General features: G+C 70.9%; 84 protein-coding genes (2 of these 84 running past the window's edge). 48 read left to right on the top strand and 36 right to left on the bottom strand.

What is annotated here, in order from left to right:
- Together WME82_RS41975 and WME82_RS41980 are read left to right on the top strand one after the other, a co-directional pair.
- Window positions 1-82, top strand: partial view of a hypothetical protein gene (locus WME82_RS41975; protein ID WP_438039898.1) — the 3' portion only. The gene continues 143 nt to the left of window position 1, outside the view; 82 of the gene's 225 nt are visible here — the last part of the coding sequence; its start codon lies beyond the left edge, outside the window; it ends in the stop codon at window positions 80-82.
- Between the two features lie 145 nt (window positions 83-227).
- The gene (locus WME82_RS41980) at window positions 228-3,134 is read left to right on the top strand and encodes a type VI secretion system Vgr family protein (protein WP_438039899.1); all 2,907 of its coding nucleotides are present in this window, start codon (window positions 228-230) and stop codon (window positions 3,132-3,134) included.
- Window positions 3,135-3,201: 67 nt separating this feature from the next.
- Here the strand turns inward: WME82_RS41980 and WME82_RS41985 are convergent, their stop codons facing one another.
- Both WME82_RS41985 and WME82_RS41990 read right to left on the bottom strand, forming a co-directional pair.
- The gene (locus WME82_RS41985) at window positions 3,202-5,055 is read right to left on the bottom strand and encodes a hypothetical protein (protein WP_438039900.1); all 1,854 of its coding nucleotides are present in this window, start codon (window positions 5,053-5,055) and stop codon (window positions 3,202-3,204) included.
- Between the two features lie 110 nt (window positions 5,056-5,165).
- Window positions 5,166-6,116 (bottom strand): LysR family transcriptional regulator, encoded by a 951-nt coding sequence (locus tag WME82_RS41990; protein WP_438039901.1) that lies wholly within the window; start codon window positions 6,114-6,116, stop codon window positions 5,166-5,168.
- Window positions 6,117-6,272: 156 nt separating this feature from the next.
- Here WME82_RS41990 and WME82_RS41995 point away from each other — a divergent pair, with 156 nt between their 5' ends.
- The 5 genes from WME82_RS41995 to WME82_RS42015 all read left to right on the top strand — a co-directional run bounded on the left by WME82_RS41995 (window position 6,273) and on the right by WME82_RS42015 (window position 10,227).
- Window positions 6,273-6,593 carry a putative quinol monooxygenase gene (locus tag WME82_RS41995; RefSeq protein ID WP_437742137.1) on the top strand — a complete coding sequence of 107 codons (321 nt, stop codon included), beginning with the start codon at window positions 6,273-6,275 and terminating at the stop codon, window positions 6,591-6,593.
- A gap of 659 nt (window positions 6,594-7,252) precedes the next feature.
- On the top strand, window positions 7,253-7,501 hold the full coding sequence (locus tag WME82_RS42000; protein WP_438039902.1) for a hypothetical protein: 249 nt from the start codon (window positions 7,253-7,255) through the stop codon (window positions 7,499-7,501).
- Between the two features lie 204 nt (window positions 7,502-7,705).
- The gene (locus WME82_RS42005) at window positions 7,706-8,338 is read left to right on the top strand and encodes an OmpA family protein (RefSeq protein WP_438039903.1); all 633 of its coding nucleotides are present in this window, start codon (window positions 7,706-7,708) and stop codon (window positions 8,336-8,338) included.
- A 50-nt stretch (window positions 8,339-8,388) separates the two neighbouring features.
- On the top strand, window positions 8,389-8,775 hold the full coding sequence (locus WME82_RS42010) for an AgmX/PglI C-terminal domain-containing protein (RefSeq protein WP_437742140.1): 387 nt from the start codon (window positions 8,389-8,391) through the stop codon (window positions 8,773-8,775).
- A gap of 210 nt (window positions 8,776-8,985) precedes the next feature.
- Window positions 8,986-10,227 carry a VWA domain-containing protein gene (locus WME82_RS42015; protein ID WP_438039904.1) on the top strand — a complete coding sequence of 414 codons (1,242 nt, stop codon included), beginning with the start codon at window positions 8,986-8,988 and terminating at the stop codon, window positions 10,225-10,227.
- An 867-nt stretch (window positions 10,228-11,094) separates the two neighbouring features.
- On the opposite strand, the gene WME82_RS42020 is transcribed toward WME82_RS42015, so the two are convergent.
- From WME82_RS42020 to WME82_RS42040, 5 genes are all read right to left on the bottom strand, one after another.
- Window positions 11,095-13,284, bottom strand: a complete 2,190-nt coding sequence (locus WME82_RS42020) for an ATP-binding protein (RefSeq protein WP_438039905.1) — start codon at window positions 13,282-13,284, stop codon at window positions 11,095-11,097.
- A gap of 16 nt (window positions 13,285-13,300) precedes the next feature.
- Window positions 13,301-17,635 carry a HAMP domain-containing protein gene (locus WME82_RS42025; RefSeq protein WP_438039906.1) on the bottom strand — a complete coding sequence of 1,445 codons (4,335 nt, stop codon included), beginning with the start codon at window positions 17,633-17,635 and terminating at the stop codon, window positions 13,301-13,303.
- Window positions 17,636-17,749: 114 nt separating this feature from the next.
- Window positions 17,750-18,190 carry a response regulator gene (locus WME82_RS42030; protein ID WP_437853957.1) on the bottom strand — a complete coding sequence of 147 codons (441 nt, stop codon included), beginning with the start codon at window positions 18,188-18,190 and terminating at the stop codon, window positions 17,750-17,752.
- Window positions 18,187-19,779 carry an ATP-binding protein gene (locus WME82_RS42035; RefSeq protein ID WP_438039907.1) on the bottom strand — a complete coding sequence of 531 codons (1,593 nt, stop codon included), beginning with the start codon at window positions 19,777-19,779 and terminating at the stop codon, window positions 18,187-18,189. The genes WME82_RS42030 and WME82_RS42035 overlap by 4 nt, the downstream gene beginning before the upstream one ends.
- A gap of 394 nt (window positions 19,780-20,173) precedes the next feature.
- The gene (locus WME82_RS42040) at window positions 20,174-20,578 is read right to left on the bottom strand and encodes a winged helix-turn-helix transcriptional regulator (protein ID WP_437853961.1); all 405 of its coding nucleotides are present in this window, start codon (window positions 20,576-20,578) and stop codon (window positions 20,174-20,176) included.
- Between the two features lie 142 nt (window positions 20,579-20,720).
- On the opposite strand from WME82_RS42040, the gene WME82_RS42045 reads away from it, so the two are divergent.
- Both WME82_RS42045 and WME82_RS42050 read left to right on the top strand, forming a co-directional pair.
- Window positions 20,721-21,851: an alkene reductase gene (locus WME82_RS42045; protein ID WP_438039908.1), complete on the top strand. Its 1,131-nt coding sequence runs from the start codon at window positions 20,721-20,723 to the stop codon at window positions 21,849-21,851.
- 208 nt (window positions 21,852-22,059) lie between these two features.
- Window positions 22,060-25,017 (top strand): HEAT repeat domain-containing protein, encoded by a 2,958-nt coding sequence (locus WME82_RS42050; protein ID WP_438039909.1) that lies wholly within the window; start codon window positions 22,060-22,062, stop codon window positions 25,015-25,017.
- Between the two features lie 217 nt (window positions 25,018-25,234).
- Here WME82_RS42050 and WME82_RS42055 read toward each other — a convergent pair whose 3' ends face one another.
- The 3 genes from WME82_RS42055 to parA form a co-directional block, all read right to left on the bottom strand.
- Window positions 25,235-25,657: a response regulator gene (locus WME82_RS42055; RefSeq protein WP_437742148.1), complete on the bottom strand. Its 423-nt coding sequence runs from the start codon at window positions 25,655-25,657 to the stop codon at window positions 25,235-25,237.
- Window positions 25,658-25,762: 105 nt separating this feature from the next.
- Entirely contained in the window at window positions 25,763-26,431 is a 669-nt protein-coding gene (locus tag WME82_RS42060) for a hypothetical protein (protein ID WP_438039910.1), read from the bottom strand.
- Window positions 26,382-27,065, bottom strand: coding sequence for a ParA family partition ATPase (gene parA / locus WME82_RS42065; RefSeq protein ID WP_437527358.1), 684 nt, complete (start codon window positions 27,063-27,065; stop codon window positions 26,382-26,384). The genes WME82_RS42060 and parA overlap by 50 nt, the downstream gene beginning before the upstream one ends.
- Window positions 27,066-27,525: 460 nt before the next feature.
- On the opposite strand from parA, the gene WME82_RS42070 reads away from it, so the two are divergent.
- Window positions 27,526-27,948 carry a hypothetical protein gene (locus tag WME82_RS42070; protein WP_438039911.1) on the top strand — a complete coding sequence of 141 codons (423 nt, stop codon included), beginning with the start codon at window positions 27,526-27,528 and terminating at the stop codon, window positions 27,946-27,948.
- A gap of 13 nt (window positions 27,949-27,961) precedes the next feature.
- Here the strand turns inward: WME82_RS42070 and WME82_RS42075 are convergent, their stop codons facing one another.
- From WME82_RS42075 to WME82_RS42090, 4 genes are all read right to left on the bottom strand, one after another.
- Window positions 27,962-28,519: a flavin reductase family protein gene (locus WME82_RS42075; RefSeq protein WP_438039912.1), complete on the bottom strand. Its 558-nt coding sequence runs from the start codon at window positions 28,517-28,519 to the stop codon at window positions 27,962-27,964.
- A gap of 146 nt (window positions 28,520-28,665) precedes the next feature.
- Entirely contained in the window at window positions 28,666-29,460 is a 795-nt protein-coding gene (locus tag WME82_RS42080; RefSeq protein ID WP_438039913.1) for a glutathione S-transferase family protein, read from the bottom strand.
- Between the two features lie 120 nt (window positions 29,461-29,580).
- The gene (locus tag WME82_RS42085) at window positions 29,581-30,072 is read right to left on the bottom strand and encodes an N-acetyltransferase family protein (RefSeq protein ID WP_438039914.1); all 492 of its coding nucleotides are present in this window, start codon (window positions 30,070-30,072) and stop codon (window positions 29,581-29,583) included.
- Window positions 30,073-30,123: 51 nt separating this feature from the next.
- Complete coding sequence (locus WME82_RS42090) at window positions 30,124-31,020, bottom strand: MafI family immunity protein (protein ID WP_438039915.1); 897 nt, start codon at window positions 31,018-31,020, stop codon at window positions 30,124-30,126.
- Between the two features lie 899 nt (window positions 31,021-31,919).
- Here WME82_RS42090 and WME82_RS42095 point away from each other — a divergent pair.
- The 3 genes from WME82_RS42095 (at window position 31,920) to WME82_RS42105 (ending at window position 38,575) form a co-directional block, all read left to right on the top strand.
- Window positions 31,920-33,161, top strand: a complete 1,242-nt coding sequence (locus tag WME82_RS42095) for a PAS domain-containing protein (RefSeq protein ID WP_438039916.1) — start codon at window positions 31,920-31,922, stop codon at window positions 33,159-33,161.
- 138 nt (window positions 33,162-33,299) lie between these two features.
- The gene (locus tag WME82_RS42100) at window positions 33,300-37,421 is read left to right on the top strand and encodes a hypothetical protein (protein WP_438039917.1); all 4,122 of its coding nucleotides are present in this window, start codon (window positions 33,300-33,302) and stop codon (window positions 37,419-37,421) included.
- Window positions 37,418-38,575, top strand: coding sequence for a UDP-N-acetylmuramate dehydrogenase (locus WME82_RS42105; protein ID WP_438039918.1), 1,158 nt, complete (start codon window positions 37,418-37,420; stop codon window positions 38,573-38,575). The genes WME82_RS42100 and WME82_RS42105 overlap by 4 nt, the downstream gene beginning before the upstream one ends.
- 38 nt (window positions 38,576-38,613) lie before the next feature.
- Here the strand turns inward: WME82_RS42105 and WME82_RS42110 are convergent, their stop codons facing one another.
- The 3 genes from WME82_RS42110 to WME82_RS42120 form a co-directional block, all read right to left on the bottom strand.
- Entirely contained in the window at window positions 38,614-40,362 is a 1,749-nt protein-coding gene (locus WME82_RS42110; protein WP_438039919.1) for a trypsin-like serine protease, read from the bottom strand.
- Window positions 40,363-41,394: 1,032 nt separating this feature from the next.
- Window positions 41,395-42,687, bottom strand: a complete 1,293-nt coding sequence (locus WME82_RS42115) for a DUF6334 family protein (RefSeq protein ID WP_438039920.1) — start codon at window positions 42,685-42,687, stop codon at window positions 41,395-41,397.
- Complete coding sequence (locus tag WME82_RS42120) at window positions 42,684-43,610, bottom strand: toxin TcdB middle/N-terminal domain-containing protein (protein WP_438039921.1); 927 nt, start codon at window positions 43,608-43,610, stop codon at window positions 42,684-42,686. The genes WME82_RS42115 and WME82_RS42120 overlap by 4 nt, the downstream gene beginning before the upstream one ends.
- Window positions 43,611-44,432: 822 nt before the next feature.
- Between WME82_RS42120 and WME82_RS42125 the strand changes: the two genes are divergently transcribed.
- The 4 genes from WME82_RS42125 to WME82_RS42140 all read left to right on the top strand — a co-directional run bounded on the left by WME82_RS42125 (window position 44,433) and on the right by WME82_RS42140 (window position 48,006).
- Window positions 44,433-44,846, top strand: coding sequence for a hypothetical protein (locus WME82_RS42125; RefSeq protein WP_438039922.1), 414 nt, complete (start codon window positions 44,433-44,435; stop codon window positions 44,844-44,846).
- Between the two features lie 233 nt (window positions 44,847-45,079).
- Entirely contained in the window at window positions 45,080-45,421 is a 342-nt protein-coding gene (locus WME82_RS42130) for a hypothetical protein (protein ID WP_438039923.1), read from the top strand.
- Window positions 45,415-46,587: a hypothetical protein gene (locus WME82_RS42135; protein ID WP_438039924.1), complete on the top strand. Its 1,173-nt coding sequence runs from the start codon at window positions 45,415-45,417 to the stop codon at window positions 46,585-46,587. Before WME82_RS42130 ends, WME82_RS42135 begins: the two co-directional genes overlap by 7 nt.
- A 357-nt stretch (window positions 46,588-46,944) precedes the next feature.
- Window positions 46,945-48,006 carry a hypothetical protein gene (locus tag WME82_RS42140; protein ID WP_438039925.1) on the top strand — a complete coding sequence of 354 codons (1,062 nt, stop codon included), beginning with the start codon at window positions 46,945-46,947 and terminating at the stop codon, window positions 48,004-48,006.
- A 133-nt stretch (window positions 48,007-48,139) separates the two neighbouring features.
- Here WME82_RS42140 and WME82_RS42145 read toward each other — a convergent pair whose 3' ends face one another.
- Genes WME82_RS42145 through istA form a run of 3 tightly spaced genes read right to left on the bottom strand, consistent with a single transcriptional unit; the run spans window position 48,140 to window position 50,697 of the window.
- The gene (locus WME82_RS42145) at window positions 48,140-48,619 is read right to left on the bottom strand and encodes a hypothetical protein (protein ID WP_438039926.1); all 480 of its coding nucleotides are present in this window, start codon (window positions 48,617-48,619) and stop codon (window positions 48,140-48,142) included.
- Between the two features lie 60 nt (window positions 48,620-48,679).
- Window positions 48,680-49,462: an IS21-like element helper ATPase IstB gene (gene istB / locus WME82_RS42150; protein ID WP_438039927.1), complete on the bottom strand. Its 783-nt coding sequence runs from the start codon at window positions 49,460-49,462 to the stop codon at window positions 48,680-48,682.
- Window positions 49,459-50,697 (bottom strand): IS21 family transposase, encoded by a 1,239-nt coding sequence (gene istA / locus WME82_RS42155; protein ID WP_438044982.1) that lies wholly within the window; start codon window positions 50,695-50,697, stop codon window positions 49,459-49,461. The genes istB and istA overlap by 4 nt, the downstream gene beginning before the upstream one ends.
- 263 nt (window positions 50,698-50,960) lie before the next feature.
- On the opposite strand from istA, the gene WME82_RS42160 reads away from it, so the two are divergent.
- From WME82_RS42160 to WME82_RS42220, 13 genes are all read left to right on the top strand, one after another.
- Window positions 50,961-51,680: a hypothetical protein gene (locus WME82_RS42160; RefSeq protein ID WP_438039928.1), complete on the top strand. Its 720-nt coding sequence runs from the start codon at window positions 50,961-50,963 to the stop codon at window positions 51,678-51,680.
- A gap of 1,272 nt (window positions 51,681-52,952) precedes the next feature.
- Window positions 52,953-53,813, top strand: a complete 861-nt coding sequence (locus tag WME82_RS42165; RefSeq protein WP_438039929.1) for a hypothetical protein — start codon at window positions 52,953-52,955, stop codon at window positions 53,811-53,813.
- 416 nt (window positions 53,814-54,229) lie between these two features.
- Window positions 54,230-55,309: a prephenate dehydratase gene (pheA, locus tag WME82_RS42170; protein WP_438039930.1), complete on the top strand. Its 1,080-nt coding sequence runs from the start codon at window positions 54,230-54,232 to the stop codon at window positions 55,307-55,309.
- 341 nt (window positions 55,310-55,650) lie between these two features.
- On the top strand, window positions 55,651-57,003 hold the full coding sequence (locus WME82_RS42175) for a hypothetical protein (RefSeq protein ID WP_438039931.1): 1,353 nt from the start codon (window positions 55,651-55,653) through the stop codon (window positions 57,001-57,003).
- A gap of 75 nt (window positions 57,004-57,078) precedes the next feature.
- Window positions 57,079-57,762, top strand: coding sequence for an RNA polymerase sigma factor (locus tag WME82_RS42180; RefSeq protein WP_438039932.1), 684 nt, complete (start codon window positions 57,079-57,081; stop codon window positions 57,760-57,762).
- Window positions 57,759-58,940, top strand: a complete 1,182-nt coding sequence (locus WME82_RS42185) for a tetratricopeptide repeat protein (RefSeq protein WP_438039933.1) — start codon at window positions 57,759-57,761, stop codon at window positions 58,938-58,940. Before WME82_RS42180 ends, WME82_RS42185 begins: the two co-directional genes overlap by 4 nt.
- A gap of 174 nt (window positions 58,941-59,114) precedes the next feature.
- Window positions 59,115-60,101 (top strand): hypothetical protein, encoded by a 987-nt coding sequence (locus WME82_RS42190; protein ID WP_438039934.1) that lies wholly within the window; start codon window positions 59,115-59,117, stop codon window positions 60,099-60,101.
- Between the two features lie 61 nt (window positions 60,102-60,162).
- Entirely contained in the window at window positions 60,163-61,260 is a 1,098-nt protein-coding gene (locus WME82_RS42195) for a hypothetical protein (RefSeq protein WP_438039935.1), read from the top strand.
- A gap of 73 nt (window positions 61,261-61,333) precedes the next feature.
- Window positions 61,334-63,397, top strand: a complete 2,064-nt coding sequence (locus WME82_RS42200; RefSeq protein ID WP_438039936.1) for a PEP/pyruvate-binding domain-containing protein — start codon at window positions 61,334-61,336, stop codon at window positions 63,395-63,397.
- Between the two features lie 106 nt (window positions 63,398-63,503).
- On the top strand, window positions 63,504-64,187 hold the full coding sequence (locus tag WME82_RS42205; protein ID WP_437742182.1) for a DUF4956 domain-containing protein: 684 nt from the start codon (window positions 63,504-63,506) through the stop codon (window positions 64,185-64,187).
- Window positions 64,188-64,289: 102 nt separating this feature from the next.
- Window positions 64,290-66,407 (top strand): HlyD family secretion protein, encoded by a 2,118-nt coding sequence (locus tag WME82_RS42210; RefSeq protein WP_438039937.1) that lies wholly within the window; start codon window positions 64,290-64,292, stop codon window positions 66,405-66,407.
- Window positions 66,395-67,822 (top strand): TolC family protein, encoded by a 1,428-nt coding sequence (locus tag WME82_RS42215; RefSeq protein ID WP_438039938.1) that lies wholly within the window; start codon window positions 66,395-66,397, stop codon window positions 67,820-67,822. Before WME82_RS42210 ends, WME82_RS42215 begins: the two co-directional genes overlap by 13 nt.
- Before the next feature lie 10 nt (window positions 67,823-67,832).
- Window positions 67,833-69,062: a CotH kinase family protein gene (locus WME82_RS42220; RefSeq protein ID WP_438039939.1), complete on the top strand. Its 1,230-nt coding sequence runs from the start codon at window positions 67,833-67,835 to the stop codon at window positions 69,060-69,062.
- A 77-nt stretch (window positions 69,063-69,139) separates the two neighbouring features.
- Here the strand turns inward: WME82_RS42220 and WME82_RS42225 are convergent, their stop codons facing one another.
- The 4 genes from WME82_RS42225 to WME82_RS42240 form a co-directional block, all read right to left on the bottom strand.
- Entirely contained in the window at window positions 69,140-69,496 is a 357-nt protein-coding gene (locus tag WME82_RS42225; RefSeq protein WP_438039940.1) for a hypothetical protein, read from the bottom strand.
- A gap of 109 nt (window positions 69,497-69,605) precedes the next feature.
- On the bottom strand, window positions 69,606-69,854 hold the full coding sequence (locus WME82_RS42230) for a hypothetical protein (protein WP_437742187.1): 249 nt from the start codon (window positions 69,852-69,854) through the stop codon (window positions 69,606-69,608).
- A gap of 20 nt (window positions 69,855-69,874) precedes the next feature.
- Window positions 69,875-70,501 (bottom strand): hypothetical protein, encoded by a 627-nt coding sequence (locus WME82_RS42235; RefSeq protein ID WP_438039941.1) that lies wholly within the window; start codon window positions 70,499-70,501, stop codon window positions 69,875-69,877.
- 36 nt (window positions 70,502-70,537) lie between these two features.
- The gene (locus WME82_RS42240) at window positions 70,538-70,831 is read right to left on the bottom strand and encodes an RNA recognition motif domain-containing protein (protein WP_438039942.1); all 294 of its coding nucleotides are present in this window, start codon (window positions 70,829-70,831) and stop codon (window positions 70,538-70,540) included.
- 595 nt (window positions 70,832-71,426) lie between these two features.
- Between WME82_RS42240 and WME82_RS42245 the strand changes: the two genes are divergently transcribed.
- The 3 genes from WME82_RS42245 to WME82_RS42255 all read left to right on the top strand — a co-directional run bounded on the left by WME82_RS42245 (window position 71,427) and on the right by WME82_RS42255 (window position 75,922).
- Window positions 71,427-72,107 (top strand): methyltransferase domain-containing protein, encoded by a 681-nt coding sequence (locus WME82_RS42245; RefSeq protein WP_438039943.1) that lies wholly within the window; start codon window positions 71,427-71,429, stop codon window positions 72,105-72,107.
- 82 nt (window positions 72,108-72,189) lie between these two features.
- On the top strand, window positions 72,190-74,436 hold the full coding sequence (locus WME82_RS42250) for a glycosyltransferase (RefSeq protein ID WP_438039944.1): 2,247 nt from the start codon (window positions 72,190-72,192) through the stop codon (window positions 74,434-74,436).
- A gap of 34 nt (window positions 74,437-74,470) precedes the next feature.
- Complete coding sequence (locus tag WME82_RS42255) at window positions 74,471-75,922, top strand: DUF362 domain-containing protein (protein WP_438039945.1); 1,452 nt, start codon at window positions 74,471-74,473, stop codon at window positions 75,920-75,922.
- On the opposite strand, the gene WME82_RS42260 is transcribed toward WME82_RS42255, so the two are convergent.
- Window positions 75,864-76,466: a TetR/AcrR family transcriptional regulator gene (locus tag WME82_RS42260; protein WP_437742193.1), complete on the bottom strand. Its 603-nt coding sequence runs from the start codon at window positions 76,464-76,466 to the stop codon at window positions 75,864-75,866. The genes WME82_RS42255 and WME82_RS42260 overlap by 59 nt on opposite strands.
- Before the next feature lie 162 nt (window positions 76,467-76,628).
- Between WME82_RS42260 and WME82_RS42265 the strand changes: the two genes are divergently transcribed.
- From WME82_RS42265 to WME82_RS42285, 5 genes are all read left to right on the top strand, one after another.
- Complete coding sequence (locus WME82_RS42265) at window positions 76,629-79,157, top strand: PEP/pyruvate-binding domain-containing protein (protein ID WP_438039946.1); 2,529 nt, start codon at window positions 76,629-76,631, stop codon at window positions 79,155-79,157.
- Entirely contained in the window at window positions 79,150-80,532 is a 1,383-nt protein-coding gene (locus WME82_RS42270; RefSeq protein ID WP_438039947.1) for an MFS transporter, read from the top strand. Before WME82_RS42265 ends, WME82_RS42270 begins: the two co-directional genes overlap by 8 nt.
- A gap of 338 nt (window positions 80,533-80,870) precedes the next feature.
- On the top strand, window positions 80,871-82,172 hold the full coding sequence (locus WME82_RS42275) for a non-reducing end alpha-L-arabinofuranosidase family hydrolase (RefSeq protein WP_438039948.1): 1,302 nt from the start codon (window positions 80,871-80,873) through the stop codon (window positions 82,170-82,172).
- A gap of 274 nt (window positions 82,173-82,446) precedes the next feature.
- The gene (locus tag WME82_RS42280) at window positions 82,447-86,235 is read left to right on the top strand and encodes a serine/threonine-protein kinase (protein WP_438039949.1); all 3,789 of its coding nucleotides are present in this window, start codon (window positions 82,447-82,449) and stop codon (window positions 86,233-86,235) included.
- Window positions 86,236-86,402: 167 nt separating this feature from the next.
- Complete coding sequence (locus WME82_RS42285; protein ID WP_438039950.1) at window positions 86,403-87,224, top strand: hypothetical protein; 822 nt, start codon at window positions 86,403-86,405, stop codon at window positions 87,222-87,224.
- Between the two features lie 11 nt (window positions 87,225-87,235).
- Here the strand turns inward: WME82_RS42285 and WME82_RS42290 are convergent, their stop codons facing one another.
- On the bottom strand, window positions 87,236-87,451 hold the full coding sequence (locus tag WME82_RS42290; RefSeq protein ID WP_438039951.1) for a hypothetical protein: 216 nt from the start codon (window positions 87,449-87,451) through the stop codon (window positions 87,236-87,238).
- Between WME82_RS42290 and WME82_RS42295 the strand changes: the two genes are divergently transcribed.
- On the top strand, window positions 87,450-87,701 hold the full coding sequence (locus tag WME82_RS42295) for a hypothetical protein (protein ID WP_438039952.1): 252 nt from the start codon (window positions 87,450-87,452) through the stop codon (window positions 87,699-87,701). The genes WME82_RS42290 and WME82_RS42295 overlap by 2 nt on opposite strands.
- Window positions 87,702-87,918: 217 nt before the next feature.
- Complete coding sequence (locus WME82_RS42300; protein WP_438039953.1) at window positions 87,919-88,740, top strand: SIMPL domain-containing protein; 822 nt, start codon at window positions 87,919-87,921, stop codon at window positions 88,738-88,740.
- Between the two features lie 52 nt (window positions 88,741-88,792).
- On the opposite strand, the gene WME82_RS42305 is transcribed toward WME82_RS42300, so the two are convergent.
- The 5 genes from WME82_RS42305 to WME82_RS42325 all read right to left on the bottom strand — a co-directional run bounded on the left by WME82_RS42305 (window position 88,793) and on the right by WME82_RS42325 (window position 96,506).
- Window positions 88,793-89,785, bottom strand: a complete 993-nt coding sequence (locus WME82_RS42305) for an alpha/beta hydrolase family esterase (protein WP_438039954.1) — start codon at window positions 89,783-89,785, stop codon at window positions 88,793-88,795.
- 408 nt (window positions 89,786-90,193) lie between these two features.
- The gene (locus WME82_RS42310; protein ID WP_438039955.1) at window positions 90,194-90,967 is read right to left on the bottom strand and encodes a hypothetical protein; all 774 of its coding nucleotides are present in this window, start codon (window positions 90,965-90,967) and stop codon (window positions 90,194-90,196) included.
- Between the two features lie 370 nt (window positions 90,968-91,337).
- Window positions 91,338-92,723, bottom strand: a complete 1,386-nt coding sequence (locus WME82_RS42315; RefSeq protein WP_438039956.1) for a sigma-54-dependent transcriptional regulator — start codon at window positions 92,721-92,723, stop codon at window positions 91,338-91,340.
- Between the two features lie 102 nt (window positions 92,724-92,825).
- Complete coding sequence (locus WME82_RS42320; RefSeq protein ID WP_438039957.1) at window positions 92,826-94,034, bottom strand: cytochrome P450; 1,209 nt, start codon at window positions 94,032-94,034, stop codon at window positions 92,826-92,828.
- A gap of 15 nt (window positions 94,035-94,049) precedes the next feature.
- On the bottom strand, window positions 94,050-96,506 hold the full coding sequence (locus WME82_RS42325) for a proprotein convertase P-domain-containing protein (RefSeq protein ID WP_438039958.1): 2,457 nt from the start codon (window positions 96,504-96,506) through the stop codon (window positions 94,050-94,052).
- A gap of 758 nt (window positions 96,507-97,264) precedes the next feature.
- Here WME82_RS42325 and WME82_RS42330 point away from each other — a divergent pair.
- Complete coding sequence (locus WME82_RS42330; protein ID WP_438039959.1) at window positions 97,265-97,942, top strand: hypothetical protein; 678 nt, start codon at window positions 97,265-97,267, stop codon at window positions 97,940-97,942.
- A 425-nt stretch (window positions 97,943-98,367) separates the two neighbouring features.
- On the opposite strand, the gene WME82_RS42335 is transcribed toward WME82_RS42330, so the two are convergent.
- Window positions 98,368-99,963 (bottom strand): ATP-binding protein, encoded by a 1,596-nt coding sequence (locus WME82_RS42335; RefSeq protein ID WP_438039960.1) that lies wholly within the window; start codon window positions 99,961-99,963, stop codon window positions 98,368-98,370.
- Window positions 99,964-100,155: 192 nt separating this feature from the next.
- Here WME82_RS42335 and WME82_RS42340 point away from each other — a divergent pair, with 192 nt between their 5' ends.
- Complete coding sequence (locus WME82_RS42340; RefSeq protein WP_437742209.1) at window positions 100,156-100,632, top strand: hypothetical protein; 477 nt, start codon at window positions 100,156-100,158, stop codon at window positions 100,630-100,632.
- Window positions 100,633-100,723: 91 nt separating this feature from the next.
- Complete coding sequence (locus WME82_RS42345; protein ID WP_437712446.1) at window positions 100,724-101,140, top strand: thiol-disulfide oxidoreductase DCC family protein; 417 nt, start codon at window positions 100,724-100,726, stop codon at window positions 101,138-101,140.
- A gap of 6 nt (window positions 101,141-101,146) precedes the next feature.
- Here the strand turns inward: WME82_RS42345 and WME82_RS42350 are convergent, their stop codons facing one another.
- Genes WME82_RS42350 through metG form a run of 3 tightly spaced genes read right to left on the bottom strand, consistent with a single transcriptional unit; the run spans window position 101,147 to window position 109,221 of the window.
- Window positions 101,147-103,195 carry a hypothetical protein gene (locus WME82_RS42350; protein ID WP_438039961.1) on the bottom strand — a complete coding sequence of 683 codons (2,049 nt, stop codon included), beginning with the start codon at window positions 103,193-103,195 and terminating at the stop codon, window positions 101,147-101,149.
- Entirely contained in the window at window positions 103,195-107,097 is a 3,903-nt protein-coding gene (locus tag WME82_RS42355; RefSeq protein ID WP_438039962.1) for an RHS repeat-associated core domain-containing protein, read from the bottom strand. Before WME82_RS42355 ends, WME82_RS42350 begins: the two co-directional genes overlap by 1 nt.
- A gap of 51 nt (window positions 107,098-107,148) precedes the next feature.
- Window positions 107,149-109,221: a methionine--tRNA ligase gene (gene metG / locus WME82_RS42360; protein ID WP_438039963.1), complete on the bottom strand. Its 2,073-nt coding sequence runs from the start codon at window positions 109,219-109,221 to the stop codon at window positions 107,149-107,151.
- Between the two features lie 176 nt (window positions 109,222-109,397).
- Between metG and WME82_RS42365 the strand changes: the two genes are divergently transcribed.
- The 3 genes from WME82_RS42365 (at window position 109,398) to WME82_RS42375 (ending at window position 112,433) form a co-directional block, all read left to right on the top strand.
- Entirely contained in the window at window positions 109,398-110,021 is a 624-nt protein-coding gene (locus WME82_RS42365; RefSeq protein WP_438039964.1) for a Dps family protein, read from the top strand.
- A gap of 122 nt (window positions 110,022-110,143) precedes the next feature.
- The gene (locus WME82_RS42370) at window positions 110,144-111,433 is read left to right on the top strand and encodes a phytoene desaturase family protein (protein WP_438039965.1); all 1,290 of its coding nucleotides are present in this window, start codon (window positions 110,144-110,146) and stop codon (window positions 111,431-111,433) included.
- Window positions 111,434-111,452: 19 nt separating this feature from the next.
- A complete protein-coding gene (locus tag WME82_RS42375) occupies window positions 111,453-112,433 on the top strand; it encodes a sigma-70 family RNA polymerase sigma factor (protein WP_438039966.1) in 981 nt (326 codons plus the stop codon).
- A 165-nt stretch (window positions 112,434-112,598) separates the two neighbouring features.
- Here WME82_RS42375 and WME82_RS42380 read toward each other — a convergent pair whose 3' ends face one another.
- Window positions 112,599-112,931, bottom strand: coding sequence for a polyhydroxyalkanoic acid system family protein (locus WME82_RS42380; protein WP_437742222.1), 333 nt, complete (start codon window positions 112,929-112,931; stop codon window positions 112,599-112,601).
- Between the two features lie 407 nt (window positions 112,932-113,338).
- On the opposite strand from WME82_RS42380, the gene rseP reads away from it, so the two are divergent.
- Entirely contained in the window at window positions 113,339-115,009 is a 1,671-nt protein-coding gene (gene rseP / locus WME82_RS42385) for an RIP metalloprotease RseP (RefSeq protein WP_437854113.1), read from the top strand.
- A protein-coding gene (locus WME82_RS42390; RefSeq protein ID WP_438039967.1) for an RsmB/NOP family class I SAM-dependent RNA methyltransferase crosses the window boundary here: on the top strand, window positions 115,002-115,343 show its 5' end (the start). 1,140 nt of this gene lie beyond the right edge of the window; the window shows 342 of its 1,482 coding nt (coding positions 1-342); its start codon is at window positions 115,002-115,004; the stop codon falls past the right edge of the window. The genes rseP and WME82_RS42390 overlap by 8 nt, the downstream gene beginning before the upstream one ends.

Here is a 115,343-nt window from a genome sequence, read left to right on the forward strand (position 1 = left end):
GTGGCACCTGCTCGCCGGAACCGGGACGCGTGAAGCCGTGCACGACGCCATCTCCGCCGAGCCTGCCGGGCGCTCATCCTGAACCACGCCTGGCTCGATGTCCTCGGAAAGACCGGCACCATGACGTCCGACAGCAGTATCCTCCCCGAGGGACGCCGGGCGCACCCCGGCGCGTCGGGCAAGGACCAAGAACGGACATCCTTCCACTCTGACATCTAGAGGCCTTCGTGAAAGACATCCTCTCCGCGCGCCTGGACTCCGGCGCATTCCCCGCCGGCAGCGTCGAGCTCGTGGAGCTCTCGGGGCATGAGACGCTGGCGCAGCTCTTCGCGTTCGAGATCCGGGTCGTGTGCAAGGATCCGGGCGGGATCGACGAGGAGGCGCTCCTCACGGAGCCCGCGGCGCTCGTCTTTTCCCGGGGCGGACACGAGGAGCGAAAGCTCTTCGGGATGGTCTCCGTGGTCAACGACGCGCTGCACACCGAGACGATGCACCTCGGCTACTCGCTCACGTTCGTGCCGCGCGCCTGGAGGCTGAGCCTCACCGAGACGTCGGAGATCTTCATGGATCTCACGGTGCCGGAGATCATCAAGAGAAAGCTCGAGCGGGCGGGCCTGGCGGAGGCGGACGACTTCGAGCTCCGGCTCAACGGCTCCTACGAACCGCGCGAATACGTCGTACAGTACCAGGAGACCGACCTCCAGTTCGTGTCGCGCCTGGCGGAGCACCTCGGGATCTCCTTCTTCTTCGAGCACCAGAGCGGTCGCGACGTGATCGTCTTCACGGACGACAACAGCGGTTTTCACCCGATCGCGGGGGACGAGCACGTCCCGTTCTACGCTCGCGGCGATCGGATAGGCGTGCACCGGTTCGAGGGGACGACGCGCACGATCCCGAACCGGTACGTGGTCAAGGACTACAACTACAGGACGCCGCACCTGCCGCTCATGGCGACCGCCACCGTCTCCGGCGCGGCGGGCGGCGATATCGTCGAGTACGGGGCGCACTTCAAGACGCCGGACGAGGCGCAGCAGCTCGCCCGGATCCGCGCCGAGGAGCTCCGGGCGACGCGGCGCGTCTTCGCGGGGGCGAGCGACGTGCAGGTCCTCGGCGCCGGCGCGCGCTTCACGCTGGAGGGGCACCCGCGAGGGGACATGGAGCTCTTGCTCGTCGAGGTGCGCCATCGCCTGCAACAGGGGGCGCTCGGCACGGGCACGGGGCACGAAGACGCGTATGCCAACGAGTTCCGGGCGATCCCTTTCAAGACGGCGTACAGGCCGCCTCGGGTCACGCCCAAGCCGCGGGTGCACGGGGTGATCACGGGCGTCGTCGAGGCGGCCGCGAAGAGCAAGTACGCCGAGGTCGACGAGACGGGCCGCTACCATGTGCGGTTCCTGTTCGACACGAGCGACGCGAAGGAGGGGCGAGCGTCGAGGCCGGTGCGCATGGCCCAGCCCCACGCGGGGCCGGGCTACGGGTTCCACTTCCCGCTGCGGAGCGGGGTGGAGGTGATCCTGACGTGCATTGACGGCGATCCGGACCGCCCGATCATCGCCGGCGCGGTGCCGAACCCGCAGACGCCGAGCACGGTGGAGGCGAAGAACGCCAAGCGGAACGTGATCAGGACGGGCGGGGGAAACGAGATCAACATCGACGACACCGAGGGCGAAGAGCGCATCAAGATCTCGACGCCGTACGGGGGCGCCTGCCTCCAGCTGGGAGCGCCGAACACGCCGGAGTCCGGCGCCGCGATGACGACCACGGACGCCTACAGCCAGGTGGCCAGCGCGGGCATCAACACGGTCACCACCGTCATGAACTCGGTGGCCAGCACGATGTCGTTCTTCGCCGCGGCCGACATCACGAATTATGCGGGTGTGTCGAATGTCCTCGAGCTCACGGACAAGATCGACAGCGTCGCAGGGAACCTCCTGGCGACAGCCAAGTCGGTGCTCGACCTTCCCAAGAAGTACGAGGCCACCGAGCAGGCGAAGCTGGACGAGGAGGTCGTGCGGACTGAAGAGGCGGCGAAGCGGCTGGAGGAGGAAGCGGTCCTGTCCGGCGCGGCGCTCCCCTCGCCCCCTCCGATGGTCCAGGGCCCGGACGGGATCGAGCGCCCGATGACGCAGGAAGAGTGGAATGAACAGCTGGCGGTGTCCGATCAGCGCGTCCCTGTGGCGCGCGCGGCAGCGCAGAGCGCGAAGAAGGCCGCCGAGGCGAGGAAGAAGGCGTTCGAGGCCGATGAGACCAACGTGGCGCTGAAAGGAGTCGGGAGCGCGGTCGACGCCGCCACCGTCGGGCACGCTGCCCTAAAGGGTGGGCGCGCCCTCATCAGCAGCGCGTCCAAGCTGATGAAATCCGCCGGGGACAAGTCGGCCGCGGCCGTGGCGAACGGGATGTCCGTCGGCGCGACCATGGCGGCGAGCCCGGGGCGTGTACCGAGCCCGGTAGCGCCCGTCACCTCGCCGAGCTGTACCAACGCCGCCCTCGGGACGTCGGCGGTCATCGGGCACGCGAACGCGTTCGTGTGCGGCGCCTCGAACGCCGTGCTCGCGTCGGGCGGCGGCACGGTCGTCACGGGAGCCGCGACCGCGGTGCTCAAGTCTCCCGGCGCGGTCGAGATGGCGAGCGGCGTCAAGGCGTTCATCACATCGAGGCTGGTCGACATCCGGGCGACCGCCGCCATCGCCATGCAAGCGGCCATCCTACGCATCGAAGCCACCTCCAGGGCCCTTATCCAGGCGCAGGCTCTCGACATCCATGTCGAGAGCAATTTGGACGCGCGTGTCACCGGCAACACCAACATCAAGTCGGGCGGCTCCGTGAGCATCAAGGGCGGCTCCGTGAGCATCAAGGGTAGCTCCGCGCTCGCAGGGGAGGCGGCGAACGTCTCCTTTCACGGCACGAAGGAAGCTGAGCTCAAGTCGGGCGGTTGGTCCGCCACGCTGAAATCGGGGCAAGCGAGAATCGGCGGTCCGGCCTCCGGGTGCACGCTGACGAACGGCTCGGCTGTCCTCAAGTGTGGCTCGATGGTGACCTGCACGAAGGACAGCGTGAAGGTCAAGGCGCCCTCCGTGGAGCTCAAGGGAAGCGGGAGCATTCGACTGAACGGCGCGCGGATCGACCTCGGCTGAGCTGTCTGGAGGGTGGGCTCGGGTCCGCCGACGCTCAGCGGCGCTAGCGTCGAGCCGTGGCCGGAGCTCACGGGCTCAAGGGTTGGGAGGCTTTCCACATGGCCCACAGAAAAATTGCCGATCCCAAGATCACGACGAGGCCGAAGTGTATGCATCCGTGCCTTAGGAGGATGCGATTTCGCTCTCGCTTGAACCTCTCCACAGCCACTTTCTCTTGAATCACGGATTGATAGGCCACACGGGCTTGCTCCTCCTCGGCGCGAGCACGCGCCTGCTCCATCTCCAGCTTCATTTCCAGGTTCAGCCTTTCCTCAGCCATGTCCGCTGCCCGCTGCAAGGCCTGGTCCCGAGTCATCTTCCTCGGCCCGGGCTCCTTCTCGCCGTCGAATAGCAGCCTGCCCGCCGGATCGAACTTCCAGGCGATGCCCTCCTCGCTGAAGAGCCAGAAGGCCCCGTCAGGGCACACGGCGAGCCTCCTCTCCGACCAGAAAGAAGGGCCGTCTTCCGCCTCGAAGTCGATCTCGGCCTTCACGACGATGCTCGGCTCGCCTGTCGCGCTGACCCGCACGACGCGGCTGCACCCGAGCACGTAGGCGTTGCCCCGGAGGTCGGCGCCGAGCGCGAGCTCCTCGTGATCCATCTCCGGCCTGGGGAGCTCGACGCAGTAGACCTTCCGTCCGTCAGCGTCGAAGCGGGCGAGCGCGCCGCCGGGTGACTCATCCACCATGTAGAGCGAGCCGTCCGGCCCGCAATGCAAGGTATGGGCGGTGCCCCCCAGGTGCACCGGACGATCGCGCAGATCCTTCAAATCGTAGATCGAGGCGTCGCTCTGCCGAGCGCTGCTCGCCCACACGGGGACCTCCACGCCGTTCGCCGCGATCCGCCGGAGCTTGCCATCCGCGCAGATCAGCAGCGAGCCGTCGCGATCGCAGGTCAACAGACCGCGCGCACGCCGATCGGCGTCGGGCACGAGCGCCGCGGCGGCTGGATCCTCGACGGGCGCGCCGGTCGTAAGAGAGAGCCAGAGCGGCGGCGAGCGTCGTGCGCCGATCACGAGGAGCCTGTCCTTCGAGCAGTGCAGGGAGCGCGCGGCTCCCGGAAGATCGCGTCGCACCCAGCGTACGTTCAGCGACGGATCGATCGACCACAGGACATGCTCGACCTCCTCGTTCACACATCCGCTCGCGTCGCAGTGCCAGCGCGACTGCGTGGCCGCGCAGTACAGGTTCCCCTCTCTGTCGACGGCCACCTCCGGAAGGCCTTTCCAGTCGAACAGCCCCGCGGCGACGGCAGGGGCGCGCTCGCTGACCGAAGGATCGAAGCAGAGGACCCAGGGCGTGGCCGCCTGGCTTGCCCCTGAGCCCACGCGCTCGCCAGGAACGCTCACGCTCGCGCCGCAGAGCTTGCAGGCGCACGTTCGGTTCACCCCGTCGAGCTCGACCGTCGCACCGCAGCGCGGACATGGAAGCGTCGCCGCGTCGACCTGGAGCTCCGGCGGCAGCGCGCGCCGATCCGGCTCCTCGCCCACGAGGTGCGTGACGCTCGGGAGCGCGCCCGCGACCTCCGCGGGCACCGCCCTCACCCAGATCCGCCTGGCGCAGCGGGCGCAGCGGATCAGCGCCTGCGCTCGCACCTCCTGGACGCTCGCCACGGGGATCGCCGTCTCGCAGCCATGGCACGCGGGTACGGCCCGCGCGTAGACGACCGACAGATCGCCCGCCGAGCTGCGGCGCTCCTCGTTCAGCGCCAGCTTCGGGCCATCGTGGATCGCGTCGCGGAGGAGCCCCGACCAAAGGCCGCCGTCGATCGCCGTCGACCTGCCGCAGCGCGGGCAGCCCACCTCGCGGGCAAGCCTGTTGACCGGCACCCGAGCGCCGCAGGCGCCGCACTTCGTCTCCACTTTCACCGCGACGCTGGCCATGGCCCTTCCCTCCTCTCGACGCGTGATCGCGGAGCCATCGGCTTCACGCCCCGTCGCGCCGCTCTCCTCGTACCCCGCACCCGAGCTCCCTATCCTAAGCGATAAGCTGCTCACCGCCCTCGCGCAGGGGGCCCTCCGACCTCGCCCAGCCCCGCGACCGGCTCACACGCGACGGCGCGCTCGATGGCGGCGCGAAGCCAGCTGTGGCCCTCGTCGCCCTCGGAGCGTTCCGGCCAGACGAGCGTCAAGGTGTAGCCCCTCGCCTCGAGCGGACACGGCCGCACCACGAGATCGAGCTTCCGGGCCAGCGCCACGGCGACCCGCGCGGACACGGTGAGCAGCAGGTCAGAGCCGGAGAGGATGAACGGAGCGACGAGGAAATGCGACACGGTGAGGGTCACCCGACGACGCAGCCCCCGCGCCGCCAGCTCCTGATCGATGACGTTGTGGTCCTCTCCGTGCGGCGAGATCATCAGGTGCTCGCAGGCAGCGTAGCGCGCCGCCGTGAGCGCCTTCCGGGAGGCCGGGTGGCCCCGCCGCATCAGACAGACGAGCTGCTCGGCCGCGAGCTGCGTGGACCGGCATCCGTCGGGCACCGGCCCGCCGCGCCCCAGCTTGGCGTCGAGCTCGCCGCGGCGCAGGAGCTCGGCGAAATCCGGCGGGATGTTGCGGCACCGCAGGTTGACGTGCGGCGCCTCGGCGGCGAGGATCCTGGTCAACGGCGGGAGCACGAGCAGCTCCAGGTTGTCGGTCGCGACGAGCCGGAACGTGCGGGTCGAGCGCCTCGGGTCGAACCGCTCGGCCTGGCCGAAGACCTGCTCGAGCCGCTCGACGGCCTCGGCTGCTCTCGGCAAAAGGTCCCGCGCGCGCTCGCTCAACGTCATCTGCCTGCCCACCTGGACGAGCAACGGATCCCCGAAATGGGCGCGCAGCCGTGAAAGCGCGTGGCTCATCGAGGGCTGCGTCACGCCCACCCGGCGCGCAGCGCGCGTGACGCTCCTCTCCTGGAGCAGAGCGTGCAAGGCCACGACAAGGTGGGTGTCCACCGACTGCAGACGCATGGTCGATGGATACCACGCCAACCCATAGACATCACCTATGTGTTGGCGCGCCCGCTATCGATTCGACGATCGATCCGCCGGCGCGTATCTCTGGTCTCCTGAGGGCTCGTGCCGCCGCACAGAGAGAGCCCCCAGGCCCCAACCCAGGAAGCTGCCATGATCATCGAGTACATTCGCTACACGATCCCCGCCGAGCAAGAGCAGGCGTTCCTGTCCGCTTATCGCGCCGCGGCCACGGAGCTGCGCGGCTCCGTGCATTGCCTCGACTATGAGATCTCCCGATGCACCGAGGAGCCGGCGAGCTTCGTCGTCCGCATCCGCTGGGACTCGCTGGAAGGCCACCTCCAGGGGTTCCGCAAGGAGGCGTCGTTCCCGTCATTCTTCGCCAAGGTGAAGCCCTTCTACGCGTGCATCCAGGAGATGAGGCACTATGCCTTGACCGACGTCGCCGGCGCGGGGGGCCGCCCTGGCGGCTGAACGAGCGCGCGTACGAGGCGGGCTCCCCTGGTTTCGCGCAGGCCATCGTGCGATGCTCGGTTGATGACGCGGAAGATCGCATCGGCCCAGGCGCTCGCTCTCGGACGGTCGCTCTCGCTTCTTCTGCTCCTCGTTCACTGCACGAGCACGCCGAGCCCGACGACCTCGGCCGCGACCCCGGACGCTCCGCCCGGCCGAGGGCCTGGCGCGATTGCGGAGCGGGGACCCGGCCCCGAGCCGGCCCCCGAGCAGGGGCCGGCCCGAGGGCCCGAGCCCGCGACAGGCGGCGCGCCGACGTCCGCTCCCGACAAGAGCCCTGCTTCCGGTCAATCGCCCAGAGCGGACCTCCCGCCGCCCACCAAGCCGGCACGATGCGCTGCTCCGGCCCGACCTGCTCAGGACTTCGTCGACTGCGTCGGCCGCGAGGTGTTCGCCGCCGGCTGCTGCTACCCTGGCTTCGAAGCGGCCTGTGCTGGCCTCGGCTGCTCTCCGACGTCCTGCGAACTCTTGAAATCGAACCCCCCGCAGGCCGGATGCACCCGCTGATGTCCATGCACCCGGAGGGCGCGGCGATAGGTAGCTCTCGACAACAGCCATGTCCGCGGCGATGGCCCGGTCGCTCGTCGCCGTGGGAGCACAGGCCCGTCGCGGCGCTCCTCATGCTCCTCGCGGCGGGCGCCGCGCTCGCGGCCTGCTCCAGGGTCACCGGCGCGCCGAAGGGCCGCGAGGCAGCGCCGGAGCGCGACAGCGGCTGCGCGGATCCTGCGAAGCCCAAAGCGTACTTCTATCCTGCGGAGAACCGGACGGACTACGCGCCTGACGACCCCTGGAAAGACGGCTGCGCCATGCTGGTGCCAGATCACCTGTTCTGCTGCCCGGAGAAGGCGCCCGCCGGCCCGCGGGAATAGGTCGTACCGAAGCCGCCGCACCCCATCGAGCTCCGGCTGCTGCTCCTGCATTGCCTCCAGGGGTCCGGATCGTTTCGGCGGTTCAAGGCCGTGCTCCCCAGGCCAGAGCAGCGCCGCCGCTGGCGCATCTTCCGGCGCGAACAGATCCGTGCCAGAGCGCCCCGGTGGCCTGGGCCCGTGACAGCGGGCCATGGAGACGCGATCATGAACGATATCGACGATAAACGAGATGTGACGAGCCGCCCGAGCCCCCGCCGCTGGCTCGTCGCGCGGCGAGCCACGGGCCTCGAGCCCTGGGTCGCCGGCGCCGTGCTCACGGCGATGGCCCTGGGCCCGATCGCCTGCGGCGGCGTCACCACGTTCGAAGGAGGGAAGGCGCTCGCCGTCGTGGGCCGGCCGCCCGCGCCGCCCCCGCCGCCTCCGCCGCCCCCGCCGGAGCGCGTGGTCGTGACGGACGACAAGATCATCATCAACGAGAAGATCCAGTTCGAATACGACCAGGCGACGATCCGGACGGAGTCCTACAGCTTGCTGGACGAGGTCGTCGCCACGATCAAGAAGCACACGCACATCAAGAAGATCGCCATCGAGGGCCACGCGAGCGCCGAGGGGTCGGCCGATCACAACCTGAAGCTCTCGGACCGCCGCGCCAAAGCCGTGATGAAGTACCTCGTCGACCACGGGATCGCCGCCGGCATGCTCACCGCCAAGGGCTTCGGCAAATCGAAGCCCATCGCGGACAACGACACGCCGGAGGGGCGCGAGAAGAACCGTCGCGTCGAGTTCAACATCGTCGAGCAGGACACCGCGCAGAAGACCGCGGACGCCGGGAAATGAACGCTGGTCCGAAGCCGCCCGTGAGCGGCGCTCCCCGCAAGGAGGCGAGCATGAAGCAGTGGTTGTCGGGTCTTACCATGATGGTTCTGGCGAGCGCGTCCGCGGGCTGCTCCTTCGCCGTGCGGAACGCCGAGATGTACCGAGACGATACGGCCGCGCTGCTCGAGACGAGGCGCGACGAGATCAGCGCGTGTTATGACGCAGAGCTCGCGCGGAACCCCGGCGCGCAGGGCAAGGTCACCGTCGCTTTCACGGTGCTCGAGGACAGCGGCCGCATCACGAACGTCGCCGTCGACCCCGCCGGCACCACCGCGTCGGACGACGTGGCGAGCTGCGTCGTGAAGTCGATCGACGGGCTCGTCCTCACCCCGCCCGATGAGAAGCAAGGCAAGGGGAAGTTCGTCTGGGAGTTCACCGTCGGGGCGCCGAAGGCGTAGCTCCGCCGCGCCGGCGGAGCCCGGCAGCACCGCCGCGCTCCGCCGCGCCGTCCTCCTTGTGCCCGGCGGCCACGCCCCCTATCCTGCCGCTGTGCGGCACGCGCGCACGGCGCTCGCGGCCGATCGCTGCTCGCGCCGCGGGGCGGCTCATCGGGCTCCCGCCAAACAGGCTCTCTGGAGAGCTCGCGATCCCTCCGACACCCCACAGCGATGAGCGCTCGCACCCCCAAGAAAGCCCCTCCGCCCCCCTCCCCCGCCGGCGCGACGGACGACCTCACCGACGGCGACCGCGACGCCCTCCTGCGCTGGCGGCTCGCGCTCGGGCCCGAGGCCGAGCGCGTCGATCCTCGGCTCTCCCTCGGGGGGCTCGGCGGCGGGGCGTCCGCTCTTCACGTTGACCCGCGGCGGCTCGGCGACCTCGACAAGGCCCTCTCGTTCATCTACGACGAGCGCGCCGGCAACCTCGGCGGCTCGCGGCCGTACGTCCCCGAGTGGCTCTCCGCGGTGCGCGAGTTCTTCAGCCACGACATCGTCGCGCTCGTCCAGAAGGACGCCATCGAGAAACGAGGGCTGACGCAGCTCCTCTTCGAGCCCGAGACGCTGCCCTTCCTCGAGAAGAACGTCGAGCTCGTCGCCACCCTCATGAGCGCGAAGGGCCTCATCCCCGACGCCGCCCGGGAGACAGCCCGGCAGATCGTGCGCGAGGTCGTCGAGGAGGTGCGGCGCGCGCTGGAGTCCGAGATCCGCACCGCCGTCCTCGGCGCCCTGCGGCGGAACACGACGAGCCCGCTCCGCGTCCTCAGGAACCTCGACTGGAAGCGCACCATCCGCAAGAACCTCAGAGGATGGGACGCGGAGCGGCGCCGCCTCGTCCCGGACAAGCTCTATTTCTGGGCGAACCAGACGCGGAGGCACGAGTGGGACGTCGCGATCCTCGTCGACCAGTCGGGCTCCATGGGCGAGAGCGTCGTCTACAGCTCCATCATGGCCGCGATCTTCGCGTCCCTCGACGTCCTCCGCACTCGGCTCCTCTTCTTCGACACCGAGGTCGTCGACGTGACTCCGATGCTCGTCGATCCGGTCGACGTGCTGTTCACGGCGCAGCTCGGCGGCGGCACCGACATCAACCGCGCCGTGGCCTACGCCCAGGCGAACTTCATCGAGCGCCCCGAGAAGACGCTGTTCATCCTGATCACCGACCTGTTCGAGGGCGGCAACGCCGAGGAGCTCCTCGCCCGCATGCGCCAGCTCGCCGACAGCAAGGTGAAGTCGATCTGCCTGCTCGCGCTGTCCGACAGCGGCAAACCCTCGTACGACCACGACATGGCGCAGAAGCTCGCCGCCCTCGGGACCCCGTGCTTCGGCTGCACCCCGAAGCTCCTCGTCAAGGTGGTAGAGCGGCTCATGCGAGGTCAGGACCTCGGCCCGCTGCTCGAGGCCGAGGCGCGCTGAGCGCCCGGCGAGGGCACAAAGACCACGGAGGCACAGAGGACACAGAGGTTCTTTTCCTTCCTCTGCGTCGTCTGTGCCTCCGTGGCCCCTCGCGCACGCGACGCGGGGGCGGCGTGCTCTCTCGACACGACCGGCGCCAGCGGGAGCGTCCGCGACGCCCCGCGCCGGCCCTGTCACCGCGCGCGGCGGGTCGCCTTCGCCGAGCGCTCGTCCGTCCGACGGGCGGCGGCGCGCTTCCGGGACGTGGCGCCCCGGGCAGCGCTCGCAGAGACCCGCCGACGGGCCCCGGCCGCCCGAACCACCTCTTCGAGAGAGGGTGTCTTGACCAGGAGGGGACCCGCGCTGTCCACGGCGCTGATCGAGGGGCCAACTAGGCTGATAGAAAGTTTCACTTGAACTACCGATATGTTTGGCGGACTGATCACGTCGCTCAGCGAGGGCTCATCACCTATAAACCGTTTTGATCTTTTACGCAGCGTCGCAGTGCGGAGATCACGAGCCCTGAGCGCCCGTCCGGACGTGAACTTGTCCACCCGGGAGATCCACTCGCCTTCCGCCTCTCACGGCGGATGCACGCAGGCACCACGGAGGCACGAAGGCACGGGTCTGGGTTCGCTCCGTGCCTCCGTGTCTCCGTGGTGATCGGCGAGGGACTGCCCCCGGGTGTCGCACCGGGCGCTCTGTCACGAGCTTGTTGCACGATGCAGGCCAACGATGGCCGGATGCCGGCATCGCCTCTTTTCCCAGGGGGACCGTGAGGCGTCTTTCACGGTTGAAACCACCGGTTGCAACGGTGGCGCAGCGCGACCGCATCCCTGCCCCCACGGGCGCCAGGTGAGACGCCAGGTGAGCTCAGGAGAGCGCCTCTCAGCCCGCGGGACCGGTCAACGACGATCCAGGGCGCTCGCCCAGGGGCCCGGACGGACCAGCCGCTCGGGGCGGGAGCGGCAACGCCACCTGGAACCTCGCCCCCATGCCCGGGGCGCTCTCCACCTGGATGCTGCCGCCGTGGGCCCTCAGGATCTGGTCCACGATGTACAGGCCGACGCCCAGCCCGCCATACGAGCTGGTCGGCGCCGCCCGCTCGAAGCGCCCGAAGATCCGGGCGATGCACTCCTGAGCGATCCCGATGCCCTGATCTGCCACCTGGAGCACCGCGGACCGCCCATCCACCGAGATGCGCACCTGGATCGGCTTGCCCCGCCCGTATTTGATGGCGTTCATGAGCAGGTTGGTGATCACCTGATCGATGCGCAGGCGGTCCCACCGGCCGACCGCGGTCACCGGCATGTCCAGGTCGAGCGTACAGCCGGCCCGCTCCAGCTCGGCCTCGAGGCGGCCCGCCACGTCGCGCGCCACGTCGCACAGATCCACGTCATCGAGGCTGAGCTCGAGGTGGCCGCTGTTGATGCGCGCCACGTCGAGCAGCGTGTCGATGAGCCGCGTGAGCCGGTCGATCTGCCCGCCGGCCTGGGAGAGCTTCGCCAGCACCTGCTCCGCCGGCAGCCCGCCGTCCGCGCGGTGGAGGGCGCGGGTGAGGCCCTGGACCTGGAGCACCAGCGCGCTGAGCGGCGTCCTCAGCTCGTGCGAGGCGACCGCCACGAAGTCCTCGCGGATCTGCACGGCTTCACGCGTCATCCGCAGCAGCCGGGCGTTCTCGAGGCAGAGCGCCGCGCGCTGCGCGACGTCGAGGGCGACGGCGAAATCGGGCGGCTCGAAGCGCTCGCCCGGCTCGACCCACACCAAGCTGAGCGCGCCGAGCACCTCGCCGCGCGTGACGAGCGGCACGCACAGGTAGCTGCTGGCGCCGATCTCCTGGATCACCGCGGGATCGTCGATGTCGAGCGCCAGGGCGACGTCGCGCGGAGCGCACTCGACGCGCAGGTCGGGGCGGCCGGTCGTGAGCACCGCGCCGACGCCGTCCGCGGTCAAGGCGAGCTCCCGCGGGCCGAACCGCGCCATGAACCGCGCCGCGTCGCGGGCCCTGTGCGCGGCCGCGAGCCGGCGCGCGCCGCCCTCCTCCCGCAGATCGAGCACACACCAGGTGCAGACGCGCTCCGCGGAGATGCGCACGAGGGCCGCCGCGACGCTATCCTCGTCGAGCGACGCCGAGAACGAGCTCGACGCCTCCGCGAGGATCTCCGAGCGGCGCACCGCGGCTTCGGCCTCTGCGCGGGCCGCCCGCTCGCGCGTCAGGAGGTGCAGGCGCTCCTGCTCGTGGCGCTTGCCGTCGTCGATGTCCGTGAAGCTGCCGAGCCAGGCGACCACCCGCTTCCAGACGTCCCGCTCCGGGACCGCCCGGCACAGGTGCCAGCGGTAGGCGCCGTGAATCGACCTGAGACGACATTCGCCCTGAAAGGGCTCGCCCGACTCCAGGCAGCGCCGCCACTTGCTGACGAACTGGTTCAGATCGTTCGGGTGCACAGCGGCCTGCCAGCCCCAGCCGCGGAGCGCCTCGAACGCGAGCCCCGTGTACTCCAGCCAGCGCGAGCTCACGTAATCGATGCCGCCGTCGAGCTTCGCCGTGAAGACGCACTGCGGGATGGCGTCGGCCAGGTTCTGGTACCTCGCCTGCGCGGCGCGCCGGAGGTCCTCGACCTCGGCGTCGCGCCGCCGCTGCTCGGCCTGGCGCAGGAGCTCCGCCTGCTCCTTGATCTGCTCGCCGCGCCGGTGGAGCTCGACGAACACGGCGACCTTCGCCTGGACGATCTCCGGCTCGAGCGGCTTCAGGAGGTAGTCGACGCCGCCCACGGCGTACGCCCTGTAAATGGCCGCGAGATCGTCCGTCGCCGCCGTCAGGAAGATGATCGGCGTGTGGCGCGACCGCTCCCGCTGCTTCACGAGCGAGGCGACCTCGAAGCCGTCGATATCGGGCAGCCGCACGTCGAGCAGGATGACCGCGAAATCCTCGGACAGGATCCTGAGGAGCGCGTCCTTCCCGCTCGCGGCGGTCACGAGGCGGTAGCTCTCGTCGACAAGGATCGCCCTGAGCGCCGTCAGGTTCTCCGGCTGATCGTCGACAAGGAGAATGCTGGTCGTCGCGGGCGGGGTAGACACCGTACGCCTCCGTGGCTCAATCCGGCCGCACCCAGTGCAGGATGGCCGACATCAGCCGCCCCTCGTCCACCGGCTTGGCCACGAAATCGTTCAGGCCGGCGTCCAGGCACTTCTGTCGATCTTCCGGCATCGCCTTGGCCGTCACGGCGATGATCGGCAGCTCGTTGAAGCGAGGATCGCTCCGGATCTCCCGCGTCGCCTCGTAGCCGTCGAGCTCGGGCATCATGATGTCCATGAGGACGACATCGATGGACGAATCGGCCTCGCGCAAGATCTCGATACCGTGCCTTGCGTTCTCGGCCAGGACCACGTGCGCCCCGCGCCGCTCGAGCAGGCTCGTGATGGCGAAGACGTTGCGCGCGTCATCGTCGATGACAAGCACGCTGCGCCCGGCGAGCGCGACCGAGGAGGCGCCGTTCGTGAGGAGCGGCGCGACCGGCTCGGGCAGCTCGCCGCGCGCCGGCCTCGTCGCCTTCGGCTCCGTCCGCTCCGCCGGCAGGTACAGGGTGAACTTGCTGCCGAGCCCGGGCGTGCTGTTCAGCGAGATCTCCCCGCCGAGCAGGCTGGCCAGCTCCCGGCTGATCGTCAGGCCGAGCCCTGTGCCGCCGTAGGTGCGGCTGGTCGACGCGTCCGCCTGCTGGAACGCGTCGAAGATGAGCGTCTGCTTCTCTGCCGGGATGCCGATACCCGTGTCGGTGACGGCGAACGCCAGGACGGTCTTCGCCTTGATGAGCGTCTCCCGCTTGAACGTGAGCCCCTTGCCGGCCACCTCGATCTCGAGCGAGATCCGCCCGGACGACGTGAACTTGAACGCGTTGGACAGCAGGTTCTTCAGGATCTGCTGGAGCCGCTGCAGATCCGTCATGATCCCCGCGGGGACGCCGGTCGCGACCCGGACCCAGAACTCGAGCTCCTTCTGCTCGGCGATCTGCCGGAAGCTCCGCTCGACGTACTCGGCCAGCTCGGAGAGCAGCACCCGCTGGGTCTTCACGTCGATCTTGCCGGCCTCGATCTTCGACAGGTCGAGGATCTCGTTGATGAGCTGCAGGAGGTCCTGCCCCGCCGCGGCGATCGTCTTCGCGTACTCGACCTGCTTCGGCGTGAGCGTGTGCTCCTCGTTGTCCGCGAGGATCCTGGCGAGGATGAGCAGGCTGTTCAGCGGCGTGCGCAGCTCGTGCGACATGTTCGCGAGGAACTCGGACTTGTACTTCGAGGTGCGCGACAGCTCCCTCGCCTTCTCCTCCAGGGAGGCGCTGGCGCGCGCGATCTCGCGGTTCTTGATCTCGAGCTCCGACGCCTTCTCCTCCAGCTCCTGCGACCGCGAGCCGAGCTCGGTGTTGGACCTCTGGAGCTCCTGGAGCAGCTCCTCCGTCCTCATGCTGGCGCCGATCATGTTGAACACGACGCCGATCGACTGCGTGAGCTGCTCGAGGAACGTGAGGTGGATGGGCGTGAAGTTCTGGAAGCTCGCCAGCTCGATGACCGCCTTGAGGCCGCCCTCGAAGAGCACCGGCAGAACGCAGATGTTGCGCGGCGGCGCGTCGCCGAGGCCCGAGCTCACCCGGATGTAGTCGTCCGGGAGATCCGTGACGACGATGCTCTTCTTCTCCAGGCCGCACTGCCCGACGAGCCCCTCGCCCAGCGCGAACCGGTTGGAGATGCCCTTGCGCTTCTGGAACGCGTAGCTCGACGTGAGCTTGAGCGCCGGGTACTTCTCCTCGGACTCGAGCACATAGAAGGCCCCGTGCTGCGCCGACACGAGCGGCGTCACCTCGGACATGATGAGGCGAGAGAGCGCCTCGATCGTCCGCTGCCCGGCCATCATCCCGGAGAAGCGCGCCAGGTTCGTCTTCAGCCAGTCCTGCTCCTGGTTGGCGCGCGTCGTGTCCCGCAGGTTCGAGATCATCTGGTTGATGTTGTCCTTCAGCTGGAGGACCTCGCCCTGCGCCTCGACCGAGATGGCCCGCGTGAGGTCACCCTTCGTCACGGCGGTGGCGACCTCGGCGATGGCGCGCACCTGCGTGGTGAGGTTGCCCGCGAGCTGGTTCACGTTGTCGGTGAGGTCCCTCCACGTGCCGGCCGCGCCGGGCACCTTGGCCTGGCCGCCGAGCTTGCCCTCGATGCCGACCTCGCGCGCGACCGTGGTCACCTGCTCGGCGAACACGCGGAGCGTGTAGGTCATGTCGTTGATGGTGTCCGCCAGCGACGCGATCTCGCCCTTGGCCTCCAGGGCGAGCTTCTGGCGGAGATCGCCGTTCGCGACCGCGGTCACGACCTTGGCGATGCCGCGCACCTGCGAGGTGAGGTTCGAGGCCATGACGTTGACGTTCTCCGTCAGGTCCTTCCATGTGCCGGAGACCCCGGGCACCTGCGCCTGGCCGCCGAGCTTGCCCTCCGTGCCTACCTCGCGCGCGACGCGCGTCACCTCCGCGGCGAACGCGCGCAGCTGATCGACCATCTTGTTGATGGTGTCCTTCAGCTCGAGGATCTCCCCCTTCGCCTCGACCGTGATCTTCTGGGACAGGTCGCCGCTCGCGACCGCCTTCGTGACGAGGGCGATGTTGCGCACCTGGTTCGTCAGGTTGCCCGCGAGCTGGTTCACGTTGTCGGTGAGGTCCTTCCACGTGCCGGCGACGCCCGGCACCTGCGCCTGGCCGCCGAGCTTGCCGTCCGTGCCTACCTCGCGCGCGACGCGCGTCACCTCCGCGGCGAACGCGCGCAGCTGATCGACCATCTTGTTGATGGTGTCCTTCAGCTCGAGGATCTCCCCCTTCGCCTCGACCGCGATCTTCTGGGACAGGTCGCCGCTCGCGACCGCCTTCGTGACGAGGGCGATGTTGCGCACCTGGTTCGTCAGGTTGCCCGCGAGGACATTCACGTTGTCCGTGAGGTCCTTCCACGTCCCGCTGACGCCGCGCACCTCCGCCTGCGCGCCCAGCTTGCCCTCCGTGCCTACCTCGCGCGCCACGCGCGTCACCTCCGACGCGAACGCGCGCAGCTGCTCCACCATCTTGTTGATGGTGTCCTTCAGCTCGAGGATCTCCCCCTTCGCCTCGGCGGTGATCTTCTGAGAGAGATCGCCCTTGGCGACGGCCGTCGTGACCAGGGCGATGTTGCGCACCTGGTTCGTCAGGTTGCCCGCGAGCTGGTTCACGTTGTCGGTGAGGTCCTTCCACGTGCCGGCGACGCCCGGCACCTGCGCCTGGCCGCCGAGCTTGCCGTCCGTGCCTACCTCGCGCGCGACGCGCGTCACCTCCGCGGCGAACGTCCGGAGCTGCTCCACCATCTTGTTGATGGTGTTCTTCAGCTCGAGGATCTCCCCCTTCGCCTCGACCGTGATCTGCTTCGACAGGTCGCCGTTCGCCACCGCCGTCGTCACGACCGCGATGTTGCGCACCTGGTTCGTCAGGTTGCCCGCGAGGACATTCACGTTGTCCGTGAGGTCCTTCCACGTCCCGCTGACGCCGCGCACCTCCGCCTGCGCGCCCAGCTTGCCCTCCGTGCCTACCTCGCGCGCCACGCGCGTCACCTCCGACGCGAACGCGCGCAGCTGCTCCACCATCTTGTTGATGGTGTTCTTCAGCTCGAGGATCTCCCCCTTCGCCTCGACCGTGATCTGCTTCGACAGGTCGCCGTTCGCCACCGCCGTCGTCACGACCGCGATGTTGCGCACCTGGTTCGTCAGGTTGCCCGCGAGGACATTCACGTTGTCCGTGAGGTCCTTCCACGTCCCGCTGACGCCGCGCACCTCCGCCTGCGCGCCCAGCTTGCCCTCCGTGCCTACCTCGCGCGCCACGCGCGTCACCTCCGACGCGAACGCGCGCAGCTGCTCCACCATCTTGTTGATGGTGTTCTTCAGCTCGAGGATCTCCCCCTTCGCCTCGACCGTGATCTGCTTCGACAGGTCGCCGTTCGCCACCGCCGTCGTCACGACCGCGATGTTGCGCACCTGGTTCGTCAGGTTGCCCGCGAGGACATTCACGTTGTCCGTGAGGTCCTTCCACGTCCCGCTGACGCCCTGCACCTCCGCCTGCGCGCCCAGCTTGCCCTCGGTGCCTACCTCGCGCGCCACGCGCGTGATCTCCGAGCCGACGGTCTGCAGCTGCTGGACGACGTCGTTCACCTCATCGGCGATCTGACCGATCGTCCCCGGCACCTCGCCGATGCCGACGCGGGCGGAGAAGTTGCCGGCCTTCACCGCCTTGAGCACCTCCAGCACCGCCTGGAGCTGCATCTCCCGCACATCCAGGTGGCTCCCGTTGGCGCCGCGCTTGCGGGGCGGCGACTTCTTCTTGCTCGCCCCGCTCCCGTGCTTGTCCTTCGAGGTCGCCGCGATGTTGTTCGATTGCATGACCACCTTCCTGACGACGATAGCGCGCCTGGAGTGCTAGTTCCCGTTTCAGGTGTTCAGGCCTCGTCGATGCCGGGGGAGCTCGGCTTCATGAGACCCTGGAGTACCGCCGTTTCATGGCTTGCCGCGGCGCAAGACCTCTGCGACTTGCCGCTGGAGACGGGCATGCTCGATATCGCGAGCGCGACGCTCGAGCGCGCGTCGCATGCGAGAGCTTAGCTCATCGGAGCGGAAAGGTTTGGAGAGGTAGTCCGAGGCGCCGACGCGGAGGGCGCGCATCCCGGTCTCGACGGAGCCGAACGCGGTGATCGCGATGATCGCCAGCGACGGATCGTGCTCCTTGGCCCGCGCGATCAGCTCGATGCCATCCATCCCCGGCATGCGGATGTCGGTGATCAGCAGGTCGAAGTCCCCCGACGGCAGCAGACCGAGGCCCGACATCGCATCGGACACGTGCGTCGCTTGGTAGCCGTGGTCCTTGGCGATGTCAACGACGAACCGGCCAAGATCATCGTCGTCTTCGACAACCAACACGCTCGGTGAGCTCAGACTCATGCTTTCTGCCCTTCCTCTCCACCCCCTCGACTGGCCCCTCTACTCGACTCCGAGCTCGCCTCTGAGCTCGCTTCCACGCTCGCCGGTGAACCGGACACGATCGCCGGTAGGATGACACGGAAGCGCGCCCCGCCTGTCGACGAGGCGGCGGCCTCCACCGAGCCGCCGGCTTCCTCGACGATCCCACGGACGATCGCGAGCCCGAGCCCGCTGCCGCCGCCGGCCGCCTTCGTCGTGAAGAACGGGTCGAAGATCTGCTGCAGATCCTCGGCGGGGATCCCCGGCCCCGCGTCGGCGACCTCGAAGCTCACGACGGCAGAGCCCGCTGGACCATCACACTCGGCCAGGACGCGCACCGCGAGCTCGCCGCCGCGGCACTGGGCCTCGACGGCGTTCAAGCACAGATTGAACACGACCTGAAACAGACGATCGGAGTCGAGGGCGACGCGCGCCCTGGCGGCGCCCTCGCACACGACGCTCGGCTCGATGCCGCGCCTCCTGCACTCCGGGCCCAGGAAAGCGACCGCATCGTCGATGACGCGCCGGAGATCGCTGTCCGCCTGCTGCGGTCTCGGCGGCCGAGCGAGGGAGACGAGGCGAGAGACGACGCGCGTGATCCGCTCGGATTGTCGCGCGATGGTCTCCAGCTCGGCGCGCAGGTGCTCCGGGCAGCCGGGCAGGTCGGCCGCGCGGCGCGCGCGGCCATGGATCACGTTCAGCGGCGATCCGATCTCGTGGCCGAGCGAGGTCGCCACCTGCCCCGCGGCGGCGAGCGCCTGCGCCTGCTGCAGCTTGCGCTCCCCGTTCACGCGCGCCGCCTCCTCCCGCACGGCGCGCTCCCGCGCCTCGCGGAGAGAGCAGGTCATCGTGTTGAAGGCGCTCGCCAGACGAGAGAGCTCGTCCGCGCCGCGCTCGGGCACGGCCGCGTCCAGATCGCCGCTCGCGACGCGCTCGGCCCCGGCGAGGATGGCCCGCGCGGGGAGCGCGACCGTGAAGCGCCCGACGAGCCCTGCGACGACCGCGCTGATCAGCAGCAGCACGACGCCGGTCACCGCGAGGCCGTGATTCAACGTCCTCTCCAGCACCTCGACGTAGTGACGATCGCGCACCAGGACGGCGACCAGGGGCTGATTGGCGCTGCTCGGCCGGATGGACACCGTGCGGAGCAGCACGGATTGCTCGGCCATGCTGGCGGCCTCCTCGATGTCGCCGCCTTCACGGAACGCCCGGCGCGCGAGCTGCTCGAGGCGCTCCGCTTCGCGCTCGACTCCCTTCGTGATGAAGATCGCCTCACCTTCCCTGGTGAACGCGGCGATGCCAAGGATGCGCTCGGCGCTCGCGAAGTCCTCCGCCCTCCGCCGGACGAGCGCGACGTCCCTGCGCTGCAGCGCGCTCTCGACGAACGCCTGAAGCAGGGTGGCGTAGTTGCGGAGCTCCGCCGTGGCCTCCTCCCGCAGGACCTGCTTGCGGTGCGCCGACGCGAAGATGCCATACAGCAGGATGGCCATCGCGATGGGGAGGACGAGAGACAACCAGAACTGGTGCGCGAGCCTCATCCCCCCCGGTCGGCGCTGGTGCTGCAGTACCATACGGCGATCCACCGCGACCCCCAGGGGACGCTCACGCGTTGACACCCTGCGTCATAGCGGGGTGCATTCTCATACCTGGCGCGTACTTGGCGAGCTCATCCGCGTCGTTCGGCTCGTGCCGCGTACTTTCGTACGCCGCACTCGCCTGCCTAACGGCTGAGCTCGTATCCCACGAATCTGCACCCCGCTTTGACAGCCACCGAGATGCGAAGCCCTCGAATTACATCACCATTCCACCTGAGCGGCAAGCGCAACCTCGAGCTCGACAGAGGCGCTCCTCTCGATACCTCGCCGCCACCTCGCCACACGAGCGCTCGGCGTCAGGTATTGCCTGAGCGCTGCTCAGGACCGGGCGGACTCCTTCGTGACATCCGTCACGCGACCTGCGTGGAGGCTACGTGGATGACGCCCGCGCGCGCTTCGCCGCCGGTACGGCCCGCGCCGCCCGTGCGGCGCGCTTCGCCCCCCCGCCGCGCGCCGCGCTCACCGCGAGCCGCTCTCCCCACCGCGAGATCGCCTGCGCCACCTCGCCGAATCCCCGCCCGGCGTCGGTAAGCTCGTACTCCACGCGCACGGGGGGCCCCGGCAGGACGCGCCGCACCACGAGGCCCAGCGCCTCGAGCTCCTTCAGCCGGCTGGAGAGCATCCGATCGCTGATCGCGTCGAGCCGCTCGCCGATCTCGCCGAAGCGCAGCGCCCCCTCCTCGAGCGTCGCAATGATGAGCCCGTTCCAGGGCTTCGCGAGCACGTCCATCGCGACCTGAAACTTCTCGCAGAGGTGCTGGCACGCGTGCTTCATGTGTCGTCCCAGACACCAGAATGACCTATCCACTTCCAAAAGGGAAGTGACTTGACATCGTACAGTGCAGATTCATGATGCCCCCCGAACGGATGCCACTTCCCTTTCGGAAGCTACATCTTCTTTGCAAGGAGCATCGATCGTGACCACCGCCAAAGACCTGCTCTTCAGCCCCTTCGCGCTCGGCCCCCTCTCGCTGCCGAACCGGCTCGTGATGGCGCCGCTGACGCGCTGCCGCGCCGGCGAGGGCAACGTGCCGACCGAGCTCAACGCGCGGTACTACGAGCAGCGCTCCTCTGCGGGCTTCATCATCACCGAGGCGACGCAGGTCACCCCGGAGGGCGTGGGATATCTCCGCACACCTGGCATCCACACGGACGCGCAGGTCGCCGGGTGGCGGCTCGTGACGGGCGCGATCCACCGGGCGGGAGGGCGCGGCTTCCTTCAGCTCTGGCACGTCGGGCGGGCGTCGCACCCCTCGTTCCAGCCGAACCGGCAGGCGCCCGTCTCGTCCTCGGCCGTCGCCATCCGCAACGGCCACGCGTACACGCCCGAGGGCCCGCAGCCGTACACCACCCCGCGCGCCCTGGAGACGGGCGAGATCGCCGGCGTGGTCGCGCGGTTCGAGGACGGCGCGCGCCGGGCCAAGGCCGCCGGCTTCGATGGAGTCGAGATCCACGCGGCGAACGGCTACCTCATCGACCAGTTCCTCCGGGACGGCGTGAACCAGAGGACGGATCGGTACGGCGGCTCGGTCGAGAACCGGGCGCGGCTCCTGCTCGAGATCACCGAGGCCGTGACGGGGGTGTTCGGCGCCGACCGGGTCGGCGTGCGGGTCTCGCCGCTGGCCGGCTTCAACGACATGAGCGACTCCGATCCGAGGGCGCTCTTCGGCCACGTCGCCGCCGAGCTCTCGGCGCGCAAGGTCGTCTATCTGCACGTCGTGGAGCCGCTCTCGGGGCAGGCGCTCGACGCCGCGGCGCGGGTGACGCCCCTCCTCCGCGAGCGGTTCCGCGGCGCCCTCGTCGTGAACGGCGGCTACACGCTGGAGACCGCGGAGGCAGCGCTGCGGACCGGCGCGGCGGATCTCGTCTCCTTCGGCGCGCCCTTCCTGGCCAACCCCGATCTTCCGGAGCGCCTGTCGCGCCGAGCGCCGCTCAACGCGCCCGACGTCGCGACCTTCTACTCCGAGGGCCCGCGCGGCTACATCGACTACCCGCGCCTCGGCGAGTCCGCGGTGGAGCGCGCCAGCGTCGGCGCACAGCTGGCCTGACGGCTTGAGGGCCTGACGGCTTGAGGGCCCGACGGCCTGATCTCACGATCGGATGGCTCGATCGGGCGGAGGCGGGCGGAGGTGGCGAGGAGCTCCCGCGCCGCCGCCCGTGATAGGCTTCCAGCCCGATGCCGGCCGCCCATCCGCTGCTCCCGAACGACGAGATCCCCACGGCGCCGCGCCCGGCGCGCTCGCCCGCGGAGGCGCCGTGAGCGCGGCCCCGGGCGACGTGAAGCGCATCGGGGCCGGCGAGCTCCGGGCGTTCATCCAGGACGCGGGAGAGCTCAAGAAGGGCACGCTGCTCTACGACGGCGGGCAGCTCCTGAACCTCGCGCGCCACGAGAACAAGCTGTTCTGCGACGCGAAGGGCTCGGGGGCCTCACCTTACAAGGTGTCGCTCGTCTACAGCGACGCGCCGGCGCCCGCGTTCAAGGGGCGCTGCTCCTGCCCGGCGCGGACCTTCAACACCGCGTTCTGCAAGCACGCGGCGGCGCTGCTCGTCGCGTGGGCGCGCGCGCCCGAGTCGTTCGCCGTGAGCGAGGCGCCGCCGCCCGGCGCGCCGGGCGGGGACACCGCGCGCAAGAGCGTGAAGAAGGGCAGCGCGAACGCGCAGGCCATGATGAAGTCCGGGGTCGAGCAGGTCGGCACGCTCGTGCGCGAGCTCGGCGTGTCCGGCGTCGCGACGATCGGGGGCGACCGCATCGAGCAGATGGAGAAGCTCGCCGAGGCGCTCCGGGAGAACCGCCTCCGGCGCCTCTCGGCGCGCACGCTCGACCTCGCCGCGCTGCTCCGCAGGCAGGCCGCGGGGGGCCGGCAGGCCCGGGGCGCTCCCCGCGGCGCGCTGCCGGCGGTCGCCTACGCGAACGTGATGGCCGACCTCCTGCTCACCGCCCGCAAGCTGGAGAAGCACCTCGCGGGCGAGCCGCTCGACGACCGCCACGTCGAGGAGCTCGTCGGCAAGACGTGGAAGGCGTCCGACAGGAAGCCCGCGGAGGGCCTCACGCTCATCGAGTACGCCTTCTCGACGCGGACGACGAGCGACGATTTCGTCATCCGGGAGAGCCGCTTCATCGACCTCGAGTCGGGCCGCCACTTCAGCGAGAAGCAGATCCTCCCGGTGTTCCTGGCGAAGCGGACCGACCCGAAGCGGAGCTTCGCCGGCGAGGTGCTCGCCGGGGCGCGGGCGACGACCTACCCGGGCTACCCGCCGCTCCGCGTCGACTTCAGCGATCTCGGCGACAAGCGCCCGCTCGACGCCGGCGCCCTCGAGTCCGTGCTCGCGCGGGCGCTGCCCGACGTCGGCGCGGCGCTCGCGGCGCTCCAGGAGCACCGCAAGGACGTCTTCGCGCCCGACCTCGTGCCCGTGGCGGTGCTCACCGACACGCTCTTCGCGCGCGGCGCGCGGCTCGCGGCGGTCGACGACAAGGGGGAGGCGCTCCACCTGCCCGACGACCCGGCGCTCGAGGAGCGGCTCGCCGGCTCGCTCCGCGACGCGCGGCTCCGCGCGCTGCTGGGGGACGTCGGCATCGACGCCGCGCTGCCCACGCTGTGGCCGCTCGCCGCCGTCGTCGAGGGGCCGCTCGGCCTGGAGCTGCGCCCTGTCTTCGAGCAGGGGAGCGCGGCGCGGGGCGGGCCGCTCGAGGGCTCCGCGTGGAACGCCGCCGCCCGCGAGGCGGGCGCCTCGCCCGCGGCCATCGCGCTCGGCGAGGTCCGCGAGGAGCTCGCCGAGGCGCTCGTCACGGGCCTGACCGGGCTCAGCGCGCGCGCGACGGACCCGCTGGCCACGCGGCTGCGCGACCTCCGCCTCGAGAAGCAGGCCGCGCTGCTCCAGGCGCTGCCGCAGCGGCCCGAGCCGGCCGATCGGCTCGACGACTTCATCAAGCTCTACCAGGTGCTCGAGATGGCGCTCGTCCGCCTGGCCGGCGCGACGCAGATCGACCGCGCCTCGACCGAGCGCGTGCCGACCTACGAGAGCGTCGCGGTGGCGCGGCCCGACGAGACGCTCTCCCCGGACGAGGTGGCGCGGCGGCGCGCGGCGGGCGCGATGAACCGCTACGTCGCCGCGGTCCACCACGCGCGCTACTACGCGTCGCTGCCGGCGAGCGAGCTCGTGGCGAGCATCTTCCCGATCTGGGCGGACGGCACCGCGACGCCGACCATCGCGAGGACGTTCGCGCCGCTCGGGGCCGAGGCGATCGCCGCCGCGGAGAAGGCGCTCACGGTGAAGGCGGGCCGCGTGGCGAAGCTGACGGCGGTGCGGGTGCTGCAGGCGGTCGTGCTGCACGGCGGCCCGGCCCGCGCCGAGGCCACGGCGATGCTCGGCAAGGTCGCGGAGCACGCGAAGGACGCCGGCCTGCGGGCGCTCGCCCGCGACGCGCTCGACGTCATCGACGTCACGCAGCTCACGCACGCGGCGCCGTCGGGCGGGCCGGGGAACGACGCGGTGCGCGCGCGGCGCGCCGCGCGGCTCGGGCGCGTGCACGAGCTCGCGAAGACGCTGGGCGCCGCGCCGACCAAGGAGGAGCGGCTCGAGGCGCTGAAGGCGCTCTCCGAGCTCGGCGATCTCGCCGCGCTGCCGGCGTTCCGGCGCGCGTTCTACGCCGACGCCTCCCGCGAGGTGCGCGAGGAGGCCGCCTACGCGCTCGCGCAGCTCGGCGACGTCGAGATGGTCGAGACCTTCGTGCGGATGCTGGCGAGCCGGGGCGTGGACGAGCGGGAGGCGAAGATCGCCGCGTACGCGCTCGGCTTCCTCGGCGACGTCCGCGGGCTGAGCGAGCTGCTCTCGGCCTACGCCGACGGATACAAGCCCGGCATCGTGGCGGACGCGATCCGCGCGTTCGGCCCCGTGGCGCTCACGCCGCTCGTGGACCTCATCGAGGCGCGGCCGGAGCTCGCGAAGCGCGCGGCGGCGCTCGACGCGCTGAAGAAGATGGACGACACCGCGGTGGCGGCCTGCCTCGTCGAGCGGATCGAGGCGCGGCGCGGCGACGCCGATCTCGCCGACAAGGCGCCGCTCTACCTCAAGCTCGCGGACGTGCACGCGCACAGCCGGCGCGAGGTCGCGACGGCGCTCATCTCGGCGCTCTCGAGCGCCCCCGGCAAGGAGGCGCAGGCGGCCGTCAAGGCGGCGCAGAAGGCGCTCGGCGTCGTCAAGCGCAGCAAGTAGCGCGGCGTCGCGACGCCGATCCTGAGCCTGGGGAACCGCATCTTCCGGCGTATCGAGCCGATCCGGGAGGGGCGCCATCCCGGTCAGGGCGCGATCGGCCTCCGCCACGACACCGCGCCTGAAGGCCCGACGCGCGCTGTCTCTCGGAGAGCGTGAGTGCGCGCGCCGCGCGGGGCGCCCCTCGCCACGACAAGGAACGGAAAGCCGATGTGTTCCGCTACGGTAGCTCCACAAGTCTCCAGTACTTGTTGAGCGCCGCCATGAGCTCGACGAAGCTGAGGAACGTGACCGGCTTGAGGAGATAACCAGCCACGTTGAGGTTGTAGGCTCCCACCTTGTCGCGGTCGTCGTTCGATGTGGTCAACACGACGACCGACGTGGCCCCGTGCACTGGATCGGCCCGCAGCTCGCGCAGGAACTCGATCCCGTTCATCTTGGGCATGTTCAGGTCGAGCAGGATGAGCCGCCGCTCGGCCGGGACGACGCCGCTGCGCAGCATCTCGAGGGCCTCGACGCCGTTCCCGGCGACCCAGAGGGGATTCGAGATGTTGTTCCGCTTGAACGCCCGGCGGACATTCATCACGTCGACGTCGTCGTCTTCGACGAGGAGGATGTTCAAGAGTTTTTCTTCGACGTCCATTGTCTCCTACGTTCTCATTGGCGAGATGGACGTGAACGTCAACTCCCGGCGAGGCGGCCGCGCCAGTCAGGTGCGATAGGGGCGGAGTCGAGGCGCGCTGGCCGGTCAGCTCGCCCGCGGCCGCTGACGCCAGAGCGTCATCAGCACCCGTCCGACCTGGACCACGCGACCGACCCGCCCTTTCGGGCCGGTGTCCGCCGGACGGAACGGTTCGGTGCGGTAGCTCGCGCTCGGGGGCGGCGCCTCGCGGGGGGCGGCGGCCTCAGCCGGGGCCGCGGAGACGGACGCCGGCCCGAGGCGCTTGTCGAGGTGGACCTCGACCGCCTCGCCGACCAGGTTGCTCATGTCGCGGTCGTTTTCGATGCAATGGAGCAGCAGCCGATCCGCGAGCGGATCGGGCAGGTAGACGGTGACCGCGCGCCGGGAGCGGCCGTCGTTGCCGAGGAGCACCGGCGGGCCGGCGTGCGGCTCCGAGGTGGTGGCGAGCGCCTGGGGCCCGGCGGCGGCGCTGGCGGCCTGCGGCGCCGTCGCCGCGGGCGGCTCTGCGCCTGGCCGCGCCTCCGGTGCTCGCTCCTGCGGCGCCTCCTGCGCTCGCTCTCGCTCTTGCCGCGCCTCGACGGGCGTCTCGCCGTCGTGCGCGCGCTGATCGGCGGCGGGCCTCGACCTCACGACGTCGACCGCCGCTTTGCCGCCTTCGCCCCCCGCGACGAACGCGTCGGCCTTTTCAGGCGACGGCGGCTTTCGTAGCGAGACCGCGACTTGCTTTTTGGCCATGGTGAAGCTTCTCCAGTTCTTCGAGAAGGTGGGTGATCTCTCTGGCCGCGGCGTCCCGCGGTGCGTAGCCCGTCACCCCTTGCCCGCAGGCGAGGGACTCCTGGTAGGCGATGCGATAGCCGAGCTCCGTGGAGAGCACCGGCAAGCCCGACGTCTCGAGCACCGCGCGCGCCGATTTGCCGAGCGCCGTGCGGCCTTGCTTGCGCGTGATGAGGATGCAGCCCTTGAGCGCGCTCCGCAGCGCGGCGGCCTCGCGGAACACCTCGATCGCGGCGGTGAGGGCCCAGGCGTCCGCGGCCGTGGGGCCGCAGGGATAGATGGCGATGTCGGCGACCATCAGCGCCGATCGCGCGATCTCGCCGTGGCGCGGAGGGCAGTCGATGACGGTGAGGTCGTACGCGGCGGCGACTTCCGGCAGCTGTCCCGGCTTGTGCATCGAGGCGCCCATGGCCATGACGGTCGGCGTATCGTGCCCCGCCTCGGCGGCCACGTCGCCCCACGTGCGGACGGTCCCCTGGGGATCGGCGTCGACGAGCAGCACACGCCGGCCGTTCGCCAGCGCGGCCACGGCGAGGCTCACGGCCGTGGTGCTCTTGCCGATCCCACCTTTCTGTCCGGTGAGCGCGATGATCATGATAGACCCCCCTAGCAGAACCTTCGCCGGGCGGTCCACTTTCTTGCAGGCGCGGACAGGGCTTCTACCGAGCCGTCCTGAGGGGAATTCCCGACGCGGACGTTGATTTCTCGGTGCTGTCGACGGGTTGGCCGGCACATCGCAGGAGGTTGTTCAGCTCTCTATCCGGCGGGAGCGTCTCCTCCCGCGCGTCGCATAGCCGCCATGATGAGGAAGCTCACGGAAGAGGCGCGCGCGGCGCCTCCGGCGCGCCCGCCGCGCTTCGTCGGCGCGGGAGCGCGCGGCGCTGGCGGGCGAGCGGGCCGGAGCCATTGCCGGATCGCGCAGACGATTGAATCGAAGGCGGCGGCGATAACGCGTTCGACGGTCGGCCTCGGGGCGCGGGAGCTGCGGATCGCAGCAGCGGGCGTCTCGGGCAGCGACGTTGAGGTGTCGTCGATGCGTAAGGTAGGATGCATCGATGTCAATCACCTTCGCCGTGTCCGATGTCGATCGGCCGCAGCAACTCATGCAGGTGCTCGATCGCGCCAAGGCCATCCCGAGCCTGCTCGGCGGGGGTGAGCGCACCGCGCCGGAGCAGCGGCGAATGCTCCGGGGGAAGCCGCGACCTCCCGTGGCGCGCATCGAGGCGTTCTCGCCGAGCGACGCGCCGCTGGTCTTCGCGGCGGAGAAGCGCGCGGACTGGAGATTCGAGCCCGAGGGACCGGACCTTCTGCAGATCCCGAGCTCGATCTCCAGCGCCCCCGTCAGGTTCGTCGATGTGCGCGACGGTACGGCTCACCCGTTGCGCTTCGTCGCAGGGCTCTTCGGCGTCACGCAGGAAGCCGCGACCGGCGCGCTCGCACCCGAGTTCGGCTGGGCGATCGTCCACGACGACGGCTGATCGAGCGCCCCGGCTACAGGTTCTCCGGTTTGAAGAGCCTCCGGTAGCTGACGTTGCGACCAGACACCATGAACACCCCGTCGCCGCGGTAGTGGACGGTCGTCGGATAGCGCGGCGACGTCGCGACGTGCGCCTTCACCACCTCGAAGACGAACAGGCTGAAGCGCTTGACGGCGCTCGTGTCGACCAGCTTGCACTCGAAGCTCGCATGACACTCGGCGATGAGGGGCGCGCCGACCTTCGTCGCCTCGACGGCGGTGAGACCGAACTGCTCGAACTTGTCGACCTCGGACCCGTGGCTGTTCCCTATCCCGATGACGGCGCGCACGAGATCGACCGTGGGCACGTTGATCACGCACTCCTTGCTGCGCCGCACCATTTCATGGCTATCGTTCTGGTCCCAGATGAAACACCCCACGAGGGACGGCTCCTGCATCATCACCATGTGCCAGCCCATCGTCATGATGTTCCGCTGGCCCTTGTGCGCAGAGCTCACCAGCACCACAGGACCCGGCTCCAGGAAGCGCCGGACATCCGCGACCGGAAAATCTGCCTTCTTGTAGGTCTTCATGCGATCACCCGAGGCACGGATGCGGTACGAGCGGGCTGGACGCTGACTGCCCGCATGGCGGATCGGCAGCGGCCTGCTCGGCGCCAAAACGCATTGTGCCACGCACATCGCGGGCAGCAACGTCGGATGCCAGCGCACTAGCGGCGTCAGAGCACCTGTTTGAGCAGCTTCAGCGGGCTCAGCCGGTCCCAGACGTCCGCATCACGAAAGCTCGGCCGCGCCTTGACGGCCTTCGCATACCGGGCGAGGCGTGCTCGCCTGGCGATCTCGGCGTCGAAGCGCACGAAGCCCATCCGCGCGAGGAACACGGTCCACACCACGTCCGCCGGTCCATAGCCGCCGGGAACGAGCGACTCGCGCCCATCCGCGAGCGCATCATCGAGCGCGTCCAGGAGCTCGAACGCCGCGCGCTTGCGCTCGCCGAACATCGCCACCACGCCCCCCGGGTCGAACGTCTTGACGCGCCCGGCGAACACCTCGGCGCGCCGCGCGTAGACGTCCGCGAGGTCCGCGTGCTCGGTCGCGAGCTGGCGCAGGCGCTTCTCCGTCGCCACGAGCGTCCTTCGCACGGCCGGTCGTGCGAGCGGGTTCCACGAGAGCAGCCACCCGAACGTGAGCTCCTCGATGGGGAAGGCGTAGTGGCGGTCGAGCCAGCCCCGCGTCGCGTCGTCGAGCGCGGCCTCGGTCGTGCCGAACGCGAACAGGAGGATGTCGCGGCTCTGCGAGAGCACGCGGCCGTCGACCTGCAGCGTCGGCACGGTCAGGTTCGGATTGAGGCGCGCGTAGTCCGGCGCGAGGTGCTGCGCCCTGCGGTGGATGTCGACGCGCACCGATTCGAACGGGACGCCGCGCTCGACCAGCGCGAGGCGCGCGATCATGGAGTAGTACGACGAGGCCGCGTGATGGAGGCGGAGGCGTGCGGGGCTCGCGGGAGCGCTCATCGAGCCGAAGCGTACCACCGCCGCGCCCGAGCAGGTGCCTGGCCAGGCGGCGATCTGCTCGGCTGCGCCTCGCTGTCGGAAGGCGACGCGAGCCGCGCGCGTGTCGTCGTGCTGGCCAGATCAGAGCTTGCGGTACATCCACACGCTGGGGATCTCGATGTCGAACCCCGCCTTCCGGTACGCACGTCGCGCCGGAGCGTGGCTCGGATCGCCGCCGGTGCCGACGGTGGCGACCTTCATCCCAGCCTGCTTCAGGCGCGCCGCCGCGAACTCGTACATCGCGGCGCCGATCCCCTTGCCGGCCTGCGCGGGGTCGACGGCATTGAGGCCGATCTCGCCGACGAGCGTCTCCGGAGCAAGCCGAAGCGCCACGAAGCCGACGGTCTCGTCGCCGGATTGCGCGACGTACAGCTCCCAGCCCGAGTCGGCCGCCATCAGCGACGTCAGCAGCCCTTCCTGCGCCTCGTCGTCTCGCCGCTGCGCCAGCTCGTAGAGATCATCGCCGAGGATCGAGCGGAACGACGCGAACACGGGCGCAAAGGCCTCGCGCCGGATGTCCTGAAGGCGGGCCGCGTCCTCGGGGCGGACACGGCGGAAATGGAGCTCAGGCAATTGGCTTTCCTCCTGTAGGGCACCGTGCACGAGCATGGCGCTTGTGAAGATTCATGCGGAATCACCCTCATGGGAATTCTGCGCTGTGAGCGACGCGAAATATCCACGGAGCCACTTCATCCTTGAGCTCTCAGCCCCTCCCATTGCGGCCATCGCGCGCTCGATGGCGTCAAATTGCGCTTGGTCGACAGGGAGATCGAGGTCGCCGATCCAGTCGATGATGAACTCCATGGCGAGCCCCCACTCCCCGTACCGGTGAACCCAGTCGTGCGCATCGCGGAAGCGCTCTGGGGGGAGCACGTCCTCGAAGGACTCGAGCGCGACAGCGCACAAGGATTGTATCTCTTGCTGCGTCATAGCGGCGACGACCTCGATAAAATAGCCATCTCTGTCCAGAGGCATACCGTCGTCCCCGACGACCATGTCACGCATGTTGCGCGCCGGAGCGCCACAGTTGTGGGTCGCCACCGCGATGATCTCGGACAAGGAGCTGTTCGCCACGACATCCAGAGCCGCCTCGAACGGTGAGCTCGAGTCCGGACCGTACACGATGCTGGGCGACCGCAGCTCACGTGCGAGCGCTCGCGCGCACGCCTGCAGCGGGGCACGGAGCTGGTCGAGGTCGAGGGCAAAGGCGGCGAGCCTCTCGAGGTGGGTCGCCTCGAGGGCTCGTCTACCGAAGTAGAGATCGAAGCCGGCCCACTCGAACGACAGAGTTTCCCCCCGCGCCCAGGCCGCCTGGACCTCGTCCTCCGTGAGACGCTCGCGGTCCACGATCGCCGCGAACTCTTCTACCCCGCCCAGGTTCGGCCATCGCGGGCGCACCACCTGCCACAGCTGCCGGGCCGCGCGCTGCATTTCGAGGGAGGCCGACGCTCGCTCGGGGAATGCGAGAAGCGCGGCGGCTCCCAGTGAATGGCCCAGAACAAGCGTGAGGTTGACTCCCATGTGCTCTCCGAGTGCGTTCGGTTACCCGCCCGTCCAGATGGGTTCCCGGATCGCACGCCGACGCGATCAACGCAGCGCCGAGCAGGAGTGGAAAGCGCGCGGCTCGCCGAAGGAGAAGCAGAAAGCGCACGATCTGCCCGACTACCGTCAGACCGCCCGGTCGAACCCCGCCGGCCAAAACCCGCCCTGACGCGCGAAGCACAGCCCCATCGAACCCATTTCCCTGAGCCCTGGCAGGCGTCGCCGCCGCGGATCGGCGCAAACGACCGCCGTTCCGCGAATACCACGCCCACTCGACTTTCTGCATGCAGCCCATCGTACACGCCCGTTCGCCTGCGCAGCTCGCTCTTCGCACCTGCATAGCGCGGTCCAGCCAGGCCGTATAGCTGGCGCCGAAGCGCACCGCCCACGGAAGCACCATCTCGATCTCGTGCGGATGGTGCCGCCGCACGTGACCGATCTCGCCGTGCGCATACACCCGCGTCGCGGGGAACACCCACCACCGCGGCCACTCACGACCCGCGTTCGGGGACTTGCAAACCAGGGCGTCGGACAGCTCGATCCACTCCGCGCCGTCACGAAGTTCCGCCGCAACCTGACGGCGCCCCCCCGCACCATGTGTGCTTCGAAGCGCTCGACCCCGCGAGGCGACCGAGGTTGGGCGGCGGCCGGCTGCACACCCGACGGCGAAGCGCGCCCACTCACTCCGTGCGCGCGCCCACGCGCAGCTCGCAGCGCCCCGCCCCGCGGTCGGTCAGCCCACGCTCGCCTGCGAAAGCTCGCGTTTGCGTCCCAACGAAGTTCATCTCACAAGCTCGGTTCGGCCATCGTCCTCCCCGCCGGCTTGCCGTCGCTCGTCCTCGACACCGGCAGCCGGCGCAGTTTACCCTGAACGAAAGATGACGAGCACACTGACTGCTCCCGGATCCCCGGGCCTCGCCGCGAGCTACATGAGGGCTGTCCGCAGCGCGCCTTTCGCGGTGATCGAGTGCGCGGGAAAACTCGACGATCTCGTGGTCGCCGAGTGGAACGGCGAGGCAGAACGCATCTTTGGATATACCGCTGACGAAGCGGTGGGCCGCCGCCTCGCGGACACGATCGTGCGCGGGCCGGACGCCGAGACCTTCGGGCGTTCGCTCGGGCAGGAGAGCGCCGCGCACCGCTACACCCATGCCCGCAAGGACGGGCGTGCCGTCGTGTGCGAGTGGCGGTATGCGCCCGTGCTCGACGACGGCGGCGAGCCGATTCGGCTGCTCTGCTTCGGGCAGGATGTCACGGAAGAGGTCAAGGCCGTCGAGAAGTTCAAGGAGGGCGACATGATCCTCCGGGCCATCCTCGGCGCCGTGGATACGGCCGTGACCCGGATGGATCGGGATGGAGTCTGCACCTTCCACGAGGGCAAGACGCTCCCGTCTCTCGGCCTCAGGCCCGGCCAGTTCGTCGGAATGAACGTGTTCGACGAGCCTCCCGCGCCGATGGACATGGAGCCGATGCGAAGGGCGGTCCGGGGAGAGTTCGTCCGCACCCGCGTCGAGGCGTACGGGATGGCCTGGGAGACGTGGATCATCCCGCTGACCGACGAGCGCGGGGAGCGCAACGGCGCGGTCAGCTTCACGCAAGACGCCACGGAGGCGAAGCTCAGGGAAGACGAGCTGAAGGCGCGGCTCGACGTCATCGAGCTCCAGCAACAGGTGATCCGCGATCTGTCGACGCCCATCATCGAGGTCTGGGACAGCGTGCTGACCCTCCCGATGGTGGGCGTCGTCGACAGCAGGAGGGCCGCCGAGGTGATGGACGACCTCCTGGCCGCCATCGTGGACAAGCGGGCCCGCTTCGCGATCCTGGACCTCACCGGCGTCGAGGTCGTCGACACGAAGACAGCGAGTTATCTCATCGAGCTCATCCGCGCCATCCGGCTCCTGGGCGCCGAGGGGGTCATCACGGGCATCCGGCCCAACGTGGCGCAGACGATGGTCTCCCTCGGGCTCGATCTGTCGGGCATCGCGACCGTCGGAAACCTCCGCGCGGGCCTGAAGCTCTGCATGCAGCGCGTGGCAGCGGGCGGCGCGGCGCCGCCCGGCGCGCCGCCGCGCGCCCCCGGGGGCGCAGCGCCGAGGCTCCCGGGAAGCGGCGGACGCTGAGGTCCAGGGCACGAGGCGGGCCTCGGAGGTCGGGTAGATCGCGGTGGCCTGCGGAAGTTCACCTTTGCGTCGGCAATCCCAGGCCCGTAAGGAACGGCGGACAGGCACCGCGCGCGCGGCGCCGTGGAGACGCCGATCGTGACCACCCACCCCCGCAGCCCCAGGAGCGGCGGCCAGCGCCCCGGGAGCCCTCGCCTCGCCGAGCGCCCCCTCGTCGCTCGCCGCCCCCTCCTCGTCGCTCGCCGCGCCGCCCTGGCGCTCCCCCTCGCGCTCGCCGCCGCCGCGCCCGCCGCGTGCGCCCCTCGGGGCGCCGCATCGCCGCTCCCCACCGACGCGCCGCTCCCCGCCGCGTTCTCCGCCGCGCTGGAGGCCGAGATCACGAGCTCCGCCGCGGCCGCGCCGTACCTCGACGCCCTCGACCGCGCCGTCGACGCGCCGAGCGAAGGCGGCGCCCTCGCCACCGTGATCGCGTCGCTCGACGCGCTCGTCTTCGGCGCCGGCACCGCGGGCGGCCCCGATCCCGACGCCGCGGCCATCGCCTTCCGCTCGCGCGAGGCGCTCCCCGAGGTCGCCCGCCGGCTCCAGCACGCCTGGGCGTTCGCGGACGTCGACGGCCGCGGCGCGCCGGAGATGCCGTTCGTGCGCGGCGCGCTCGCGAGCGCCCTCCACCGCATCGCCCTGTTCGTCGGCGACGAGGCCGCGGCGGCGACCTGGAGCGCGCGCCGCGGCTGCGCGGGTGAGGCCGCCCTCGTCGGCCCGCTCGACGCGGCGCCCCTCCACGGCCTCGCCCGGCCGTCCCCCGTGAGCTCCGCGCCGGGCGCGCCGCTCGCCAGGGCCTACCCCGGGCTCGCGCCGTTCGCGCAGAGCGCCTCGCCCATCGTCGTCCGCGCCGACGCGTGCGCCATCGACATCGACGCGGTGAGCGCCCTCCAGGGGACGCGCGCCGTGGTCGTCGACCTCCACAACCCGATCGCCCAGCGGGTGAGCCTCGCGCTCGCCTCGTCGTCCGCCGCCGTGCTCGAGGTGGGCGGCGTGCCCGCCCTCCACCGCGACTACGCGGCCGGCGGCGCGCAGGTCACGCGCCTCGCGACGGTCGAGGCCCAGCCGGGGACGCTGCGCGTCGTCGTGCGCGTGGCGCAGAAGGGCGACGGCGACGCCATCGAGCTCACCGCGTGGGGCGAGAACGGCCTGCCGCTCCGCGCCCGCGCGCCGCGCCCCGGCGCCGCCGCGACCGCGGCCGCGTCCCGCCCCGCCGCGGTCAGCCTGGCGCCGGCCCCGGCGTCGCGCGGCGCCGCCGGCCAGCACCCCGGCGCGGCGAACGTCGAGGTCGCGGCCGCGGCCCTGCTCGCGCTCGGCGACGCGCGCGCGGCCGAGCACCTCCTCGATCCGGACGGCGACGGCCGCCTCCGCCAGAGCGACGCGCGCTCGCCGGCCGCCGCGCCGCGCCCGCCAGCCGCCGCGCCGCCTCCGGCCGCCTCCGCGCCACGCTCGCCGGCCGCCGCGCCGCCTTCGGCCACCGCCGCGCCGCGCTCGCCGCGCCTCGACCTGCTCTACGCGAGGGCCATCCGCCGCGTGGGCGATCTTCCCGAGGCCGAGGTCGTCGAGCGCACCCGCGCCGCCGTCGAGCGCGTGCTCGCCGCGTGGCCCGCGTCCTGGGAGGCGCGCCTCTACAAGGCGGAGCTCGCCGAGCGCCGCGGCGGCCGGGGCGAGGGCACCATGGATGCCCTCCGCGAGCTCGGCGTCCGTGTCGCGCCCCCCGGGCTGGCCGGCCCGAGCGCGCCTGCCGTCGCCGACGCCGATCGCATGGTCCTCGCGGAGCTCGCGGTGGTCGCCCGCCGCGCGAACGTCACCGACGTCGCCGAGGCCGCCCACGCGAAGCTCGCCGCGGCGGCGCCCGGCTCGACGCTGCTCGCCGTCGTCGACGATCGCATCCACGGCCGCGCCGGCGTCGACGCGGTGAAGGCCGCCTGCGAGGGCGGGCTCGATCGCTCGAGCGCCGCGTGCCTCGGCGCGCTCCTCGACGCGAGCGACCGCGACGCGGTCCTCGCCGAGATCAAGCGGCTGCGCCGGCTCCGCCGCGCGCCGGACGCCCTGCGCGAGGTCGAGCTCCGCGAGCGCGTCGCCCGCGGCGACCTGCGCGGCGCGCTCGCCGTGTACGACGCGATGCCGCCGGGGCAGCGGGCGATGCTCGAGGCGCTCGGCCTCGCCGCCGGCCGCGGCGACGCCCGCGCCGTGCGGGGCCGCCTCGCCCGCGACCGCACGACGGCGCGCGACACCCCCGCCGGGCTCGGCCCCATCACCCGCGCCCTCGGCCTCGCGCCGGACCCGGCGCCGGCGCTCGAGGCCGAGGGCCGCAAGCTCGTGCTGGAGGACCAGCAGAAGGCGTTCCTCCCCGGCGCCGCGACCGCGGTGCTCCGCCACGTCGAGCGGTTCACGATCTCGCCCGACGGGCTCGTCCACTACGTCACGTACGACCTCCGCCGCGTCTCCGGCACCACGGACGTGGCCCAGGGCGCGGCCACCTACGGCCCGCTCATCGAGGGCCGCGCCATGCCGCGCCTCCTGCGCCGCCGCATCCACAAGCGCGACGGCCGCATCCTCGCGCCCGACGCGGCGTCGAACGCCGCGCAGGACCAGAGCGACCTCTCCCAGCTCGAGCAGGGCGACTACGTCGAGCAGGTCACCGAGGGCTACGCGCTGCCGGGCGACGGCGGCCAGCTCGTCATCGACACGTGGGACCTGCTCCCCGAGCGCACGAGCGTCCGCGAGGCGACGATCGAGGTCAGCCGCCCGACGTCGCTCCCGCTCGCGCTCTGGTCGCACCCGCTGCTCGGCGCCGCGGAGCAGCGCGCCCAGGGCGCCTCCACGGTCAGCGTCTGGCGCATCAAGGACCAGCCGCCGCGGCGCATGGAGGACGGCGTGCCTCGCGTGGAGATGGGCGTCGGCGTCAGCCTGGGGACGCAGACCTGGGGCCACGTGGCCGCGGCGCTCGACGAGAACATCCGCGCGCTCGAGGACCGCGATCCCACCATGACCCGCTGGGCGCGGGAGGCCGCGGGCGCCGACCGGACGCCGTCGCCCGCGCTGCTCGAGCGCGTCGTCGCGGCCGCGGGCAAGGCGGTGAAGGTCGCCGGCGGCGCCGAGCTCTCGGACATGGCGGCGCTCCTCGGCGGCGGCCCGCAGCGCACGACGGCGCGCGCGATGATCGAGCTCGGCCAGGGCAGCCGATCGTGGGTCGTCTACCGCGCGCTGCGCGAGCTCGGCGTGCGCGCCGATCTCGCGATCGCCGAGACCGAGCCGTTCAGCTCGTCGGCGGACTTCCCGCCGCACGCGGGGCGCTTCCGCCACCCGCTCGTGATCGCCCGCCTTCCGGGCGGCGACGTGTGGATCGACGCCGACGTCGAGGGCCCGCCGCTGCCCCCCGGCCGCATCAGCCCCGAGCTGCGCGGCCGCGCCGCCATGCTGCCGAGCGGCGAGCTCGTCACCGTGGCCGGAACGAGCGGCGAGACCGGCGACGAGGTCGACCTGCGGCTGACGGTCGACGTGCAGGGTAACGCCACGGGAACGTTCACGATTCTTCTGCACGGGCGGGCGGCGCAGGCGCTCTCGGAGGCGTTCGAGACCGTGGTGGGCACGGCGCGGCGCGAGATGCTCCGGGGCGTCGTGCTCGGCTGGCTCCCGTGGGCCGACGTCGAGGACGTGGTCGTCTCGTCGACGGAGGGCTCGTGGGAGGTCGCGCTCCGCGCCACCGTGACGATCCACGGCTTCGCGCAGCCTGCGGGCAAGGACGCCGCGGCGTGGACGCTGCCGGGGCTCGAGCCGGTGCACCTCGTGTTCCCGCGCGCGTACACGAGCACGCTCGGCGCCTCGTACGCCTCGCGGGGGGCCCGCAAGAGCGCGCTCGCCATCGAGACCGCGCTCCAGTACCACGTGCGCCGCAGGATCGAGCTGCCCGAGGGCTACGCGGTCGCGCGCGCGCCCGAGGGCGTGCGCGTCGAGCACGCGGGCCTCGCGGCCTCGCGCAAGGGCAGCTACGGCGCGGCGATCGAGGAGGACTTCGCGCTGAGCTTGCCGACGGGGACGGTGTCGATCGACGAGTACAAGGCGTTCGTCGAGCGGGTGCAGGCGGTCGACAGCGGCTTCATGGCGGGCATCCGGGTGGCGCGGCCGGCGGCGCCGGCGCGGCAAGCCGGCGGCGCGCAGGGGCCGGGCGCTGTCCGCGGCGGGGCGCGGCCGCAGGCGCCGGAGAAGAAGCCGTGAGCCTCGACGTCCGCGAGTCGGTCCCGCTGGCCCCGCTCACGACGCTCGGCGTGGGCGGGCCGGCGCGCTACTTCGCCGAGGCCGACGGCGAGGCCGCGGTGGTCGAGGCGTTCCGCTTCGCCGAGGCGCGCGGCGTGCCGCTCTTCGTGCTGGGCGGCGGCTCCAACCTGCTGATCGCGGACCGGGGCGTCGACGCGCTGGTGCTGCGCGTGCGCGTGCGCGGGATCGAGCTGCTGCGCGGGCGCGGGGAGGACGGCGGCGCGGGGGCCGGCGACGGCGGGGAGGCCGGGCGCGCCCTCGTGCGCGCGGGGGCGGGCGAGGCGTGGGACGACCTCGTGGCGCGCTCGGTCGCCGAGGGCTGGGCGGGTGTCGAGTGCCTGTCGGGCATCCCGGGCGACGTCGGCGCGACGCCGATCCAGAACGTGGGCGCGTACGGCCAGGAGGTCGCGGAGACGATCGTCGAGGTCCGGGCGATCGATCGCGCGACGGGGGCGGCCGCGGTCCTCTCCGGTGCGGACTGCGGCTTCGGCTACCGCGACAGCCGGTTCAAGCGCGCGTGGCGCGGGCGGTACGTCATCACGGCCGTCACGTTCGCGCTGCGCCCGGGGGGCGCCGCGACGGTGCGCTACCCCGAGCTCCATCGGGCGCTCGCCGCGCCTGCGGGGGGCGCCGCGCCGCCGCTCGGCGAGGTGCGCAGCGCGGTGATCGCGCTCCGCCGCGGCAAGTCGATGGTGCTCGATCCGGCGGACGAGAATCGCCGGAGCGCGGGGTCGTTCTTCATGAACCCGACGCTCGCCCCCGGCGCCGCCGCGGCCGTCATCGCGCGCATCGAGGCGGCGGGCGTCCTCGCGCCCGGCGAGGCGATCCCGCGGTATCCGGCGGACGGCGGCCGGGTGAAGCTGTCCGCCGCCTGGCTGATCGAGCGCGCCGGCTTCGCGAAGGGGACGCGCCACGGCGCCGCGGGCATCTCGACGCGCCACACGCTCGCGCTGGTCAACCGCGGCGGCGCCACGGCGGAGGAGCTGCTCGGCCTGGCGCGGCGCGTGCGGCAAGGAGTGCTCGACCGGTTCGGCGTGGCGCTCTCGGCCGAGCCGGATCTCGTGGGGTTTGCGCCCGGCGAGATCGACGATCTCGTCAGCGGCGCCCACCTGTGAGAGGGGCCCCGGGCGACCGAGGACCCCTCCTCGACAGCTCACCGCCCGGCGTCGTGGAGCATGCCCTTGATCGCCCAGCCGCTGTCGACCTGGCGCGGGTACAGGTCGCCGACGAAGTGCGCGCCGTGCATCAGCCAGATGCCGACCTGGCCGTTCGTGTGCCGCCAGACGATGTCGTCGCGGCGATCGTGATCGAAGTCGCCGACGCCCTGCACCTGCCATGCGAGGTCGCCGGGCCCGTGCGCGTTGTTGTACGAGGGTGAGTCGAAGCCCTGCTCGCCGCCGAACCAGATGGCGAGCTGGCCATTGGCGTCCCGCCACAGGATGTCCGAGCGCAGGTTGCCGTCGAAGTCGCCGATGGCCTGCACCTTCCAGAAGAGGCTCGGGTCCTGGCCGCCGGGGTACGCCTCGCCCACCCGCGTCCCGCCCGACATGAACCAGAGGGCGACCTGGCCGTTCGTGTTTCGCCACAGGATGTCCGAGCGCGCATCGCCGTCGAAGTCGCCGACGCCCTGCACCTTCCACGCGTTGTCGACCGGCGCGGGCTGGTTGTTGTAGCCGGGATACGCGGCCTGAGCGGCGTCGCCCTTGAACCAGATGGCGAGCTGGCCGTTGGCGTCGCGCCAGAGCACGTCCGAGCGCCCGTCGCCGTCGAAATCGCCGACGCCGACCACCTTCCAGAAGAGGCTCGGGTCCTGGCCGCCGGGGTAGGCCTGACCGACGACGGCTCCGTCATCCATGAACCAGATGGCGACCTGACCATTGGTGTGTCGCCAGAGCACGTCGCTCTGGCCGTCGCCGTCGAAGTCTCCGGAGCCCTGGATCTTCCAGGAGAGGCTCGGGTCCTGGCCGCCGGGGTAGGCCTCGCCGACGATGTCGCCACCGTCCATGAACCAGATGGCGACCTGGCCATTGGTGTGCCGCCACAGCAAGTTGGTGCTGGCCGAGCAGGAGCACGTGTCGCCGTGGCCGCTGCACTGGTTCGAGGGTGACGACGGGCACATGTGCGATTTGATCCAGTCGAACTCGGAGCCCGTCGTGACCCCCTTGCTGACCCAGTCATGGGTCACCGTCCACGTGTGCATCGAGTGGACGGCGTAGAGCCGGCTCGCCTCGACGTTCAAGACGGCCCCGCCCGAGTCGCCGCCGCAAAAGACCTGGTCGTTGAAGCGCAGGATGTCGTGGCCGTCCTCGTACCCGCCGACCACGGCGGCGTCGAAGTTCAGCGTGCCGAAGGGGGTGCTGCAATCGGCGCCCGTGCGCCCGAAGCCGGCGATCGTGACCCGCGATCCCTCGGCGGGGTAATCGCTGGCCACGACGAAGGGCTTCACGTGCGCCGGCGCGACGCCGTTCAGCTTGATGACCGCGATGTCATGCTCGATCTGCCTCTCGGTCCAGGATGGGTTGTAGTCCGGCTGGATCTCGGCCACGCCGCTCAGCACGCGCGGGCGCGCGCCCGGCGTCGCCGGGTCGGGGCGAAAGGTCACCGTCGCGTCCGTGGAGCAGCCGTTGTCGCCGACGTAGCCCTCCTCGCAGAAGCAATGCGCGGCGGTGAGGACCGTGTCCGCGGCGATGACCATGCCCGAGCAGCTCCCCTGCGAGGTCGACACCTTCACCATCGCGAGCAGATCGCTGGGCCCCGCCGGCGTCGGGTCGACGATCGGCGATGCGACCTGGGCCGTCTCCTCGAAGTCGCCCGCCCCGCCGGGGTCGGCCGCGCAGGCGGCCAGCGGCAGCGCAACCAAGGGACGCAGCCAGCGCCGTAGACGAGCATGCTTTTGAGTCATCGGTTCAATCGTCATATCGCTACCCTCCTTTTCGCTTCGCCCGCCGTGGTGGCGCGCGAAGGGGACACGCATCGGTTGCTCTGGCGCGCGCTCGCGCCCTCCGTCGTTGGAGGGCGTTCAGCGGGCCTCTTCAGCAACGCGTCGCTCTTCAGGCTTCAGCAACGCACGTGCCGGGTCGGGACGGCGCTCGCCCCGCGGGTCGCCTATGCGCATGAGCGGGGAGGGACGCTTCTTCCGGCCCCCTCGCGAGCCCGTCGTCTCGAGCGATGTGTCGCCCCGGGAGGACCAGGTGTCTCCTCGACAGAGACAGGGCGAGTGAGGCATCGCGCCAGGATGCGGAGCTCCAGCGCGACGGATCCCTGCTCTTCCAGCGCGGACGCGCCCACGCGGAGGCGGGGTTCGGATCGGGACGTCAGGTCGCCACGCCGGGGGGGGCGGGCGCCAAGGCGTGGTACGAGCGCCCCGTGATCGCGGGGGAGCGCGCGGTCGTTTGCCTGCCGGCGCTGCAGCGCGGACAGCTCACCGTTCAACCCGCGCTGCACCCGCTGCGGGGCGCCGCTCTCGGAGGAGCCGGAGGCGCCAGCCGCGAGCAACCTGGATCACTCGTCTATCGGCGGGGGCGCGCCCCCCGGGGCGCGACCCCGGGCTTCGCGGCCGAGCCGTCCGCGAGCGTGATCACCTGCCCGGACCGGAGGGCGCTCGCCGCGCCGGCGCTGCCCAGCGTCGAGGCGCCGTCCGATCTGCGTCCGGGCGCGAGGCTCGGCCGGTTCGAGGTGATCGATGGCCTCGGCCGGGGCGCGCTTCTCGCTCACCGACACCAGGCGGTCGTCCTCGTCGCAGTTCAGCGCGCGCTGCACGCTTGCTTCAGCACGTGGTCGGCCAGCCGGTCGCCGTCGATGTCCTCGAACCTGAGAGGCAACCCCCGCTGCCCTCGGAGTAGTACACCAATCCTCCGATACAGACGAAGAAGCAGACTTGCACCTCGAAGCTTCCGTCGCAGCTCTCCTTTCGCCGAAAGCCCACGAAATCGATTCAAAGCGTGCGCAGCACAAGCGTCGAGGCGCGAACCACGATCTGCAACGTAATTGAAGGATGGTCAACAGCACCGAACTCGATCTGTAACCCATCGACTCTGCCTTGGGTATTGGTCATTGTCCACGCCCATAGAATGGGATGACCAATCGCCGAGGCCCACTCAACAGGCGCCAATACCACACGAATCGCCCCATCCGAAAGGGCAGCGGGGAAAGCCTCGGAGACGCATATAGAATCATCTACTCCTTCTGCATAAACATACAGCTCCTTCTCAGGGAACGCGAGGTGCGCACCAACACATTGTCCACCGAGGTCCTCGTCGACGTACAACCCAACCATGGCCAACGATCTACCTTCGTCGACGAATGGCCTTATCGCATCAAGCACGCTCATTTTTCGCCTCAGTTTACTGACCACAATTCTTGCCGCCGGGTGCTCCACGTCCTTAAGGCTTGTCTTCGCCCACGCCGGCAGCGCGGCGGTCTGATCGGGCTGGAGCGCGTACTCGAACCCGATCGTCGGCTCCCCTTCTCCCGCGAGCTCCTCCGCGCTCCAGACCTTGCTCGGCTCGCACCCGACCGGCCCGGCGTTCTCGCCGTCCTCCGCCAGATCGCTCGGCCCCCAGACCTCGGTGAGCCGCCCGAAGTCGTCCACCCGGTGCACCATCGTGTGCCCGTTGACGTCGGTCTCCTGCGCCACCGTGCCATACAGCAGATTCGGCACGCTGTTCGAATGGTACCCGAAGCTATCGCTCGCGCACGTGCGGTAGCTGTGCGTCACCTCATCGTAGCTGTAAGTCAGCTTGTAGCTGTTCGGGTCGGTCGACGTCTCGAGGTTGCCGAAGTCATCGAACACATAGCTCCACGTGGCCTCCGCGTTCGCGTAAGTCGTCCCATCCGCTCGCTTGCCGCCGGAGATGACGTTCGTGACGGTCTTGAGTGCGCCCGTTCCCGGCCAGTACGTCGCCGTGCGCCGGCGCAGCACACGCCCCTGCTCGTCCGTCGTCTCGACGAGCTCCGGCTTCACGATGTAGGCCGAGCCAGGCTCCGTGTAGTCCACCCTCTGATGCACATTGTCGTCCGGCGTATCGGCCTCGCCGTCGGCGTGCAGCTCGATCAGGTTGCCGAGCTCGTCGAAGACCCGCGTCTCGCGCGTGCTCTTGTGCGGAGCGCTCAGGTCCGCGGTCGTCCCCTCGTAGAACGTGCTCCTCCGCTCCGTCTCCTTGGGGAAGAACCAGCCCGCCCTGGGCTCCAGCCCCTCGGTCGGCGGCGCGTAGTCGACCTCGTTCACCGTGGTGAGCAGCCGTCGCCGTCGCGCAGCGTCGCGCGCGCGACCAAGCCGCGACGGTAGACGTCGTGGTTCAGGTGCTCGACGTCCTCGCTCGACATCGCCGTGACGCCATCCTCGCCGAGCGCCGTCGTCGTCACGAGCCCGTACCCGAGCTCGACCCGCTCCTCCCGGTCGTAGACCCCATCCGCGTGCGTCGCGATGCTCGTCCGGTACGCATGCACCCCGTACACTCCCGGCGCTCCCCCCACGCCGTCGTGCACCGTCACCTCGCTCAGCACCCACTGGCTCGACGGCATGTCGACCTGAGGCGCCCTATCCATCTCGCCGAGCGCCCCTTCGCTCGGCACGACCAGGTTGCCCTCACGCTGGTAGTCCAGCTCGATGCTCCCGCCGAGCGGCCGGCTCACCCGCCGCAAGAGGTTCGTCTTGCCGAGCGTGTTGACCCGCGCGTACACCGTCGCGTCGCCGTCCCGCTTCAGCACGTGATCCTGAAGCCCATCGCCGTCGATGTCCTCGAACGCGAGGTGCGATGAGCCGGCGCCTTCCGAGTAGAACACCGACCCGCCGACGCACACGAAGTAGCAGACATCGACCTTGAAGCTGCCCTCGTAGCTCTCCGACCTGCGGAAGCTCACCGCGTCGCCCCCGCCCATGAACGCGTACTCCGGCGGATCGATCGACACGCCCCACGCCCCCGCGGGCCAGGACTCCTCCGGCGCGAACCGGCTCCCGAGGTTGAGCTGCACCCGGAACCACGGCTCTTCCGGCGCCTTCATCACCTTGTCCGGCAGCCCGTCGCCGTTCACGTCCGCGAAGTCCACCACGGTCCGTGCCGTCGTGTACGTGTACCCCGCGCCGAAAGCGGCCGATCTCGCGATGCTGGAGACGGCGGTCGCGCACCATCGGGCGGAGCACGTGCGCAACCGCCTGCTCCGGTCGGCCGGCGACGAGAAAGAAGATGCCGCTGTGTCCTCGTGAGGCTCGCGCAGATGGGACCGCCCTCGTCTCGCGCCGCATAGCGGAGCGCAGCAGAGGATCGGCGGTCCTGAGCGGTGGGAGGCGGCACGCGTGCATCTTGCCAGCGTGCAACCACCCACGGCGTTCGTTTTGCCCGTGCGGCGCGGCGTCCTGCGCGGCCTTCTTGACCGCGTCGATTTCTTGGGGGCGCTGGAAGCGCCAATGGAACGGTGCAGCACACGGCAGGACCGAGAAGTCCCTCTGAGAAGGTGAAGAAGAGAAGTTTGGCGTACGAGGCCGAGAGGAAAACGGTCAGCCCACGGGCACCGTATGGTGCAGGGAGTGTCCATGCGCAGGGAGCGCGCGATGGTTTTCGGATTGACGTAAGGCGTGGAAACCATCGTCACGCTGCATCGATTTCGGTTGACGCCGGCGCACTGCGCCCCATGGGCGCGGCGGATTTTGGGCGGCTTCTGCATGTGGGATACACGCCTGGCAGGGGGAATTCTCAAGCGTCATGCGCAGGATGTAGGTAGCGCACGGATGCGTGGTGTTGATGTAGGTGCGGACGGCCCTCCCCTCCCCGCTCCGTCTCGGCTCCTCCGTCCAGCAGCTCCCCCCCGGCGGAACGGTCGGCCCGTCGGGGGGGTCGGGATCAACCACCGCCGACCTGACAGAGGAGTCCATTCATGCCCTCATCCAATCCATCATCCAATCAATTCTCGTGCTCCTGGTCCCCGAACCGCAAAACCCTCCTCGATTCCGCGCGAGAACGCTACCGCGCGGCGATGCGGCTCTTTTCGCCCGACCGCCCGCACAATGCGGTCGAGGCGCACGCCGCCGATGACGGCTCCGTCCTCGAGTGGGCGCTGCGCCTGGTGGGCTGCGTGCAGTTCGCCGACCCTCCGACGGCCGTGAGCACCGTCGACCCGGAAGCGGCGCGCGTCGTGGACCTCGTCTGGTTGCCCATGGTCAAGGGGTCCGACAACAGCATGCTCCCGGGCTGGGCCCTTCGCTTCACGGCGCCGGGGAAAGAGCCTGAGTTGAGGCGGCTCGACGGGCTCGCGACGGCGGCGCTCCACAAGACAGGCCCCATGATCCTCGCCGGCGAGCGCGCCCCGCGCATGCCCACCGGCTTTCCGCAGCCGGAAACCAAGCACCTGGAGGCGCTGGAGAAGGCGCGTCGCGAGCTGCGCGGCTGATCGCCCCCTGCTGAGCCCCGGTCGTCGTAGGCCGCGCGCGCCAGGCGCTCTGGGCTGAGCGCTCCGGCGTGGAGAGCTCGCCCTGGGCGGAGCTGAGCACCGAGCCGGGGGGGCGTTCGAGCGAAAGGGCCGCGGCCCTGTCCGGTCTGGCGCTGGCCGGTCCGGCAAATCCCCACGTTCAACCTGCATGACCACGAACCCGGCCCGAAGCGCCGGATCAAAGGATTTTTTGTATGATGACGTCCCGTTCCTCGATTCTCTGGGTGGAGCAGCACAGGGAGATCCTCAACGACGTGCGCGAGCGCTTCCGCGCCTGCCTCGCTGCCTACTCGCCCGAGCTCTCCGAGAGCGAGCGGGACGAGCTCGCGGCCGATGACGGCGCCGTCATCGAGTGGGCGCTGCGCCTCGTCGCGATCGCGGAGGGTTTTCCCATGCCGCAGCCCGTGGCACCGGACGCGACGCGACCCCACGCGACCAGCGCACAAGCCGTCACCATCCCGCGCTCGAGTGCCGCGCACCTCGCCGCGCGCGGCGGCGCCGCCGCGGCCGAGCTCCGCAAGAGGGCCACGTGCTGACGCCGGCGAGGCCTCGCCTTGCGCGGTCGGTCCTCGACCTTGTCGCCCGGCTCGACTTCCAGCCGTTCTCAGGACTGTTCGAGGGCATGGGCACCTTTGCCGCGGAGGGTGAGAGGACGTGGTTTCTCGCCATCGTCCAAGGCGCGACACCGGGCCGGATGCGCTGGGCCATCATCGAGCGAGCGCGCGCGCACGCCGGCGGCCCCTTCCCCGAGATCGAGCCCATGCCGCCCGGCGTGGGGCCGCTCATGTTCCGGCGCTCGACCTGGGACGTCCTGCGCTCCGCCACGCTCGACACGTCCGGCGCGCTCTGCTTCGACGGCTACCGCTACGAGCTCGCCCTCTGGTACGTCGGCGAGTGCTGCCACGCGGCGCTCGTGGACGTCGGCCCGGCCGTGGCGACATCCACGCCGGGCAGCGCGGCGTCCGAGCGGTGCCCGAGCACCGGCCCTGCCACCGCGCGCAGCCCCGAGGCGATCACCCGTCCGAGGCCGCGCACGCCGCTCGGCCCGCTCTCGCCGAGCGAGATCCCTGCCCCGCTCCGCGCGCAGGTCTCGGGCGCGCACGACGCGTCCGGTGCGCTCGGCCTCGCCCACGTTGCGCTCGACGGCGACTGGCTCCACCCGCGGCGGGGCGTGCAGGGCGAGAGTTTCGTGGATCGCGGCGGCTTTCGCGTCGTCCCGGTGTTGCCTCGGGACGCTCCGCGCCCCTCCCCTGCTCCGCCGCACAGCTCGCCGGCCGAACCAACCACGCGGCCTGAGCTCGCGCCGCCCCGACCGCTGCTCGATCGGGATCTGCTCGCTGTGGCCGCGCGGCTTGACTACCGGCCGATCGGCGGCTCGGGCTACGGGACCTTCGCGCCCGACGGAGACCTGCACATCGCTCTGTCCGTCGCCGAGGGCCCCGGGCCGGGTCAGGCGCGGTGGACGGCACTGCTGCTGCCGAGCACCCCGCGCCCGGCCACCTACGAGGCGCTGAGGGGCCGCCAGGGCCCCCCCGGCCTCGGGCCGGTGATGTTCTCGCGCGAGGTCTGGGCGGCGCTCCGCGCCGGCACGCTCGACGCCGGCGGCGCTCTTCTGCACGAGGGTCGCCTGCATGATCTGGGATGGTGGTTCAACGGGCGCTTCTTTGCCGCGCGGCTGCTGCCGGTCGACGAGGCCATCTAAGCCCGAGCTCCCGCCGGGACGCGCGCGCCCACACCGGTCCGGGAGACGCAGCGAGGACCGCCGCGCTCGGAGGCTCACGCGCGCCGCGGCCGTGGAGCTCGGCGACCTCGGCGCCTGTTCTGCGGCTAGGGTGCCGTCTCTCGGAGCCCTCTCGTTCTGTGCTGCTGATAGAGCGCGCGGAGGTGCACGCAGAGTCGCGCCTACTATCCGCGGAGCTCGGCCGCTGTGTTTGCGCGCAAAGCTCCAGAATGGAATCTCAGCAAATAAATGGTCCATGCTAGCGTTTGCTGCAGCGGACGCTGGTCCGCTTGGGTAACGATACCCAGTCTCGTCCACCACGCGCGCGAGGAGATTCGCATGAAGAAAATCGTCCTGATGGCGGCCGTGTTCGTCATGGCGTGCAGTACTATCGACGACGGCACAAGTGCGGGCGACGACGGTATTTCCGGGGTCGGCGCAGACGTCGGCGAGGACGGCATTTCAGAGGACGGTGCCGGATCGTTCGGCGAGGAATCCATAGGCGAAGCGCAGCAGGCGTTGAAGCTGACCTGCGACGACGTCTGTGACGTTGTGGGCATTGGGATCCAAGCTGCGCCCATGGTGGCGGCAAGATGCTTGGCCTTCGGAGTCTGGGGCCCCGTCGCATGCGGCCTGGGAGGATTCGCAGCTTGCAAGATGGCGTGCGCCCCCGGGGTCGGGCGCCGGTGCGTTAAGCACGGTGAAAATGGCAAGGCTTGCGTCAATCGCACTCATCTCTGGTGGTGTGACAATCAGGCCGACGGCAATGGGGTCCGTGTCTGGTACGAGCTTGTGAATAAGCCTGGACTGGTGAAAACGGTGTATGCGCCGAACAACGGGTGCTGGTTCGTCGGTTTTCCGAGAATCCAGAATATAAAGCGCTTACAGGTGTGTACCCAGCGAGAAGGATGCAGCGGATGGATTCCTGTAACAGGCGCCACCGCGACCGCGGCGGTATTCGACGACGAGCAGATGCCCGACATTAGCCTCATGCCGCTCTGGAGGTACTGGAACGATTCGAATCTCGATCACTACTATACGATCAATAGAAACGATGCTGGATTGGCCTTCTATGGATATAGCTTCGAGTTGTCAGAAGGGTCGATCCTGCGCAACGCTGAAGCAGGGACCGTTCCGATTTACCAGTATTGGAACGAGAGTCTTGGCGATCATTTTTACACGACGAATTGGCCCGAGTTGGGAGGCGGCGCGTTGAACTATGCCTACGAAGGCGTCGCCGGATATATTCTTCCCCAGCAATATGCCGGCACGGTGCCGCTCCATCGATATTGGTCTGAAACCGCTGGCGATCACTACTACACGAAGGACTATCACCCGGGCGGTTTCTGCTACGGGTATTGTTATGCATACGAGGGCGTTCTCGGGTACGTCTATCCGTGATGCGCAGGTCACGTCTTCGGTGGCCGGCGGGAAGCGCCCGGTCATCGCCATGGGCGCCACCCCCTTGCGGCTGTTGCCGGGGTCGATGCGCAGCGGCCACAGGGTCGAGGTGGCGCCGTCAGCGTCGCGGCGCTCAGCGCCGCGTTCTGGGCCGGTTGCGGCCTCCTTGGTTCCGCGCCGGCGAAGCGGCAGGGCTTGAGCCTGTGCGGGAGGTGGCCGCCGCACGCCTCGAGCGCGCCCTGCGCTCCGGAGGGCGGATTGGCAGGGTGACGAGCCGGATGTAGGCGGGCCGCTCCCGTGGTTCGAGGTAGATGATGCCGCGGCGGGCTGCGTCGTCGAGCAGGGCGCGGAACGCCTCGTCAGAGAGGACCGCGAGCTCGCAACGGAGGGCGCCGAGCGGATAACCCAGGTGATCGGGGTCGAGAAGGCGCAGCACGAGGTAAAGAAGCGCGTCGAGCTTGGTCGGGGGCGTGATGCTCACGGGGGTGGAGGATAGCTCGGTGGCGCGGAGCTCGCGCACGCGGGCGGCCTGCTCGTCCTTCCCTCGTAGCTCCGCGCGTACCGCAACGAGGCCGCCCGCGTGCGCGAGCTCCGCGCGGCCGCCGTGTGTCAAGCGACAGTAACTTTTGACCCCCTTGCGACAGTAAAACTGACCCCCTCCCGCGCACCTGGATCACCTGGCCGGCACGGCGTTCCCGCCGAGCAGACCCGCCTTCTTTTTCTGTTTCAGCCTGTAGCTGTCTCCCGAGATCATCAGGGTGTGGCTGTGGTGAAGCAGACGGTCGAGGATCGCGGCGGCGAGGACTTCATCGCCGAAAACCGCGCCCCACTGCGTCACCACCTGGTTTGTCGTGATCAAGGTGCTGCTCTTCTCGTACCTCCTGGCAACGAGCTGGAAGAAGAGATGGGCGCTCTGCCTCTCGAAGGGCAGGTAGCCCAGCTCGTCGACGACCAGCAACTTCGGCTTCGTGTAGAACAGGAGCTTCTCCGCGAGCTGCCCCTCGGTTTCCGCCTTCGACAGCGTCGCCAACAGCGCAGTCGCGCTCGTGAAGAGCACCGAGTGCCCCGCCTCCACGACGGCCCGCCCCAGCGCGATGGCCAGATGCGTCTTGCCCACCCCGGGAGGGCCGAAGACCAGCACGTTCTCGGCCTCGGCGATGAAACGCCCGGTGGAGAGCTCGCGGACGAGCTTCTGGTCGATCGAGGGCTGGAACTTGAAGTCGAAGTCCTCGAGGGTCTTGATCGCCGGAAAGTGCGCGATCTGGATCCCCATCGCCACCCGCTTGCGCTGCTTGGACCCGAGCTCCTCGCAGAGCATCTTGTCCAGGAAGTCGAGGTAGGTCGGCTCGGTCCTGGCCGCCTCGGAGAGCAGGGCGTCGAGCCGCTCGGCGATGGAGCGCATCCTGAGCCGGCTCAGGCTCTCGACAACGCGCGCATGCACGATCTCGCGGCTCACGACACCACCTCCCCGATGGCGGCCGCATAGTCCGACAGGCTGCGCCCCATGGCCTCAAGGGCGCTCAGGGGCGCCTCCGGCGGCGTCGGCGTGGCAGGTCTTCGCCACAGCCCGTCGAAGTGGCGGGGGTCGGCGACGCGAGCATGAGGCTCGAAGGAGCGCTCGTGCCGCGCCACCAGCTCCGTGCCGCGATAGATGCGGACCTCGCGCTCACCGACGACGACGTCCACGGTGTCGCGCACAAGCCGGTGCGGGACGCTGTAGCGGACCGTGTCGACGTCGACGAGGGCGTCGTTGGCCACGCGTCGGCGAAGCCGCTGCTCTCGCACCGGCAGGGGCCGTGATGGCAACGGCCGGAGCGCGTGCCGCTCGTCGCGCTCGAAGCGCACAAGCGGCGCCTCGTGGGTCGTGCCGTGGATGCGCTGGTCGGCCTCGGCCATCCACCGGACCAGGTGGGCTTCGAGCGCGCCGAAGGACTCGAACGCGCGCCCCGCCAGCCCGTTGCGCTTGACGTACTTGACGCCCGACTCGGTCTTGCCCTTGGTGCGCGCCCGGTAGGGCCCGCAGGCGCGCGGGGTGACGTCCCAGTCGCGACAGAACGCGAGGTAAGCCGGGTGGAACGTCACGGTGCCCGTCTCGCGCTCACGGCCGAGCACCAGCGAGCGCGCATTGTCCCCGAGCACGGTCCGAGGCACGCCGCCGAAGTGGCGGAAGGCTTCTGCGATGCCTTCGCGCCAATCGTCCTGTCGCTCGCTCAGAAAAGCCTTGACGAAGAGCCTTCGTGAGTGACTCAATACGGCGACCAGCAGGTGCACCCGCACGAACGTGCCGGTGATGCGGACCTGCTTCTGACCGAAGTCGATCTGCATCTGATAGCCAGGGTCGGTCTCGAACCGCACGCTGGCCACGTCGGCAGCCCTCTGCCCGCGGCGAAGATCGGCAACGACGCGCTGCACGGTCCTCGGGCTTACCGTGATGCCACGGCTGATAAGCTCGCCTGCGACGACCACAGCGTTGCCCTCCGCCAGGCCGGCGAAGAGCTGCTTGGCCTCAGCGCGGCCATCCTCGTCCAAGCAGCGGCGAGCGGGGCGCACCTGTGCCTCGGCAGCGGCTCCACCGCGCAAATAACGGCGGACCGTGTTGCGAGCCACGCCGAGCTCCGCGGCGATCCGTTTGGACCCCCACCCTCGGGCCGTAAGCTCGCGAATCTGCCGGATAACGTCCGGCTCGATCATCTCTCGCACCTCCGAACCGAGAGGTGCCACGTCCAAGTCCTTGATTTCCATGCCGTTTCCTCCGCTCTGGCGCGAGGGAGGGGGGTCAGTTTTACTGTCGCGCGGGGGTCATTTTTACTGACGCTCTACACCGTGCTCGACCTGCCCGCGCGGGCGACTCCCCCGGCGAGTGGCGGCCCTCACCGCCGCGGAGCGCGACCAGGTCTCCCCTCGTGTAGCCTCGACCGTGCTCCCGGACGAGCGCCGGGGCGGGAGGTTCTCCGATGCGAATGCGTGATGTGGTCTCCGCACTCCTGGGCGGTGGCGCAATCTACCTGGCGATGGCCGCCTGTGCGGCTTCCGAGAGGGCCTCGCCCGCACACCAGGCGCAGCAGAACGCCGGCGGCTCCGGGCAAGGCGCGGAGGGCGGCGCCAACGCCCAGCAGGCCGCGGGCGGCTCCGGGACCCACGGCAACGCCGGCAACGGTGGCGGTGGCGGTTTCATGGATCCCGTACCGGACGCCTCGGCGGCCCCGGTCAGCGGATCCCGGCTGAAGGCGCGGTATCGAACCACGGACGATGGGGCAAAGGTATATGACCCGTCTATTTGGTTTGACTCCGAAAGACGAGAGCTCTGTGTCTTCCTTGTCGCTGCAGACGGTCGGGAGCGCTGTGTTCCGTACTCTGGATCTGTGCGGATGACCTCAAAGAGCAACTACTTCGCGGATTCAAATTGCACACAGCCTGTGGTGATTTCCACTCAAAAGGGTTGCGCTCCTGAATACGCGCAAGAGCTCTTCTCAAGCACCACGGCGTGTGAACCGGCAATTCGGTGGCGCTTCTTCTCGATCGGAGCTCGGCTCGATCTCACCTCGACCTATGTCCTAGACAGCGCCGGCGCGTGCAAGGCGCAGACGGCCTCGACAACGGTCGATTACTTCGCCCTCGGAGATGAGATCCCGCCGTCCTCCTTCGTCGCTTCAACGTGGGCCGTCGACCCGTAGAGCAAGGGGACGTCGCCCCGGCGCGGGCGCGCCCCTCATGTCCTCGCGCGAGACCTGGGCGGCGCTCCGCGGCGGCACGCCCGACGCTGGCAGCGGCCTCGTCCACAGAGGCCGCCCCGTCACCTCGCGGGTAAGCCCGAGGTTCCGCCGGACGCCCAGCGGCACGAGCTCGGTCCCAATGCCCTTCCTGCTCCGCGCTCGGCTCCGGGCAGGTACGGACGGCGCAGGGCGAGTTCGGTCGGACAGGGGATCCTCTCCTCCAGGTAGAAGCACCGCGCGAGCTCGGGGCCATCACCGTCCACCTGGTCGAGCTCGGCGTCGCCGTCGGCGATTTCCTCGAGCGCGGGCTCGGCGCCACGGCCTGCGAAGCGGCCGCGGGCGTCGAGGAGGACGCAGGCGAGCTCGCGATCGCGCTGGCGTTGTACATGGCGCCGGAGCAGGCAGTGCAGCTGCCGATCGCACGGGCCCGATGCCCCGCGCCCCGCAACGCGGCGTCACCGGGTCGTCTTGGCTGCCCGGCAGAGTCCCTGATGCCCGATAAGAAGGCGTTATCGCGCACTAGCCGAGCCACCCGGGCGGCCCGTCCGCGTGCGGAACGTGACCCTGCTGGTCGGCCGGAAACTTTCGAAGCGCAGCGGACGGCCGAAGCAGGTGGCAGCCGGCTCCCGCCGGCGCTCCGACCCGCCCTGGGCGTCGCTGAACCGAGGAGAGCGCCTCTCCGTGAGCGATCTCGCGGAGGAACCGTGCAGCGGCCCCCGCGCGTTCCCCATCCCTGGCTCAACTCAGAGGACGCCCGTCCGCGTTCGCCGCTGCATCGTGGTCTGTCGACCCATAGAGCAAGAGCCGTGGACCGGGCGCGAGAGCGACGCTCGACGAGAACAGCGCGCCCGTCCTCGATGGTCAGCGCTACGACCTCGCCCACACGGCGGGCGGTTCTGCTACGCCGAGCTCGTCCACGTCGGCGCGGCCAAAGCCGCGCCGACGCCAGGCGGCTCCGCACCAGCCCGCGTGTCGCATTCGAGACACTCCCGACGCAAGGTCTGTTGAATTCGCGGCCACCTATGTCCCGCATGACCCGCCGTGTCAACACCACCTCGATTACAACCGATTACAGCGCCCCGCCCTCTCCTCTCCTCGCCGTCCGCGTCTCCCTCGGTGTCACGCCAATGGCTCGGCGCAGCAGCATTCAGACGCCTCAGCGCATCAAACGACCTTGACAGCCACTCTCGATACGCGACCATCCTCCGGTACCACTCAACCAGGAGGGAGCTCATGCCCCCGACAAGCACCGTGAAGAACACGTCCGGTTCCACGTCTCCCAAGGCCAGGTCGTCCAGCAGGGCACCGACAACGAAGTCGAAGCGCCCGGCCGCAAAGCCCCACGAACCGACCAACGATGAGGCGCTCCTCGCGCTGGACTCGGCCTACGCCTCCGCCCCCGACATGCCCACGAGCGTCGCGGAGCGCGAGCTCACCTCCCTGGCGCGCCTCGCGCACGCGCAGCAATCACGCATGTCGAGGATCGGTATCACCTCCGACAAGGTGGATCTGCTCGCGCGCTTCGCGCGGCGCCTCGGCGCCCTCGAGAAGGGGTGGCAGAGGGCACGCGGCGCCGTGACGCTCACGTCCGCGCAGCGCAAGCTCCGCGACGAGGCCGAGGCGCTCGACGCGAAGCTCGTGGCCGGCGGCCGCTGGGGCTGCCGCAACGACGACGCCGCCCAGGCGGAGCTCTCGCGCATCGCCGACGGCTCCGGCCTTTCGGACACCATCCAGGACCTGCGCGATCTCGTCGACTTCTGGTCCGAGCACGAGGGCGCGCTCGGCGTGACCGATATCACGACGAAGGATCTCGCGCGGGCCAAGGCGCTCGCTGACGCGCTCGAACACGCCGCCGCCAACGAGGCATCGGACGCGAGCGCCGCACACGCGCTGGAGCTGCGCAACCGTTGCTTCTGGGCCGCCGACGAACTCGCCAAGGAGATCCGCGAGGGCGGCCGTTATGCGTTTCGCGACCAACCCAAGATCGCAGCCAGGTTCGTATCGCGCTACCGGACGAGCGTGAGACGGCGCTCCCGCAGGAAGGCCCAGGCCACCGAACCCGTCGCCACTCCCGGGCTGAGCCGGGAAACATAAGTCCTTCCACGGGCGCCATCCTCTCGCTCCGATAGCCGATCCTCTCGCTCCCGCGCCCGATCCTCTCGCTCCCGCGCCCGATCCTCTCACTCCGGCAGCCGATCCTCCCGCTCCCGCGCCCGATCCTCTCACTCCGGCAGCCGATCCTCCCGCTCCCGCGCCCGATCCTCTCACTCCGGCAGCCGATCCTCCCGCTCCCGCGCCAAGAGCTCTCTCTTCCTCTCCTCTGCCCCCTCACCGGCGCTCTCTCGCCTATCCGCTCCACGCGTCGAGCCCGCACGGGTGCCGCTTCGCCCCTGACGTGCGTCTCCGTCGCGCGCGTTCCGCGCCGCATTCCCCGCGCCGAGGCGAGCCTTGCGCTGCGGCGCCCCCTGCGCTTTGATGCCCGCCCTTCCCCATCCGAGGTGGAACAAACCATGGCGACCCTGGGCGACCTTCGCGAGCGCATCGACAGCATCGACGACCGGATCCTCGATCTCCTCGCCGAGCGGGCCGAGGTGGCCGTCGAGGTCGCGCACGCGAAGCGCGCCGCGAACGCCACGCAGTTTCACGACCCGGAGCGGGAGCGGCGCGTGCTCACCCGCCTGCAGGCGAAGGGCGCGGGGCGCTTCCCGCGCGACGCCATCCGGGTCGTCTTCCGGGAGGTGATGAGCGCTTGCCTGTCGCTGGAGGAGCCCATGAAGGTGGCCTTTCCGGGGACGGAGGGCGCCTTCGCGGAGGTCGCGGCGCGGCACCTGTTCGGGCTGGCCGCGCGCTACCGGGAGACGGGCACCATCGAGGGCGTCTTCGACGCCGTGCGCGCGGGCGAGGCGGCCTGCGGCGTCGTCCCCGTCGAGAGCTCGACCGACGGCTCGGTGACCCTGACGGCGGACGCCCTGATCGAGAGCGACCTCCAGATCCGGCAGGAGCTCGTGCTCGACGTCGCCTATTGCCTGTTCAGCAAGGCGGAGGGGCTGAGCGGCGTCGCGCGGGTCCACGGGCACCCGCACGCGCTCTCGCAGTGCCGCCTCTGGCTCGCGAAACACCTCCCCGGCGCGCAGATCGTCCAGACCGTCTCCGCGGCCGCGGCGGCGCACGAGGCCCTCGGCGACCCCGCCGCGGCGGCGATCGGCAGCCGCGGGGCGGGCGAGCTCTACGGGCTTCCGCTCCTGCGGGAGCGCATCCACGACCGCGCCGAGAACGCGACCCGCTTCATCGTCATCGCCCCGGGCGACGCGCCCGCCACGGGCGCGGACAAGACCTCGATCGTCTTCTCCGTGCAGGAGGAGCCCGGCGCGCTCCGCCGGGTCCTCGCCATCTTCGACGACGCGGGCATCAACCTGACCCGGATCGAGTCGAGGCCGAGCCGGCAGAAGCACTGGGACTACGTCTTTCTTGTCGATCTGGAGGGCCACCGGAGCGATCCGCGCGTCGCCGACGCGATCGAGCGGCTCCGCGCGCGCTGCGAGATGGTGAAGGTGCTCGGGAGCTACCCGCGGTCGACCGGCGCGCGCTGAGGCGCGGAGGCGGGCATCCCGCCGGGCCGCGGCGGGGGCATCGCCGTTAACGAAGCCTCGCGCCGCGTTCTCCTACCTCCGAACGTTTACGTGGTCGTGGACGTGGACGTGGTCGTGGTCGTGGTCGTCAACGACCGGCCGTGAACGACCACGACCACGACCACGACCACGTAAACGTTCACGTTCACACAGGCCGTGAACGACCACGACCACGACCACGTCCACGACCACGACCACGACCACGTAAACGTCCACGTTCACGTTGGTAATCGATGGGTGGGAACGGCTACGGCCGACGGGGGATGGTGCCCCGCGGGGAAGGGTGATAATTTTCCGCGCCCGTGCCGGCCGCGTCGCTCGCGCTCGCCCTCCGCGCTGCCCGAACGGCCGCGAGCGCGGTCGCCGGCACCCTGCTGGCCGCCGTCGCCCTGCCCGCCGCAGCGGGCGAGCCTCGCGGCGCCGGCGAGCCGTTGCTCGTCCTCGCCGCCTTCCCGGGCGCCGGCGGCATCGACAAGCGCGCCATCGACCTCGTCGTGGCCCATATCCGCCCCGTCGGCGTCCGCCTTCAGATCGTCCGTCCCAGCACGCCGAGGCCCGTGCTGCAGATGCTCCTCCCCGAAGCCAACGCGCTCGCCGACGCGTGGGACGCGCGGGGAGTGCTCTGGATCGACGCCGGGGCGAGCGACGAGCTCGCCTTGTACGTGGTCGAGCGCGACGGCGAGCAGATCTACGGCCGCCGCATCCCGGTCTTGCCCGGGCAGACCGCCACCGCCCTCGAGTCGCTCGCCAACATCGCCGGCGCGGTCGCCGAGGAGCTCCGCGAGGGCCACGTCGCCGGTCTGGCCGAGGTGAAGGTCGCCGCGATCGGGCCGGCTCCAGCGGCTCCTCCCGAGCCCGACGCTGCCCCCGAGCTCGCCGCGTCCCCCGCGTCCCCCGCGGCGCCCGCGGGCGCCGCGGCCGCGGGCGCCGCGCCGGCCCTGCAGCCGCCCGCAGGCCCGCCGTCGCCATCCACGGGCGCCCGCCGCGAAGCGAGCCCGCTGCCCACGTTCGCCGTCCTCGCCGGCTACACCGGCGCGAACTTCAGCAGCGCCGCGCCCTGGCAGAGCGCCGCCGCGGTCCGCGCCTCCTGGGCGCCGGTCGACTACGCCGTCCTCGGCCTGGGGTACGAGCTGATCCCCTCGACCTCCCTCGGCGACGAGCAGTCCACGTTCGCGCTCTCGCGCCACCCGGTGACCACGACCGGCCAGGTCCGCCTCAGGCTCCCCCTCGGCCTCGACCTGCAGCTCGGCGCGCGCGCCACCGTCGATATCGTCGAGCGCGTCCCCGAGGAAGGCACGACCCAGCAGGCGCTCACGGAGCCACCACCGTTCCCTCCACCTCCCGGTCATGGCCCGCCACCGCCGCCCCCGTGGCGGTGGCCGCGGATGTTTCCGCAGCAACTGCCGCCGCCGGAGGCCCGCACCGACGTGCTCGTGAGCGTCGCGCCGGTCGCGGAGCTCGGGGTCCCGCTCACCGGGTGGCTCCGCCTCAAGACGACGCTGGGTGTGGACGTGCTCCTGACGGACCCTGACGCCACCGTACACCCGGCCCTCGCGCTTTCGGCCAATCCGGTGCGGATCCTCGCCGGCGTCGGGCTGGAGCTCGGCCTCGACCTGCCGGCCCCGCCGGCCCCCGCGGGCATGGTCAGGAAATGACCACCCGCGCCGCATGACCCGACACGAAAGGAAAATTGACCCGCTTCGGGCCGTGCGTCGCACCAGGTCGAAGCGATGGACGCTGAGCACGCGCGAGCTCTCTCCAGGAGCCTCGGCCCCCTGCCCGAGCCGCTCCTGGCGAGCGCCATGACGCGCCCCGTCCCCGCCCCGCCGCCTGCCCCGTCACCCGCCGTGTCCTCGCCGTCTGACCTCGAACGGATGCGCCACGCCGGCGCGGGTGACCCGGAGGCCCAGGCCTGGCTCATGACGCACGTGATCTCTCGGGTCCGCCGGATCGCGCGGACGTTCCTCCGCAGCGCGGCCGACGCCGACGACGCCGCGCAGCTCGCCCTGCTCGCGATCCTCGAGAGCGCGTCGAGCTACCGCGGCGACGCCGCCGTCGATGCCTGGGCCAGGCGCGTCGCCGTCCGGACGATCCTCCGGTACGCAAGGCAGCAGCGCAGGGAAGGCGCGCCCGTGGCCCCGGAGAGCGCGATCGACGAGGAGATCGCCCAGGCGCCGCACCAACCCCCGTTCGAGGCCCTCCCGCGCGAGGCGCGCGCGTACCTCGACGAGCTGCCGGAGGCGCAGCGCCACGTGATCCTCCTGCACCACGCGCTCGATTACTCCATCGAGGAGATCGCCGGAATGACCGAGGTCAGCGCCGATACGGTGAAGAGCCGGCTGCGCCTCGGGATCGGCGCGCTCCGCAAGCAGGTGCGACAGGACCTCGCCGTCGGCCGGAAGAGAGCATCATGACAGGGACGCAGAAGTCCGAGATCGATCTGGACCTCCTGCCCGCGATCCTCGCCGCGGAGGCGCGCGGCGAGCCGGTCCGCCCCGAGGACGCGGAGCTCCTCCGCCGCGCCGAGCAGGACGACCCCGAGCTCCGCGGCGAGGCGCCGCTCTGGGCCGCCATCGGCAGGCTCGGCGACGCGCGCGGCGACGGCCGCGAGCTCAGCGACGCCGCCATGCTGCAGCAGGTGCTCGCGCGCGCCCGCCTCGGGCCCGGGGGCGCCCGCGTCGAGCCCCGAGCCGCTCGCCTCGACCCGAGGGGCGCCCGCGTCGAGGCCGCGCCCGAGAGCACGGCCCGGCTGCGCGCGGCGCCTCGGCCGATGCTGCGGCGCGGGATCGCCGGGTCGCTCGCGGGCGTCGCCGTCGCGGCGACGCTCCTGGCCGCGCTCGCGGCGGAGCTGTTCGACGGGCCCGCGCAGGCGCCCCCGCCGGCGCCGAGCGGGAGCGAGACGCTCGATCCGAGCGGCGCACGGCGCACGGTCCTGAGCCTCCCCACGCTCTCGGTGCCGGAAGCGCCTCCGCCAGGCGCCGGCGCGCCCACCGGCGGGCTCTCACCAGGCGCCGGTGAGCCCTCGCCAGGCGCCGGCGCGCCCTCGCCAGGCGCGAGCGCGCCCACCGGCGAGCCGCCGCCCGGCGCGAGCGCGCCCGCCGCCGAGCCCTCGCCCGGCGCCGGCGCGCCCACCGGCGAGCTCGCGACCGCCAGCGCCGTCGGGGCCCGGGATCGCGCGCAGCAGCCGCCCAGGCCGCGCGCGGAGGAGCCCGCGGCGGGCCCGCAAGCGCTGCTCCTGCGCGCGCAGACCCAGCTCGGCCAGGGGAAGAGCGCCGAGGCGAACGCCTCCTACCGCGCCCTGCTCGCGCAGTACCCGGCGAGCCCCGAGGCGCGGGCGGCCCTGGTGTCGCTCGGGCAGATCGCGCTCCACCAGGGCAAGGCGGCGGAGGCGCTCGGCTATTTCGATCGCTACCTCGCCGGCGCCGGCGGCCCCCTCGCCGCGGAGGCCCGGGTCGGCCGGGTGCAGAGCCTGCGCCGGCTCGGGCGGGCGGCCGACGAGCGCGCGGCCATCGCCGATTTCCTCGCGCGTCACGGCGAGAGCGTCCACGCGCCGCGGCTGCGCGCGCGCCTGTCCGAGCTCGGCGGCGGCTGAGCGCAGGGGCCTGACGCCGGATCGCCGGCGTCCGCGCGGTGGGGCTTCTTCAAAAAAGATTGACCCCTGATCCCGCCGCGTCGCCACCTGGCCATCGAGATGTCGCAAAACCTTTGCCGAATTGAAAAATTCCCCTCACGAGGCGGATGGCGCGCCGGTGTCCTTGGCGGCGTCGTGGCCCTGGTGTCGCTCGCCTGCTCGAGCTCCGGGGGTGGTACCAACGACGCGTCGGGCTCGGGGGGCTCAGCCGGCGGCTCCGGCGGCTCCGGCGGCTCCACGGGGTCGGGCGAACCGACCGGCGACCCCACGAAGCTCGTCGGCGCCTTCCAGGTGCGCTCGTTGCCTGCTGCCGAGCCGGGTGCGGCGGGCAGCACGTCGGTGATCGGGAAGATTTACGACGGCCCCACGCCCTCGCAGATCGTCTGGGAAGTGCAGGCCGAGGAGGGTGGCTGTCAGATCCTCACGCCGCGCGTCCCGTTCTGCAACGAACCCTGCGGGGGCAGCGCCGTCTGCGTGGAGGACGACACGTGCCAGGCCTACCCGGCCGCGCACAGCGCCGGCGACGTGACGGTGACCGGCTTGAACCTCGAGTCGGGCGCGGCGTCCCTCGTCATGAGCCCCACGGCGAACAACTACCAGCCTCCCGCCGGCGTGAAGCTCGGCTACCCGCCCGCCGACGAGGGCCAGGTGATCCGCCTCGAGGCCAGCGGCGATTACTTCAGCCCCTTCACGGTGGAGGCCAGGGGCGTGAGCCCCCTCGATCTCCTGAACGAGACGATAGAGCTCGATCCCGATCAGCCCTTGCAGCTCGAGTGGACCCCGCCGGGGCAGGGCGACATTGCCAGGCTCCACGTGAAGCTCGACATCAGCCATCACGGGGGCACGAAGGGGATGATCGAGTGCAACGTCGATGACACCGGCTCGCTCGATGTCCCGGCATCACTCGTCAAGCAGCTCCTCGACCTCGGCGTCGCGGGCTTCCCGACGATCATCGTCACGCGCAGGTCCGTGGGCTCCACGACGATCCCGCCCGGCCGGGTCGATCTGGTCGTCTCGTCCCAGATCGAGCAGGCGGTGGTGATCGCGGGGCTCACGTCGTGCAACGACGACTCGCAGTGCCCCGAGGGCCAGACCTGCCAGAGCGATCTCACCTGCAAGTGAGCCTCGCCGATCCGCGGCGCGGCCGACCGTCTAGCTTAACAAGGAAAAGGACACAGAGACCATGACACGCACTTATCGCCCCTTGCTGCTGCCCCTCACCCTCGCGCTGCTCTCCCCCGCGGTCGGCTGCTCCAGTTCGGACCCGGATGTGGGCGCCTCGGGCGACAGCTCGACAAGCACCTCGTCCAGCTCCGGCGGCAACACCACCTCGTCCAGCTCCGGTGGCAACACCACCTCGTCCAGCTCCGGCGGCAACACCACCTCGTCCAGCTCCGGCGGCAACACCACCTCCTCGTCGTCCAGCGGCAACACCACCTCCTCGTCGTCCAGCGGCGACACCACCTCGTCGAGCTCGGGCGGGACGACCGAGAAATTCAGCTTCTTCGTGACCAGCCTCGTCGCCCTGCAGGAGCTGTCGGGCTCCCAGGACGGCTTCGGCGGCGATCTCCGCTTCGGAGAGACGGGCCCCGGCGCCGGGCTCCGCGGCGCGGACAAGATCTGCGCGACCATCGCCGAGAAGAGCCTCCCCGGCGCGGGGAGCAAGCAGTGGCGCGCCTTCCTGAGCGCCGTCGCAGGGGAGGACGGCAAGCAGGTCAACGCGATCGATCGGATCGGCGAGGGTCCCTGGTACGACCGGCTCGGCCGGCTGCTCGCCAACAACAAAGAGGAGCTGCTCAACGACCGCCCCACCGCGGCCGACCCTGCGATCATCGACGATTTTCCGAACGAGGACGGCGTCCCCAACCACCAGCCCGATCCGAGCCAGCCCGAGGTGGACAACCACGACATGCTGACGGGGACGAACGACCAGGGACAGCTCTACAGCGCGACCGCGACCTGCAAGGACTGGACGGCCAAGTCGGGCGACTCGAGCGAGGGGCGGCCGCGCGTCGGTCACTCGTGGCCCAGGAACTTCGGAGGTGGCGGGGGCTCCACCTGGCCCGGCGGCAGCAGCGGCGCCGGCGCCCCCGGCGGCAGCAGCGGCGCCGGCGGCCCCGGCGGCAACATCAACATGGCCAACTGGATGTCATCGCTCGACGAATCAGGGTGCGCGCCGGGCATCAACCTCCTGGAGCAGGGGGGACCGCTACCCGGCGCGGTCACCGTCGGGTCCGGCGGCGGTTACGGCGGGTTCTACTGCTTCGCCCTGACGCCCTGACGCCCTGACACCTTGACGCGGGATGACCGGCGCGCAGCGCCCCTCGGTCAGCTTACTTGTCTCAGGAGGAATCATGTACAAAGGCACTCGCATCACGTCGATCGTCGCGCTCGCCTTGCTCGCCTCGGCGCTTCCGGGGGCGTGCGGCGGCGGCTCGGACGACATCGCCGTGACCGGAGAGGTCTGCGAACGCAAGGACGCCGATGAAGCCACGGAGTTCCTGAAGCGCGTCGGGTGCGCCGCGGACTTCGAGGCGCTCGCTTCGGTGCCCATCGACGCCAGCTTGCCCGGCGCGCGGTCGGTCAAGGTCGTGCTGGATCAAGCCGATCAGAACGCGCTGTATTTCCAGAACAGCGTTCTCTACCTGATCCACTACGACTTCGTGTCATCGCACCTCTCCGGCGACGCGCTGCCCATCGTCCCGCCCCTCGCCGAGTTCAACGCGACCGAGTACTTCACGCCGGATCGCCGCTTCGTCCTCGGCGCGGTGACGCACTACGAGGGTCCCGACGTGTGGGCCGTCGAGCTCTCCCCCTACGACACCGCGTCCGCGGACATGATCGCCACCCTGTTCAGGGCGGTCAAGGCGGCCTCCTTCTTCGGGTCGAAGCTCGCCTTCCACCCGACGTCGGAGGCCGTCGCGGCCGAGGCGAAGAAGCTCCCCTCCGACATCCCCGTGGTCAGCACCGGCGATCTCTACGCCGGGATCGACTACCAGCCGCTCTCGCTGGGCACGGCGGTGGGCCGGCTCCACTTCGCGAAGGCGGCGGATCTCGACGCGGAGTACCTGTCCCACCAGGACATCGTCGTCCTCGACGAGGCGCCCAACGACATCTCGGTCGTCCAGGGGATCATCACCGAGGAGTTCCAGACGCCGCTCTCGCACGTCAACGTGCTGTCCCAGAACCGGCGCACCCCCAACATGGGGCTGCGCAACGCCATGAGCCACCCCGACCTGCTCGCGCTGAAGGACAAGCTCGTCGAGCTCACCGCGGGGCCGTCGTCCTGGAGCGTCCGCGAGGTCACCGAGGCGGAGGCCGAGGCGTTCTGGGAGGCGCACAAACCCACGCCCGTCACGCTCCCCGAGCTGGATCTGACGGTCACCGATCTGCGCGACATCGAGGAGGTGACCCCCGATCCGCCGGAGGGCGAGCCGCTCCGGGACGCGATCAAGCAGGCCGTGCTCGCCTTCGGCGGCAAGGCGGCCCACTACTCCATCCTGGCCAGGCTCCCCGAGGTCCCCATCCAGAAGGCCTTCGCGATCCCGGTGTACTACTATGACCAGTTCATGAAGCAGAACGGGTTCTACGAACAGATCGACGCGCTGCTCGCCGACCCGAAGTTCACCACCGACGCCGCGGCCCGCGACGAGCAGCTGAAGGCGCTCCGCGACGCCATGAAGAGCGCGCCCGTCGACGCCGAGCTCCAGGAGCTCCTCAAGGCGAAGATCGAGGCGGAGTACCCCGGGCACCCGATGCGCTTCCGCACCAGCACGAACAGCGAGGATCTCGACGGGTTCCCGTGCGCCGGCTGCTACGACTCGAACACAGGCGATCCGACGGACTGGGAGGATGTCCTCGACGCCATCCGCAAGACCTACGCGAGCGCCTGGAAGCTCCGCACCTTCGACGAGCGCACCTATTACGGCATCGACCACCGGACCATCGGGATGGCCTTGCTCGTGCACCACAATTTCCCGGCCGAGGAGGCGAACGGCGTGGCCATCACCAACAACCCGTTCGACACGGCAGGGGTCCAGCCCGCCTTCTACGTCAACGTGCAGACCGGCGGTGACGTGGAGGTGGTCGCCCCGCCCGCGGGCGTGACGAACGACGCGTTCCTCCACTTCTTCAACCAGCCGAACCAGCCGGTCACCTACCTGACGCACTCGAGCCTCATGCCGGAGGGCCAGACGGTCCTCTCGACGGCGCAGGTCCATCAGCTCGGCGTGGCGCTCGACGCCATCCACGAGCGGTTCTCCCCCGCGTACGGGCCGGCGAGCGGCAACGACGGCTGGTATGCGATGGACGTGGAGTTCAAGTTCGACGACGACGCGAACCCCGACGAGCCGCCGACGCTCTACATCAAGCAAGCGCGCCCCTACCCTGGCCGCGGCGCCGCCTCCGGGGCGCCGTGACGCGGACGCGCGTGGATCGCGTGGAACGCGTGGATCGCGTGGAACGCGTGGATGGAGATGGGCGCGCGCCGCGTCCGGCGATCGCCCCGGGAAAGAGCGGCTCGCCGTGATAGACTGGCTCGGATGGGTCACCCAGGGGAGCGCCACGGACTTCCGCACGGCGGTCGTGGCGCTCCTGCTGGCGTTCGGGCTCGGCCAGGCGGTCGCGCTCGTCTACATGGCCACATTTCGCGGGCTCTCCTACTCCCGCTCATCCGTGCACAGCATGGCGATGGGCAGCGTCATCACCTGCATGCTGATGCTCTCCGTGGGCAGCAGCATCGCCGCCGGCATCGGCGTCGCCGTGGGCCTGAGCGCGGTCCGGTTCCGCACGACGATGCGCGATCCCCGCGACGTCATGTTCGTCTTCGCGGCGCTCGGCGTCGGCATCGCCTGCGGGCTCCAGGCGGTCGGCGTGGCGCTCGGCGGGACCGCGATCTTCGCCGCCGGAACCTTGCTCCTCCATTTCACCGGCTGGGGCTCGCGACGACAGCCGGATGGCCTGCTCCGCTTCACCGCGCCCGCCGTGCCCGAGGTGGAGGACGCGCTCGCGAGGGTGCTCCGCGCGCACTGCCGGACCTTCTCCCTGGTGACCCTCCGGGAGGCTGCGCAGGGGACCGTGATGGAGCATGCTTACCAGATCACCGTCCTCGCGCCCGAGCTGCGCTCGGCGCTCGTCGCGAAGCTCCAGGCCATCCCGGGCGTGCAGGACGTCTCTCTCATGCTTCAGGAGCCGACGCTGGATCTCTAGCGGCCGAGGTCCATCGCGGAGGATGCCTGTCGGTCACGCCCTCGTGGGCCCTCTCGCTTCGTTGACGCAGCCGCCGTCGTCATCACCGCGCAAGGATCATCGATGTACAGCTACCCGCGACTTCGCTCGGCGCTCCAGGACGCCGCCCCCGCGATCACCTTCGTGCTCACGCTCGGAGCCGCCCTGTGGCTCCACCTGGGCAGCGGCCCGCACGGGCGGGTCTTCGGCTACGCGGAGGCGCTGCCCGAGGTGCTCTCGCCGGTCGAGACCGCCCGGGTGGCTTCCATCGAGGTGACCGTCGGCGAGGAGGTCGAGGCCGGGCAGATCATCGCGACGCTGGACACGTCGGTGATCGACGCCGAGATCGCCGTCGCCAAGGCGGAGAAGACCCAGGTCGAGGCCGATCTGAACATGGAGCTCGCCGTCCTCGAGCAGGAGCTCGACACGAACCGCGAGACGGTCGAGCGCCACCTCGCCATCCACCGCGAGGAGCAGCGCCGGGCGGTCGCCGAGGCCAAGGTGCTGGACAGCGAGATCTCGCGGATGAAGGCGCTCGTCGAGAACCGGCAGGCGGTGCTCGACGACCTGACGAAGCTCGACCTGCAGCACGCGACGGTCGCGGCGATCGCCAGCGAGAAGCCGCGGACGCTGAGCGTCCTCACGGAGCAGCTCAAGGCGACGGAGCGGCGGCGGAACGGCCTCCGGGATCGGACGTCGGGGCTGACGGCGAAGCTCGACGCCGACGTGCGCGTCGCGACGGAGAACATCGCGATGCTCGAGCAGCGGCGCGCGAGCTACGTGCTGCGCGCCGCGAACGCGGGGCGCGTCACCTCCATCGACAGGCAGCCCGGCGACGTGGTCCCGGCCGGGATGCCCCTGGTGCAGCTCCTGAGCGCGCGCACGGGCGCGCGCGCGGTCGCCTGCGTCCCCGAGCGCTTCGCCCTCGGCGTCAGCGACGGGGACGCAGCCAAGCTCTACGTCCGGGGCCAGCTCAGCGACCCGATCCCGGGCACGGTCATCGCGGTGGGCCCGCTCGTCTCCCAGCTCCCGCCGCGCTGCTGGCTCACGCCGGAGATCCCCGCGTGGGGCCGCGTGGTCACCATCTCGCTGGACGCGCCGATGGCGCTCGTCCCCGGCCAGGCCTTCGACATCACGTTCGACGCGCGCCGCGGCGCGGCGGCCGCCCAGCCGCCGCCGAAGCCCACCGCCACCACGCCGAAGCCCGGCGCCGCGCCCAAGGCCGGCGCCGTCGCGGCGCAGTCCCCCATGAAGGTGCCCCCGACCCTGGCGCGCCGAACGCGCTTCGAGCCGTCCGGCGTCCTCGCGCGCCCCGGCGAGTCCCGGTACCTCCTCGTCAGCGACGACACGGGCCACGAGCAGAACAACGAGGGCGCGCCGTGGCTCTTCGCGATGTCCGCGGGCGGCGCTGTCGCCGCGGATCCGGTGCCGGTGAGCGGCGTCGACGAGCTGAGCGACGTCGAGGGGATCGCGGCCGGGGACGCGGGCGAGATCTACCTCCTGTCGTCGCAGAGCTACAGCAAGAAGGGGAAGCGCAAGCCGGAGCGGACCGCGCTCCTCCGCCTCCGCCAGGAAGGCCAGGGCTTCCGCGTCGACGGCGGGATCCACCTGGCCGAGGTCCTCGACGCGGACCCCGCGCGCGCCGCGGCGCTCGGCCTCCCCGACGGGACGCGGGCGCTCGACGTCGAGGGCCTCGCCTTCCGGCAGGGCGCCCTGTACCTCGGGCTGAAGGCGCCGCTCGACGCGCAGGGCAACGCGATGATCTGGCGGATCGGCTCCCCGAGCGCGCTGTTCGGCGGGGAGGGGGCCGCGGCGGTCGAGGCCGCGAGCGCGAAGAAGAAGCATCGGATCGCGGCCGAGGCGGCGCGCTTCGACGCGGCCCGCGTCTCGCTGTGGGCGCGCGCGCGCGTCGACGTGGAGGTCGCCGGGAAGCCCACGCCGGGCGGCATCTCGGAGCTCGTCTTCATGCCGGACGGCGCGCTCGCCATGACGTCCACGCCCTCGACGGCGGACGGCGACGCCGGCGCGCTGTGGCGGGTGGATCGCCCCGAGGGCGGCGTCCTCTCGCCGCGCCTCGTCCAGCGGTTCCCGGGGCTCAAGCCCGAGGGGATCACGCCGTCGCTCACGCCGGGCTCGCTGACGATCGTGTTCGACGCCGGCAGCGCCATGCCCTCGTTCGAGGAGCTCTCGTGGGGCCCGTGAGCCAGCGCCGCCGCCGCGCGGCGATCCCCGTCATGTTGCTCTGCGCGGCCCTCTCGGGCTGCTCTTCCCCGCCGAGGCCGGCGGCGTCCGACCGCGCGATCGCCCTCTACCGCGAGGGCCGCGCGCCCGCCGGCGCGCCGGCGCTCCACCGCGCGGGCCCGGGAGGCGCGGCCAGCGCGGCGCCGCTCGCGATGACGGTGGAGGACGCCGTCGCTTGGGCGAGAGACCACAGCGCCGAGCTCGCCGCGCAGAACGCTCGCGCCGAGGCGGCCGCGGCGCAGGTCGACGCGGAGGACCACCTCGAGAACCCGGAGCTCCGCATCACGAACATCGAGCTCCAGCGCATCCGCGAGCGCGAGCCGCGCGTGAGCACCGCGCTCCGCTTCCCGGTGACCCGCCCTGGCGAGGTCGACGCGAACGTCGCGGAGGCGCGCGTGGACGAAGCCAAGGCGCTCGCCGATGCGCGCGAGATCGAGATCGCCCTCGAGGCCGACGTCCGGTTGCTGTTCGACGAGGTGCTGCTCTTCGACGCCGAGATCGAGGCCGCCGACGCGGTGGCCGAGGCGCGAAGATCGCTCGCCACCTGGATGAAGGGGCAGCTCGCCGCCGCGCGGACGACGGCGGTCGACGAGGCGATGACGGAGCTCACCGCCGTCGACGCGGAGCAGGACGGCGTGGATCTGCGCGCGCAGCGGAGCGCGGCGCTCGCCGCGCTCCTGTCGCGCATGGGGCTCGATCCCGCGGTGCCCGTGCGCCTCCTCGGCGCGCCGAAGAGCGCGTGGCCTCCCCCGGAGCTCCCCACGGAGGAGCAGGCCGTCGAGCTCGCGCTCAAGCGCCGCCCCGAGATCGAGCTCGCGGCCGCGCAGGGCGACGCGGCGGACGCGGCGCTCCACGCCGAGCGCGCCGCGCGGTGGCCCTGGCTCTCCTTCGTCGAGGTCGGCTACGACTTTCGGCGAGAGAACGAGCTCGGCCTCGGGTGGACGTTCGGGCTCGGCGTCGAGCTGCCGCTGTTCGACACGCACCGCCCGGCCGTCGCCGCGGCGGACGCGGCGCGCAAGGCGGAGCAGCGCTCGCTCGGCGCCGCGGTCGAGCTCGTGACGCGCGAGGTGCGGACGAGCCTGGCCGAGGCCCAGGCCACCCGGGCCCTCGTGACCGAGCTACGGCGCCGGATGACCCCTGCCGCCGAGCGCGCAGGCGTCGAGGCGCAGCGGGCGATCGAGGGCCGCAACGTCGACGTGGGGCGGGCGCTCGAGGTCGACGAGCGCCGCGTGCGCCTGGAGCTCCGGCTGCTGCGCTTCGTGCGCCGCTACTGGACCGCGGTCGGCGAGCTCCGCCACGCCGTCGGCGGCCGGCTCCCCGCCGAGGCGGGCGACCATCGCCGGAAGACGGAGAGTAGGAGAGATGCTCCACAGTAGGCCGGGAACGATGCGCTCCTTTCATGCGCCCGCGGTCCTCGCGCTCGTCGCGGCGAGCCAGGGCGGCTGTGTGCCCCTCGACCCGGGCAGCGACGTGGTCTTCGATCGGACGGCGCTGCACGAGATCGCGATCACCATCGACGAGGCCCACCTGGGGCAGCTCCGCACGGACCTCGACAACCGCGTCCCGTGCACCATCGTCTACGACGGCGACGTCGTCAGCGGCGCTGGCATCCGGCAGAAGGGCAACTCGGCCGTGGATCTGTCCGAGAAGCCGAGCTTCAGCGTCAAGTTCGACGAGTTCGATGAAGAGGCGAACCTGCACGGGCTCAAGAAGCTCCTGCTGAACAACTCCAAGCAGGACCCGAGCTTCCTTCGCGAGCAGATCGGCGAGGTTCTGCACGACCGCGCCGGCGTGCCCGCGGCGCGCACCGCGCACGCGGTGGTGAGCGTCAACGGCGTGGACAGGGGGATCTACGTCGTCACCGAGGCCATCGACAAGCGGTTCCTGCGGCTGCACTTCGGCGAGGTGAACGACGAGGGCGCGCTCTACGAGGGCCCGTGCTGCGGCGACTTCGCCGAGGACATCGACGCCGTGGAGCTCGACGGCGGAGATGACGGCGGCGGGGCAGAGCTCCGCTCGCTCGCCGCCGCCATCCAGGACGCGCCGGACGAGCAGCTCGCCGCGGAGGTGAGCGAGCGCCTCGACCTGAGTCGGTTCCTCACGACCTACGCCCTCGAGGCGCTGCTCGGCCACTGGGACGGCTACGCCTACCGGGCGAACAACTACTATCTGTACGAGAACCCGGCCGACGGGCGCTTCGTGTTCATCGCCCACGGGATGGACCGCATCCTGGACGACCCGCATTTCGACACCGAGACGGAGCCCGTCGCCGTGCTCCCGCGCCGGATCCGGGAGATCCCGGCGCTCGACGAGCGGTATCGCGCCGAGCTCGCGCGCGTCGTGAGCGCGGCGTGGGACGAGGGCGCCGTGCTCGCGGCCATCGATCAGGCGGAGCAGGTGCTCGGCAAGGCCAGCGCCGGCGACGCGACTCGAGGTGACCTGAGCGAGTTCAAGGCGCACGTGGGCGCCCTGCGCAGCGACCTCACGCTGCGCCGCGCGCTCGTCGATCCCGCGATCGTCTGCGGCGACGGCGACGTCGCGGGGCTCGAGACGTGCGATGACGGCAACACGGCGGCTGGCGACGGGTGCAGCGCGAGGTGCCGCGTCGAGCCTTGATGGGAGCCGGGCTCGGCCCTCAGCGCTGCAACCGCGCTGAACCAGATCCTCGGATTGGCATCCGAGCGCGCCAGCGCTCAAACACTACCGCTCACCTTCGCTGCGCGGGTGCTGCCGTCGACCGATGACTCGATCGTATACAGCGCTCCATGGAAGGAGATGCTCCCGTCCTCGCTCAAGCTTCCGCCGCGCAGCACGTTGGCGGCGCTCTCGTACAGAAGAAAGGGCGAGAGGCCGACGGGCAGCTCGCTCGCGAGCGTCCAGGTGCCCTCCTCGCCGCCAGAGGCGATCACGAGGTACTGCTGAGCGCCGGACGCGTCGACGAGCACGCCGAGCGTCGAGCCGCTCCGGTCGCGGGACGTCGCGCGGAAGTTGAGGTGGGCAGCGGTGGCGAGCAGGGTGGCGGAGGTGACGGGCTTCTGGGAGGTAGACATGGCTGTGTTGCACGACTCGGTTGCTAGCTCAGCGACAAGTTCACGGTTCCGTGTCATGCCGGAGATGGATGTTGTCCTCGCTTCCGGCCGCCACGGTCCAGCCTCTCACTTACGGACCGAACCCGCCGATCGAGCTCTTTGGCTGCCAGAAGAGCCCATCGTACTTCCGGGGGGATCCCGAGCGGTCCAGCCGCTGGAACGTCTCGCCCAGCTTGAGGTTCCGCTGGCGGTCGCGATCGAACGGACCGTGCGAGCCGTCCGCCGGCTCGTACAGGGACTCGCTCCTGCCGTGCACCTGGAAGCGCCAGCAGAGCCTCTGTTCCACGCCATCCACGACCCGCGATAAACACGCTTTCATGGCGACCACTTTCCTTGCGCTCAGCCGCACGGACGCGGAAGGCACGCCGGGCGCGCGCTTCCGCATGTGCATGCAGGAGCTGCCTCGAGCGGCTCTTTACGGCCTTGCCTGTCGCTCGAGCCCAACGGGTTCAGGCGGCATCGCGATCGACTTCGCTGCGCGAGCGTCCAGCTTCGCTGCGCAAGCGTCATCATGTACCAGAGAACGCGCCGCGGCACCACGAAAGTTGATGAGTTAGAGGCCGATCTGGCCGATGCGGGGCTTTTCACGATCCTGCGCTTCGGGGGCATCAGCGGCCAGAGACGACTGTGGACCGCCTCGGCAGGCGCGGGCGCGGGCTCCAGGCGGGCGATCTGATAGGCCGGGTCGACCTCGAACCAGCGCACCGCGAAGCTCGGGCTCATCGAGGACTCGTGGCGGTCGTTGTGGGAGAGCTCGCCGAGCGTCACGCTGTCGAGGGCCGGCGTGTCGCGCGAGCCGTCGTCGTCGTTGAAGCTGAAGTCGCCGTAGCGGTGGCCGCACGAGCTCACGATGGCGCCGTGCAGCGGCCCCATGGTCCAGCGGCCCTCTCGCCTGGCGCGGCGCTCACGCGCACAGGCGTGCGGCTCGGGTGTCTCGAAGACAAAATAAACGCGGCGGGCCTTCATGGCCCGCCGCGATGTTCCGACGCGACGAAGGAGCGATCAGTAACGACCGCGACCGCCGCCGCCGCCGCCACCGCCGCCTGCCTGACGCTCCTGCGCCTCGTTCACCTTGAGCGAGCGCCCATCGAGCATCATGCCGTTCAGCTGCGAGATGGCGTTGTTCGCCGCCTGGGCCGAGCCCATCGTGACGAACGCAAACCCGCGCGGCTGGCCGGTCTCCCGATCGGTCGGCATCGAGACCTCACGGACCTCGCCGCTGCCAGCGAACGCGGCCTCGAGGGACTCGCGGGTGGTGCTGTACGAGAGATTGCCGACGTAGAGACGATTACCCATGACACGTTACTTTCACGGCTTGCAGCTGCGCTCGTGAGCGCTCTTCGCCTGCCATTCGATGAAGCCGTCGCGGATCGAACGGGGACGTGCCGCGCAGCGAACCCGCGCAGGCACACGGTGCGTCGTCCAGTCATCCGCGCGAGCAACGATCTCCCTCGCGTGGAGAGAGAGAGAACGCATCGTGTCGAGAGCCAGTGACGTCGTGAGGGGCCCAAGTTACTCCCTTGGGGCACCAACAGCAAGCGGTGTCTCAGCGATCTTTTCTCTTTCTTTCCGCCCGCAGCGGCAACCTGCGCGCGTTCGCGGGATGCGCGCGGGATGCGCGCGGGATGCGCGCGGGATGCGCGCGGGATGCGCGCGGGATGCGCGCGGGATGCGCGCGGGATGCGCGCGGGATGCGTCCGGGGGCGCTCAACAACGTCTGCCGGCGGACGAGCTGGATGCGCGCCGCACGGCACTGTCAGCGGCCTCTCACGCGGCCAGGGAGCCGCCGTCGACCGGACGTTCACGTCGGCGGCTGACCGCGCGGTCCCATCGCCGGGCGCGGAGCCGCCGCCGGGGTGAGGCTACGCCGCCCCCGTGCTAAGGGGCCGCCATGCCGAACACAGCCGGCGACATCGACGTGGAGGCGCTGAACGACCGCCTCGCGCGGGAGCACCCGATCGACGACTACTACGACCGCGCCCCGCTGCCGATCCGGCTCATCGAGCGCGAGCGGCTCGCCATCATCCGCGGCATGCTCGGCGAGTGCGCTGGCCTCGACCTCGCGGAGGTCGGCTCGGGCGGCGGGCACGTGCTCCGGATGTTCCCGCGGGCCCGCATCACGGCGATCGACGTCTCCGACGTCTTCCTCGACACCGCCCGCAAGAACCTCGCGGGCTACGACGCCCGCTTCCTCAAGGGCGAGGTCGACAAGCTCGACCTCCCCGCCGCGAGCTTCGATCGCATCGTCTGCACCGAGGTCCTCGAGCACACCGTGGATCCCGCCGCCGTCCTCGCGGCCATCGCGCGCCTCTTGCGCCCCGGCGGCGTGGCCGCGATCACGGTGCCGAACGACCCGCTCATCGGGCGGCTGAAGGGCATCGTCCGCCGCACGCCCGTCGGCTACCTCCTGCGGGATCGCATCCAGTGGGGCGGCGACGCCTACCACCTGCACCAGTGGACCCCCGACGAGTTCGGCCGCCTCCTCGGCCGCCATTTCCGCGTGACCGAGCGCCGCGCGGCGCCGCACGGCGCGCTGCCGATCCGCGCGTGCTTCCGCTGCGTTCCCCGGTGACTCCTCCCGCGCGCCCGGGCCGCCCAGCGCGCCCCTCGCCCTGCTGTGGTGTCTCCTTCAAGGCAAGATAGGCGAACACACCATGTCCGAACCCCGAACCGAGCGTGCTCCGGAGGCGCCGATCGAGCTCTCCGTCCTCGTGCCCTGCCTCAACGAGGAGCTGAACATCCCCGAGCTCACCGACCGCATCCTCGGCGTCTTCCGCGAGGGGGCGCTCACGGGCGAGCTCATCCTCGTCGACGACGGCTCGACCGACGGCACCGCCACGACGATCCGCGCGCTCATGGCCGCGCACCCCGGGCTCGTCGTGGGGTGCTTCCACCCGCAGAACCGCGGCATCACGGCGGCGTGGCGCACCGGCGCCGCCGCCGCCCGCGGCAAGCTCGTCGCCACCATCGACGCCGATCTCCAGTACCAGCCCGAGGACCTCCTGCGCCTCCGGCGGGAGCTCTACGAGCACAGCGTCGATGTCGTCCAGGGCTGGAGGAGCGCCGTCGGGCGCCGCAGGGACCGCCGGTACCACCTGAGCCGCGGGTTCAACACGCTGCTGAACACCACCTTCGGGATGTCGCTCCAGGACAACAAGAGCGGCTTCGTGATGTGCGCTCGAGAGGTGTTCCAGGATCTCCTGACGTACAAGGGCAGCTATTTTTACTGGCAGTCCTTCGTCCTGGTCGCCGCCCACGCGAAGGGCTACTCGTACAAGGAGGTCGAGACGCTCTTCGAGCAGCGCCGGCAGGGCGTCTCCTTCCTCGACGGGGCCGCGGCGCGCGCCGTGGTCAAGTCGTTCTACGACCTGGGCAAGGCGAGCTGGGAATACCGCGTGGGCCGGAAGCCGGCGGACATCGCCACGCAGTACCTCCGCCGCAACCCGGTGGTCGACCGCTCGCCGGAGCGCGACCCGCTCTCCACGGCGAGGTGGCGCGCGTACCTGGCCGCGTTCAACCACACCCACTGGATGATCACGCGCGACGTCGAGCACTACTACGAGACGCTGCGCAGGACGCAGTGGCTCGCGCCGTCGCAGACCCGCGAGCTCCAGGACGAGAAGCTCCGGCGGCTGCTCCGCCACTGCTACCGCAACGTGCCCTACTACCGCGCTCGCATGCAGGAGCTCAAGCTCCGGCCCGAGGACATCCGCGGCCAGGAGGACCTCCACAAGCTGCCGTTCCTCACCAAGGCGGATATCCGGCGCCACCTCTACTTCGACATCATGTCGGAGAACCACGACAAGTCGCAGGTCCTCAAGATCACGACGAGCGGCTCCACCGGCGAGCCCTTCGTCTGCTACGCGGACCGGGCTCAGCTCGAGTTCCGCTGGGCGGCGACGCTCCGGGCGCAGGAGTGGACGGGCTACCGCTTCGGCGACCCCACGGTGCGGCTCTGGCACCAGACGATCGGCATGACGACGTGGCAGGCCGCCCGCGAGCGCGCGGACGCCGTCCTGTCCAACCGCACGTTCATCCCGATCTTCGAGCTGTCCGACGACAACCTGGGCGAGATGATCGCGAGGATCGCCGGCGCGCGGCCGGTGCTCATGGACGGCTACGCCGAGGCGCTCGATTTCCTGGCCCATTACGTCAAGAGCACCGGAAAGGTCGCGGCCCGGCCGCGCGCGATCATGTCGAGCGCGCAGACGCTGCCGCTGCCGAGCCGCCGGCTCATCGAGGAGGCGTTCGGCTGCAAGGTCTTCGACAAGTACGGCAGCCGCGAGTTCTCGGGCATCGCGTACGAGTGCGACGCGCACGAGGGCCACCACGTCGTGGCCGAGGGGTACATCGTCGAGGTCCTGCGCGACGGGCGCCCCGCCGAGCCGGGGGAGATCGGAGAGGTCGTGATCACCGATCTCAACAACTTCTGCATGCCGTTCGTCCGCTACCGCATCGGCGATCTCGCCGAGGCGATGTCCCCGTCCGCGCCGTGCCCCTGCGGCCGCGGGGCGCCGCGTATCGGCCGCATCGAGGGGCGCGTCCAGTCCATCATCCGCGGGACGGACGGGCGCTATCTGCCCGGCACGTTCTTCGCGCATTACCTCAAGGAGTTCGATTACGCGATCAAGCGCTTCCAGGTGGTGCAGGAGGAGCGCGACGCCATCACCTTCCGCGTGGTCAAGGGCGGGCGGTTCTCGCAGCAGGTCCTGGACGAGGTGCTCGCGACGTTCCGCCATCACCTCGGCGAGCGGATGCGCATCGACGTCGAGTTCGCCGACGACATCGCGCTCGTCCGCACGGGCAAGCACCTCGCGAGCGTCTCGCGCCTCAACGTCGATTTCCAGCGCGCCGCGCCGGCGGAGATCCTCTCGTCCGGCCTGAACGGCGCGGGCGCTTGACCGGGGGCTCCCGATGACAGCGACGAGCCGCCGCGTGGTGACGGTCTCTCGGCCGGGCGTGACCTACGGGGGCAGCGCGCCCTATGGCCCGCCGAGCCCGGTCTACGAGGCCGTCGAGGCGCTCTTCCGCCGGCTCGGCCTCGACGCGGCCCGCGCCGGCACGCCCGCGTGGAACCCGCTCGGCGACCTGATCGCGCCGGGGGACCGCGTCGTCGTCAAGCCGAACCTCGTCTCCTCGAAGAACCTTCACCAGAAGATCACGGGCGAGCGGCTCGCCGCCTCCAGCACGCACGGCTCGCTGCTCCGGCCCGTGCTCGACTACGCGCTCCGCGCCGCCGGCCCGCGCGGGAGCGTGCGCGTCGTCGACTCCCCGGTCGAGGGCTGCGAGATCGAGAAGGTCGCCGGCCCGCTCGGCATCTTCGACGTCATCGATCACCTCAGGACCCAGGGGCATGACGTCGATTTCATCGACCTGCGGTATTTCCGGATCGCGCCGGTGTTCGCGCTCGACGACGTGCGCCGCTTCGGCCGCTCCTGGAACCTCGGCCTGCTCCTCCGCCGCCGCCTGCCCGGCGATCCGCGGGGCTACCGGGTCGTCGATCTGGGCTCGAGCAGCTTCTTCGCCGGCGCGGGCGCCCCGCGCAGCGCCGCGCTCCGCTTCCACCGCAGCCATTACGCGACGCCGGTGCCGCACCACGCAGGGCAGCGGCACGAGTACAGCATCCCCCAGACGCTCCTCGACGCGGATGTCGTCATCAACCTCCCCAAGCTGAAGACGCACAAGAAGACGGGTATCACGCTGTCGCTGAAGAGCGTGATCGGCCTGACGAACGAGAAGTACTGGCTCCCGCACTTCACCGAGGGTGATCCATCGGTCGGCGGCGACGAGTTCGATCGGCCTCAAGGCCTCGGAGACGCGGTGGAGAACAAGCTCAGCCGGTTCCCGCTCCCCGGCGATCACTCGCTCGTCGCGCGCGCGCCGCGGCTCGGGGCGCCGCCGAAGGTCATCGATGGCAGCTGGGAAGGGAACAACACGCTCTGGCGGACGATCCTGGATCTCAACCGTATCCTGTTCTTCGCGGACCGCGGCGGCGCGCTGCGCGGCGAGCCGCAGCGGCGGTACCTGACGATCGTGGACGGCATCGTCGCGGGTGAGGGCGAAGGGCCGCTCGGGGCGACGCCCGTGCGCGCAGGGCTCCTGCTCGGCGGGTTCGATCCGGGCCTCGTCGACGCGATCGCCTCGCAGGTGATGGGCTTCGATCCGGCGCGGATACCGCTCGTGCGGGAGTCGCTGGGCGGGGTGCTGCTCCCTGGCAGTCGCCTCGACGAGGTAGAGCACATCGTCGACGGGCCCGCGCCGACCCACCGGTTCAAGCCGCCCCGCAGCTGGCCGTCGCTGCTGCCGGACGCGGCCGGCGCGCCGCGCGTCACGGTCGCTCCGCCGCGGGCGCGAGCGTCCGGTGAATCGCGTCGATCGCGAACGTGACGTAGGCCCGCCCCTCGGACCGATCGAACCCCTGGTTCGAGAGGTGCTGGTGGAACGGCCGGAAGTGTAGCGCGCCGAGGAAGAGGTCGGCCGCGTGCTCCGGGCGGACCGGGCGCAGGAGGCCGCGGGCGATCGCTCGCGAGAACCACGCGACCACCTCGCGCCGCGCGCGGACCGGCGGCAGGTCCTCGCGCCGGTCGGCCATGGACTCGACGTGCATGCCGGCCGAGCGGAGCACCGCGAGGCACGGCACGATGCGCTCGAGGTAGGCGGAGAGCTCCTCGGCGAGCTCGAGCAGCTGGATCCGCGCGTCGCGGTCGTCCGGGCCCGCCCGCGCGCGCGCCATCCACGGCGGCTCGAACGGCGGCAGCAGCGCGGCGCGCAGGAGCTGCTCCTTGGTGCCGAAGCGCTGGAACAGCACCCCGTGCGAGACGCCGAGCCGCTCCGCGATGAGCGTCGTCGAGACGCCCGCGCCGTGCTCCAGAAAACACGCGCGTGCCTCGTCGAGGATCTGCGCGTCGGTGATGTTACGCGGCCTTGCCATTCATAAGTATCATGATACTTACTGCGTGACGTCACAATGACTTTCAGGTGACGGTCCAGCGGACGCTGTCGGCGCGAGCGAGGCGCTGCCCGGAGGGCGGGCGAGCGCCGGGGAGCGCGCGGCGCGGCGGAAGCAGCCTTTCTTGGCCGAAGGAGATGCCTGATGCTTGTTCATCGCTTGAGCCAGCTGTCCCGAGCCGACCTCGCCAGGGCGGGCGGCAAGGGCGCCAACCTCGGTGAGCTGATCCAGCTCGGGCTGGCCGTGCCTCCCGGGTTCGTGGTGAGCGCTGACGCGTACGCGGAGCAGGCGCGCGCATGGGGGCTCGCCGAGCGCCTCTCGGCGCACCTCGCCGCGAGCCGCTGGGAGGCGGCGGCCTCGGAGGCCGCGGAGCTCTTCGAGCGGGGCGCGATGCTGCCCGCGATGGAGAGCGCGGTCCGAGACGCGTACCGCGAGCTCGGCGCGCCGCCGGTCGCGGTTCGCTCCTCGGCGACGGCGGAGGACCTCGCCGACGCCTCGTTCGCGGGCCAGCACGAGACGTACCTCGACGTGGCGGGAGAGGACGGGCTGCTCCTCGCGCTGCGGCGGTGCTGGGCGTCCCTCTGGAGCCCGAGGGCCCTCGGCTACCGGGCGGCGCGGGGCATCGATCACCTGGGGGTCAACATCGCCGTGGTGGTGCAGCGCATGGTCCCGGCCGACTTCGCCGGCGTCCTGTTCACCGTCGACCCGGTGGCCCAGCGCGCCGACCGCATGCTCCTGGAGGTCGCCCCGGGCCTCGGCGAGGCCGTGGTGTCAGGACACACGACCGGCGACGTGTACCGCCTGCGGCGCGCGCCGTTCGCCGGGGCCGCGGCGCCCGGCCAGGACCGACCGAACGGGGCCGCGGGCCCCGGGACGAACGACCTCGCGATCGACGACCGCGACCGCCGGGAGGCCGGCCGTCCCGCGCCGAGCGACGCGCTGGTGCTCGATCTGGGCCGCATCGGGCTCCGCCTCGAGGCCCACTTCGGCTGCCCGCAGGACGTGGAGTTCGCCTTCGCCGGGGGCTCCATTCACCTCCTCCAGTCGCGCCCGATCACCACGCTCGGCACGGCCGAAATCGAGCCCCTCCCTCCGCCCCCGCAGCTCAACCGCATGCAGCGAAGGATGCTCGAGGCCAACGACAACGACCGGTTCCCCGTCGCCCCCAGGCCGCTCGATCAATGGGGCTTCCGGGCGACGCTCCCCGCGCTCGTGCGCATGGTGCGCTTCCTTGGGCTCGACGTGGACGAGGCCGAGGAGCGCGCGTGGGTCGACCAGGTGTGGCGCCCGATCTTCGTCCCACCGCGGGCGCGACCCACCCTCCGGTTGCTCCGGCTGCCGCAGAAGGTCGCGGCCAGCCTGCGCGACGACGCGATGGCGTGGTGGGAGGGCGACGGGTTCAAGCGGCTCCAGGAGGCCTGCGCGCCGGTCGATCTCCGCGCGCTGGACGACGCCGCGCTCCTCCGCCGCGCCGACCGGATCACGGAGACCACGACCGCGGTCCTGGGCGAGCGGTTCGAGAGGAGCGCCAGCCAGCTGGCCGCGATCGCCCTCCGCGTCCCGGTCGCCGTCGCCGTGGGACCGAAGCGGGCAGCGACCGTCATGCGCGACCTCGTCTCGGGCCTGCGCACCCGGACGTCCGACGTGAACCTCGCGATCTTCCACCTCGCGCGCAGGGCGGTGAGCGCCGGGCCGGAGGTCGCCGGCGCGATCCGGGAGGGGCGCCCGGAGGCCCTCCGCGAATCGGAGGCCGGCCGGGCCTACCTGGCCGAGGTCGACGCGTTCCTGGACGAGCATGGGCACCGGGAGAGCACCGGTCTGTACCTCTCGGCGCCGACGTGGCGGCAGGATCCCGCGCCGCTGTGGGGGCTCCTTCGCGGCCTGCTCGACGTCGCCGAGCCGCCGTCCGAGGAGGCCGGGCTCGCGCGTTACCGGGCCGCGCTCGAGGAGGTCACCCGCGCGCTTCGCCTCGTGCCGGGTCTGCCCGACGCGTTCCGCCGCACCCTCGAGCGGCTGCGGAGCGCGATCGTGTTCCGGGAGCGCACGCACTTCGATCTGGTGCGCTCGTTCTCCGCGCTGCAGGCGATCGTGGCCGAGATCGCGCGTCGCCTCTGCGAGCGCGGGCGCCTGCCGCGCCCTGACGACGTCTTCTACCTGACGGAAGCCGAGCTCCGGGGGTGGCTGGAGGGGGCGGCGCCGTCGCTCGACGAGGTGGAGCGGCTCGTTCGACGGCGGCGCGCGACGTACGGGGTGGTCAACGCGAGGTGGCAGAAGACGTCGTTCGGGGCGGGCGCGGGAGGCGCCTCGGGCGACGAGCTCCGCGGCATCGGGGCGTCGTCCGGGGTGGTCCGCGGCAAGGCGCGCATCGTGCGGGACGAGCGGGAGTTCGAGCGGCTGAAGGCGGGGGAGATCCTGGTCTGCCGCTACACGAACCCCGCGTGGACGCCGCTCTTCACGCTGGCCGCGGGCGTCGTGACGAACGTCGGCGGCGCGGTCTCCCACGCGGCCATCGTCGCGCGCGAGTACGGGATCCCGGCGGTGCTGGGGGCTGCCGGGGCGACCGAGCGCATCACGGATGGCCAGGAGATCCTCGTGGACGGGACGGAGGGCCGGGTGGCGCTCCTGCGCCGGGGCGACCGTCAGGACGGCGCGGGCGAGCTCGCCCGTGCCTGAGCCTTCGTCGCGCCTGCCGGTGCGGCTCCTCGCCGCCATCGCCCTCTCGACGGCGCTCGCGCCGCTCAACTCCACGATGGTCGCCGTGGCGCTGCCGGAGATGTCGCGCGCGCTTCGCGTCGACTCCGGCGCGCTCCGGCAGGCGCTCGTGACGAGCTACCTGCTCACGAACATCGTCCTGCAGAGCCCCGGTGGGAAGCTCGGAGATCGCCTCGGCCACCGGCGCGCGCTCGGGCTGGGCCAGCTCCTCCTGGCGGTCGGGGCCGCGCTCGCCTACCTCTGGCCGGTGCTCCCGGTGCTCGCGGCGTCGCGCGTCGTGATGGCCGCGGGCGGCGCGATCGTGGTCCCGAGCGCGACGGCCATGCTCCGCACGGAGCTGCCGCCCGAGGTGCGCGGGCGCGCCTTCGGCGCCTTCGGGGCGGTGATGGGGCTGTCGGCGGGCACCGGACCGACGATCGGGGCGCTGCTCGTGGGGACCTTCGGGTGGACCTCGATCTTCCTCGCGAACGTCCCGGTGCTGCTCCTCTCCGCCGCGCTCGCGCACATCGGCGGGCCGCCGCGCCCCGCGGCCGTGACGCCTGCCGCGCCGCGACCGCGGTTCGACGTCGTGGGCTCGGTGCTGCTGGGTGGGTCGCTCATCGGGCTCGTCCTTGGCCTCGAGGCCGCGCACCTCCGCTGGGCCGCGGTGCTCGGCGCGCTGGGCCTTGTGCCCTTCGTGCTCTGGGAGCGGCGCGCGGCGGACCCCGTCATCGACTTCTCCCTGTTCAGGCGGCGCGCGTTCCTCGGCGGCAGCCTGCTCATCGCGCTCCAGAACTTCGCCATGTACGCGACGATCTTCGAGCTGCCCCAGGTGGCGGGGCGGCTGTTCCACGTCGGGCCGCGCGACGTCGGCACGACGCTGCTGGCCATGATGGGGACGATGGTTGTCGTCTCGCCCCTCGCGGGGCGCGGCGCCGATCGCTTCGGGCCGCGCGCGCTGGCGCTCGCCGGCTGCTCGCTCGCCCTGGCCGGCATGCTCCTGCTCGCGGTGCGGCCGCTGGGCGCGCTCACGGACGCGATCCCCGCGCTCGTGATGCTCGGCGCCGGCCTCGGCCTGACGTCCGCGCCGTCGCAGTCCGCGGCGATGAGCGACGTCCCGCGCGAGAAGAGCGGAATGGCCGCAGGCCTCACATCGACGATGCGCTACATGGGCGGCATCGTCGGCCTCACCGTGCTCGGCCTCGTCCTCACCGACCGCCCGGCGGCCGATGTGGTGAACCGCGAGCACACGATGGCCACGTCCATCTTCGGCGCGGCGCTGCTCCTGACGATCGGCTGCGCCTTTCTCCTTCCCGGCCGCGCCGCCGCCCCGGTGGCAGCCGCGGGGTCACGGTAGAGCGTTTCACGAGGAGGCCAGTGCGGAGATGAACGAGATCTCTGGATCTCGCGCCTAGCGCACAGGCGCAGCGGCACAACCCGTCACGAATTTGCGCCAAGATGCGCCGCATTCCGCCGCGCTCCGCGCCTGTGCGCGCGAGCCGCCCGGAGGAGGATCGCGCGCCGGTTTTTGTTTGACGCCAGCAATGTGAACGCTCACAATGTCCCAGGTATCCTTCCGCTTTGCCCTGGGAGGCCGCCATGCGGCGCCGGGCCCTTCGTCCTCGTGCACATCCACCTTGAAGGTCGGGCTCTGAGGAGCTCGCTGCCCAACTGGGCATCCCTCTGGAGACCAGCATGATCACTCCCTTCGATTTGCACCGTCAGACCCTGACTCCTTCCCGCTCCCTCCTTCGTCTCTCTGCCCTCGGCTGTGTGCTCGCCGCGCTCGCCGGTTGCGCCAGCGACACGGGGGACGAGCAGCCCACCGGTGGTGGTACGGGTGGCTCGGAGAACCCGACGACGAGCGCCAGCAGCACGACAGGCGCGGGCGCGAGCACGAGCACAAGCGGCACGGGTGGATCAGGCCCCGGCACGAGCACGAGCACGAGCAGCGGAAGCGACCCGGGCACGGGCGGCGACCCGACGGGTGGGACCGGGGGGAGCGGCGGCGCTCCGGGGGACGGCGGCGGCGGCGCAGGCGCGGGCGGCTCGCCCGTGACGTGCGACCTGCCCACCACGTTCAAGTGGAAGTCGGGGCCTCCGGTGATCGGCCCCAAGCCGCCTGCCGGTCGCACCTTCGCCTCCGTCAAGGACCCGACGATCGTGTTCCACGACGGCAAGTACCACGTATTTGCCACCGTGTTCGACACGACGGGCAACGGGGGGTGGAGCTCCGTGTATTTGAACTTCACCGACTTCGCTCAGGCGAACTCCGCGCCGCAGCAGCACATGGCGAACTGGCCCACCGGCGGCACGGTCGCGCCCCAGGTCTTCTATTTCCGGCCGCACAACAAGTGGTACCTCATCTACCAGTGGAACGGCAGGTACTCGACCAACGACGACATCAACAACGTCAACGGCTGGAGCCGGCCCCAGTCGCTGCTCAAGGGCGAGCCAGGCCAGATGGGGAACACCCTTGGCGCGCTGGATTTCTGGAACATCTGCGACGACAAGAACTGTCATCTGTTCTTCTCGCGGGACGACGGGAAGCTCTACCGCTCCAAGGTCAGCATCGATAAATTCCCGGCGTTCGATGGGTACGAGGTCGTCATGACGGCTCCCAGCTCGGGGCTCCTGTTCGAGGCCAGCAACGTCTACAAGGTGGATGGCACGAACAAGTACCTGCTCCTCGTGGAGGCGTTCGACAACAGCCCTCGCTTCTTCAGGTCGTGGACCTCCGAGAGCCTCGACGGCCCCTGGGCCCCCCTGGCGGACACCAAGCAGAAGCCCTTCGCCGGCCCTGCCAACGTGACGTACGAAGGCGGGGACTGGAGCGACGACATCAGCCACGGTGAGATGATCCGCTCCGCGAACGACGAGCGAATGACCATCAACGCGTGCAACATGCAGTTCCTCTACCAGGGCAGGGATCCGAACGTCGGGGGGGATTACGGCAAGCTGCCGTACAGGCTGGGTCTGCTCACGCTCGAGAAGTGACTTCCCGCCCCTCCTCGATCTCTCGGGAGGGACGTCCAGGCAGAAGCGCCGATCTCCCGATCGGCGCCTCCCCGGCGAGCCTGGGCCGACATCGGCCAGGGTCGGAATGGGGGCAAACCATCGATGCGTCCGGGGCGCCGCCCGCGCAGGATCCGCGGCCTGAATCCAGGGGATCGCTGGACGAACGGCATTCTCCGTCTATCCTTGAGCGGTGCGCTCGGGGGAGCTCTTGGGGGGGCGCTTCCGCGTCGAAGCGCTCGCGAAGAGCGGAGGCATGGGCGCGGTCTACCGCGCCTGGGACGTCACCACCGGAAGGCGGGTCGCCGCCAAAGTGCTGCACGATCCGTCGCCGCACCACCTCGCGCGCTTCGCGCGGGAGGCCGAGCTCCTCGCCCGTCTCGCACACCCCGGGATCGTCCGGTACGTCGCCTACAGCGCCGCGCGCGAGAGCACGCCCTTCCTGGTCATGGAATGGCTGGAGGGAGAGGACCTCTCCCGGCTCCTCTCGCGCCGGCGGCTCTCGGTCGCCGAGACAGTGGAGCTCGGGGCGCGCGTCGCCGCGGCCCTGGGCGCCGCCCACGCGCTGGGGATCGTCCACCGCGATCTCAAGCCGGCCAACATCTTCCTCGTCGACGGGCGGATCGAGGAGCCCAGGCTCCTCGATTTCGGGGTCGCCCGCCTCCCGGACATGGCGCCGATCACCGGCGCCGGGATGCTGGTCGGCACGCCCGACTACATGGCCCCGGAGCAGGCCCGCAGCGGCGATGAGGTCGGCGCGCCCGCCGACATCTTCTCGCTCGGCTGCGTGCTCTTCCAGTGCGTCACCGGCGCGCCGCCGTTTCAGGCCGATCACCTGGTCGCCCTCCTCGCCAGGATCATCTTCGACGATCCGCCGCACCTGTCCGAGCGCTGCCTCGGCGCGCCCCCGTGGCTCGACGCGCTCGTCTCGCAGATGCTCGAGAAGGATCCGGCGCGGCGCCCGCGCGACGGGGCCGCGGCACACGCCGCGCTCGCGGCGCAGGAGGTCCACGGCGAGGCGATCTCGGGACCGACGAGCTCCGCCCTCACCTGCAGCGAGCGCCGCTTCCACGGCGTCGCGGTGATCGGCCGCGCGCCAGCGTCCGCGCAGGACGCCACCCTCTCGGTCGGCGAGGCGGATGCCGACGCCGGCGCGCTCCGGGAGGTCGCCGCCCGCTTCGAGGGGCGCCTGGAGCTGCTCGCCGACGGTACGGCGGTGCTCATCGTCGGCCGCCCGCACGTGCCCACCGACGTCGCCGCGCAGCTCGCGCGCTGCGCGCTGGCGCTGCGGGAGCGCGTCCCCGATCGCCCGATCGCGATCACGGTCGGCTGGGGCGAGCTCGGGCGCGGCCTGCCGGTCGGCGACGCGATCCAGCGCGCGGCGGGGCTGCTCCGGAGCGCGGGCCGCGCGGGCGCGCCGCAGATCCTCCTCGACAAGACCACCGCCGGGCTGCTCGAGGCCCGCTTCGAGGCCGCGATCACCGCGTCCGGCGCCGTCGAGCTGCGCGGCGAGCGCAGCGCCGCCGAGCCGTGGCGCCCGCTCCTCGGCAGGCCCACGCCCTGCGTCGGCCGCGATCACGAGCTCCGCCTGCTGGAGCAGACCTTCGCCGCCTGCGCCGGCGAGCCCGCCGCCCGGGCGGTGCTCGTCATCGGCGCCGCGGGCATGGGCAAGTCCCGCCTGCTCCAGGAGCACCTCGCGGCCCTCCGGCGCGCCGGCGCGCCCGCGGAGATCTGGGCGGGGCTCGGGGATCCGCTGCGCGCGGGCTCCATCGGCGGCCTGCTCGCGGAGGTGATCCGGGGCGCGGCGGGGATCAAGGGCGGCGAGCCCATCGAGGAGCGGCGCGCGCTCCTCCGGGCCCGCGTCGCCCGCCGCGCGCCCGAGGCGGAGCGGCGCCGGATCGAGGAGTTCCTCGGAGAGCTCGCCGGCGTCCCCTTCCCCGACGAGGACAGCCTCCCGCTGCGCGCCGCCCGGCAGGATCCCGAGCTGCTCGGCGAGCAGATGCAGCGCGCGCTGCGCGATTTTCTGCGCGCCGAGTGCGCGGCCCAGCCGGTGGTGCTCGCGCTGGAGGACGTGCACTGGGCCGATCGCGCCTCGGTCGCGGCCATCGACGCGGCGCTGCGCGAGCTCGCGGACCAGCCGCTCGTCGTGCTCGCCACGGCGCGCCCCGAGATCAAGCAAGCCTACCCCGATCTCTGGGGCGAGCGCGGGCGGCAGGAGATCTGGCTCAGGCAGCTCTCGCCGAAGGCGTGCGCGCAGCTCACGCGGGAGGCGCTGGGCGGCGCGGCCGGCAGGGCGCTCGTCGATCGTCTGGTCACCCAGTCCGAGGGCCAGCCCTTCTTCCTCGAGGAGCTGATCCGCGCGACGGCGGAGGGCCGGGGCGAAGCGATGCCCGACACCGTGGTGGCGATGGTGCAGGTCCGGCTGGAGGCGCTCCCGCCCCCTGCGCGCCGGATCCTGCGCGCCGCCAGCGTGCTCGGCGAGGTGTTCTGGCGAGGCGCCGTCGCCCACCTGCTCGGCGGCGACGCCGCGCTGCTCGCGGATCACCTCTCCACGCTCGTCACCGGGGAGCTCTGCGTCCGCCGCCGCGAGAGCCGCTTCCTCGGCGAGGAGGAGTACTGCTTCCGCCAGGCGCTCCTGCGCGAGGGCGCCTACGCGCAGCTCACCGAGGACGATCGAGCGCTCGGCCACCGCCTCGCCGCCGAGTGGCTCGAGGGCGCGGGAGAGGCCGATCCGCTGGTGCTCGCGGCGCACTGCGAGCGCGGCGGCCTGACCGCCCGGGCGGCGTCGCTGCTCGTCCGAGGCGCCGAGCTCGCGGCCGCGCGCCGGGCCTACCTCGACGCCGAGGGCTGCTACGGGCGCGCCGAGGCGCTGGTCGGCGCGCTGCTCCCTGCGGCGCGCCACGCGCGGGGCCTCGCTCGCTTCCGGCTCGGGCGCCACACCGAGGCCCTCGCCGACCTCGCCGCGGCGCGCGAGGAGGCGGCCGAGGCGTCGGAGCCAGGGGCGGAGATCGAGCTCCTCCTCGATGAGGCCATGATCCTCGACTGGACGGGCGAGTACCGGGCCGCGAGCGAGCGGGTCGAGGCCGCCGAGCGCCTCGCCGACTGGGTGGACTCCCCCCTGCTCGGCGCCCGCCTGCTCCTCGGCGTGGGCCGCTCGCTCCACCGGGACGACCGCGAGGACGAGGCCGCCATGGTGCTGTCGCGCGCCGCGGAACAAGCCGCGCGGCTCGGCGACGAGGGCTATGAGACACACATCATCGCCCGGCTGCTGCTCGGCTTCATCCTGGCCAGCCTCGGCCGGGTCGACGAGGCGGCGCGGGACCTCGACGCGGTGATCCTCAGCTGCGAGGAGCGCAGCGATCTCATGCACCTCGGCGCAGCGCTGAACAACCGCGCGCTCGCGCGGGCCCTCCAGGGCGACCGCGCCGGGATGATCGCCGACCTGGAGCGCACCATCGCGCTCGGGCACGACCTCGGCCAGCCCGCGTTCGAGCTCGTCGGCCGCTACAACCTCGCCGAGTACCTGTATCTGATGGACGATCTCGAGGCCGCGGCGCCCCACGCGCGCGCCGTCCAGGCGATGGGGCCGCGCTGCGACGAGCACCACGCGCCGATCGCCGTGGCGCTCCTGACCGCGCGCCTGCGCCTCTACCAGGGCGACGAGGCGGGCGCTCGCGGGATCGCCCTGCGGCTGCGCGCGGCGCAGGAGGAAGCCGGCGGCGACGCGCTGAAGCCCTCGGAGGACGTGCTCTGCTCGATGATCGAGCTCGCGACGTGCGGCGACGACGGCGCCGCGTGGGCCGCGCTCGAGGAGCGCTCCGCGCGCTGCTCGGTAGGGCAGGAGCGGATCGAGGTGCTCGAGGCGCGGGCCCTCGCCGCCTTCCGTCGCGGCCGGTACGTCGATGCCCGGTTGCAGATCGAGCGCGCCCTCGCGGCCGCCTCCACCACGCCGACCGTCATGGGCAGTCGCCTCCGTCGCTGGCACACGGAGCTGACGGCGCTGTCAGAATCGGACGCCCCGGACAACCACCCTCGTCGCCGCTGAATCACCTTGCACGGGCGTGATAATGCGAAAAGATAGAATACTGAGCCCATAGTCAACCTATGGGCGATGTTGGTGAGCCCGCGCTCGCGCGCCGCGCGCAGGGAGCCGCCGGGTATGCGCCAGAAATGGGGGGGGGGGAACCCATGTCGCTCAAGGAGAGATTCATCGTGCTTGTCTGGGCTGGGGTGCTGTCGGGCTGCGCCGCGGAGGTGGGGGACACCGAATCGCTGGATGAGCTCGTGGGGGAATCCCAGGGAGCCCTTCTGGGCGGCAACGCGCTCAGCGCGAACGCCCTGAACCTCAATGCCTTGAACCTCAACGCCTTGAACCTCAACGCCCTGAACCTCAACGGTCTCAGCGCGCAAAACCTCGCCGCGATCCGGGATCCCGGCCCGAGCGGCGCGCTGGCGCGCGAGTTCATGCGGTATGCGACGAGCTGCGCCCTGAGGAGCACGGAGTCCTTCGCCTTCTCGTGGACGGACTCCAAGGGCACCGTCCACAACGAGCGCTACCCCGGGCTGCTCGGCGCCGCGCCCGCCTGGGCGACCGGGCCGCTCGACGAGCTCGGGCAGCGCATGGTCTCCAGCTGCGTGGCGGCGCGCGTGAACTACTATCAAATACCGGTCCTCCTCTCCGCCCGCTCGCTGCGGGATCCGCTGAAGACGCTCTCCTCGAGCCAGGAGCTCGTCGACTATCCAGATGTCGAGGGGGCCTTCTGGGGCAACCTGTTCGCGGCGCAGCCCTACCTCAACGCTTGCTACAACAGCGCGACGGTCGACAACTCGCGCTCCTACCAGCGCGACTGCGCCGCGGGCCACCTGCTGTCCGACGGCCAGCTCGTGGGGTGCGGGGTGATCCGCATGGTCGGCCCCTGCAGCCGGGTCTGCCAGACCCTCAACGGGGCCGGCCAGTACTACCCGTCCTGTGTCGACCGCCCCGGCCAGAGCACAGCGACCGTCAAGGAGGTGATCACCACCGCCTTGCCCTGACCGGCGCGCCCTCAAAAGGCGCCGACCTCGCCGAGCAGCGTCCCGTTCTCGATCAGGTCCACATGGCCCCGAGGGGTCGACTCGCCCGCCGCCCAGCGCGATTCGAAGGAGAGCTCGAATGCGCCGCCGCACCCGGCGCAGCTGTCCCCCGATCCGCGGCCGGCGTACACGTCCGGGAACGGGCTCTCGTCGAGGCGGTACGCCGCCACGGCCGAGACGGTCGACATGACCCGCGGCGCGGCCGAGCCGCGACAGCGATTGAAGGCGCACTGGCTCGACGTCGCCGCGGGCCGGCAGCGCCGCGGCGATCCGGGGCTGTACTCCTACAACCTCGTCAGCGTCGCGCGCGGCGATCTCGCGCGGCTGCGGGCCTTGCACGTGCGGTATTTTCACGAGCTCCGGCAGATCGTGTCGGATTCGCGCGAGCCCGATTGCGTCGCGCTGGTCGCGATGCAGCTCTTCGAGCTGGGCGCGTGAGGCGCGAACCGGGCAGAGAAAGATGTTCTGTCGATCCGAGGCAGGCAGGTCCCGCAGCCGGGGCATGCGGGCTCCCGCGGGCAGACGCCGTACTTTACAGACCCGAAGGACCTTGAGCCCGCCCCTCGCGGTCGAGCCGCCTCCGCCCTAGATTCGGTGCGCTGACAGCCAATTCGACTGCCAGGGCAGACGATCCGCTCGAAGGAGGAGAATCGCGATGCGTCGTACTATGCCGACCCTCACGGGAAGCCTGATCGCAGGGCTCGCGCTCGGCGTCATCACCTGCATTTCGTCGACCGCGCTGGCCGGGCGCCCCGTCGCCCAGGTCCTCGCGGCGGATCGCCTCGCAGCCAAGGAACCCGGCGCCACGGCGGAGAATGACGAGAACCGGACCATCACGATCGGCGGCATCGGCGAGGTCGCGCGGCCTGCGGATTCGATGCGCACGAGCATCGGCGTGGAGGTGCGCGAAAAGACGCTCGGGGCCGCGCGCGACAAGGCCGCGGGCAGGTCGCAGGCAGTGCTCGCCGCCCTGCGTGGCCTCGCTATCCCAGGGCTGGAGATCCGCACGGTCGACATCTCGCTCTCGCCGATCCGAGAGTCGCGCGTGGCGAATGAGGAAATCACCGAGCCCAGGATCATCGGCTATTCGGCTTCCAGCCAGCTCTCCGTCGCGCTGCGGGGCGCGTCGCCGGCCGAGCTCCAGGCCGCAGGCTCGAGGATCCTCCAGGCCGCGCTCGCCTCGGGCGCCAATGACGTCGGCGGGCTCGAGTTCTTCTTGAACGACCGCACCGAGGCGCGCCGCAGCGCCCTCGCGGCCGCCGTGCAGGACGCGCAGGCGAACGCCAAGGCGGTGGCCAAGGCGGCGAACGTCAGGATCGTCGAGCTGCAGTCGATCTCGGTCGTTCAGCAGGAGCGTTATGGATTTGCGCAGCAGATGAAGGGGCTCGGAGGCGCGGACGGCTTCCCCGTCGAGCCCGGAAACATCCGTGTCACCGCTGCGGTGACGGTCCGTGTGGCGTTTGCCCCGAGCCCGTGAGCTCAGGGCGGCGGCCCGCAGGCGGCGCTCGCAAACGCAGCTCGGGGCGTCCTCACGGCATGCCCGTGAAGAAGTCGTACATCGCCTCGATGGCAAAACACGGAACGCCGTGGCTCGTGTTGCTGTACGCGGGATCGTCGTGTGAGCACCAGATCGTCGGCTCCGAACAGCCGCTGTAGGAGATGCAGCCGGGGTTCACCGCTTTGCCGCTGCTCTGGCAGCCCATCACCTGGGAATACGGCGTCGAGCTCATCTCGCACCCGTTGGCGGTGCGGAACCTCGCGACCGTGCTCGCCCCGTCTCCCCCGCGGACCGTGTCGTTCTGGCCCTGGATGTACATCACGGGCGTGGGCACCTGCAGCGCGCCGTAATCGGAGGCCGCGACGGGCGCGACCGCCTTGAAGTTCATGTGCTCGGCGTCGGACTTGTGCGCCAAGATCTGCACGATCATCTGCGCGCCGGAGCTGTGGCCGGTGGCGAACACGCGGTCCATGTCGATGCAGTAGCTGTCCATGAGGTCGTCGTAGATCCGCAGGACCTTGGCGATGTCGTTGTTGTAGTTCCAGCATCCGCCCCCGTCCGACGACCTCCCCACGGCGCGCACGTACTCCGTCTCGAAGGCCGACCCTCGCGTGAGGTTGATGAACTGGTCGATCGGGTTGCCGCAGGCGTGGAAGCCCATCAAGAGGGGGAGAGGGGTCTTGCCATCGTAGCTGTCCGGGAACGTGTAGATGTGATCGCCGTCGACCTTCACCGTTCCGCTCTCGGGCCGCCCCGACTTGCCGCAGCCTGGGCTCGGGTTGCCCGCCGGCGATTCCGTGCCGCCGGTCCCCATGCCACCGCTCCCGGCCTGCGGTCCGCCCCCGGTCGAGCCACCTGTCGTGCCGCTGCTGGAGGAGCTGGCTTCATCGCTCGTTCCCCCTGTCGAGGTGGTCTCCCCGCTGCTCGCAGACGTGTGGGCCCCGCCCGCGCCGCCCGTGGCCTGACCGGCTCCGCCGCCGCCCGTGCCGGACGAGCCTGTCTCGGACGAGCAAGCGAGAAACATCAAGGCGACGACAGGAAAAGAGGAACAAACAGCTAATCTCGGCATCGTCTAGACCCTCTCGTGATCGCCCGATCCGTCAATCCGCGCTCGCCGCGCGCCGATCCTGCGATGATCTCGGGCGAGGATGCGCCTCACCTGGGGGCACCAGCCCGACCGTCACGGCGGACGCGCAGGAGTGACGAAAGGCCCGGTGCGCACGGCACGCCTGTCCGTGGCAAAGCGGAAGAAGGATCGACGGGTCGACTGTGAACGCTCACATTGCCGGCGTCAATCAAATTGGGCCGGCGATAGCGCTGGCCGCGTTCGAGCTGCCCGATCAGGAGGTGGAGGCAGGGGCGCGCTCAAGGCACCGTCGACTCCCACGGCAACGCGCCATGGGAGTTCGACGCGCAGGGGCCCTTCGTCGGGTCAGTTGGCGATGAACGCGCAGCACCCGACGACGCAGATGTAGCCGTCGGCGCAGCCGTCGCTGCAAGGATCCGCGCACGTCGGAGCCGACCCACCTTCGCCACCGCCGGGGTCGGAGCTGCCGCCGGGGTCGGAGCCGCCGCCGCCATCGGTCTCGCCCGTGCTTCCATCGTCGGGGCAATCGTGCCCGCCGTCGTCGCTGCCGCCAGGATCGCCGGAGCTGCTGTCCCCGGGGTCGTCGGAGCCGCTGCCGGGGCCGCCGTCGCAATGGCCAGGGCCGATGCCGCCCTCGTTGAAGTCCGCGAGCGCACCGGACAGCGCGACGGCATCCTCGGCCGCGCTGCCTTGCTTGACGCGGTACGGGAGCCGGCCATCGGCGTCCTTGTTGTCCTTCATCCACGCATCGGCCTCCGCGAGCGCCCCGCCCAGGGCAGCGTCGCTCGCGCCGCTCTTCACGTTCAGCAGCGCGGCGATCAGCTGGTGGCACAGGATCAGGCTGGCGTCGCCCCGCGGCGGCGTCTCGAAGAGCTCCAGCAGCTCCGCCTGGGAGTACTCGACCCCTCCGATGGTGAGCTTCGATGTCGGCCAGCTCTCCTCGTGGTTCTTCCAGTAGCCCTGGGTGAGCGTACAGCCGTCCCCCTCGGACGGGGGCGGAGTCCCGACCACGTTGCCCCTCCCCTCGCCGAAGCGATCCGGGTCGCCGTTCCCACAGGCAACGAGAGCGGAGCCAACCAGCGACAGACACCCCACGAGCACCAACCTGCCAAGCGTCATGATTCCTCCTGAAGTTGCGCATCGCGCGATGGGCGCTCCTCGCGAGGAGCGAGCGACATCGCGCGTGTCAGGCGGCGGGCATCGCGCCGGATCGGGGCGCACAGGCGACCCCGAGCCGGCGGGACCATGTTCTCGATCCACCCGCCCCAGCTGCAGCCCATGAGGAGCCGCGCTCTCGGTTTCTTCAGTGCCGGCCTGCGCTCGGCGCGGCTCATGTTTTTGTGGACGCTTTCCGATTCCGTGTCGTTCTCGATCGATTGAATTTTTCCTTCACCAACACATGAGTGACCGAGATCACGTCAGGCCGTGAGATCCCGTATCATTCTCGCTCGATCAAAATCTTCCTTCATGAGCACACGAGCGACCGAGATCACTTCAGCCCATGACGATCCATCTTGTTGAGCAGCCCCTGCCGCGACAGCCCGAGCCACGCTGCTGCCTGGCTCCTGTTGCCCTGGGTCGCCCGGAGCGCGGCGGCGATCTCGCGCCGCTCCAGCGCCGCGATCTTCTCTTCCAGCGTCGCCCCCTCGGCCGGCTCGTCGCCTGCCGGCGCCGCGGGCGCGCTGCCTCGCCGCGCCGGCGAGAGGTCCTCCTCGAGGATCTCTCCCCTGCCCCCGGCCATCACGAGCGCGCGCTGCATCTCGTGCCGGAGCTCTCGCAGGTTGCCGGGCCAGTCGCAGGCCTCGAGCCGGCGCATCGCGCCGGGCGAGATCGCGGTCGCCGGCGAGCGCGGCACGAGGGCACGCGACAGGTTCAGGAAGTGCTGCGCGAGGAGCGGCAGATCGCCCACGCGATCCGCGAGCCGGGGCAAGGCGATCTCGATCCCGCGCACGCGCCAGTAGAGGTCGTCGCGAAAGGTCCTGTCCGCCACCATCGACTCGAGCGCTCTGTGGGTGGCCGACACGACGCGGACGTCCACGGTCAGCGGGCGCGCCGCGCCCACCGGCAGGATCTCGCCGGTCTCGAGCACGCGCAAGAGCTTCACTTGCAGCGCCGGCTCCATGTCGCCGATCTCGTCGAGGAACAGGGTCCCTCCGTCCGCCTCGACGAACAGGCCGGGAGCGTCCTTGATCGCGCTCGTGAAGGCGCCTTTCCGGTGGCCGAACAGCGTCGATTCGAGGAGGGTCGGCGCGAGCGCGCCGCAGTTGACCGCGATGAAGGCCTTGTCCTTCCGGCGGCTCCTTGCGTGCAGGTAGCGGGCGAACACCTCCTTGCCCGTCCCCGAGTCGCCGGTGATGAGCACCGGCACGTCGGTCGGCGCCGCGCGCTCGCACAGCGTCCTCGCCTCGAGGAAGGCCGGCGACTGACCGAGCATCGCCGAGGCGTCGCCCTCGCGGGCGGCGAGCGAGCGCTCGAGCTCCGCCACCCGATCTTCCAGCGCGAGGCGCGCGGCCGCGCGAGCGACCACGGAGAGCAGCACGTCGGGGTCGACGGGCTTGGCCAGGAAGTCGTACGCGCCGCGCTCGACGAGGCGCAGGGCGAGCGGGGTCTCGCCCGCGCCCGAGACGACGATCACCTTGGCCGCGGGCCGCTCGGCGAGGAGCCTGTCCGCGAGCGCCGCGCCCTCCTCGGCGCGGCCCGTCGGCGGGAGCATCAGGTCGAGCACGACGAGGCGCGCGCTCGTGCGGCGGAGCTCCGAGAGCGCCTTCGGGGCGGCCCCGGCCTCGGCGACGGCGTACCCCTCCAGCGCGAGCAGCTCGCGGTAGGCGTCGCGGAACCCCGGATCGTCGTCGATGAGCAGGACGGTCTCGGTCACGGGTGACCGTACCGCGTCACCCGGGCGCGGATCCAGGGTTGCGCGGGGCGGGGGCGCGGCGCTCTCCGTGCTTCACCCGGCACTTCATTGCCCTGGGGCGCGCTACGGGGCAGGGCGCGCGCACCGGACCGGCATCGATTTCACGCCGCTCACCCAGTTCGAGCGGAGCCGCACGGCCGGCCCGGCGAGCTCGAGATCGGGGAGCCTGCGCAGGAGCTCCTCGAAGGCGACCCGCGCTTCCAGGCGCGCGAGCACGAGGCCCAGGCACACGTGGGGGCCAATGCCGAAGGAGAGGTGCTCGTTGGGCGTCCGGCCGACATCGAATCTGTGCGGATCGCTGAAGACCGCCTCATCGCGGTTGGCCGAGACGTACCACAGCACCACCTTGTCGCCGGCGGCGATCCGCTGCCCGCTTATTTCGGTGTCCCGCACCGCGGAGCGACGGAAGTAATAGACCGGCGGCGTGAAGCGCAGCATCTCCTCGATGGCGGTCGGGAGGAGCGAGGGATCGTCGAGCAGCCGCCGGCGCTGGTCGGGGTGCTCGAGGAGCGCGAGCATCCCGTTGGAGATGAGGTTCTTCGTGGTGTCGTGGCCGGCCGTGAGCAGCAGGTTGAAGAAGCCGCCGAACTCCGTGTAGGAGAGCTTCTCGCCGTCCACCTCGGCGGCCATGAGCAAGCTCAGCATGTCGTCCTTGGGCTCCTTCCGCCGCTGCTCGGCGAGCTGGTGCGCATAGGCGTTCATGTTGTGGAGCACGGCGTTCAGCTCCTCGGGCGTGACGCCATAGGCGGGATCGCTGGCCCCGAAGAACCGCGTCGTCCAGTCGAGCATCTGCTCCTGATCCTCGCGGGGGACGCCGATCACCTCGAGGATCACGGAGAGGGGCAGCTTGCCCGCGATGTCGCTGGCGAAGTCGCACCCGCCGCGCTCGCAGGCGTCGTCGATGAGCCTCGTCACGAGCTCCCGAACGTGGCCTTCGAGGCGCTGGATGACACGGGGCGTGAATCCCTTGCTGACCAGCGCCCGGAACCGGGCGTGCCGGGGCGGATCCATCATGATCATGACATCGGGGTTGTCGCGCATGTCCCCCGGCGGGAGATCCTCGATGAAGAGGCCGCGCCCCGAGCAGAACGCGGCCGGATCGCGCGAGATGCGGGCGACGTCGGCGTGCCGCGTGATCGCCCAGAACCCCCTGCCCGCCGGCTCGGGGTGCCAGTGGACGGGCGCCTCCCGGCGGAGGATCTCGAAGCGATCGTGCGGCGCGCCCGCGAGGTAGAGGTCCGGATCGAGGACATCGACGGTTTCAGGGGTCATCTGGGCAGGATCTCCTCAGGAGCTTCGGGAGCGCAACCGCTTGCGACGCATTCTGAGCAGCGCGATGAGCGCGAGCGCCGCATGCCATGGCCAGGGGGGCTCGTCACCACCCACGAAGCGGCACCCGCAGCCGCCCGTCGTGTCGCTGCTGGCGGGCGGGTCGCCGTTCGGGCTGGCGCCCGCGCCGCTGCCCGACGCGGGGGTGCCGGTTCCCGCGCCGCCAGCGCCGCTGGCCGTCGCGCCGCCTTCGCCCGTGGTGCTGCCGCCGCTCGTGCTGGCGCCGCTGGCCGCCGCGGCGCCACTGACCCCTGCGCCGCCAGCGCCGCTATTTGTCGCGCCGCCTTCGCCCGTGGTGCTGCCGCCGCCCGCGCCGGCGCCGCTGGCCGCCGCGGCGCCACCGACCCCTGCGCCGCCAGCGCCGCTGCCCGTCGCGCCGCCTTCACCCGTGGTGCTTCCGCCGCTCGTGACGGCGCCGCTGGCCGCCGTGGCGCCGCCAGTCCCCGCGCCGCCGGCGCCGCTGCCCGTCGCGCCGCCTTCACCCGTGGTGCTTCCGCCGCCGCTACCCGCGCCTTCGCCCGTGCTGCTGCGTGGGCAGCCCAGGACCGACACGTCGTCGATCGCGAGACCGGCGAGCTGGACGCTCGCGTCGCTGTCGAGGTGGAACACCACCTCCACTCGCTTTCCGGCGTATCCGCTGATGTCGGCGTGGTGCGTGCCCCATCCCGCGCTCTCCTGGAGCACCAGGTTGGAGCTACCGACGGTCGTGGTCATCGATGCATCGAGGAACTCCCAGAGACGCCTGGCGTTCGCGCCGCCGACCTCTCGGATCTCCACCCACCCGTGATCCGAGGAGGCGTTGTCGAGCTGGTACTTCATCGCCCAGCGGAGCTGGATGGGCGCCTGCACCCCGGACAGGTCGATCGGCGGGGAGACGAGGTCCTGATTCGAGCTCGGGTTGTACACGCCCGAGAGGTTCGTCTTCCAGCATTGCGTCCCGCCGTTGCACGTCGCGATCGGCGCGGCGCTCGGTGTGCCGAGCGCCCACGCGTCGGCTGTGCCTGCGTGCGTGAAGCCCTGCGCGCCGCCCTCGAAGTCCGCCGACAGCCGGGTGGACGGGGCGTCGCCGCTCGAGCACGAGAGCGCGGGGATCGGCGCGTCGCAGATCGTGAGGCTCCACGCGGACAACGAGCCGAGGTTGTTCGAGTTGTCCGTGTCGTCCCGGAGCGTGAGCGTCCACCGGCCCCCACCGTTCTCCCCGTCGAACCAGTGCAAGCGGTAGTCGAGCTCCGGCTGCACCATCATGCCGTTCAGCAGGGTGAAATGTCCGGCCGGGAACGCGGCCTCGTCGTCGATCGTGAGTTCGAGGTTCGGGTAGGTCCTATTGCCGATATCGGTGAAGAGACCGTTGGTGTTGCCGGCCGGCGAGACGAGGTACACGTCCAGGTCGGGGGGCATCGGATGGCTGAGCCGGACGCTCACGTTCAGGTCACCGATACGGGGCGCGCCCGGGACGTCGATGAACGACGTCGTGGGGGCGCCGAAGAGGATCTCCCTGGGCACGTTTGCGCTGTCGTACGTGGTGCACCCCACGCTCGGCGCCGCCGGATGCACGCTCACGCTGAGCCCGTAATCACCCGCCGTCACCGAGCCGGTCACGGTCACCCTGTAGGTGCCCGCGGCCTTCACCGTCGCGAAGATGGCGTCCGAGTACGGTGTCTCGACAGGCCCGGATTGGTTGTCCACCTGGATGTCGACCCCGGACCCGAAGGGACCGATCGCGAGCGCGGCGGCGAACTGCGTGAGGTCGCGCGTCGGGTCCTGATCGAGGCTCGCGAAGAGGGTGTCGCCGGCGTTGAGGGAGAGCGAGTAGCTGTCGACGTCGCTCGCGTTGCTGTGCGTGCCAGCGATCCAGCCGGTCGCGGGGAGCGGCTGCGGTGTCGTGTCGTTCGGCTCGATCTCCGCCGTGGGCGCGCCGCTCTGCACCTTGAGGTGGAGGTCGTAGGAGCGCAGCTGGACAGTCGCGGAGGGCACGCGCACGCGCGCGTAGTATGTTCCCGCGGTCGCGAGGGGCGTGCCCGCGATGCTCGGCGACGAGCCCCCGAACGACCCGTTGAAGACGTCGGTCTCCAGCACGGTCGTGCCATCCTGATCGAGGATGTCGAGGTCGGCGTCCTGCGATGCGGTGGAAGACGCTGTCATCACGGCGGCGTAGACACGGCTCCCGGCGGGCGCCTGGAACGAGAAGAGATCCGTGTCGCCGTCTGGAAGGAGATTGGCGCGCACGACCGTGTCGCTGGAGATGGCGTTCGCCTGCAACACCGTCCCGTTGGGCTCCGCCTCCGAAGCAAGCTCCTGTCCGACGGCCAGTTGTGCCCTGCCAAGGCCGTCGCCTTCGCTCACGCCGCAGCCGGCGAGGATCAACGCTGCCGCCCCGTGTGCGACGAACGAGCCGATGAAATCCCTGCTTCTCACGTCGTTTCCCTTCCGTTCAGCTGCCCCGCAGCGCCCAGGCTCCGTGGCGGGGCAACATTATAGCTGCTGTCTCGACGCCATGGGTGTCAACTTCAGGAGCCGGACGTCTGAGGTGCGTCGCTGTGCGCTCCGCAGGCTGTGGAGTGAGGAGCCCGCGAACAGATAGTTCATTCTTCCGAGCGCTCCACGTCTCAGCTGCCGCTCGACCTCGCCGTTATCTATCACTCGCGTTCGTCGTTCCCCGGCATGTGTAGTGTCGGTGTCGATCTTGTTGTTCTGCAATCGTTTCACGGTCGCGGAGAAAGACCACAGTGCGCCCAGTCGGCCCATCACGAGTATGCGGGATGATCTCCACGGTCGTGCGTGAACGGCGGTTTTTTTTCCAGCAACAGCCAGCACAGGAGAGCACCTCGACCTGACAGGATGTCGTAATATCTGCGCCTGCGGAACCCGTGGCACCATCGCCAGAAGCAGCACTCTCAGCACACGATTTCGGGCTACTTCCCACTCGCCTGAGACTATCCCCGAAGGCGCCGTCCCTGGGCCCGATGCGGGACTCAAGCGACTTGACGCAATCCCACATGCCCAGGTCACGGCCATGAGACAGCCGACGCCCTGCGGGGCAATTAGGACATCTGGCGCTTGCCGGGCTAGCTCACGAGCCGAAGATTCCTCTCCGTGAGAACGTGACGGGCGCTGCGATGGAAAGCAAATCGCTCCTTGCAGGCGACCGCTCAACAACCAAGGGAGGCTGTAAAATGAACCGAAAACTGGTGTGGGCACTCGTTGCCGCCTCTATTCTCTCTGTGTACTCGGTCAAATCCGCACACGCGTACAACGTCTACGGCGACATCCTCAAAGTCTATCAGGCTGAAGGAGGTGAGGGCGGTGAACTCGGCGCTCCGACTTCGGATGAGCAGCCCTACGGAACGTCCGGCGATCGGATCAACTACTTCCAGCATGGCTATATCCTGTGGTGGAAGGCCAACGCCGAGACCGTGGTCCATGTCTACGACCAGCGCTTCACCTACCGAATTCCACATCTTCCCTTCCCGGACCCCGACCCCGTCGGTGGCTGGAATATCACGCTGACCGTCAGGAGCAACGGCGATTACGGATTCTCGGGTCGATTCCATAGCGCGGCCACGATCTTTAACCCCGTTTCGCAGAACACCAACATCACGGTAGCTATCGCCGCGCCCACGGGCGTGGTTTTTACCTTCTCTGACAGCGGCAGCGTTAGCGCGTACAGTCGCGATCACGACTGGAACAAGAACGGCAATGACCCCGCGCTCGCGTCCCGATGGGGCGATCTGCAGCGCGGTGGAGTGAGGTTCATTCGAAGCGCGTCGACGAGGCTGGACATTGGTGGTTTGATTAATGGCATCGTGAGCGCCATTGGATTCGTGAGCACAGTGATCAAGGTCGTCGCTTGAATGGACGCCCGATAGGTCCGCATCCCAACCTTGCGGTGACGCCCTGCGCTGCAGCTCCGCACGCCAGAACGAGAGCGCGTCGCATCCAAGAACCATCGTCTCCGGCAGGGTGTAGCTCGGAGAGGATTAGGTTGCTGGCCTGCAGGACCGGGGCCTACCCATCGCCCGTATCCCCACGCAGCCGTATTCGCCCGTTCGGTCTCGCTGGTCGGGGCTCGGCGCCGCAGACTCGGACCCGGGGTCGGCCCCGCCGGCTCGGTGCCCATCAAGCCTCTACGGCAGGACTTGATTGAAGTGGGATGTTGGCGAGTAGCGAGATCCATCGAGCCGTGCGCGTGAATCACGAGAGACGTCTCGGCAGGTCGCCCCCGGGACGGATCTCCGCGATCTCGATCCCGAGGCCTACCCGGCCGCGATCATCCGCGTCACCCCGCCGCCTCCGCCGCCCTCTCGGGCCACCGCGCCTCGAAGCGCGCGCCGCCCCCCGGGGCGCGCTCGTAGCGCAGCGCGCCCCCGTGCCGCTCCAGCCAGCGCGCCGCGACGGCCAGGCCGAGGCCCGTGCCCGGGTGCTTCGCATCTCGCCCCCGACCCGTCACGAACGGCTGGAACAGCATCGCCTCGATCTCGGCCGGCACCCCCGGGCCGTTGTCCTCCACGCGCACGACCACGAAGCCGCCCTCGCCGCGCGTGACCACCGCCCGGATCCGCCCCTCGGGGCTCCCGTCGAGCGCGATGGCCGCGTTCTGCAGCAGCGCCGTGGCGACGTCGAGGAACGCCCCGCGGTCGGCCTCGACGAAGATCGACGCGCCTGCCTCGGACGCCACCTCGATGGGCGGCGCGCCCTCGCCGACGATCTGCCGGACCTGGCTCGCCGCGAGCCGCAGCGTGGAGAGCACGTCGACCTCGCTCACCTCGAGCGGCCTCGGGCGGCTGTAGCGGAGGAGATCGTCGAGGAAGCGCCTCGCCCGGTCGACCTGGGCGCGCAGCGACGCCACGGTCTCGGGCCTCGCGCCCTGCCGCTCGAGCAGCTTCGCCTGCGCGGCGATGACCCCGAGCGGATTGCGGATCTCGTGCGCGACCGCGCTCGCGAGGCGGCCGAGCTCCGCGAGCCGCTCGGCCTGGTCGGCGCGCACCTCGACGCGCTCGATCTCGTCGGCGAGATCGCGGACGCCGATGGGCCTCGAGAACAGCCGGCGACCGAGGTGCTCCACGACGAGCATGCGCAGCGGATCGGACGGGAGCGCGACGAGGAAGACGACGAAGGCGAGCCAGCCGAGCGACGCGCCGCCGCCCGGCGCGAGCGCGGGCAGGACCTTGAAGAAGACAACGAGCCCGAGCGTCGAGAGGAGCGCTGTCAGGCCGGCGTAGGCGAGCCCCTGCGCGAAGACGCGGCGGGAGCGGCCCAGCTCTCCGATGAGCACGGCGTAGGCCACGAGCAGGATGGCGAGGAGCAGGAGCGGCGCGCCGAGGAGCACGTCGCCGAGCCGGAGCACACGCAGCACCACGACGAAGCCGCCGCCGAGCGTCGCGAGCACGCTGCCGAAGAAGAGCGCGGCGATGCGCCGCCGCTGGAGCCCCCGGGCCGCGAGCGCCGCGCGCCCGAGGCGAACGCCGACCACGACCCAGGCGACGCCCATGACGACCGAGAGCGGGAAGAACAGCGGTCCCGGCGAGCGGGCCCCAGGACCGTAGAGGAGGCGCGGGTCGACGGCCCCGAGCAGCGCGACCGCGGCGCACACGGCGTAGGCGAAGACGACGGGGCGGCGCGAGGCGCCGGCGATGTCGGCGTAGGCGTGGGCGAGGCCGGCGGAGACGATGATCCCGCTCGGAATGACGTGCTCGGCGAGGACGAGCGTGCCGTCCGTCTCGAGCAGGATGAGCCCTGTGACCCAGAAGGCGAGGAAGAAGCAGAGCGCGACGAGGCCGCGGCCCACGTTGCGCCCGAGCCGCAGCGCGGTGACCGCGACGGTCACGGCAGCGGCCCAGAGCGGGTAGTACGCGAGAGCGACCAGGGGTCTCACACGGCCTCGGCGGGGTAGGAAGCCCCGACGATAGCGCCAGAGGCCCCGGGGGCGCGAGGTGTCCACGGCGTGGACAGCGGCCTGCCCATGGCCTGGGCACCGCGGCCCGGCGCCGCGCCTCGATCCGGCCGATCAGCGCGGATCCCGCGGATGGCACGGGCGCTGCTGAGAGGCCTGTCGAGGAGACGAACCATGGCAGACCCGGTCGAAAGCTATCTCATCGCGGTGTACGGGGCCTATGCGGTCATCAGCGTCGGACTGACGATCTGGATCGCCCGCACGCTGTTCAAGAATGGATCGGTGTTCCTGGAGGAGGTGTTCGCCGACAACCCGAGGATGGCCGAGGCGGTGAACCGCCTGCTCGTGGTGGGGTTCTACCTGGTGAACCTGGGGTATGCGTCGCTGATCCTGAAGGCGGAAGGCTCGGCGACGATGACGGAGGCGGTCGAGGTGCTGTCGTCGAAGCTGGGCCTGCTCTTGCTCTCGCTCGCGCTGATGCACTTCACGAACCTCCTCGTGTTCCACCGCATCCGCCGCCGCGCGAAGCTCGCGGTCCTGCCGCCTCCGGTCGCGCCGCAGATGCGCATCGATCCGCGCACGGCGCGCGCGGAAGAGGAGATGGCCGCGCAGCGAGAGCGCCGGCGGGCCGTCGCGGAGGTCTCGGCGTGACGAATGCAGACGCGGGCGTGAGGCGCCGTGGCGCCTCGCGCTGGCGGCGCGGCCAGACGCCCTGGCCTCCGCGCTGCGAGGAGAGCGGGCCATGATCGAGCGAATCACCGTGCTCTATGACGCCGAGTGCGCGCTGTGCACGCGGTGCCGCCACTGGATGGAGCACCAGACGGCGCTTGTCGAGATGGAGTTCCTGCCCGCCGGCTCGCCCGAGGCGGCGGAGCGGTACGGGGCCGTGCCCTGGCTCGGCGAGGAGCTCGTCGTGATCAGCGATCGCGGCGAGGTCTGGGCTGGCCCCGCGGCCTTCATCGTGGCGCTCTGGGCGCTCGAGGGGTACCGCGAGTGGTCGTACCGGCTGAGCGGCGACACGCTCTCGAAGATGGCGGAGCGCTTCTTCCACGCGCTGTCGGGCAACAGGAAGTGGCTCGCGGGCTGGTTCGGCCACCCGTCCTGCGCGAGCGGCTCCTGCCGGCTGCCGGGAGCGCCGGCGGCAGGGCCTTATCGGTGAAGAGAACTAGGGGAGCCATTGCCCCACCTCGGCGATGGCGCGGGCGACCCCCACGATCGCCGCCGCCCCGCCCAACCGCAGCAAGAGCGGAGAGAGCTCGGTGAGGCTGCCGAAGCCTACCAGCATCCCGGGGAGGTCGCCGGTCCAGTCGTTGCCGAGCTCGTTGCACATGACCATGGCTGCATCGGGAAGGGCCATCCAGGGCGCGCAAGCCGAAAGGACGCGCAGCGCCAGCCGGTCGCCGTGAGCCCAGTACGCGGACATGACCTCTCGCACGGCCTTCTCGCGCATGTCCTCGGGGAGATCCGGCAAGATGCCCGCGAAGCTGACCATCCGAGATTCCCCTTCTCGGCTCTCCGCGAGACGCCAAGCTTCGTCGGGTGAGAGATCCGTGGGTCGAATCACCATGTCCCTCGACAGATACCCGTCGACCTCGTCGTACGTCGCGCCCGCGCGGATCCGGCGGGTGCGCTCGGGGTCCGCTGAGCTCGGGTCGGTTGCCACGTAAGGGATCGGTCGGGGAACGATCTCGTCGAGACCTGCGCATGCATCCGTTGCCCATCCCCGAACCAGCTGCTGCTCAGAGCCTGTCAACAGGGAGGCGAACGTCACCAGCGCCTCGGCGCGCTCGCGCGCGGCGCCCGTCGGTCGGGTAAGGTCCACAGTGGGTTCGGTGTAGGGCTCGGCAGGGTCGCGCTCTTCATCGTGGCTGCCCTCTTTCGCGCAGAGCGCCCCATCCACGAGCGCACACCAGACGACATCGCACACACGAGCAGCCCTATCGGCCCTGGTCCCTGGATCGCTCTCGGTCCCGAAGCGACAGGCCTGGAGGAGCGCATCCGTCGCAGCGCGACGAGCCCCCTGGACGTCCGCCAAGAATCCCACGAGGCCTCCCGGCCTGTCCATCCAGGCCCTGAGCCACGCCGGCGAGACGAGCTCCATGCGGTCGGTCACTCCAGCGCCTCGCCTCATCATGTGAGCGCCGAGGTACTCCACGAGGTACGGGGGCCACGCGACGTGTGGCTCGGAAGCCGCCTTGCACACGCGCAGCGCCGACAACCCGCGAGCAACGATGGCGTCCTCGATGGCCGCGACGCGATCGGACGCGGACCAGCCGGCGCGCCCCGCGTCGTCCCGGAACCGGTAGGCTCCCCCGTCATCCGTGACGACAAGCCGGCGAGCCAGGTCCGGGGCGCGCTCGAACGCCTCGAGCTCGGCTGGGGCGACGCCCACCGCCCGCACGAGATCGTCACGCGACACGGGAGCAAGGCTCGCAGCGAGCGCGTCGAAGGCACGCGCGGCGAGCGCTCCCTCCTCGCCCAGCGACGCCAGAGCTCTCCGCGCCCTGGCAGGCTCGTCGGGCGATGGACGAGCCGCGGAGCATGATATCAGCGTGATCTCCTCCGCCACCCACGCGAGCCTGTCGCGCCATGGCACACCACCCGGCGCGTGCTCCTCCGCATCGACGGACACGACGATATGCGCGCCCTCACCGGGGTCGCGCAGGAGAGGAGTTCGTGGCTCCGGCCACCCGTCGGCGGCGCGCTCGATGCCGTCGAGGACCACGAGCAATTGGGGGTTCTCGTCATCAGGCACAGAGGAGACCCATCCGACGCCCCCCAGGGCCAGCCGGATGGCAGCCATCAGCTCCCCCGGGCTCCGCGGGCGGCTGAACATGACGGTCGCCGATCCCTTGAACAGGCCGAAGAACAGCTTCAGCATGTCGCGCTCGACCGCGGTCCCGAAGCGAGCGCTGACAGGCACGAAGATCACCTCCGCGGCGCGGCGTTCGGCCACCGACAGGGCCCAGCGCGCCAGGAGGGCGGAGCGGAAGCTCGGGTCCGCGCCCGCGACGAGCGCGCAGGCGGGCCCCCCCGTGAACCAGGCATCGAGGGCGGCGAGCAGCGCACGGGTTTCCTGCGGAGCAGGGTCGAGATGGACGTCCTCGGCGACGGACCGCCAGAAGGCGGCGAGCCCTCCATGCGACCGCGCAAGACCGCCCTCCGGGCCGCGCACAGATGACAGCGCGGCCTGCTGCTCGGAAGGGCCGTTCATCAACGTCTCCCTGCGTTCATGAAGATCTTCCGTGTACCCGGGTTGTAGGTGGACTCCCCATTCCAGGGCCCGGTCTTCGTCAGGTTCTTTGGCGAGTGTCCCTGGACCGAGGTGTGAGGGATCCCCATGTCTTTCAGCATTTCCTTGCAGACAGGGCAGGGGTTGGCCGCGACTCGCCTGTTTCTCTTGTAGTCGTCAGCGTTGCCTTCGTACGTCTCCAGCGTGTAGCCCTCTTCCTGGAACATCCTGGCAACATCCGCCTTCGTGGCGCCGGGGCCGAGTCGGTGCGCCAGGTTGGTAAGCGCCGAGCGCTCGGCGCAGGGCTTGCCATTCGGCACCGCGCTGTGCGACGCCGGAAGAGGCCGACCTGTGTCCTGGCTGTGACCATCAGCGACGATGTTGCCCGCCCTGTCCTTGATGATCGAGTACATGAGCCCCTCGACGTCGATCGCCGAGGTCGGGCAGTTGGCCGCGTAGGCGAAGACGTTGAGGCCGCCCTCGATCCCCAAGGGATCGGCGCTGATGTACCGGCCGAGCTCGGGATCGTAATAGCGATGCCTGTTGTACGAGAGCCCGGTCTCCTCGTCCGCGTATTGCCCCCGGAAGCGCAGGGGCGTGCTCGTCTGCGCGCCTTCCGCCGCCGTCGCCGATCCCCACGGGTCGCGCGCGAGCTCGCAGCCGATCTGCCCGTCAGGGCCGACGAGCATCTCGGGCGCGCCGGAGTCGTCGGTCAGGTAATGCCACCACGCCGACACGGCGCGCGCCCCGCCCTCGGCACGGGCTTCTCGGTGCGCGACGGGGACGGTCCTGTCGTGCTCGAACACGTACGTTCGCTCGTCCACGATCGGGTTGCCCCCGGCGTCGGTCTTGCGGCGGATCTCGTGCACGAGCGCCCCGCCATCCCAGACGAAGCGCGTCGCCTCGACCAGCCGCTCGGAGCCGTCCGCCGCGCGGGTCAGGAGCCGCTTCGCGACGCGCCTGCCGAACGGATCGTACTCGAACGCGACGATCTCGCCATCGGGGCGTTCGACCCTCGCCAGCATGCCCGACGCCGACCAGCGATAGCGCGTGAGCTCCTCCGCGCCTGCCGTAGAGCGCGTGCGCTTCGTGATGAGACGGCCGTCGTCGTCCCACGTGTACTCGGTATCTCCTGCACGCTGGATGCGGCCGCCGGCCGCGTACGAGCGCGGCGGAGCTCCGGGCATGGCGTCGTGCAGGTTGCCCGCGAGATCGTACCGGAACGAGGCCACCTCGCCCCCGTCGCGGCGCACCCCGGCCAGCTGGCCGGCAGGATCGTAGCCGTACTGCGTTACCCCACCGCGAGCGCTCCAGTGCTCCTCGAGGAGGCCCGCGGGCGTATAGCGACGCCACTCGGCGTGCACCGTCCCGGGCGGCAAGCGCCCGACCCAGGCGGGCTGCATGGAGAGATCTCTGCCCATCACGCCGGAGGTGCTCGAGACGATCCGCCGCTCGGAGAGGCGCCCCAGAGCATCGTACGCCATGTCGATCCGCGCTCCGCCCTTGAGCGAGCGTGTCAGCTCGCGCCCCCACGGATCGCGCGTCGACACGGCCTCGGCCTGGCCGTCGAGGAACAGCGCTACTTGCTGCCGCGCGAAGTCGTGGGACCACTGCGCCGTATGCCCGAGCGAGGTGCGGCGGGCGGCGACCTCCCCGGTGATCCGATACTCGGTCTGCACCGTGACGGGAGCCCCGGCGATCTCCTGCGTCTCGCCGACGATCCACCCCTTCTCGTTTCTGTCGAACGCGAAGCGGCCCGCGGCGTTCTCGGCGAAGATGATCTCGCCCCGCCCGTTGTACTCGAACGACTCCTCGGTTCCATCGTCGAAGATCCGCCTGGTCATCTGGCCTGCGAGATCGCGCTCGTACTCGGTGCGTTGTCCTAGCCCGTTCTCGGACCACACCACCCTGCCGATCGCGTCATGCCCGTACCGCAGGACGCGGCCGTCGAACGTGCGCTCGGCGACGACCAGCCCGGCGAGGTTCCTCTCGTAGCTGTGCGCTTCGCCCCGGCCGTTCGTGACGCGCATGAGCCACCCTTCGCGGTTGTACTTCAGCTCGGTCACCTCGCCGTTCGGCCTCTCGATGCGAACGGGTTTGTGGAGCCCTCCATAGGTCATTCGCGTCGTCTGACCATCGGGTTCGGTGATGCGGATGAGGTTGCCCGCCCCGTCGTAGTCGTAGCGCTCGACCGACCCGTCCGGCGAGATCACGGACAGGACGCGGCCCCCCGTGGAGTACGTGAACGCCGTCCGCCCACCCCGCGCGTCCCAGATCTCGACGCACCGGCCCCACGCATCGTAGCGCGCCCGTGTTTGCGCTCCGGCTTGGTCGATGTGCTCGATGACGTTGCCCTCCGCGTCGCGCCGGAACACGAGCGTCCTGCCGTCGGGCCAGCGGACCTCGATGGGCAGACCTCGCGCATCAAAGCGCGCCGAGCAGACGGCGCCGATCGGATCGGTCCAGAACAGGGTGTCGCCCGCGCGATCGACGCGGGTCGTCTCCCCGTCCGGCCCGGTGACGGCGGTGATCTCTCCCGATGCGTCGCGCTCGATCACGGTGCGCCGGCCGAGCGGGTCCACCACCTCCGTCTCGCGCCCCATGACATCGCGCTTCCAGGTCGTCCGCGCCCCGAGCGGATCGGTGAACGAGGTGAGAAAGCCCCGCTGATCGTAGGTGCGGCCGAACACGCCGAGCGGCGTCACCGCCTTGTCGACCAAGCCGTGCGCGTTGCCGAAGTACCGATGGAGCGCCACCGAGTCGACGGCCTCCGAGTAGCCGTCTCCTGAGTACTCGAACTTTGTGTGGAGGATCCCCCTGGCCCGGGTGACATGATCGGCGAGCATCTCGGGGACGTCGTCCGCCAGGCTCGGATCCGCCTTGCCGGGGTATTCACCCCAGGTCTCGATGCACCGGCCTTCGCCGTCATATCGGAAGGAGAACATGAGGCCCGTCGGCCCCGTGATGGACGTCAACCGATGGCTCGTGTCGTATTCGTACCGCGTCACGTACCCGTCGGCGTCCTCCGCCTCGATGAGCCTGCCTCCTGCGTCGTACGCGTAGCGGGCGAACGTGACCCACCTCCCCTGGGCGACGTTGTTCTTCGCCTCGAAGGCGGCGATGCGGCGGTCCCGCCCGCGCAGCACGCGGACGACACGCCCGGAGGCGTCCGTCACCTCGGCGAGGACGCCGCGATCGTAGGCGAGGACGATCCGGTTCTGGGCTCGGTCGCCGATGACGGTCGGCAGGTAGCGCTCGCCCTCGTCGGAGATGACGTGCTCGCCGAAGAACAGGTATTGCCCATCCGCGAGATCGAGCCGGAACCCGTTGCCTTCGCGGTGAACGATCCAGCCGTGGGGACCGATGATCCCCGTCCCCGGCAGCACCTTGCCGAGATCGTGCTCGACGCCGTCGAACGAGAGGATGCGCAATGAGCCGCGGCGCTGGAGGAGCTGCCAGGCGAGCGAGTGGATCCACCCGAACCCGAGGCCGACATCGCGGTCGCGCGCGCTGCTCGAATACGTGCGCTCGATGACGAGCGGCAGAGGGCCGGGAAAGGAGACGTCGACGGCGGGCACCGTGAAGACGCGGCCGGTCACCACGTCGACGGGATCGCCGCGCGACATCTTGCCGCTCGAGCCGGAACCGTGGTGGTTCGGGCAGCCGCCGCCGTCCGTCGAGCCGGTGCCGCAGGAGCCGGCGCCCTTGCCGCCACCGCCCGCGCCGTCGCCCCCATTGCTTCCGCTGCCGCCCTGGCCGTCGCCCGCGCCATTGCCTCCACGACCGCCGGAGCCTCCACCACCGCCGCCGCCCCCCATTACGAAGACGCCGGGGTTCATGCCAGGGATGGCAGGGATGTTCGGGACCGGGGCGGTGCGGGCCATGCGCCGAGGATACTCGAGCGAGCCGATATCCGGGCGACGATCAACGCCCGCTCAGTGCACCCGCATCCCCGGCTTCGCCCCCGAGTCCGGCGACAGGAGATGCACCGTCTCGTCCCCCGCCGCGAGCACCATCCCCTCGCTGAGGCCGAACTTCATCTTCCGCGGCGCCAGGTTGGCGCACACGATGACGAGCCGCCCGATGAGGTCTTCCGGCTTGTAATACGCCTTGATCCCGGCGAACACCGTCCTCCGCGCCTCCCCGCCGAGCGAGACGGTCAGCTTGAGCAGCTTCTTCGCCTCGGGCACGTGCTCCGCCGCGACGATGCGCGCGACGCGCAGGTCGACCTTGCTGAAATCGTCAATCGTACACTCCGGCGCGAGCGGCTCCTTGGCGAGCGCCGCGCCGTCGTCCTCCGCGGCCGCGCCCCCGCCCGCCGCCTGGCCTGCCTCCGCGTTCGCCCCGGCCGCGCCGCCCGGCGCCGCCGCCTCCTCGGCAGGGCGGCCCTCCGCGATCATCTTCTCCACTGCACCCGGCTCGACCCGCTTCATGAGGTGCTCATACGCGGCCACAGGCGTGCCCACAAGCGGCGTCTTCGCGAGCGCCCACCGGTCCATGGGGCACCCGAGCAGCCGCGCGACGTCGTCGGCCAGCTTCGGGAGCACCGGCGCCAGGTAGAGCACGATCTGCCGGAACAGGTTGAGCGCCACGGTGCAAACGGCCTGCAGCTCCGCCTTCTTCTCCGGCTGCTTCGCCAGCGCCCACGGCTGCATCCGGTCGACATACTCGTTCGCCCGGTCCGCCAGCGCCACGATGCTCCTCGTCGCCCGCGCATAGTCGAACGCCGCGTACGCCGCCCCGATCGCGTCGCCCTCCTCCGCCGCCGCCGCGAACAGCCCCCCGTCCTCGGGGTAAACCGCCGACAGCCCCGTCTGCGCCACGAAGCGCGACGACCGGCTCGCCAGGTTCACGACCTTGTTCACGAGCTCGGCGTTCACCTTGTTCACGAGCTCTTCCAGGTTCAGATCGATGTCGTCGACCTTCGAGCTCAGCTTGCTCGCGTAGTAATAACGGAGGTACGCCGGGTCGAGGTGCTTCAGGTACGTCGAGGCCAGCACGAAGGTGCCCTTGCTCTTCGACATCTTCTCTCCGTTCACGGTGAGGAACCCGTGCACCTGCACGCGCGACGGCAGCGAGAACCTCGCGCTCTTCAGCATCGCCGGCCAGAAGAGCGTGTGGAAATACACGATGTCCTTCCCGATGACGTGGACGATCTCCGTCTCCTCGGATCGCCACCAGTCGTCGAACGCCTCGCCTTCCCGGGCGCACCACTCCTTGCTCGCCGCCATGTACCCTATCGGCGCGTCGAACCAGACATACCAGTAGTTCCCTGGCGCGTCGGGGATCTCGAACCCGAAGTACGGCGCGGGGCGCGACACGTCCCAGTCGCGGAGCGGCTCCGACAGGAAATGCCCTGCGAGGTAGTTCGCGATCTCCTTCGACATCCGCCCCTCGCCCTGCGTCCAGGTCGACAGGAACGGCCGCTCCGGCTCGATGGCCACCATGAGGTGCTGCGCGCTCCGCACCTCGGGCCGCGCGCCCGTGAGCGCGCTTCTCGGCTCGATCAGATCGGTCGCGGCGTAGGTCGAGCCGCACCGGTCGCAGCTATCGCCGTACTGGTCCGGCGCCGCGCACTTCGGGCAGGTGCCCTTGACGAAGCGATCCGCCAGGAACATGCCCTCCTGCGGATCGAAGAGCTGCGTGACCTCCTTCGTGGTCACCATGCCGCGCTCGCGCAGCGACGCCCAGATCTCCTCGCACAGCGCGCGGTTCGCGGGGGAGTTCGTGCTGCCGTAGTGGTCGAACCGGATCTGGAACGCCGCGAAATCGCGCTGGTGCGCCGCGCTCATGTCCGCGATGACGTCGGCCTCGCTCCGCCCCTCTTGCCGAGCGCGGATCATGATGGCCGTGCCGTGGGTGTCGTCGGCGCACAGGGATATGCACCTCCGCCCGGTCATCCGCCAATAACGGGCAAAGATGTCGGTCTGGGTGTACTCGACGAGGTGGCCGATGTGGATGTGCCCGTTGGCGTAGGGCAGCGCGCTGGTGAGCAGGAGCCGTTTCATGCTGCGCTGGACTTTGCACGAAATCCCAGCCGGATGCGAGCCGCCGATGGCGCGCGGGCGCGCCTTCCAGCGGAGCGCCGCGCGGGCCCGCGTGGACACGACAGCGGGCGTGCAGCCATGGACGGAGCGGGCTCGGGCTCTAGATACGTAGTGAACCGATCGACGGGGAGGGGACCATGGCAGTCCAGAGGAAGCAACAGAGGAAACAGAGGCGTGGTGGCAAGGAAGGCGGAGCGCGGGCGCTGGAGGCCCAGCCCCTCCTCCGCCAGCGAGGCAAGGAGATCCAGCCTTTCGGGACCGTCGTGGACTATCCGCTGGCGCTCGCCGCAAAGTCGCGCGCGGAGAGCATCCGGGCGCTGAATCAGATCCTGTCGGACACGCTCGTCCTGCGCGACATGTACAAGAAGCATCACTGGCAGGTGTCCGGGGCGACCTTCTTCCAGCTCCACCTGCTCTTCGACAAGCACTTCAAGGAGCAAGCCGCGCTGATCGACATGCTCGCCGAGCGCGTCCAGATGCTGGGCGGCGTCGCCATCGCCATGGCGCACGACGTCGCGGAGACGACGAGGATCGAGCGGGCGCCCCGCGGCCGCGAGCAGGTGCCCGCCCAGCTCTCGCGCCTGCTCGACGCGCACGAGCTCATCCTCGCGGAGACGCGCGAGGCGGTGAAGCTCACCACCGAGAACCGCGACGATGGCACCGCCGACCTGCTCATGAGCGACGTCCTCCGCACGAACGAGATGCAGGTGTGGTTCCTGTCCGAGCACCTCGTCGACACGCCGCTCGTCCGCGCCACCTGAGCGCCGGCACGCCGCTTCCCCCCCCGCCGTCCAGCCCTCCGGGCGCGCTCCGAAAATTCGACGGGGCGCGCGTAACCTTTCCGGCCCCCCGATCGTGGTACCGCCAGGAAAGGGGTCATGTGATGCGTACTACAAAAGACGTGGTGGTGATCGGCGGCGGGCTCGCGGGCCTGGCCGCGGCGGCGTACCTGGGCCGGGCGGGCCGCTCGGTCGCCCTCGTCGAGAAGGCGCACGCGCCGGGCGGCCGCGCCTCCACGCAGGAGAGCCACGGCTTCTCGCTGAACCTCGGCGCCCACGCGCTCTACCGCGGGGGCGCGGCGCACGAGGTGCTCCGCGAGCTCGGCGTCCGGTTCACCGGCGCGGCGCCGTCCCCGTCGGGCGCGCTCGCGCTCGACCGCGGCGCCCTCCACACCTTGCCGTCCGGCGCCCTGTCGCTGCTCACGACGGGCCTCTTCCCCCTCGCCGCGAAGGTCGAGATGGGGCGCGTCCTTGGCAGCCTCGTCGCGGCGAACCCCGCGCCGCTCGCGGCGGTCCCGGTCTCGGCCTGGCTCCGCGACGCCTTCCGGACGCCCGAGGCGCGCCGCTTCGTCGGCGCGCTCGTCCGGCTGTCGACCTACTGCGCCGACGACGATCACCAGAGCGCCGGCGCGGCGCTCGCGCAGGTGCAGCTCGCCCTGAGCCACGGCGTGCTCTACCTCGACGGCGGCTGGAGGACCCTCGTCGACGGCCTGCGCGACGCCGCCGTCGCGGCCGGCGTGGAGATCCTCACCGGCGCGCGCGCGGCGCAGATCGCGGCCGAGGGCGGCGCCGTCTCCGCCGTGGAGCTCGCGAACGGCGACCGCCTCGGCGCCGGCGCCGTGCTCGTCGCCGCGAGCCCGCGCGCCGCGGCCGCCCTCGCGCCCGCGAGCGCGGCGCTCGCCGCGCACGCCGAGCGCGCCCTCCCGGTCCGCGCCGCGTGCCTCGACGTCGCCCTGTCGAGGCTCCCTCGCCAGCGCCCGGGCTTCGTGCTCGGCATCGACCGCCCGCTCTACCTGTCGGTCCACACCGACGCCGCGCGCCTCGCCCCCGCGGGCGGCGCCGTGATCCACACCGCCCAGTACAGCCCCGAGCTCGCCGGCCGCGACCCCGAGCGCGAGCTCGAGGATCTGCTCGACCGCGCGCAGCCCGGCTACCGCGGCGCGATCGTCGAGCGCCGCTTCCTGCCCTCGCTCGTCGTCTCCAACGCCGTGGTCACGGCGGAGGGCGGCGGCCACGCAGGGCGCCCCGGCGCCCGCGTCCCGGATCTCGACGGGCTCTTCCTCGCGGGCGACTGGGTCGGGCCGACGGGCATGCTCGCCGACGCGAGCCTCGCCAGCGCGCGGGACGCCGCGCGGGCCATCCTCTCGCGCCGCGCCCTCGACCGCGCGGCGTGACGGGGTTACCCGACGCTCCATGAGCAGCTCCACGGCCTCTCCTGCCCCGAGCGCCGGGCTCGCCGCCCCCGGCTTCGTCGCCGCGAGCTACCGCGAGCACGAGCGCTTCCTCTGGGCCCTCTCCTACCGGCTCACCGGCAGCGCCGCGGACGCGGACGACATCGTGCAGGAGACGTTCGTCCGCGCGCTGGAGCGCCCGCCCGCGCGCACCGAGGAGCCCGTCCGCCCCTGGCTCGCGCGCGTCGCGCTGAACCTCGGCCGCGACGCCCTCCGGCGCCGCAAGCGCCTCACCTACGACGGACCGTGGCTCCCCTCCCCGATCGAGGCGGAGCCCGAGCCCCCGTCGTTCGAGATCCCGGGCAAGGACGGCACCGAGGGCCGCTACGACCTCCTCGAGAGCGCGTCCTTCGCCTTCCTCATCGCGCTCGAGGCGCTGACCCCGCAGCAGCGCGCGGTGCTCCTGCTCCGCGACGTCTTCGACTACTCGGTGCAGGAGACCGCCGCCGCGCTCGACCTGTCGGAGGCCAGCGTGAAGACGACCCACCACCGCGCCCGCCGCGCCCTCGAGCCGTACGAGCGCGACCGCTGCCGCCCCTCACCCGAGCTCGTCGAGCGGTCGGGCGCGGCGCTCGTGCGCTTCCTGCAGACGCTCGCGACGCAGGACGTCGCCGCCATCGAGGCGCTCCTGAGCGAGGGCGTCCGGGTCATCAACGACGCGAACGGCGAGTTCAAGGCGGCGCGCCGGATCGTCGTCGGCCCGAACCGGGTCGCGCGGTTCTACGTCGGCCTGCTGAGGATCGACGACCCCGGAGCGCTCCGCCACGAGCTGCGCCTCATCAACGGCCTCCCGGCGGTCGTCATCGAGCGCACGACCACCGTGGAGAAGCTGGCGCCGCGGTTCGTCATGCGCTGCGAGATCGACGCGAGCGGCCTCATCACGGCGATCCACTCCGTGCTGGCCTCGCACAAGCTGACGGCCGTGAAGGCGCTCGCTCCGTGAGCGCGACGATGAGGCCGGCAGGGCGAGCAACGAGAGGCAGCCCCCTGCCGGCCGAGCACTGGAGTGAGTCGTATCGCGGGGCGTACTTCGGCCGGCGAAGTAGATACTGTTGGAGCAACATAGCGCCGGCAGGCGCTCATGTCCATAGCGGAACAGCCCGCTCGCTCAGGTGGCTTTGCCGCCTCCCTGGGCCCGTTCGCGGTGCGCCTCTGCGATGAAGTGACGAACCTCCTTGTCGATGGCGGCGATCGCTATCCCCTTGAAGGGGCGCATCAGGAGAGGCACGTCGAGATCCACGTCCACGGCGCCGGGGCGGAGCTCCATGCTGCCTTTCAGCTTGACGCCCTTCACCGAGAAGCCGAGCTCGGCGCGCTTCGCGTCGCGCCACACGAGGAAAGGCTCGTACTCGGCGTACCGCTCTCGGTACTGCGCGATCGCTCGTTCGGTCGCCAGCTTTGCCTCGCTGTCGTTCAGGTCGTGCTCAATCGTGTGCTTCATGATGGGACCTCGCAGTTCGTATCAGGGCACATCGCGAGAATCGGCCAGGGGACCGTCCGCCGTGAGGCGTCGCTCGCGGGCGCGGCGCCCGGCCGAGTTCCATCGGTGAGATAACACGGATGCGCGGGGCCTGCGGCCCTCTGGCGCTCGTCAGCATCGCGCATCGCGCGCCCGCGCTCTGTGACATTTCGCCACGCGGCGGAACCGCGGGTGTCTGTGGGCGGCCGACCGGGGCCATCACCGTGAAGGCATCGCAACGCCGGAGGGCGCCTCTCCACGGACCGGACGGCGTACCTGCGCCGGAGGCCTGCGCCGGAGGCCGCCCTTCGCGCGGGGGCGCCCTGGCCCTGCGCCCCTCAGTGGCCAGTGGTCACCGAGCCCGGCCTCGCGTAAAGAGAGCCGCCGCCGTGGACCTCCTGTATTTCGCGCTGCTCTGCTCCGTGCTCATCTTCGTGCACGAGCTCGGCCACTTCGTGTGCGCGAAGATCTTCGGCGTGAAGGTCCTCACCTTCTCGATCGGCTTCGGCCCCCGGGTGCTGCGCCTGCGGGGCCGGGAGACGGAGTACTGCGTCGCGCTCCTGCCCCTCGGCGGCTTCGTGAAGATGCTCGAGGAGAACCGGCAGGAGGCTGTGCTCCCCGAGGATCGCAAGCGCACCTTCGAGTCCCAGGCGCTCTGGAAGCGCGTGATCATCGTCATGGCCGGCCCGGCGATGAACGTGCTCTTCCCGGTGCTGCTCTACTTCGCCGTCTTCATCGGGGAGACCCGCTTCGTCCCGCCGACGGTCGGCGTCGTCCTGCCGGGGCACCCGGCCGAGGGCCGGCTGGTCCCGGGCGATCGCATCCTCGAGGTGGACGGCGAGCGCGTCAGCACCTTCGCCGAGCTGCACCGGATCGTGACGAAGAGCCCCAACCAGGAGCTCCGGCTCAAGGTGTTCCGCAACAAGGAGCACGTCGAGGTCACGGTCGTCCCGGAGGAGAAGGTCGTCCAGAAGCCGCTCGAGATCGTGGACCGGGTGGGCGAGATCGGCATCCGGCCGAGCCGCCCCGCCGCCGTGGTGGGCGTCTCGCGGCCCGACTCGCCCGCGTTCCGGGCCGGGCTGCGCACGTTCGACGTCGTGACGGAGGTGCGCGGCACGCCCGTGAAGACGTTCGCCGACCTGGAGCTCGCGCTCGAGGAGAGCCGCGGCGCCACGGTGCCGGTCACGTACCTGCGGCCGGTCACGGTGCCGCGCGCGCTCGGCGGCCTGGCCGAGCTCGCCGTCTACGAGTCGGGCGTCGCCGCGCTGACGCCGGAGAGCGGCCACGGCGACCTGCTCGCGCGGACCGGCATCGAGCCGGCCGACCTCTACGTCGCCGAGGTCCCCGAGGGCTCGGCCGAGTGGGACGCCGAGCTCCGGCCGGGCGATCGCATCACGGAGGTCGACGGGGTCGAGGTCACCGCCTGGTCGACCTTCGTCGAGCGGCTCTTCGCGGCCCCGGATAGACCGCACGTCATCACGTGGCAGCGCTCGGGCCAGCGCAAGAGCGGCACCATCGAGCTCCGCCGCGAGGACTGGATCGACGAGTACGGCCAGCACCGCCCGCGCTTCTACCTGCGCGCGTCGAACTGGTCGCCGATGGTGGCCGAGCCGTTCGTCGACAGCCCGTCGGCCTTCCAGTTCGCCCTGGAGAGCGCGGTCGACGAGACGTACGACGTCATCCGGTTCATCGTGGTCGGGATCGTCCGCATCATGGAGGGCAAGGTCAGCATCTCCACGCTGGGCGGCCCCATCACGGTGTACGACGTGATCGGCGAGGAGGGCGCGAAGGGGGTCAGCTACTTCGTCTGGGCGATGGCGGTCATCTCGATCAACCTCGGGCTCATCAACCTGCTGCCCATCCCGGTGCTCGACGGCGGCCACCTCCTGTTCTTCACGTTCGAGGCCGTGCTGCGGCGCCCGCTGCCGCTGCGCGTCCGCGAGATCGCGAGCCTTGTCGGGCTCGTGGTGCTCATCGGCCTGATGGGCATCGCCTTCAAGAACGACGTCGAGCGCCGCTGGGACGTGATCCAGGGGCAATTCAAGGAGCTCGTTGGCTGACCGGGGCGAAGGTGACGGGCGCGACGGCGGCCGCGGCCCGGCGCGCCCGCCGCATCCGGCCGAGAGCGCGCCGCGCGCGGTCGCGGCGCGCGTGCTCGCGCGGGTGTGGGGCTCGGACGCCTTCGCCTCGGCGGCCCTCGACGCCGAGCTGCGCCGCGCGCCGGCGCTCGACCCGCGGGACATAGGCCTCGCGACGGAGCTCGTCTACGGCGTCCTGCGCGCGCAGGCGGCGCTCGAGGCGCGCATCGCCGAGTTCGCCGCGAAGAGCCGCTGGACGGCCGACCCGCTGGTGCGCGCCCACGTGCTGATGGGGGCGTACTCGCTCTGCTTCCTC

The sequence above is a fragment of the Sorangium sp. So ce128 genome, from assembly GCF_051525245.1.
Taxonomy (GTDB): domain Bacteria; phylum Myxococcota_A; class Polyangia; order Polyangiales; family Polyangiaceae; genus Sorangium; species Sorangium cellulosum_B.

What these genes read in the sequence shown, in the direction of transcription:
- WME82_RS42035 (WP_438039907.1), bottom strand. Translation starts at nt 19,779, where the DNA reads ATGGTACTGCAGCACCAGCGCCGACCGGGGGGGATGAGGCTCGCGCAC.
- WME82_RS42240 (WP_438039942.1), bottom strand. Translation starts at nt 70,831, where the DNA reads ATGGGTAATCGTCTCTACGTCGGCAATCTCTCGTACAGCACCACCCGC.
- parA (WP_437527358.1), bottom strand. Translation starts at nt 27,065, where the DNA reads ATGATCATCGCGCTCACCGGACAGAAAGGTGGGATCGGCAAGAGCACC.
- WME82_RS41990 (WP_438039901.1), bottom strand. Translation starts at nt 6,116, where the DNA reads ATGCGTCTGCAGTCGGTGGACACCCACCTTGTCGTGGCCTTGCACGCT.
- WME82_RS42055 (WP_437742148.1), bottom strand. Translation starts at nt 25,657, where the DNA reads ATGGACGTCGAAGAAAAACTCTTGAACATCCTCCTCGTCGAAGACGAC.
- WME82_RS42000 (WP_438039902.1), top strand. Translation starts at nt 7,253, where the DNA reads ATGCTCCTCGCGGCGGGCGCCGCGCTCGCGGCCTGCTCCAGGGTCACC.
- WME82_RS42275 (WP_438039948.1), top strand. Translation starts at nt 80,871, where the DNA reads ATGATCACTCCCTTCGATTTGCACCGTCAGACCCTGACTCCTTCCCGC.
- WME82_RS41985 (WP_438039900.1), bottom strand. Translation starts at nt 5,055, where the DNA reads ATGGCCAGCGTCGCGGTGAAAGTGGAGACGAAGTGCGGCGCCTGCGGC.
- istA (WP_438044982.1), bottom strand. Translation starts at nt 50,697, where the DNA reads ATGATCGAGCCGGACGTTATCCGGCAGATTCGCGAGCTTACGGCCCGA.
- WME82_RS42095 (WP_438039916.1), top strand. Translation starts at nt 31,920, where the DNA reads ATGACGAGCACACTGACTGCTCCCGGATCCCCGGGCCTCGCCGCGAGC.
- WME82_RS42230 (WP_437742187.1), bottom strand. Translation starts at nt 69,854, where the DNA reads ATGAAAGCGTGTTTATCGCGGGTCGTGGATGGCGTGGAACAGAGGCTC.
- WME82_RS42025 (WP_438039906.1), bottom strand. Translation starts at nt 17,635, where the DNA reads ATGCAATCGAACAACATCGCGGCGACCTCGAAGGACAAGCACGGGAGC.
- WME82_RS42265 (WP_438039946.1), top strand. Translation starts at nt 76,629, where the DNA reads ATGCTTGTTCATCGCTTGAGCCAGCTGTCCCGAGCCGACCTCGCCAGG.
- WME82_RS42290 (WP_438039951.1), bottom strand. Translation starts at nt 87,451, where the DNA reads ATGTCGACCGTCTCGGCCGTGGCGGCGTACCGCCTCGACGAGAGCCCG.
- WME82_RS42210 (WP_438039937.1), top strand. Translation starts at nt 64,290, where the DNA reads ATGTACAGCTACCCGCGACTTCGCTCGGCGCTCCAGGACGCCGCCCCC.
- WME82_RS42370 (WP_438039965.1), top strand. Translation starts at nt 110,144, where the DNA reads ATGCGTACTACAAAAGACGTGGTGGTGATCGGCGGCGGGCTCGCGGGC.
- WME82_RS42250 (WP_438039944.1), top strand. Translation starts at nt 72,190, where the DNA reads ATGTCCGAACCCCGAACCGAGCGTGCTCCGGAGGCGCCGATCGAGCTC.
- WME82_RS42185 (WP_438039933.1), top strand. Translation starts at nt 57,759, where the DNA reads ATGACAGGGACGCAGAAGTCCGAGATCGATCTGGACCTCCTGCCCGCG.
- WME82_RS42075 (WP_438039912.1), bottom strand. Translation starts at nt 28,519, where the DNA reads ATGAAGACCTACAAGAAGGCAGATTTTCCGGTCGCGGATGTCCGGCGC.
- WME82_RS42220 (WP_438039939.1), top strand. Translation starts at nt 67,833, where the DNA reads ATGCGCTCCTTTCATGCGCCCGCGGTCCTCGCGCTCGTCGCGGCGAGC.
- WME82_RS42160 (WP_438039928.1), top strand. Translation starts at nt 50,961, where the DNA reads ATGCGAATGCGTGATGTGGTCTCCGCACTCCTGGGCGGTGGCGCAATC.
- WME82_RS42365 (WP_438039964.1), top strand. Translation starts at nt 109,398, where the DNA reads ATGGCAGTCCAGAGGAAGCAACAGAGGAAACAGAGGCGTGGTGGCAAG.
- WME82_RS42280 (WP_438039949.1), top strand. Translation starts at nt 82,447, where the DNA reads ATGGGCGCGGTCTACCGCGCCTGGGACGTCACCACCGGAAGGCGGGTC.
- WME82_RS42310 (WP_438039955.1), bottom strand. Translation starts at nt 90,967, where the DNA reads ATGACGCTTGGCAGGTTGGTGCTCGTGGGGTGTCTGTCGCTGGTTGGC.
- WME82_RS42330 (WP_438039959.1), top strand. Translation starts at nt 97,265, where the DNA reads ATGAACCGAAAACTGGTGTGGGCACTCGTTGCCGCCTCTATTCTCTCT.
- WME82_RS42260 (WP_437742193.1), bottom strand. Translation starts at nt 76,466, where the DNA reads ATGGCAAGGCCGCGTAACATCACCGACGCGCAGATCCTCGACGAGGCA.
- WME82_RS42125 (WP_438039922.1), top strand. Translation starts at nt 44,433, where the DNA reads ATGCGGCTCTTTTCGCCCGACCGCCCGCACAATGCGGTCGAGGCGCAC.
- WME82_RS42200 (WP_438039936.1), top strand. Translation starts at nt 61,334, where the DNA reads ATGTACAAAGGCACTCGCATCACGTCGATCGTCGCGCTCGCCTTGCTC.
- WME82_RS42130 (WP_438039923.1), top strand. Translation starts at nt 45,080, where the DNA reads ATGATGACGTCCCGTTCCTCGATTCTCTGGGTGGAGCAGCACAGGGAG.
- WME82_RS42040 (WP_437853961.1), bottom strand. Translation starts at nt 20,578, where the DNA reads ATGAAGCACGCGTGCCAGCACCTCTGCGAGAAGTTTCAGGTCGCGATG.
- WME82_RS42060 (WP_438039910.1), bottom strand. Translation starts at nt 26,431, where the DNA reads ATGGCCAAAAAGCAAGTCGCGGTCTCGCTACGAAAGCCGCCGTCGCCT.
- WME82_RS42235 (WP_438039941.1), bottom strand. Translation starts at nt 70,501, where the DNA reads ATGAAGGCCCGCCGCGTTTATTTTGTCTTCGAGACACCCGAGCCGCAC.
- WME82_RS42245 (WP_438039943.1), top strand. Translation starts at nt 71,427, where the DNA reads ATGCCGAACACAGCCGGCGACATCGACGTGGAGGCGCTGAACGACCGC.
- WME82_RS42345 (WP_437712446.1), top strand. Translation starts at nt 100,724, where the DNA reads ATGATCGAGCGAATCACCGTGCTCTATGACGCCGAGTGCGCGCTGTGC.
- WME82_RS42165 (WP_438039929.1), top strand. Translation starts at nt 52,953, where the DNA reads ATGCCCCCGACAAGCACCGTGAAGAACACGTCCGGTTCCACGTCTCCC.
- metG (WP_438039963.1), bottom strand. Translation starts at nt 109,221, where the DNA reads ATGAAACGGCTCCTGCTCACCAGCGCGCTGCCCTACGCCAACGGGCAC.
- WME82_RS42070 (WP_438039911.1), top strand. Translation starts at nt 27,526, where the DNA reads ATGTCAATCACCTTCGCCGTGTCCGATGTCGATCGGCCGCAGCAACTC.
- WME82_RS42340 (WP_437742209.1), top strand. Translation starts at nt 100,156, where the DNA reads ATGGCAGACCCGGTCGAAAGCTATCTCATCGCGGTGTACGGGGCCTAT.
- WME82_RS42195 (WP_438039935.1), top strand. Translation starts at nt 60,163, where the DNA reads ATGACACGCACTTATCGCCCCTTGCTGCTGCCCCTCACCCTCGCGCTG.
- WME82_RS42110 (WP_438039919.1), bottom strand. Translation starts at nt 40,362, where the DNA reads ATGACTCAAAAGCATGCTCGTCTACGGCGCTGGCTGCGTCCCTTGGTT.
- WME82_RS42015 (WP_438039904.1), top strand. Translation starts at nt 8,986, where the DNA reads ATGAGCGCTCGCACCCCCAAGAAAGCCCCTCCGCCCCCCTCCCCCGCC.
- WME82_RS42010 (WP_437742140.1), top strand. Translation starts at nt 8,389, where the DNA reads ATGAAGCAGTGGTTGTCGGGTCTTACCATGATGGTTCTGGCGAGCGCG.
- WME82_RS42005 (WP_438039903.1), top strand. Translation starts at nt 7,706, where the DNA reads ATGAACGATATCGACGATAAACGAGATGTGACGAGCCGCCCGAGCCCC.
- WME82_RS42180 (WP_438039932.1), top strand. Translation starts at nt 57,079, where the DNA reads ATGGACGCTGAGCACGCGCGAGCTCTCTCCAGGAGCCTCGGCCCCCTG.
- WME82_RS42225 (WP_438039940.1), bottom strand. Translation starts at nt 69,496, where the DNA reads ATGTCTACCTCCCAGAAGCCCGTCACCTCCGCCACCCTGCTCGCCACC.
- WME82_RS42355 (WP_438039962.1), bottom strand. Translation starts at nt 107,097, where the DNA reads ATGGCCCGCACCGCCCCGGTCCCGAACATCCCTGCCATCCCTGGCATG.
- WME82_RS42375 (WP_438039966.1), top strand. Translation starts at nt 111,453, where the DNA reads ATGAGCAGCTCCACGGCCTCTCCTGCCCCGAGCGCCGGGCTCGCCGCC.
- WME82_RS42090 (WP_438039915.1), bottom strand. Translation starts at nt 31,020, where the DNA reads ATGGGAGTCAACCTCACGCTTGTTCTGGGCCATTCACTGGGAGCCGCC.
- WME82_RS42305 (WP_438039954.1), bottom strand. Translation starts at nt 89,785, where the DNA reads ATGTTTCTCGCTTGCTCGTCCGAGACAGGCTCGTCCGGCACGGGCGGC.
- WME82_RS42320 (WP_438039957.1), bottom strand. Translation starts at nt 94,034, where the DNA reads ATGACCCCTGAAACCGTCGATGTCCTCGATCCGGACCTCTACCTCGCG.
- WME82_RS42030 (WP_437853957.1), bottom strand. Translation starts at nt 18,190, where the DNA reads ATGAGTCTGAGCTCACCGAGCGTGTTGGTTGTCGAAGACGACGATGAT.
- WME82_RS42140 (WP_438039925.1), top strand. Translation starts at nt 46,945, where the DNA reads ATGAAGAAAATCGTCCTGATGGCGGCCGTGTTCGTCATGGCGTGCAGT.
- WME82_RS42080 (WP_438039913.1), bottom strand. Translation starts at nt 29,460, where the DNA reads ATGAGCGCTCCCGCGAGCCCCGCACGCCTCCGCCTCCATCACGCGGCC.
- WME82_RS42295 (WP_438039952.1), top strand. Translation starts at nt 87,450, where the DNA reads ATGACCCGCGGCGCGGCCGAGCCGCGACAGCGATTGAAGGCGCACTGG.
- WME82_RS42350 (WP_438039961.1), bottom strand. Translation starts at nt 103,195, where the DNA reads ATGAACGGCCCTTCCGAGCAGCAGGCCGCGCTGTCATCTGTGCGCGGC.
- WME82_RS42380 (WP_437742222.1), bottom strand. Translation starts at nt 112,931, where the DNA reads ATGAAGCACACGATTGAGCACGACCTGAACGACAGCGAGGCAAAGCTG.
- pheA (WP_438039930.1), top strand. Translation starts at nt 54,230, where the DNA reads ATGGCGACCCTGGGCGACCTTCGCGAGCGCATCGACAGCATCGACGAC.
- WME82_RS41995 (WP_437742137.1), top strand. Translation starts at nt 6,273, where the DNA reads ATGATCATCGAGTACATTCGCTACACGATCCCCGCCGAGCAAGAGCAG.
- WME82_RS42300 (WP_438039953.1), top strand. Translation starts at nt 87,919, where the DNA reads ATGCGTCGTACTATGCCGACCCTCACGGGAAGCCTGATCGCAGGGCTC.